The sequence below is a fragment of the Kitasatospora sp. NPDC087315 genome (assembly GCF_044744345.1).
Taxonomy (GTDB): Bacteria; Actinomycetota; Actinomycetes; order Streptomycetales; family Streptomycetaceae; genus Kitasatospora.
Window position 1 is genome coordinate 1 of record NZ_JBIUYD010000006.1, and the last position, 112,085, is coordinate 112,085.

The window sequence follows — 112,085 nt, forward strand, 5'->3', positions numbered from 1 at the left end:
ACGCCGACTACAACGCCGGCAAGTGGACCGCATGGGGCGAGGTCCCCGGCGGCGCCGGCGGCGTCAAGGCCATCACCGCCACCACCACCGGCTGAGCGGCCAACCCCGCAGCGGCCGGGGGTGATGTCCGGCTCCGGACATCACCCCCGGCCCGTCGGCGATCGACATCTGCTGTATGTCACGGGCGGCGCGCTCTGAGCGCGCCGCCCTGGTACCAAGCGATCGCCAGCTGTCGGCACGGGTGCCGACAGCTGGCGATCGCTTGGTACCTGAACAGGAAGGAATCTCGAGTTCAATGAAAATGTCTTCGATACCACGGGCCGGGCGGCGCAAAGTCGCCACCGGGCTCGTGGCCGGCAGCCTGTTGGTGGGGTTGCTGACGATTCCGGCGGCGGCGGCCGATGCCCCACCGGCGACAGGACCGGTCGCCGACCGGGTGAAGGCGGTGGCGGCGTGGCAGACCGGCGGGCCGGCCGTGCGCCGGGCCGCGGAGACCGCGCTGGCGGGCTCCGACGCGGACGTAACGGCGTTCGTGCTGACCGGCAGGGCCATCGCCGCGGAATACGACCTGCGGGCGCGCGTCGAGGAACTGATCGCGATCGCCGGTCCGGGGGTCCGCGAAGCCGCAACCGCCGCACTCGCAGGCCCTGCGGCCGGCCTGCAGACCTTCCTCGACAAGGGGATCCAGAACCCGTACGAGCACGACCAACGGGTGCTGCTGTCACAGATCATGTCGACCGGCAGCCCGGCGGTGCAGGACGCCGCGAACAAGGCGATGGCCGGCACGCTGGAGGACGTCACCCAGTTCCTGAACGTCGGTCAGTTCAACGCCAGGGAGCACGACGACCGGGTCAAGCTGTCCCAGCTGATGAACGCGGGCGGCCCGCAGGTGCAGCAGGCCGCCAACATCGCGATGGGCGGCGGCGCCGAGGACGTCCAGGACTTCCTGCGCTACGGCTACCAGACCGCCGCGGCCCACGACCAGGAAACCCTGACCGTCGCACAGCTGGCGGACCTGACGAAGAACGCCGCCGCCCAGGCCGGCGAGCAGGCGAGAATCGCCAGGGACGCGTCTGCCAAGGCGCTCCAGGCGACCGCGCTGGCCAAACAGGCGGCGGAGCGCGCCGCGGATGAGACCCGGGCCTCCCAGGCCGACGCCGCGAAGGCATCGAACGCGGCCGACCGGGCGGCGGACGCCGCCGTTCGGGCGGCCAAATCCGTCCAGGCGGCAACGACCGCGGCCAAGGCGGCGAACGAGGCCGCGCGGCAGGCAGCGGCCGCCACAGCCGACGCGGCGGCCGCCGCCATGAAGGCGGGCAAGGCCGCCACCCGGGCGCTGTCGGCGGCCGCCGGCGCCGCCGGCGACGCTCGTATGGCCGACCAGGCGCGCGCGGCGGCCGTCGCGGCCCGCAACGCCGCGGCCGACGCCCGCACCGCCGGCGAGGCCAGCGGCTGGGCGGAACGGGCATCGACCCAGGCCAAGTCAGCGGCGCTGGACGCCGAATCCGCGGGCGCCAACGCCGCTGCCGCCGCGCAGGCCTCCGCCGACGCGGCCGCTGCCTCGGGCGTCTCCGGGGACGCCGCGGACCGGGCCAGGAACGCAGCCGCCCGGGCCAGGAGCGCCGCCGCGGAAGCCAGCCGCGCGGCGAAGGCCACCACCAAGATCGCCGACGACGCCGCCGCGGCCGCCCGTGCGTCGAAGCAGGCCGCGAACTCCTCCGCCGCGCATGCCGACGCAGCGGCGGCGGCAGCGGAGGAGGCGGCCGCGCACGCCGGCGACTCGGCCAGAGCCGCCGCGACCGCGCAGGCCGCGGCCACCACTGCCGAGGCAGCCGCAGTGACCACGGAGAACGCGGCGAAGCAGGCCCACGACATCACGGCCATCGCCCGCGCCTCCGACCAGGAGCGCCTGGACGCGCAGCAGGCCGCCGAGGTGGCCATCGCGCAGCAGGCCTACCGGGACGAGGACCTGAAGAACCGAAGGGCGGCCTGGGAGGCCGGGAAAACGACCCAGCTCGCAGCCGACACCGAGCGGCTGATCTCCGAGGCCACTGCCGCCGGGGTGGACCAGAAGGCCGCGGTGGCCAAGGGCCGTCAGGCCGCGGTGCGGCTGCTGGACGCGGGCGGCCCCTGGGCCCAGACCGCGGCGCAGACCGCACTGGAGGGATCGGACGGCGCCGTCCTCGCGTTCCTCAGCTCCGACCTCGCGCAGGCCCGGGAACAGGACGACCGCGGCAGCGTCATGGGCATCGCCGAAGGATCCACGAACCTGGAGCACAAGCTCGCGGCCGAGACCGCCTCGGTGGGCACCGCCGCGCAGGTCCGCGACTTCCTGACCACCGGCGCCTACCCCGGCCAGGAACACGACGACCGGGTCCTGCTCTCACAGATCATGACCGCCGGCGGCCCCGGCGTGCAGGACGCCGCCAACACCGCCATGGGCGGCACCCACGCCGACGTCCGCGCGTTCCTGACCAAGGGTCAGTACATTGCGCGCGAACACGACAACCGGGTCCTGATCACCCAGGCCATCGCCTCCGGCGGCCCCGAGGTGAAGGCCGCCGCCCAGGCCGCCATGGCCGGCCCCGCCTCCGGCCTCAAGCCGTTCCTCGAAACCGGCCTGCCCCTGGCCCGCCAGCGCGACGCCTTCACCGCAGCACACGTCGCCACCATCAACTCCTACCTCGCCGCCATCGACGGCTCCGTCGCCCTGGCCCGCGAATACGCGGCCCAGGCCGCCCAGTCCTACGCCACCGCCCGCGGCGCCGCCAACGAAGCCGCCGGCTACGCCAACCAGGCCCAGGCCTCCGCCGCACAGGCCGCCGACTGGGCGACGAAGGCCGCCAACTCGGCCGCACAGGCCAAGGCCTCCGCCGACCAGGCAGCCGCCCACGCCAAGCAGGCCCGCACCGCAGCCGCAGCCGCGCAGGCATCGGCCCGAACCGCCGGCATCTCCGCGAACGCGGCAGCCGGATACGCCCAGCAGGCCAAGAAGTACGCGGCGACCGCAAAGACCGCCTCCGACGAGGCCCGGGCCTCAAAGATCGCCGCTGACAAGAGTGCCGCCGAGGCCGACCAGGCGGCGAAGGAGGCGCTGGCCGAGGTCGCGAAGAAGCAGCAGGCCGACACCGCCGAAGGCAAGATGCAGCACGAGACGGCCACCGTCGACAACAACGGCCGCGTCACCTACATCGACGTCATTCCCCGGCCCGACGTGAAGTACGAGAACGTCCGCGACACCATGGCCACGTGCGTCCTCAGTGACCCTCACCTGACGACGTCGAACGGCTATCCCGTCGCCCTCCCCAAGTCCAAGGCCTGGCACACCAACGCCGCAGGCGACTCCATCTGCACGATCACCGTCACGGTCAAGGTCACCGGCACCCACGACTACTTCCTCAAAACCTGCCCCGAGCCGAACCTCTCCATCGCCGCCTGCCAGGGCAAATACAGCACCTGGGACACCCTCCTCCTCCGCAGCGAGCCGATCAACTCCCAGTACGACACCACCGTCGACATCACAGAGTTCGACTACCGCACGAAGTACTCACCGCAGGGCGCCGCCAGCCGGTTCGTGGTGGACACCGTCACCAGTGACTTCGTCAACTGCTACAAGAGTCCCGGCGTCAACGCCTCCTGTGCCTGGGCCGCATCCAACTTCATCCCGTACAAAACCCTCCTCACAGGCGTCAAGGGCGTCGTCGCCTTCCGCTTCGCCCTCGAAACGGGTGTCGAGCTCGAACAGGCCAAGCTCGCGCTCCAGGCAACCCTCAACGGCTACAGCGACGCAGTCACCAGCAAACTGCTCGCCACCGCCGACGCCATCACCGCCTTCCGCAACACCCTCAAGGACGGCGTGGGCAGTGATGCAGCGCTCAAGGCCCTTCGCGATAACCGCAACATCGACCGAGGCCTGGTGCAACAGGCCGAATTTGAAGCCGAGATCGCGGACGGGGTCCGCACGTCGTGCCGGAACAACAGCTTCCCGGCCGGCACGAGCGTGATCATGTCCGACGGGACCAGCCGGGCCATCGAGACGGTGCGGGCAGGCGATCAGGTGCTGGCCACCGATCCCGCCACGGGTTCCACCGGGTCCCAGCCGGTGACCAGCACCTTCGGGCACCCCACCACCCGCCTGATCGACATCGACACCGAGCGCGAGGGCCGGATCACCAGCACGGCCGGACACCGCTTCTACGTCGACCGGGCCGGTTGGCGCGAGGTCTCCGACCTCCACGTCGGCGACGTCCTGGTCGGCAGCGACGGGTCGCACAACCTGGTGACCGGTCTCCACGAACGGACGGACGCCACCCAGGCGGTGTACGACCTCACCGTCGACGGCACGCACACCTTCTACGTGCGCGGGCCGCAGAACACCGGCAGCGGCATTCTCGTCCACAATTGCTTCGACCTGTGGGGCGACGAACTGGGCAGGAACCAGGACGCCCGCGCCCACACCATCAAGAAGCACGTGGCCCATGGCGCCTACGGCCCGAACGGCGAATTCGCAGGGGTCACGCCCGCAGAGGCGGCAGCGCTGACTACCGCCACCGACCCGAACGGGGTGTTCGCCGACCTCAGCATCGCTGAGGATGCACTGCGATCGGCCCTCGACAAGAGTCAGGACGCGCTTCGCACCTGGGGACAGCCGGGCCAGCCGGACTTCAAGGAGATCACCGTCGATGTCGATGTCATCAGGAGCGGCCAACGCCTGACCTCGTTGGGCAAGGTGTACCCTCCGGGTGGCAGTCTCGACGCTGCTGATGCTGGAACCAGGGTCAAGGTCCGGCTGCTGAGGGCGGACAAGCACAATGGCAAGAAGTGGATCATTGGTTCCATCTTCCCGCTGGGCCGGTGATGCGTGATGACTGAGAGATACGGCGGAGACGAGTTCGGGCTGCCTCACCTGGGGCAGGTGTTCCACCACAGCTGGCGGGACGAATGGGCCACCGAGGCGCAGGCACTGGCGTACTACGCCGACGGCATGCCGCCACACCTCGTCGAGGCGCTCCTCGTCGACGCTCTCCGGGTCGCCGCTCCAGCCGTGCCGACCTGGGTGTTCGAAACGCTCTGGGCGGTGGGAAGCGAGCGCCGCCTGGAGCTCAGGAACGAGGGGATCGACCCGCGCGACTGGATCCTCGAAGTCATCCGGCTGTGCCGGGAGCGACTCCGCGCGGAGGGCCTCACTCCCCCGGAAGAGGTACCGCCCAGCCCGTACCAGCACCTGACAGGAGCCGTCCTGGACGAGATCATGATCGTCACTCCCGGCCTCCTGGAGCTGGCACAGGACTCGTCCTGGAAGTCCATCCCCGGTGTGGTGCCCGCACTCAGCCACACCGTCCTCCACGCCTGCCCCGACCTGGCGTTCCGCTTCCTCCTGCGCGCGCTCACCTATGGACCGCAGATCACCCGGAAGCAATACGAGCGGTACATAGACCTCGGGCGTCGATTCGAGTACGGGGAACTCCTCGTCGGAGGTTACGAGCACCTGACGGTCTGAGACCGTCGACGGTCACGGGCGCGCAGTGGGTAAGGATCACGTACCCACTGCGCGCCCTTGCGGTTGCCTGACGGAGCCATCTACTCGTCGGCATGACGCTCAATACCATGGCCGACGCCGTCGGAAAGATCCTCGTCACGGCCGGGTGGGTCGTCGGCCGCAAAAGCGCATCGCCTTCAGATACCGCGTGAACCGGACGATCCGGAGTGGTCGGGTAGCCGGGTCACGTTGCCGTGACCCGGCCCCTCAGAACCGGACTTGCCCGATTTCCAGGCATCCGGCTCAAGCAAGCCCCGAGGGCTTCGCAGGTTGGTGTGGTTCGTTTGCCGTCGCCCGCGTGGTGCTGGCGGTGGCATTCGGAGTGCACGAGGCGGAGGTTGTTCCACTCGTCCGTGCCGCCGTCGCGCCGGTAGGTGAAATGATGCTTGTGGAGCATCTTCTTCGAGGCCGCGAACCAGTCGATCCGCTCGTGTGAGCTGTCCGGTTCGTACTCGGCTCCGGCGATCAGCGCTTGTTTGCAGAAGGGGCAGAGCCCCTGCTGCCGCACCGCCAGGACGAGACTGGCCTTGCCCATCGGCGGTGGCGCCTTGCATCGGCGGCGTTCCCTCCAGCGCTTGGTCGGGGTTGGGTCGTCCGGGGACGCTCCGCCCTTGACGAGTTGGTGGCGGACGATTCGTGTCCAGGCGAACTTGGGAAGGAATGCGCCGCTATCGCGGCTACCGAAAACCCATTTGTCCTGCAGCGTGCCGTCCCCGTCCTTGCCGCTCTCGCTGGACATCCCGGCGCCGATGTTCGCCGGCGGGTGGCGAGTTCTTTTGCGGGGGTGGCCACTGGACTGCCGGACGGGCCGGACATCCGCGCGCTCATCACGCTGACCCGCGACGAGGATCCGGAGGTCCGTAACCGGGCAACGTTCACGCTGGGCTTCCAGGTCGAAGTCGACAGCCCCGGGATCCGGGCCGCGCTCTGGGAGCGGACGACCGACGAGCATGCGGATACCCGGGAGGAAGGCATCCGTGGACTCGCCCGGCGGCATGACCGGCGCGTCGTCCCGCTGCTGGCCGAATTGCTCAACGACCCTACTGGCGCCCACGCCCTCACCTTCAGTGCGGCTCGGATCATGGGCATCCCCGAACTGCTGCCGGACCTACTGGAGTACGAGCCCGACGGCGCCGGAGTCACCGCCGCCGTCAACGCCTGCGACCCGGTGGAACGGGCCCGGTTGGATGCATCCGCCTGGGACCTGCTGTGCGCGCTTGACCGGCTCCGCCCCGACCTGGAGGCCTCTGTGCACATGGGGCGCTTCGACTCCGGTATCCGGCTTGGCCTCGGCGCCGGCTTCGCTTCACCGGGCTACGACGTCGAGGCGCTGCTCCGGCGGGCGGGCGGCGACCCCGCGCACGCTGCCGAACTGGTCGCGGCCGACCAGCCAAGGAGCCCCGGGCAGAGCAGCTGAGCCCTGGACCGGGGACACCCGGATCATCGTCCGGCGCGAGAACGCCCCACCCGGGGCACCCGGCTCTCCCTGTTCGACCTGGAGAAGGCCGCCGCACGTGGCCACACGGGCCGGGAACGCCGACCGTTCCTGACACCGCTACGAGCCCACGGGCAATCAGGACCACTACGGGCTCGACCAAGACCCACCGGGTGTCGGACAGATCGCCGCGGTACGACCTCCGCGTACACGGTCTTCACCAGCTGATGGTCAGCCTGGTGTGCGGGCGGGTGATGCGTGTTCCGGGGCCGAGCCGGTCGTCGGGGGTGGCGGCGGGGTGAGCGGTGACGGTGGGCTGGGCGGGGCGCTTCCGGCTCCAGTGGTGCAGGAGGTCTCCGGTGAGAGCGGCCAGCTTGTCGGCGTCCGGCCCGTAGGCGGCGATGCCGAGTTCGTCGGTGTCGTCGTCAACGGCTCGGGTGGTGAGGTAGGCGAAGGCCGCGCCTTGATGGAGGGCGGCGCCCGGCGTTCACCAGGACGGAGAGGGTCCGCCAGGCGGCGGCGTCCCGCCGCCGGGGCGCGGCGAAGGCCGACCCCACATGGGTCAACGGTCCCGCGCAGCGCGGGCAGATCCGCTGCCGTTCCCTGTCGTAGGGCTGCTTGTACGAGGCCCGGCAGGGCAGGCAGACGTACGAGGTCCTCGCGTGTGCCATGGCACCAGAGCATAGGCATCGCCCCGCGCCGAGTTCGACGGATATTTCGGGAGCTGCGGCCGGCCGCTCCGGAACTGGATGCGGTGCCGCACCACTCCGCGCCGATCCGGCCGACGCCACCGGCCTCACCCACGCCTTCGGCGACGCTCCGCGCCGACTGCGTCCACGCGGCACCGGCCACGACCCGGGCCGAATTGCCGTCGGCCTGGCGGTCGTGCCCGCAGACGGCGGCGAGGCGATCGCCGACCCGGTCCCTCCTTCGAGACCAGCCCGAAGTCTTCGGGGCGGTGGCCTCCAGCCCGTCGGCCCGGCGGCTGCCGGCCGGTATCGATACGGCTGCGCTGGGTGAAACGCGGAGACTAGGATCCCGTCAGGTCCATGTGACGAAGGGGAGTTTTTCTCATGGCGATGACGGCATCCGGGGGCGGCGTGGTAGGGATCATCACCACCGTCGCGGGCACGGGAGCACAGGGGCACGCCGGCGACGGCGGACCCGCGACCCGCGCACAGCTCAACGGGCCGGGCGGTATGGCGGTGGGTCCGCAGGGCGACCTCTACATCGCCGACACGGACAACCACCGGGTGCGCAGGGTGTCGGCGAGCGACGGGACCATCACCACCGTCGCGGGCACTGATGAGTGGACGAAGGATGACAACGGTGTACCCGCGACCCGGGCACGGCTCTTCCGGCCGTTCGGGGTGACGGTGGGTCCGCAGGGCGACCTCTACATCGCCGACACGAGCAACCACCGGGTACGCAGGGTGTCGGCGAGCGACCAGACCATCACCACCGTCGCGGGCATGGGAGCACAGGGGTACGCCGGCGACGGCGGACCCGCCACCCAGGCAGAACTCCACCGGCCGTTGGCGGTGGCGCTGAGCCCGCAGGGCGACCTCTACATCGCCGACGAGGACAACCAACGGGTGCGCAGGGTGTCGGCGAGCGACGGGACCATCACCACCGTCGCGGGCACCGGGAAGAGAGGGTACGGCGGCGACGGCGGACCCGCCACCCGGGCACAACTCAATTCGCCGACCGAGGTGGCGGTAGGTCCGCAGGGCGACCTCTACATCGTCGACCAGGGCAACCACCGGGTGCGCAGGGTATCGGCGAGCGACGGGACCATCACCACCGTCGCGGGCACCGGGAAGGAAGGACATGACGGCGACGGCGGACCCGCCACCCGGGCACAACTCAATTCGCCGGACGGGGTGGCGCTGAGCCCCCAGGGCGACCTCTACATCGCCGACGAGGGCAACCAACGGGTGCGCAGGGTGTCGGCGAGCGACGGGACCATCACCACCGTCGCGGGCACCGGGAAGGAAGGGCATGGCGGCGACGGCGGACCCGCCACCCGGGCACAACTCGATTCGCCGGCCGCGGTGGCGCTGAGCCCGCAGGGCGACCTCTACATCGCCGACGAAGTCGGCCATACCGTACGGAAGGTGACGTTCACCGCCGCGGCGCCGGCGCCCGCACCGGATCCCAGCGTGCCGAAGACCCGCGCGAACCTCTCAGGACTGGGGTCCTGCAACCACCAGAAGGCCGCGGCGGGCTCTGCCTTTAAGAAACGGCTCAAGGTGACCGCCACCGACGCCGCCGACGGCTCCCCCCTCCCGGGCCTGCCCGTCCTGTTCAGCCTCTCCGGCGGCACCGGCTCCCACTTCCCCGGCAACGCCACCAGCGCGGAGGCGGTCACCGACGCCCAGGGCACGGCAACAGCCCCCGCACTCACCGCAGGCCCCACCCCGGGCCCGGTGACCATCAGCATCGAAGCCCCCCACAACCCCGGTAGCAACCCGGCCCACTACCAAGCCGAAGTCACCCCTGCCTGACCCAGGGTCCGGCCCGAGGCCGGTGTCGCGGAGGACGCCGGTGCGGTGGTCCAGCTCTGGGAGAACACGGGAGGCCGCCCCCCTTACGCGGGGTGGCGGCCTCCTTGCACAGGACTCCGATAGGCGGTCAGGTCCGGGCAGAAATCGGAATCCCTTATGGCATTTAATCCATACGGACGTTTGCTTGCCCACTCCCCTGTTAGCGTCCGGCTTGTCAGCTTCTCAGCATCGAGAGAGTGAGTACGGACATGGGGGGAAAGCAATCCCGTCCCGGGCATCCGGGCAGTACCGCAGGGGCCGCCGGGGCGTCCACCGGATCGGCCGGCGCGGCCAACGCCGCGCCGACCGCACCCGACCAGGGTAAGGCCGTACCGCCCGGGAGCATCGTCGAGGGCGATGTGCGGTACGGGACGCTCAGTCAGGGGTTCAACCAGCGATTCAGCAGCGAGCCCGCGTACATCCGGCTGATCAAAAACGAAGACGATGCCGTGGCACAGCTGGACCTCGCGCTCAATGAGAAAAAGAAACTGCGGCCGACCGTCCGGGGCGGGGGGCACTGCTACGAGGGGTTCGTCGACAACACCGGGGGCGTCATCCTCGACCTCAGCACCATGAGGGGGGTGTACGAGAGTACGGACAAGTACAACCACAAGACGTACGTCGTCGAGGGTGGCGCGACCAACTGGGACGTCTACACCACCCTGTTCCGCAAGTACGGAGTCACCGTGCCGGCGGGCTCGTGCTACTCCGTCGGCGCGGGCGGCCACATCTGCGGCGGCGGGTACGGGCTGCTGTCCAGGAAGCACGGGCTGACGGTCGACCACCTCGTCCAGGTCGACGTCGTGACCGTGCAGGACGGCAAGAAGGCCACGGTGACGAGGGCCCACCGGAACGATCCCCCTGGCTCGTACGAGCGGGACCTCTTCTGGGCCCACACCGGGGGCGGCGGCGGGAACTTCGGGATCATCCTGCGCTACCACTTCACGCACGACCTCCCCAAGCCGCCGGAAAACGTCTGGATCAGCAGCATCGCCTGGCCCTGGAAGGACCTTCAGGAAAAGGACTTCAATAAGCTGCTGCAGAACTTCGGCAACTTCTTCGCCAAGCACAGCGGCACGGACGATGTCTACCAGGACCTGTTCTCGCTCCTCCACCTCACCCACAAGTCGAACGGGAACATCACCCTGGTGAGCCAGTGGAGCAACGAAGACCCCAAGCTCCTGGAGGCTTTCGTCGACGAAATCGAGAAGGGGATGAAAACCAAGTCGACCGTCCAGAGCTTCACCGCCGGCGGCTTCTACCTGCCTTACCCGGAAAAGCACCGTAAGATGCCGTGGTTCCAGGCCACCATGACACTCAACGGCTCCGGGGACAACCAGCGCGGGAAATACAAGTCGGCCTACCACCGCAAACCCTTCACCGACGCCCAGATCAAGGCCCTCTGGTCCTGGCTGACCCGGAGCCAGCCCCATATCGATCTCCAGCACACCCTGGTACAGATCGATTCGTACGGCTGCAAGATCAACGCGCGCAAGCCCGAGGACACGGCCGTCCCGCAACGCGACTCGATCATGAAGCTCCAGTACCAGACCTACTGGACGGACCCGGCCCACGACGACGCCCATCTCGGCTACCTGCGCAGCCTCTACGCCGACGTCTACAAGGACACCGGTGGCGTCCCGGAGGTCAACTCCCGTTCCGGCAGGGCGACCGACAAGTTTGTCGACATCACGACCGACGGAGCGTACGTCAACTACCCCGACACCGACCTCGGTCGGCGCGGTGACCCCGACCCCGCCTACCCGTACCTCTACTACGGCCAGAACTACGAACGCCTCCAGGAGATCAAGGAGCACTGGGACCCGGAGAACATCTTCCGCCACGCCCAGTCGATCACCAAGCCCAAGCCCAAGCCCAAGCACTGACGCGCCGCCGGCCCTCTACCTCCCCTGCGGAGGGGTGGAGGGCCGCTCCATGCCCGCGGTCCGTCCGCCACATCGTCAACCGCGGCTCCGATCAGCGGTTCCAGTGCCAGAACGGTTGGGCCGAGGACTCCCTGTGGGTCAGCGGGCAATAACAGCCGACAGCGCACGCCCCAGCGTGAGCCCCGGCGCGCGCTGACACGCTCACGCCCCCAACCCGCGCCTCACGCCAAGACGCGCGGCAGGGTCACCCCCACCCATTCCTCGGGCTGCGACAGATGCGGAGCGTGACCGGCACCCACGTACAGGTGCCGTTCCGCCTTCGGCAGAGTGAGGTCGATCATGTCCAGCACCTCGCCGTACATCGGCGCGCTGTCGTCGCTCTGCGTCAGCAGCGCGGGTTCCGTGTACCGGGCGAGCGCGTTCAGGTCCAGGTCCAGCGCGTCGGGGTCGCGCAGTTCGTCCAGGTACGTCGGCGCGTTCCGGATGTAGGTGTGCCGGATCGGCGCGGGCAGCTGCTCCCACGCCCCCGGGCCGAACGCGAGCGACTCCACGAACAGCTCGGCGGCCGCAGCTGACTCCGCCTGCTCCAGCAGCTCCCGCACGGCGTTGATCCGGTCCGCGAAGGCCGTGCCGATGGGCCGCAGAGTAGGGTCGGCGAGCAGCATCGACGTCCCCGGCGGCTCGTGCACGGCCAGGCCCCGCAGGAGGTCGGGACGGGCGGCGGCGAGCCGCAGCACGACCAGCGAGCCGTACGAGTCGCCGCAGACGAAGGCGGGCGCGAGGCCGAGCCCCTGGATCAGGCCGGCCAGGTCCGCCGCGTCCTCGTACACCGAACCCTGGGTGAGCAGGTCCTCGCTGCGGCTGTGCCCGCGCCGGTCGTAGGCGACCACGGTGGTCCGCTCGGCGAGTCCGGGCATGACACGCGCCCAGCTGTCGGCGTCGCTCCAGGAGCCGTGGACCAGCACCACCCCGGGCCCGGAGCCCCGGGCCTCGTAGTGCAGCGCCACCCCGTTCACCCTGATCTCGGCCATCACGGGCCTCCCGATCTCGTCGTGCTCCGGTCCTCCCCACCCACCAGCGTGGCACACCCGGACGGACCCGGGTGCGCCACGCTGAGGACCACGCCGGATGGGGTCAGATCAGCGGGCCGAACACCCCTCGCTCCCAGTGACCGAGCCAGGAGGCGGTGGCCGAGGGCTGGTCCTGGCCCTCCGTGGACTCGTCGTACGGCAGCACGGCGGTGGGCGCGAACCAGCCCTCGCCCGGGTCGATCCGCAGCCGCAGGACGCGCAGCGGGCGGCGGAGGGTGACGAAGAACCGCAGGTCGTTGGTGCGCGGGTGGTGGGTCTCGTACCGGTCGTGGAGGGTGCGGCAGATGGACTTGATGTCGGTGTCGGCGAGGAGCAGGTAGCGGCTGCCGGGTCCGAGGTTGACGCAGAGGCGTCGGCGGGCCGTCTCCCGGGCGGCGTACGGCAGGTTCTGGTGGTTGTCGACGTGCAGGCCGGGGCGCAGGCCGGTGTCGGCGCTGAGGTGGGTGGTGGGCTCGCCCGGCGGGTCGTCGGTCTCACCGAGGGTGACGGGGACGGGGTCACCGAGGGTGCCGACGAGCGCGGTGAGGGCATCCCGGCCGGTGACGGTCTCGGGGAGCCGGAACAGTTCGATGAGACCGCTGTCCCGGCTGAAGATGCTGGGCGCGAACCGCTCGGGGTAGCCGTCGGGGAGGGGTTCCCAGTGGCCGTCGGGCAGGACGGCGCAGGTCTCGTAACCGGGTTCGATGGCGAGTCTGCGGATACCCGCGATCTCACAGCGGGCGTGCAGGGCGGCGGGGTCGCGGAAGGCGATGGCGGCGGGGTGCATGGGGGTGTTTCTCCGGGCGATTCGAGGGGGTCAGCGGTCGGAGCTGCGGTGCAGAGGCTGGGGGTGGGGTTGGGGCTGGGCCTGGTACCGGTACTGGCGCCGGTGCCGGCGGTCGAGGAAGGTGTCCGACCAGCTGACGCCGCGCATCAGGGCGGCGGCGAGGGTCGTCCACCAGACGACGCGAGCGGTCGCGGGCTCGCCGGGGTCGACGAGGGCGGAGGCGACGAAGGCGGTCCCGAGGCTGAGGGCGAACACGACGGCGAGGGCGGCGAGTTCGGCGGCACTGGGGCGGCCGGTGGCCGGGCGGTCGGCGGTCGGACAGTCGGCGGTCGGGTGGCCGATGGTCCGACGGGCGGTGGGGGTGACCGGATGACCTTCGCGGGCGGCGTGATCACGTCCGGCGGTACTGCGGCGGTGCTTGGGACGGCGCCGGTGCTTGGGGCGGCAGTCCGTGGTCATGGCGTTCAACTCCTGAGTGGCGCCGGGCGGTTCTCCCCCTCGGCGAGCAGAACGCGCACCCACACGCGCTTGCCCGCACCGCGCCGTATGACCACTCCGAAGTCGAACGCCAGCTGTCGGACCAACTCGATCCCACGCCCGCCCTCGCCGAACCGGCGCGGGCGGCGTTCCTGGAGCGGCAGGTCGCAACGCGGGTCCCAGACCTCCAGGCGGCAGTCACCGCCGAACTCCTGGAGGTAGAGCCGGACTTCGCCCTGCCCCTGGCAGGCATGGACGATCGCGTTGGTCACGAGCTCGGAGACGATCAGGACGAGGTCGTCGACACGCTCGCCCTGCCACCCCCAGTCGGTGAGTCGCTGGTGGACCTGGTGGCGGGCGGTCCGGACCGAGCGGTCGTGCTCGGTGAGGATCGCCTCCCAGGTCTGGAGGACAGGTCTGCTCAAAGTGGACATGGTTCGCCCCTTCGCCTCGGTTGCGGGCGGAAATTGGCAGCACGCACGACGCGACGACGCCCCGTCAGGAGCGTGTCCGTGCGGTCACGTTGAGTGTGGGGCCTGGCTATTCGAAAACGCAACAAGAACGCCCTAGAAAATCGGTGGATCATGAAACCGGCTTGAGTCGAGCCGCCATCTCCGGCAAGACTGGTCGTCCACACCCGAAGGGAGAAGCCTCACTTGAGCACTGACCGGTCCGCGATCAGGCAGATCAGGCTCGGCGACGAGTTGCGCGCCTTGCGGCTGGAGAACAACAAGACCCTCATCGATGTAACAACAGGCCTGAAGGGTTGGAGTCCAGCTCGCCTCAGCAAGATGGAGCGGGCCGACCAGCCCGTCGGCCCAGCCGACCTGACTACGCTCCTGGACTACTACGGAGTCGCCGGCGCAGACCGCGAGTACTTCGAGAACTTGCTCGGGAGCGGTCCGTCGAGGCAGTGGTGGCGCGACCTCGACTATGCCGAGACCATCACCCCGGCCTTCGCGGAGTACCTCGCCCTCGAAGCGGACGCGTCGCACATACTGAACTACTTCCCCTCAGCGTTCCCCGGACTGGTCCAGACCGAGGGCTACGCAAAGGAGATGATCGCCGCAGGAGTCGACGCTCCCAACGAGGAGTTGGTCGAAGCAGGAGCCGAGGTTCGCATCCTCCGCCAGCGTCGACTGACAGAGGATCCGGTGCTCGATTTTGAGGCATACTTCGGCGAGGTCGCGCTGCTTGTTGCGGGTAACCAGGATGTGTTGGCCGGGCAGATTCAGCATGCAATCAAGGTGTCCCAGTACCCGAACATCGCACTACGCATGGTCCCGCTGAGCGCCGGGCGACCGGGCATCCTGGCCTCAGGAATTACCCTCATGCGCTTTCCGGACGACCTTGACAATGGCTTCGTCTTCGTCGAAGCCATCGGCGGTATGCTCCCCCGGAGAACGGGACGCGACGTGCGGCGGGCCGAGAGGATGTTTGCCCGCGTCAAGCAATTCGCGTTGTCGCCGGAAGACACCATCACCGCCCTTGAGCGCAGGTTGGAAGAGCTAACGTGAGCAAAGACCACGACCCCTACGACCACAGCCCCGCCGACGCCGACTGGACCAAGTCCCCCTTCTCTGCCGAGGGCAACGGCGACTGCGTGATCATCGCCCGCTTCCCCAACGGCGACGTCTGGCTCGGCGACGACAAGAACCCCACCCGCCCCCACCTCGCCTTCGACCACGCCGAATGGACCGCCTTCGTCCAGGCCATCGAAGCCCACTCCCCCAACTTCACCACCTGAACTGCACCAGCTGCACGGCCCTGCCCCCTCCGGGCAGGGCCATCGCGCGCGTAGGAGGAGATCCCGTGACCAAGAACCACGACCCCTACGACCACAACCCCGCCGACGCCCAGTGGACCAAGTCCCCCTTCTCTGCGGAGGACAACGGCAACTGCGTGATCATCGCCCGCTTCCCCAACGGCGACGTCTGGCTCGGCGACGACAAGCACCCCACCCGCCCCCACCTCGCCTTCGACCACACCCAATGGACCGCCTTCGTCCAGGCCATCGAAGCCCGCTCCCCCCACTTCACCCCCTGACCACCAGCACCGGTCAACAGCCGACCCACCTGATCTCCACGACGAGAACGACACACTGGCGGCTCGTCAGAATTGAAAACGCCTGACAGGCAGCCTCGGAGGCTCGATGCTGGTGCTCACGTCAACTCCGAGCGCAAGAATGCGCGAGGTACGTGACAGGAGGGGTATCAGTGGTTCATCGGAATCGGCCCCAACACCGGGGGCGGCGGCTCGCCGACGGTGTGGGTGGACGAGGAAGAGCGGGAACTGTTGATCCAGGGCTGGAACCTGACCCCGGAGAAGAGGACCCGGCTCAGCGAAACGGAGTGGATGCCCGGCCACACCACCGGTATCCCTGGCCCTGGACCTGGCCCACGCCACCCTCACCGCAGGCCGCATCACCCGCCTGCGGGCCGAACGGGTGCGCCTGCAGGCTCTCCCGCGTCGTGTTCCGCGACTGCGAGCTCATGGGCACCACCCTGAGAGGCCTGACCCTCGACAACGTCCTCTTCGACGCCTGCAAGTTCGACTTCGCCACGTTCGAGAAGATCAGGGCCACCGGCCCCGTCGTGTTCTCCAGATGCGTACTGACAGAGGCGACGTTCACCGGCTGCGACCTGAGCCGGGCCGTCATCGACGAATGCGCGCTGCGCCGCACCGAGTTCGAACGCGGCTCCTACAAGGAGATGGACCTGCGCGGCAACGACCTCACCGAGCTGCGCGGTGCCGGGAACCTCGCGAAAGTCATCCTCGACCGGGGGCAGGAAGCCGAACTCGCCCGGGCCCTGGTCGCCGAGCTGGAGACCGTGTTCGGCGACGAGCTCGAAGACCCCGTACCCGGGAGGCCCCGGTGAGCCTGAAGATCGCGCTCCCCGCCCAGGAGCTTCGCAGGCGGTGCGAGTACACCACCGTCCGAATCACCACCGGCGGGACCGGGTACGAGGACGGAGCGGTCGTGCCTGCCGGACCGTGGCATCCGGTCACCACCGAGATGTGCCGGCAGTTGCAACCCGAACCCGAGACCCCCGACCCCGTACTCGTCGAGCTGGTCAGCGTCACCGGCATCGAACAGCCCCTGGCCTCGCGGGGCGTTCAGCCGACACCCCGCCCCCTCTTGACCGTGCCGACCCGGACCCTGCCGACCGCCGCGCTGCACGGTATGGACAGCGTGAAGTGCTCGTGCAACGCGGGCGACGACAACCCCCACTGATCGCAGGCGATCACTAACGCTCAGGCCCTGGCGCAACCCGCGCTTGGGCATGAGCCCTCTGTGCCGGGCGAGTAGCGTGGGTGCATGGGATTCCGCTGGGACAGGATGCGGCCCCTCCTCACCGTGCCGTACCTGCCGACACTCGGCCCGAGCCATCCGGACGCGGTGACTCCCGACCTGATGGCCGACGTGCTGAGGGTGTCAGGCACCGGCAGCTTCCTGGCCCACGACAAAGACCGCCGCTGGTCGGACCGCAAAGACGAAGCCGTACTGCTCCACGAGATCGTGCAAAACCAGGACCGGACGCTCATCCCCACCATCACCGGCCACGGCCTCCTCCGAATCCACCTCTACGGAGCCCCCGAACGCCGGACGGAAGCAAAGGAACTGGCCGCGAAGCTCACCGCCACCTACGACGCGGCCAAGGCCCGCGTCGTCTGGTTCCAGGCCACCGCGGATACCGTCGCCGCCTCCACTCGCGTTCAGCTCCGCAGTTTCGACCGCCCCGCTCCTGCGGCCGACGGCATCGAGACCCTGACCGAGCAGCCCAAGGAGGTGCGCGCCACCTTCGGCACGTTCGCGGAGAAAATGGCCGATGAGGGATTCGCCTTCCTGCATTCCCGGATCGACACTGTCGGCCCGGTCCTGACCGCCGTCCGGGAGGGCCAGGTGGCTGGAGCCATCGGCCCCATGGAGACCATGGCCGACCCGATCGGCCGAATGCGTCTGCTTCCGCAGTACTTCGGAGTGCTCCCCGAGTACCGGGGCCTGGGAATCGGCCGCCTCCTGTGGCGGGCCGCAATGCACTGGGGCCAGGAGGCCGGTGCCGACTACCAGATCTTGCAGACCGCCGCCGGCGGCGCCTCCGACCGCCTGTGCCAGAGCGAGGGCCTGTCGGATCTCGGATTCGTCTGTACCGCTGTGGTCTGAACGCAGAACGAACAGGCCGAAAGCACGAACAGCCCCCGACGGACTCGGGGCACGTAACTCACCATCTCAGACCTCGGCGAGCTGATACTGAGCGACCCCCGGCACTTCTACCGGTCCTGCACCACGACCGCATTGGAATCCCTGATGAGCACCCCCCGGCCCGCAACGCACAACTCCCGGGCAACGGGCCACCGCCCCCGCAACATGCCGATCTACAAGCAGTACTTCGACCTCATCGCCAGCGGCGAGAAGACCGTCGAAGTACGCGTCGCCTACGAGTCGATGAAGCGAATCAGGGTCGGAGACCTGATCCGCTTCACCTGCCGCCAGGACAGCTGCCTGACGCGGGTCAAACGGATCGGCACCTACCGCACCTTCAAGGAGATGTTCGGCACCGAGAAGGTGGAGGCCCTCAACCCCCACACCACCGAGACCGAACAGCTCCGCGCCATCCACGCCATCTTCCCGCCCGCCAAGGAAGCACTGGGCGTGATCACCTTCGAGATCGAGAGGGTGAGTGCCGAATGACCGGGGACCGCCGGAAGGTACTGGTGATCTGCAAGGGCAACCACTGCCGTTCCCCGATCGCGGCGCTCGTCATCGCCGAACGCTCCGGCGGCACAATCGACGTGCGGTCGGCCGGCACCCGGGATCAGGACACGGGCGTCCGTTTTCTTCAAGACCCGGCGCCCGTCCTCTGCCTACGCTGCCGATCATGAACAGCACACCAGCACCGCAGTTCGACTCCGTCGGCCTCGTCGTCTCCGATCTGGCCGCCTCGCTCGCCTTCTACCGGCGCCTCGGGATCGGGTTTCCCGATGGATCCGAAGACCAGCCGCACGTCAAGGCCGTACTTCCGGGCGGGCTCCGCCTCGTCCTCGACACCGAAGACACCATCCGCTCGTTCCACCCGACGTGGCCTCCACCAGCGGGCGGTGGCCGGGTAACGCTGGCGTTCCGGTGTACGGACCCCGAGCACGTCGACGTGGTGTACCAGGACCTTGCCGGTGCCGGCTATCACGGTGAGCTGAAGCCGTGGGACGCCTTTTGGGGCCAGCGCTACGCCACGGTCCATGACCCGGACGGCAACGGCGTCGACCTCTTCGCACCCCTGCCGAACGCCTCAGCGTGAGCTACCGTCCCACCAGGCCGCTCAGCGACTCCCCCGTCAACTCCCGCACATCGCTTGCCAGATGAGCCTGGTCCGCAAAGCCCGTCCGTGCAGCCGTCTCCGCGAAGGGGACGCCTGTACGGGCCAAGGCGAGGGCACGTCGCAGGCGAAGGACCCTGGCCAGGGTCTTGGGGCCGTAGCCGAAGGCAGCCAGGGAGTAGCGGTGGAGTCGTCGCATGGCCAGGCCCACTGACTTCGCGGTCGCTGTGATTGAGTGGCCGGCCGCCAGGGACACCACGATCGCACGCAGGAGCGGGTCGCGGGGCTCAGCTTCGGCTGCGAGGCACAGCGCCAGATCCTCGAGGGCGGCGGCAGGGTCGGACGCCGCGTCGATCTGCTCCGTAAGACGGCGCACCTTGGCACCCGGCCAGAGGCCGGCGAGGTCGACGCGTTGGTCCCGTAGCTCGTGCGCGGGCACGCCGAGCAGGGCAGGGGCGGTGCCGGGGTAGAACCGGATGCCCGCCCACGGGGCTTGATGGCCGGAGTGTTCGAGCACTCCGGCACGTTTCACCAACATCGCCGCCGGCGAGCGGATCCGCCGGCTCCCGCGACGTGAGGCGTCGGACAGCGTGAAGTGCTCGCGCAACGCGGGCGGCCATCTGCGCCCGCGGAAGCCGTCCTGGCCGCCTCGGAATCCAGGCCCCGGTACAACTGCTCGATCAGGGGGCGCCGTTCGGTGCGGCGGTTCATCGGCTTCCGCCCTTGCCGAGGGTGCGCGGACGTGGTCAGCCGAACAGGCGTCCCAGCAGGGCGCCCTGGCCGGACTGGAGGATGTGTGCGGCCTCCAGCGGGATCCAGAAGCACTCGAAGTACGTGGGCTCCTGCTCGCCGTCGTGGTCCTCCTGGCTCATCCACCGCTCCGGGGTCGGCTCGGTGAGCTCCAGGTGGAAGACGTGGCGGCGCTGGATCTCGAACCGGTACGGGCTGATGTCGTACTCGGTCTCGCCGAGCTTGCGCACGATCTTGAAGTCCGTGAGGCCGGTCTCCTCCCGGGCCTCACGCAGCGCGGCGGCCTCCGGGCCCTCTCCCGGCCGGATGCTGCCGGCCGGGACCTGGATACCGACCTCCTCGTAGCTGTAGTCGGTGTGCCGGAACACCAGCAGCCGCCCGTCCCGCACGACGTAGACGAGCACCTTCTCCTTGACGACCTTCTCGGGCATCGAAACCTCCACTTGGTCATGAATGATCAGCGGAAGCCCGCAGGACCGCGGGCCACGCGCCATGGGCCCAGCCGACGGGGCGAATCCAAGGGATCCACGATTCTAAATGTGCTGACCTGTCGTCAACTAATCTTCGGTCGACAGGACTGGATGAATGAGTCCGGTGTCTTCGGTGCTCAGTTGCGATGATTGATCGCCCGATCGTGGTGCGGTGGTCCAGTTGTGCCGGATGGCAGTGGCGAGAGCGAGTAGCCGCTGACCGGTACAGGCGAACACTCCCACTTCGGTTCGCGCGCCGCGTGTTATTCACAGCGTCGTACCGCTCGGCGCCGAAGACGCCTTCCAGGAAAACGTGGTGGCCTCTGGCGAGGGCGAGGCGCGCCAGCCGGCGGCGCGCCGGCCGTGACCCCGGTCGTCGCGGTCGTGATGGCGGTGGCAGTCGTGGCAGGCCGCCGCGGCGGCGAGGGCCAGGGCCGAGTCGTGGTCGAGCCCGTGGTGGCGGGCGAGGAGCTGAACGAGGAGGCTGACGCGGGCGTTGTGCCGGGCGCCGTGGATAGAATCGATCACGGCCGGGCCCGCGAACCAGGAGGCGTCCGGTACCAGCAGGACCGGCCGGTGTGGCATCGTGACTCGGGCACTCGGACCGGCAGGCCGCCCACGGGCAATCCAGGTCAGGGTGTGCTGGTCCATGTACTGGTGGTCCGGGAGCCGCCCTGTCTCGGCGAGTACGCGCAACGACACATCCGCGGGTTCCGGTGTCGGCGAGATCATGAAGGGTTCCTCGATGGGGTCGGGTGCGATGGACGTCACGCTGGGCGTGGTGGTGCTGACGATGGGCGACCGGCAGAAGGAGCTGCACGCGCTCCTGGACTCGGTGGCGGCCCAGGAGGGCGAGAGCGTCAAGGCCGTGGTGCTCGGGCAGGGAGTGAAGCTCCCGGAACTTCCGGCGTGGGTGGATGCCGTGGAACTGCCGGAGAACCTCGGCATCCCGGGCGGCCGGAACGCCGGGGTGGACCGGCTGCGCGAACTCGGCGGTGTCGACGTCCTGGTGGTCCTGGACGACGACGGCCTGCTTCCCCGGACCGACACCTTCCGGCTGATCCGGGAAACCTTCGAACAGAACCCGCGCCTTGGGGTGGTGAGCTTCCGGATCGCGGACGAGACGGGGTTCACCCAGCGCCGGCATGTGCCCCGCTTCGGTGCCTCGGACCCGCTGCTGTCGGGCGAGGTCACCACCTTCCTCGGCGGCGGCCACGCCATCCGCATGAGTGTGATCGACCAGATCGGCGACTTCCCCGCCCCGTTCTTCTACGCGCACGAGGAGACGGACTTCGCCTGGCGTGCGCTGGACGCCGGCTGGGGGATCGAGTACCGCGCGGACATGGTGCTGCAGCACCCCCGTACCGACCCGGCCCGTCACGCCACCTACTACCGGATGACGGCCCGCAATCGGGTGTGGTTGGCCAAGCGTCACCTCCCTGCGGTTCTGGTACCGGTCTACCTCACCTCCTGGGCGCTGTACACGCTGGTGCGGAGGCCGCCGTCGGCCGGTCTCAGGGCATGGTGGTCCGGGTTCTTCGAGGGTGTCCGGACGCCGTGTCCGCCGCGGCGTCCGATGCGGTGGAGCACGGTGTGGCGGATGACGAAGCTGGGCCGGCCGCCGGTGATCTGACAGCCGGCCCGGCAGCCTGCGGGTCAGGACCGGATGACACGGAGGGCGTCGATGACGCGCTGCACGTCCGTGCTGGTCATGGCCGGGCAGCAGGGCAGGGACAGCTGCCGGGTGGCGATCTGCTCGGTGACGGGCAGGTGGCAGTCCAGGTACCGGTAGGCAGCGAGGCGGGGAATCCCCGGCGCCGTCGAACTCACCCAGCGCGCTACCGAACTCGCCTCCCGCTGACAAACCGCCATCGATGATGCGAGTGTGGCGGGGCCCCTCGGATTCCCCGAGGGGCCCCGCCACATTGCGGTCGGGACGACCTGCTGCGGCTCGTAGGCAACGGAGCGTTCCGCCGCGTCGCCCTCGCCCTGCCCGGCCTGAACGACGGCTACCTGTCCTCACCCAGGCCCTGGTCGCCGAACTGGAGACCGGCGCTGTCACCACTCGTCGTAGTCGCCGATCACCCGGAAGCTGCCCGCGACGCCTTCGTCACCGAACACGCCCCCGTGGACGGTACGGGTCACAATGCCGTTGGTTTCGCCGCGGGGACCCACGGTGGCTACCGGAGCGCCGTTGTCGCAGGTAAAGCCGCGGAAGACCTCGATGGTCTTCCGGCTGTCGTTGAAAACACTGAAGCTACTGGAGCCCAGTCCGCTGGCCGCAGTGATACAGCCCTCGGTGGAGGCGGAGTACGTACGTTCGTTGAAGTAGATCCTTCCCTCTTCTTTGTGGCCGTAGCCGCGTCCGCCGCCCTCGTGGTCACGGCCCTCGTCCCTCTCCCCGCTTGCGCGTCCGCCGCCCTCGTGGTCACGGCCCTCGTCCCTCTCCCCGCCTGTGCTGCCGCCGCCCGAGGCAGCTGCGGCTGGGGCGGCAGGGGCGGCTGGTTGGACAGGCTCGGCAGGCGGGGCCGCCAGCTGGACAGACGGGGACGTCGGGGTGGATTCGTCAACCGAGGCATAGGTGATACCAGCGGCGGCAAGGACCGCCGCGCTTCCGGCAGCGGCCACACCTAATGTACGCGTGCGCATTTCACTTCCCTCTGTCATACGGACGTCAGCCGGGCGACCGACCTGCGACGAACGTAACGACAGCCCCTATAGCTGTCATTTCAGACGTGCCCTAGGTGTGACGCCAGGAGTCCAGCCAGGTGGAAATGCAGCACACCTCGCATACCGATGAAACATCTGCGCCTCGCAAGGCGCCCACTCCTGTACTCCGGCAGGACTTCGCGGCTTGACCTGGGACGTCGACCACCAGGGCGAGGCCCTGTCCGCCGACGGTGAGCGCTCGCCCGCCACAGCCTCGGCAAGCCCGACGGGACCGCCTACCACCTCGCCTACGCGCCGCTCGACACAGCCGTCCAGGAACTGGTCCGGGTCGCCGGGAGACGCTGTGCGGTGTCTTTCTGGCCTGACGGCCGGTGTGGGCGGTCGGGGCCCGTGGTGAGGGTGGTTGGCTGTCGCGGCTCTGAAGGGCCGTCCAGTGGCCAAGGGAGTCGAGCAGAGCGCAGGCCGGGCCGGCACCGTCCCACGCCGCACCGCACCGATGACGTCCGCACCATCTCCGAACAGCGCCTTGTCGGGTGGTCCCGCGACGCCGTCACCGACAAGGAAGTCACCGACATCCGCATCCGCCTACGGCTCGTGCTCGACATCCGAGGCCCTGGCCCCGGCCGCAGGGCAGGACCCGTCACAGGTCTCCGGCAGCCGGGGCCGGTCGGCGCGCCTGCCGGGGCGCTGGGCCAGGCTCTCCCGGAGAAGACCGCGGCGGCCGGGCACAGTGCGCTCGGCCGCCCGCGGTGTCCGGGCGAGCCGCGAGGGGATCAGGGTCCACTGACCCGGGCGTTCCCGAGAGCGTCCCGCCACGACCGGCGAGCGCCCGGAGGCCGGCCCGGCCGCCACCGACCCGGCACCGGCCCGAGGCCGCTCGACGGCCCGCCCAGGCCCCACGGCGCCGCACGTCGGGCACGGGTCCTGCCCGGCCGGGAGGAGGTGCCGGCCGGGCAGGAGATTGACACGACGTCAGGCCAGGTGTGTCTGCGCCCAGTTGTAGAGACGGTGGGCGCTGTCACCAAGGCGTGTGGCGTAGAGCGTATTGGCCTGCCCGCCCGCGACTTCTTCGCTGGTGGTGGTGACGCCGACGACGGTGCCGGCGCCGGTCCGGGTGTCGAACTGTGCGAGGTGGGGACCGCCGCTCGCCCCGTGCGACATGTCGCAGGGCTCACCCCACAGGAGGGGTGCCTTGGGGCCGGGCTGGGCCGGTCCGGCGCAATGGATCATGCGTGATCCGGCGTACTTGGCGCCGGGGTCGTTGAGTCGGTTCTTCGGGTACCCGAAGGTGTGGATGAACTCGCCCTTGGTGGGCTTGGTGAACGCGATCTTCTGGCTTCCCGTGACGTCCGCGATCCGTCGTCCCCCGGCTGAGGGGTTCGCCACGAGGACTCCCGTGTCGTAGCCGGCGACGGCGACCTCCTCCGAGGTCGTCCTGCCCGGATCGGCGTCCCAGCGGGATGAGGTGGCCATGCTCTTGATGCTGAAACCGCCGAGCGGTTTCGTTCCGTTGCGGTAACCGGGCACGAAGTAGAGGTTGTGGTGCCACGTGTCGTCGGCAGCGGCAGCCCCGACGCCCCTCAGGCAGTGCGCCGCCGTGATGAGGGTGCTGCGGTTCGCGCTGTTGACGACCGTTGCGGTGCAACTGCCGTCGTAGCCGTCGGAGAAGGTGAAGAAGAGCCGGCCGACGCTCTCGTTCACCGCTCCGCCGTGCGTCCATGTGGCCCCGGGATCCAGCGTGTTCGCGGGAAGCGGCCGCGGATCGTCAGGCGTGTTGTCATCCTCGGGCACGGGGGTGATCTCGGGGACCAGGGCGCCCGCCAGCTTCATCCGCGTGGCGGTCCAGTAGGTGTCGATCCGGCTGCGCTCTTGTGCGGTCGTGGCGCCGGAATGCGTGGTGACGGAATCCGGCCCTGCGGCGAGGGCCGCGGTGGCGCCGTCCTGCGGTGCGGCCCCCGCGGGCGCGGCCAGCGCCATGCCCGCGGCCAGCACGACTGCCGTCAGGACGGCTTGTGTGCACGCTCGGCTGTGGATCCTGTGGTGGTGACCGTTGATCCGACCATGTGTATGTGGCATGCGTGGCACTGTAGGGACGGGACGTCAGATTCCTGTCTAAAGAGGGTTTCATCCTTTCGTCAGTCCCATCAGGTTCCGGTAAAGAGCGTTTCATCCTTGTATCGGTAACAGACACGACGGCATCGAACACCGCTACCCGTCCGTCCAGCGTCACCGCGCCCCCAGTCGTCCCGCTCGGCGATACAGCGCCGCAAAGGCATGGAGGATGGGCGAGGCCGTCAACCCGTCACAGGAGCCCGACCATGGACGCCGCCCTCAGTTGCGAAGTTGCGGCTCGCCCCGGGCGGAACACCCCACCGGCCTCCCGCGTCACCGGCGGCCGGTCGGGCGTGCGGGCTCTGCCACGAGCAACGAAATGCCGAGTCCCAGGGCGCCCCCGGCTGGACGCGCGGCTCGGCTAGCCCAGAGTGCGGGCCCGTTCGAGCACCTCGGCCGGGGCCTTGGCCACCGAGCCGGTGTCGAAGGGGGGTTGCGGGTCGTACTCGGTGTAGAGCTGGATCGCCTGGGCCGTCACCTCGTCGGTGAGCAGGGCGGCCAGCCGGACGGCCATGTCGATGCCGGAGGAGACCCCGGCCGAGGTGATCAGCCGGTCGTGCCGGACCACCCGTTCGGGGGTGTAGACGGCGCCGTACGACTCCAGTTCGGCGGCCGCGGCCCAGTGGGTGGTGGCGGTCAGGCCGTCCAGCAGGCCGGCCGCGCCGAGCACCAGGGAACCGGTGCAGACCGAGGTGGTGAAGCGGGTGCCGGCGTGGATCCGGCGCACCCAGCCGAGGAACCCGGGGTCGTTCACCATGGTCTGGAAGCTGCCCCCGCCCGGGATCAGCAGGACGTCGCAGCGTTCCACCTCGGAGTACCCGGTCGGCACGTGCACCGGCAGGGAACCCAACACGTCCTGCACCAGGCCAGGTTCGTCCGTGACGAACCGCACGGTGGCACCGGGCACGTACGCGAGGATCTCGTACGGCCCGATCGCGTCGAGCGGCTCGAAGCTGTCGAAGAGCGGGATCACGATGTCCATGCGCCGCAGCATAGCCACCACCCGGCCGGACCTCGCCGGGACCGGTGAAACCGGCGGGTCCGGGAGTGCGGTCGTCCGAGATGGGGCCTGGTGGTTCACGGCGCGGCTTCAATCCGCTTCTTTACCGCTGCCACCCGTTCCGACAGCGGGCCCGGGGCGATCGACACGCACTCGTATCCGAGTGAGGCGTAGGCGTCCCGATGAACCTGCTCGAATCGCAGTGCCTCCTCGAAGGTGATCAGCCGCGCGTCGGTCCGTACGACAAACCCGAGGTTCTGGACGAACAAGACCTTCTTGTCGTAGATGTCCCCGGCTTGGATGCGCTCCAACTCGCCGGCCAGGGCCGAAGAGACCGGGTGGCCGAGATACCTGGCCAGGGCGTAGGTGCAGACGGGCGATCGATCGTAGATCTGCACCTCGCCCTGAAGGGACGCGGCCTGCTCCTGCCGTCGGCGCTGCAAGTCGGTGATCGCGTCCACGAAGGACGGGTTCGTCCATGGCGCCGGTTCGCCTTGGGCCTGTCGCAGGGCGATGACATCTGTCGCCGCTTCCTCGACCACGGTGTAGCCGTCGTGCTCCAGCCAACGCAGGATCGCCGTCTTCCCGGCTCCGGGGGAACCGGTCAGGATGTAGCGCTTCATCAATGCCCCTGTGTGTCGAGACCATCGCCAGAAGTCATCCGACACCCAACCACAGCGGAGACACTCGCTCAGCCCGCGAACGGGCCGAACGAGCGGGCCCGGCGGCGAGGTTCGTCGCCGGGCCCGCTCAAGGCCGGGCCGCCGGGCCGGCGGCCTGCCGCTCCCGCGTGCCTGTCGACTCAGGCCCAGATGGAGAGCCGGGCCGTCGTCGGGGCGACATCGCAGAAGTAGCTGACCGCCTCCCCCCGGGCCACGTAGGCCTGGCCCGCGGCCTCACACGCGGCACCGCTCGGGTACATACCGACATAGACATATCCGGTCGTCACCCTTGTGGACGCCTGAGCAGCCGGAGCGGCCATCAACCCGCCCGCGGCCAACAGTCCAGCCAGGGCCATGGTGGAAACCGCTTTACGCATCGCCATGCCGGTACCTTCTTCCCTCTGAAAAGAGCACCGGAGTCCGCAGCCCGGCGCTTCGCCGCGAGCCTCCCCCACTCCCGGACCCGGAGCAATGGTCGAGACCAATTCGGCAGGAAGCTGCCGAGGCCGCCGTGGCGACCTCGGCAGCTCCGGCTCCGCGACGGGCTCCAGCGTCAGCGCCGCGCCAGCGCCAGCACGCTCAGTCCGAACATCAGGACGCCCAGGGGGAGCTGGACCGCCGGTATGTGCGCGATGCCGAGCACGACCTGGACCGAGGCGAGGACGAGGAAGCCGGACGCGTGCCAGACGGGCCGGGGCGAGCCACCGCCCGGCTTCCACGCCGGCACCGCCGCGAGCACGTACAGCATCGACGCCCCGCACATCACCCGGGCGCCGACACCGTGCAGCGTCTCTCCGTAGGACGAGGTCAGCAGCAGTCCGGCGGAGACCGCCTGAAGGAAGGGCGCGACGTCGCCCTCAGGACGGATCTCAGGGTGCGGTCCGGTGTACACGTCCCCGCCCTTGCGGTACAGCATCCACGCGGGCGGCAGCAGCCGCAGCGCCTCCCCCAGGACCGCGGCGAGGTCGGCGCGGGCTTCCCTCCGCACCCCCTCGACGGGGCCATGATGCGGTCTGCGCTTTCGGGCAGACCGCGCGCTGCCGGTGATGTCGCGCCGTAGCGGATGCGGTCGCGGCGACGACATCGCACTCGCCGGGACCGGGCCACCGCCATGCGCTGCCGATACAAGCGCCACACGAGCGGTCAAGGGGCCGAGCCCGACACGACCCTCATTCCTGACAGCAACTCAGGCGACTCGGACTCCGGGGCCGGGAGGTCCGAACGAGTGGCCGGATTTGCGTCAGGAACCCTGCACGGTAGGGCAGTTATGCGATCACCCGCCGGGCCACCGTTCGGTCTCCGCCTCGACACCTACCGATCAAAAATGTTCTGATGATCGCACTGTATGGCTTACTTTCCAAACTTATCTGACTGTATGTCGGAGAAACGGAGGAACGGTGCGGGCTGCTCGTGGCGCAACCGCCCTGCTGGCAGTGGGGGTCGTCGCGACCTTCGCCCTGACCACGGGAGGCTCCGACTCGAAGGACAGACCGTCCGCCGCCGACGTCGCTCCGTCGAGCACCGAACCCAGCCCGAGCGGCACACCGTCCGACAGCCCCAGCCCCAGTTCCAGCCCCTCGCCGACCTGGGACGGCGTGGTCAAGGTGCTCGGTGACGGTTCGACCTCCGACACCGGTCCGCAGCCCAGGCAGCCCAAGCCCGAGAAACTGAAGCCCGGCGAGAAGCCGCCGCAGTTCGTGGTGTTCTCCTGGGACGGCGCGCTGGAGAACGACGACCACCTGTTCTCGCGCTTCCGCAAACTGGGCGCGGAGAACAACGCCCAGATGACGTTCTTCCTGACCGGCATCTACACCGTGCCCAAGTCCAGGAGCACGCTCTACCACCCGCCGCAGCACGACGCCGGCGCCGCCGCCATCGACTTCCCCACCGACGCCCACATCAAGGAAACCCTGGAGCAGCTGCGCCTGGCCTGGCAGGACGGGAACGAGATCGGCACCCACTTCAACGGGCACTTCTGCGACGCCAAGGGCGGCCGCGACTGGAGCACCGAGGAGTGGAAGAGCGAGCTCGACCAGGCGATCTCCTTCGTCACCAACTGGAAGACCAACACCGGCTTCAAGGACCTCCCGCCGCTGCCCTTCGACTACACCAAGGAGCTGGTCGGCGGCCGCGCCCCCTGCCTGGAGGGCCAGAAGGCCCTGCTCGCGGCCGAGAAGGCGGACGGCTTCCGGTACGACGCCAGCTCACCGGGCGAATTCCAGGTCTGGCCCGGCAAGAAGGAGGGCATCTGGAACTTCCCGCTCCAGATGCTTCCCTACCCGGGCAAGTCGACCCAGGGCCTCGCGATGGACTTCAACTTCCTCGCCAGCCAGTCCGGGGAGAGCACCAAGGGCGACCCGAAGAAGTACGCCGCGTGGGAGAAGGAGACCCGGGACAGCTACCTCAGCGGCTTCGAACGGGTCTACAACGGCAGCCGGGCCCCGCTCTTCATCGGGAACCACTTCGAGACCTGGAACGGCGGCATCTACATGCAGGCCATCGAGGACGTGATGAAGAGCGTCTGCAAGCGGGACGGCGTCCGCTGCGTCTCCTTCCGCCAGGTCGCCGACTGGCTGGACGCCCAGGACCCCAAGGTGCTCGACAAGCTGCGCCAGCTGGACCCCGGGCAGCCGGCCGACTGGTCGCGCCTGGTCAAGTGACCGGTCCGGGCGGCCGGCGGGGCCCGTGGTGTCACGGGCCCCGCCGGCCGCCCCGGCCTACCGGCCGCGCGCCTCTCCCCGGCCGTCCTGGCCACCGGCCGTCTTCATGTACGAGGTCCAGATCTGGGTGGGCAGCGCGGAGTCCGGGGTGTCCGGGGCGGCGCCGCCCAGCCCCTCCAGCGAGAGCAGCTTCATGTCCTTCAGGTCCGCCCGGAAGACCGTGACGGCCGTGGACATCTGCCCGTTGTAGCCGACGAACCACCCCGCCGTACGGTCCGCGGTGGTACCGGGCTTCCCGGCCAGGTCCGGGCCCGCCTCCGCCGCCGGTTTGGCGCTCCCGGTGCGGACCGCGTCCTTGAGCGCCGCGTCCACGTCCCCCGCGACCGCCGGGGTCAGCGCCTGTACGGCGGTCGGCAGACGCAGCGCGAGCGGCGCGCCGTTCCGGGTGATCCTGAGTACCGAGTAGGGGTCCGTGTGGCTGCCTCCCGCGGCGAAGGCGGCGTACGCGTCGGCTGTCCTGATCGCGCTCGGCGTGGAGTTCCCGACCCCGAAGGCCGGCGCCAGCTCACCCATGCTGACCGGGAGCAGGCCCAGGTCCGCGGCGGTCTTCTGCACCCGGTCCAGGCCGACGTCCATACCGAGCTGCATCATCGGCCCGTTGACGGACTGCTCCACCGCGCTCCTCAGGGTGACCGTGCCCCAGTCCCGCTTGCCGTCGTTGGCGGTCTTCACGATCTTCCCGTCACGCCCCCAGTACGGCCCCTCCGGGGTCATCACGTTCACGCCGTTGTCGCCGTTGTAGGTGGTGGTGGGCAGCACCGGGGTACGGCTGCCGCCCCGCTGGCGCTGCACGCCCTGGCTGAGCCCGGCGGCGTACACCAGCGGGGTGAAGGCCGAACCGACCGGCACCGTGGAGGTGTTGGCGCTGTTGAAGCCCTGCTTCAGATAGTCGGGGCCCCCGTAGAGTGCGACGATCCTCCCGTCGGGGGCCACCGAGGCGGCACCGACCCGCAGGAACCTGTCGGCGTCACGGTTGCCGGGGTCGATCCCCTTGGTGGCGTCCTGCACCACGGCGGCCAGGGCACTGACCTTCGGCTTCTCGAAGGTGGTGTATATCTGGTGGCCGCCGAGGTCGAGCTGGGCCGACGTGATGTCGCTGTGGCTCTCCACATAGGCCCTGGCCATGTCCACCAGGTACCCGACCTGGCCGCTCAGCCCCGCCGCCTTCGGCTGGGGCCTGGGCTCGGGGAACACCGTGTACTCGGCGCGTTCGGCGGCGGAGAGCCTGCCGACCTCCACCATCCGGTCCAGAATCCAGGACCACCGCTCCTCGGCCCGGCGGCGGTTGTCCGCGCTGATCGCCGGGTCCAACTGCCCGGCCCCCTTCAACAGGGCCGCCAGGAAGGCCCCTTCGCTCGGATCGAGCTGCGAGACGTCCTTGCCGTAGTACGCCGCCGCGGCACGTTCGATGCCGTAACTGCCGCGTCCGAACCAACTGGTGTTCAGATAGCCGGCCAGGATGTCCTGTTTGCTCATCCGCTGGTCCAGCTTGATCGCGATGACGATCTCACTGAGCTTGCGGGAGATGTCCTGACGCTGGTTCAGGTAGATGTTCTTGACGTACTGCTGGGTGATGGTCGAGCCGCCCTGAGTGTCGCCGCCCGAGCCCATCTGGTAGACCGCGCGGCCGATGCCCGTGATGGAGATCCCCGGATCCGAGTAGAAGGTCTCGTTCTCGGCGGCCAGCACGGCCCACTGCACCGGCTGCGGCACCCGGTCGAGCGGCACCTCCTGCCGGTTGATCTCACCGATCCGCGCCATCTCGGTGCCGTCCGCCCAGTAGTAGACGTTGTTCTGCTGGGTGGCGAAGGAGTTCAGGTCGTCCGGGACCTCGGTGATCATGTAGAACCGGGCCAGCCATCCCGTCAGCACCATCGCCCCGAGCCCCGCCACCAGGAGCAGCTGCCGCCAGGACGGAAGCCAGCGGCGGACACCGCGCCGCCCTCTGCGCGGGTAGTCGATCCGCCGCAACGGGCGCCACCGCCGCCGTCCGGTCTTCTCCTCCTGGGCCCCGCCACCTTCGTGAGCACGCACAGTCCGGTCTCCGATTCGCTCGTGGGACACCCCTCGAACACACAGACGCGATGGGAGCTGCACCAAGGTCACCGGAGACTGGTGTGATCATGGTCATACCGCGCGAGACGGCCGTCCGGCGGCCAGCCATTGACGACTGCTCAGTTGACGTACACCCAGTTATCGGGTCAGTGAGTCTGGTTGTAGGCAAGGCCTTCGGCGGCGGACTTCAGGTCACGCAGCCACGATTCGAGGCCCTCGCGGAGGATCCTGGTCGCGGTGGGAACGTCCGCTTCGACCTGGGCGCCGGTGTGGGTCTCCTCGGTGCTCACGCGGACGCCACCCTTGACCTCGGTGAAGTTCCACACATGGACGCCGTCGATGCGCAGTCCTTCGCCGATCGCGGGGCCGGTCCAGCGGATGCACGAGTTGGGCTCGATCTGCCGGACGGTCGAGGTGATCTCCAGCCTGGTGGCGGGAGTTGAGGGGTTGGGGGGCACCGGGGTCGTCCACCGGAATGCCGAACCCTTGCGGAAGGGGCCATGGTCGAGGCGCTCGACGGTCTCGACGGGGGCCTGCCAGGACGGCCAGCGCTCCACGTCGGTCTGCAGCTTCCAGACGGTGCGCAGCGGGGCGTTGATCACGATCTCGGCCCGGTGACGGACGAGGGCGTCGGGGTCGACGCCCTTCCCGCGGCAGGTGAGGGACGCGCCGGGCCGGGGGGTGTGGGAGCCGGCGGCCCCGGCGGGCGCGGCAGCGGCGCCGAGGAGGCCGAGGACGAGCGGGACGGTGAACAGAGCGGCGCGGACGCCGGTGCCACGGATGCCGGACATGGAGTTCTCCTCCGTCGGTCGGGGGGTGTGAGCGCGACCGGTCGGCCGCACCGCGCGGCCGCACCGAGTTAGATGCTCACGTGTTCGTTAGAAGTTATAACGCGATGCGGAACGGCGGGTCAATGGGTTGCGTGATAGCCTCTAACGAACCCTTGAGGGTGTAGCCGAATGAATGGGGACGGTGGCAGGCCATGGCGACGAAGGGCGCGAACGCCTCGCGGGAGCGCTACCGGACCCAGGTCCGGGCCGAGATCACGGAACGCGCCTGGGAGCAGATCGCCACGGCGGGGGCGTCCGCGCTCTCCCTCAACGCGATCGCCAAGCAGATGGGCATGAGCGGACCAGCGCTCTACCGCTACTTCGCCAGCCGCGACGACCTGATCACCGAACTCGTCCGGGAGGCGTACCGAAGCCTCGCCGAGACCCTCCGCACGGCCTCCGCCACCGGTGCCGACCTGGCCGGGCTGGCACACACCCTGCGCGGCTGGGCCCTGGCGGACCCTCAGCGGTACTTCCTCGTCTACGGCACCCCCGTCCCCGGCTACCACGCGCCCGCGGACATCACCGCCATCTCCTCCGAGATCATGACGACCCTGGTCGACGCGTGCGCGGCGCTCGCCCCGGACAGCGCCGTGACCCCCTTCGGCACCTACCTGGAGGACCACCGGGACTGGGCCGCCGGCCACTCCGCCCCGCCCGAGGCCCTCCACCGGTTCCTGACCTTCTGGACCCGCCTGCACGGCGTCCTGTCGTTGGAGCTCGCCGGCCACTTCACCGGCATGGGCCTCGACCCCGCCCTGCTCTTCGCGGCCGAACTGGACGACCTGCTGGCACCCCGGGCCTGAGGTCGCACGCGGCACGACGGGGCCACCCCCGCCAACGGCCCGAAGCGATCACCGTGGAGAAACTCACTGGCGAGCCCGGGCCCTCACGAACCACCATGGAACGCATGAGCGACCAACCCGCGCGATGGAGCCAGGCCACCGTCCACCCCGACATGTGGGCCGACCCGGACGACGACCCCCGCAACAGCGAAGGAGTCAGTCCGGACGGCGAACTCGCGACGCTGCAGGACTTCCTGACGAACTACCGCATGACCCTGCGGATGAAGTGCGAGGGCCTGGACGCGGAGCAACTGGCCCGTCGGTCGGTTCCGCCGTCGACGATGTCGCTGCTCGGCCTGGTTCGGCACCTCGCCGAAGTGGAACGGGACTGGCGCAACTGGATCAGCGACGGCGATCCACTGCCGAAGCTGTACGGCAAACGTGACGCGGACTTCGACGGAGCCGTCGCCGAGCAGGCCGAGGTCGACGCCGCGTACTCCGATCTGGCGCGCGAGCAGGCCGCGACCGACGCCGCGCTGGCCGAACACCCGGATCTGGGCGAGCGCCTGGGGAAGGACGGGATCGCCGCGCGGGAGCTGATGGTGCACAGGATCGACGAGTACGCCCGTCACTGCGGGCACGCCGACCTGTTGCGCGAGTGCATCGACGGACGGGTGGGCCAGTAAGGGGCCAGGGCTTGTCTGACAAGCCCTGGCGCGCCGAGCCGCACCCGGGACGGTGCGCCTGAGCGGTCGTCGACGCAGGCGATCAACGCCCCCGGCCCGCACCGTCACCGACCCGCCGGACGCCCCTCGGCAGGATCGGCCTTCCATCACGGTTGGGCGACCATCCTTCCACCTGACTCGAACTGACTTTCGCTTCAAACCCCGGGACCGATAGGTTTCAGCCTTCACGAAACCGATCTCGATTTTCTCCGGGGGATCCCTTTGTCCACTGTGCCTCCCCAGGTGCCCCAAAGCGCCGGCCCGGTCGGCGCCAACCCGTACGCCGACGGGACCGCGGCACCCACCGCGCCCAGCCCGTACGCGTATGCCGGCCCCAACGGCGGTGCGCCGCAGGCCGGGCCGGTCCCGGGCCAGCAGGCCTACGGCCACCCCGCCGCCGGCCCCGACGGCTATGCCGCGGCGGGTCCGGCCGGCTACCCCGGGTACGGCGAAGCGGCGCTCTCCTGCCGTTTCTGCGGCTCGGTCCCCGCGGTGGAGGCGACCATCCGTGGCCACCAGGGCTTCCTGGTGATCATGCGATTCCTGAAGCTCCAGGGCCCGTTCTGCCGCAGCTGCGGCATCGCCGCCCACCGCAGCATGACCGCGAAGAGCCTCTGGCAGGGCTGGTGGGGCATCGCCTCCCTGCTGATCAACCCGGCCACCATGCTGCTCAACCTGCCGCAGCGCGCGAAGATCAACAAGCTCGCCCCGCCACTGCCGGGCGCCCCCGGCCAGCCGATGAACCCGGGCAAGCCGCTCTTCCAGCGCGTCGCCGTCCTGGGCCTGCTGGTCCCGTTGCTCGTGATCGGCGCGATCGTCTACAACGTGCAGTCCGACCCTTCGTTCGCCTCGGTCGGCGACTGCGTGCACAACAAGAACGCGATCGTCACCGGGGTCACGGACAACCACCCGGACGTCGTGGTGCTCTCCTGCTCCGACCCTGACGCCGACGCCAGGATCGTGGGCAAGGTGAAGGACAGCTCCAACGGCGAGACCGCCTGCAGGCAGTTCAGCGACGCCGACGGCTACTACACGGAGGAACAGGGCAGCGACCAGTTCACGCTCTGCCTGCACTTCCTGAAGTAACCGCCCGACGCGACCGCGCACCACAGGCTGAGGGGACGTCCGGAGTCGGACGTCCCCTCAGCCTGTTGCCCCTCGGTCAGAGGGTCACCCCTTTCAGGGACAGCACGATGGCCGCGCCGATGCCACCCATTCCCAGGGCGACGGCCATACTCCACCACCCGCCCCGGCCCCAGCGGAACGGGCGGTCCAGCGCCAGGCGTCCGGGGCCGAGGGCGGAGACCGCGATCGCGATCAGCGACAGGCACAGCGGGTACTCCAAACCGCCCTTGTCGGCCCACAGGCCGCCGCTCGAACTGACGGACATCGCGTTGATCATCACCCCGACCACGGTGGCGGCCGCCAGCGGGGTGAGCAGCCCGAGGGCGAGGCCCAGGCCGCCGCACAGTTCCGAGGCGCCCCCCAGCGCGGCGAAGAGGGTACCGGGGCGGTAGCCCAGGGCCTCGAAGCCCTTGCCGGTCGCACTCAGACCGGCGCCACCGAACAGGCCGAAGAGTTTCTGGGCGCCGTGGCCGGCCAGCAGCAGACCGGCCAGCCGGAGCACCAGCAGGCCGACATCGGCGGCGGACACCGGCGGCGCGTGCACGGAGGCCGGGGCGGAGCAGCGGGCAGAGGCCCGCAGCCGCTCGGCGGTCAGTTTCATGGCGAGGTTCACCTCCCGCGCGCCGCCACCGCCGCGAGCAGGGTCGCCTCCCGAGGCGTCGGCGCGCAGATCGGGTCGGCCGGGCGCGGCTCGCGCCGCCGTCGACCTGGTCCAGGAACAGCCGGACCGACACCGCCTCACCGGAGGCATCCGCACGTCTCACCGGTAACCCTCCGAGAAGGGAAGCCGTGATCCAGCACCGTCTGTATCCACTCTACGCAGCGGCCGGGGGGACGGTCTCCGCCATCCGTTCCCGCACCTCCCGTGCGGGCTGCCGCTAGGGGCGCCGCAGCGGCCGGAATCGTGAAAACTATGTTTCATGAGTTCCGAAGGACCCCCACCCCCACCTGCGGCCCCTCAACCGCCGGGGCCTGATCTCCCCAGTTCACTCCGGTTCACGGCCCGCTCGGGCTCGCGAAGCACGCCCCTCCGATGCCACCTTTGAAAGGCGTCTTTCACATCCAGGACGGATCACGCCGCCGGCCCCAGCAGGGTCACGATCACGGACGTGCGCGTGGCGGATCCGGCTACGGGCAGGGCCGGTCGTCGACCTCCTGAAGCAGCGGGGCAGTCCAGGTCCGACAGCCTTCCGCACCCCGGGGAAACCTCACTCCCCCCGGTACGGATCAGGACGACTGGGCCGAAGGCGACGCCGCGTGCTCGGGCGATTGCGCCGGCGAAGAGGAGGGCGTCGGCGAGGGGGCCTGCGAGGCCCGGTCGGCCTCGGCGATGGCTTCGAGCACCGCGCCCTCGAACGCCTCCTTCGAGGCCATGGCCCCACCGGTGTGCGGGTCGAGTTGCTTGCCGTTGAGCAGCATGGCCGGCGTCCCCTGGAATTTGTGGTGGCGGAACTCCTCCGTGACAGTGCGTACCCAAGCCTCGTGCGTTCCCTTGTTGACGCATTGCTCAAAAGCCGGCGTCCGCAGTCCGGGGACATTTTCGGCGAGCCGAAGGAGTTCCGCCCGGTCGGCGAACCTGTCGTTCTTCTCCTCGGGCTGGTTGGAGAAGAGGACGGCATGGTAATGGGCGAATTTGGCCAGGTCCTGCGCGCACGCGACGGCGTTCGCCGCTCGCAGGGACCCCTTTCCGCCAAGGCCGGCGTCGATGGCCGCGAGGGGGTGGTACTCCAGGCGCAGCCGGCCGGACTGGATGTACCTCTGCAGCACCTCGCCGAGGCGCGCCTCGGCCGCCCGGCAGGCGGGGCAGCGGAAATCCTCGTAGACCTCCAGGACTGCCGGAGCCTTCTCCGCTCCCACCTCGATGGCCTTGCTGTCGGCCACGGTTCCGAGGGGCGCCAGTGCGGGTCCGTCGTCCTGGGAGCGGTACGTCTGCACGGCGATCCCTGTGATCACCGCAGAGGTCACGACGGCGGGCACGAGGCCGAACACCATGAAACGGCGTCGACGTTTCGCGAGAATCTCTCGCGCCGCGCGTTCCGCGCGCCTGCGCTCATGTGCGACCAGCTTTCCATTCCGATTCGCCCGGCTCATGTTCCCCTCGTTCGCTGGTTGGTTTTTGCGCGTTGGCCCCGCAGTATTCGGTACGGGTTTTGTCCGTCGACGACACGGAATATCTCTCCGCCCCTCTGCGCCCACGGCCGAATTCGCCCCGGGCCGCCGTTTCCCAGCCGCCCTCAGCCCCCGGGCCGGTCCTGCGCGCACCCGCCGACGTAGACGGCCTGCCCGGAGTCCCCGCTGCGGAGCCCCGGCCGAGCCGACCGGTCGTCAGCCGCCGGAAGCGTGTGCCGGCTCCCTGGTGCCGGAAGCCGCAGCCGTGCGCTCGGACGCCTCTGCCGCCCTCACCCTGCTGGGCGAGGCGGACGCCGAGGCCGAGTGCGAGACGGTGGCGGCCGAGGCAGGCGGGTACGGCGGGGTGTTCACCGGCGGGTGGAAGCCCGGGTCCTTCAGTGCGAGGTCCTCGACCGTCTTCCACAGCTTGGTGACGGCCCCGTCACCGTCGATGTCGACCCGGTCGCCGTTGAGCACGACCACCGGCGCGTCCGCGTGGAACTGCTTCGTGAACGTATCGGTCCCGCGGGTCACCCAGCCCGCGTGCGCGCCGTCGTCGACGCACCGGTCGAACGCCGCGGACCGCAGCTCGCCCACCCGGTCGGCCAGCGAGAGCAGGTCCTGCTTCGCGTCCGGGTTCTGCTTGCCGGCCGCGACGAGCACCTCGCGGAAGGCGGTGAACTTTCCCGCGTCCTGGGCGCACGCCGCCGCGTTGGCGGCCCGGGCCGAGGTCTTGCGGCCGTCGGTCGCCACCGGGTGGTACTGGATGATCAGGCGATTCTCGACGACCAGCTGGCGAAGCGTCGGGCCGAACCCCTCGGCGAACTTCCGGCAGGCGGCGCAGTCGTAGTCCTCGTAGACCACCAGCGTGGCGGGTGCCTTCTGATAGCCCACCGAGATCGAATCCCCGCTGGACCCGGACGGGGGTTCGACATGATCGGGTCCGAACCCCGAACGGAACAGGAATCCGCTGCCGACGACCACGGCCACCACGGTGACGGCCGGCAGGAGGCGCTTGCGGGTCCGGTGCGTGGACCCGGTCCGGAGGAATCGCCTCCGGCCGGACGGCGCGGGAGAGTCATCTGTCGGATTCGGGAAATCCTCGTCGCCCCAGGAGGCCATGGGATTCGTTCCAATCGGGTCGGCACTCGCCGGCTGGCTGTCGAGTGATTGTCGGCTTCCCCCGTTTATAGACACGAGCCGAGCGATGGGTTTCTCACCGTACCGATCGTCAATCAGCAATCATGCGAACGTAGCAACGCCGCGACAGGGCGGTGGCCCGGGAACAGGGTGTTCCCGGGCCACCGGTCGGGGCCGGCCCCTCCCCCGCGCACTCATAGACAGGTCATCGACATATCTCGGTCGATGACCTATGGTCGTTGCACGGCGGGACGCCGGCCGCAGGAGTCGGCAAGCGTCGTACGCTGCGTCAACCGCTGCCCTCGGCAAGGTCCCTGCCGTCTCCGCAGGCCGGACCAAGGTGCTCGTCGACGCCATCGGACGGCCCATCGGCTCCCTCGCGTGCCGTCACCGCCGATCCCGCATCCAGTACTCCGCGTTCCATGTTCCGCATTCCGTGTTCCGTGTTCCGTGTTCCATGGGAGGACCGCAGTGCACCATCGTTCCCGCGCGCCCAAGGTGCTCGGCGTCGGCATAACCGCCGTCCTGGGCCTGGTCCTGGCCGCGCCGCCCGCCCTGGCCGGACCGGCCGCCGACCCCGACCCCGTCCCCGGCCTGGTGTCCGGCCAGGACACCGCCGCCCCGCAGTTGGTCACGGGCCTGGCCGAGCCGGCCCCCGGCGACCCGGCGGCCGCCGCCCTGGCCCATCTCGCGGCCCACCCGGACCGCTACCGGATCGACCCCGGGCAGCTCGCCGAGATCGGCGCCGAGCGCACCGCCGACGGCCGACGAACCGTCAGGTTCCAGCAGTACCACGGCGGTATACCGGTGCTCGGCGCGCAGTACCTGGTCCACCTCACCGGCGAAGGCGCCGAGCAGCGGGTCGAGTCGGTCGGCGGCAAGTACTTCACCGGCCTCACCGCGCCGACCACTCCCGCCGTCCCGGCCGGGACACTGCGCAACCTGGCGCTCGGCTCGCTCACGGACCGGCGCGCCCGGGCCGGGGCCACCGCCGAGGACCACGGCCAGGTGATCCTGCCCGGCGGCACCGGCCGGCTGGCCCAGCACTTCACCCTGCGCGGCACCGACCCGGACACCGGCGGTCCACTGGTCCGCGAGGTCTACCTGGACGCCACCGCCGGCGCGATCGCCCTCGCCCACGACGCCCGCACCCCGTACACGGCCGGCGACGGCACCACCGCCCCCACCGCGGCCGCCACCGCCCGCGCCGAGGCCGGGGCCGAACCCGCCACCGGCACCGCCCCGGACGCCTTCGGCCGCTCCGTCAAGGTGAACATCGGCCGTCTCCCGGACGGGAGTTACCAGCTCACCGACCTCACCCGCCCCGCCACCATCGCCACCCACGACGCGGCCGGCCGGGACTACAACGACTTCCGGGGCGGCATACCCGCCGACAGCCTCCCGGCCCGTTCCCCGGGCCCGGACTTCCCGGCCTCCACCGGCAGCAGCGGCGCCACCGACGCCCACCTCAACGCCGCCGCCGTGTACGACTTCTACCGCGACCGGCTCGGCCGGGACGGCCTGGACGGCAAGGGCGGCCCGATCACCTCCGTGGTCAACGTGACCAACGGCGGCGCCCCCTTCCCGAACGCCTTCTGGGACGGGAAGAAGATGGTCTACGGCGACGGCGGCACCACGTACCACCCGTTCTCCGTCGCACTCGACGTGGCCGGGCACGAGATGACCCACGGCGTCATCGAGCACACCGCCGACCTGGTCTACGTCGGCCAGCCCGGCGCCATGAACGAGGCACTGGCCGACTACTTCGGCAACGCCATCGAGGTGACCGCCCGCGGGATGTCGATGAGCGACCCGAAGGCCGCCCTGCTCGGCGAGAGCCTCTGCCGCACCGGCACCCCGGAGGACTGCGCGCAGCGCCGGCTGGACGACCGCCGCACCACCGTGGACGACTACCTCGGCGCGGGGGGCGGTGTCGACAACGGCGGGGTGCACCTCAACTCCACCATCATCGGCGGCGCGCTGTGGGACATCCGGCGCACCCTCGACCCGCTCACCGCCGACCGGCTGGTCTACCGCGCACTCGCCGACTACCTCACCCCGCTGGACGACTTCGTCGACGGCCGCAACGCGGTGCTCGCCGCCGGCCGCTCGCTCAAGCTCACCCGGGACCAACTCCGCACGGTGGCAGCCGCGTTCGACGCCCACGGCATCCGCGCCGGCTGGGAGAACCGGCTCGGCCTGGACAGCCGCACGCTGCTGCGCGACGCCTCCACCCCGGTCGCCCCCGCCGCCGCCAACGGCCGCTGGGTGATGACCAACAGCGACCCGGCCGGCAAGACCCCGACCGCGCTGTACACCGGCTCCACCACTGCCCCCGACGCCCCCACCCGGATCAGCCCGGAGGACGGCCGCCTGCACGGCTGGGCCGCCACCGACGGCAGGTCCGCCGCGTGGCTGGCCATCGGCCCCGACGCCCAGGGCGCGTGGGGGATGGAGGTGCTGACCCGCCCGCTGTCCGGCGGCCCGGTCCGCAGCCTGTTCCGCTCCTCGACCCAGCAGCCCAGCGATGTCCAGATCTCCGGCGACGACGTGGCCTACAAGGTGACCGACTTCGCCACCGGCCGAAGCAGGCTCCACCTCTCCCACAACGGCGCCCCGGCGGTGGAACTCCCGCTGCCCGACGGCCACGACCTGTCGGGCGTCACCCTCAAGGACGGCGTCCTCGGCTGGTCCGAGACCTGGACGGTCGGCGAGAAGCGGGTCTCCGCACCGACCGTCTACTCGATCGCCGCCGGCAAGGTCACCGCCCAGTACCTGGTGGGCGACCCGAGCGGCAGCACCGGGACCGAGGCCACGTCCACCGTGCTCGCGGGCGGACGGCTGCTCTGGGTGGAGACACCCGGCGACCGGACCAAGCGGAGCTCCATCCGCTCCGGCGCCCTGGACGGCTCCGGTGTGACCGACGTGCTGTCCGGCACCTCGCCGTACGCCCCGTCGTGGACCACCATCACCGCCTCCGACCGGGCCGTCACCTTCGCGGCGCCGGGCAGCAAGCCCGCCGGCGGCTGGACCAACGCCGCGCTGCCCAAGCTCTGGCAGCTCCCGCTCACCGGCGGCACCCCCGAGCGGCTCTCCTGCAACCGCGGCGGCCAGGAGAAGGCCGCGGCCGACCAGGGCACCCGGGTGATCTGGCTGGACGCCACCGCCGGCCGCACCGACCTGGTGGTCCGCAACCGCCCGGCCGGCTCCTGCTGATCCCCCTCACCCCCCGGCCCGGCCCGCCACCCCTCCGGTGGCCGGCCGGGCCGTGCCGGTCGTGCGCGACCGGCACGGCCCTCGGCCCGGAGGGAACAGCACGGCCCGGCCACTACAGGTGGGCCACGGTCCACGAACGCTGAAGCCGGCTCACCACGCCCGCACGAGCGGGGCCGGCGACAGGCGAGGGCTGCGGTGCCGCCCTCGCCTGTCGCCGGGAACCGCCGGAATCGACGTATCCGGCGGTTGCTCAGAACAGCGGGTACCGCCGCACGTAGACGCCCTGCTGACCGTCGGCACCGCCGGGGACGAGCGCGCCGCCGGAGGAGAACAGCACCGTCGTGCCCAGCGCGTCGACGGCGCTGCCCGACCCGGCCTCGACCTGGGTGCCGTCGGCCGCGACGCTGACCCGTTCGGTCCGGCCCGTCCACAGGTCGTGGCGGAAGACGTCCTGGTGCCCGTTGGCGTCGCCCGGGACGAGGTTGCCGGAGCGCCGACGGCGTCAACGGCGTCGCCGCCTGCGCGGGCACACTGGCGCACATCAGCACGGTGAGCTCCTCGCACCGGCCGACAGCAGCCTCTCCGCCAGCACCCGACAGCGACTCGCGAGCTCCGGAGGGTCGAGCACCTCGAAGTCGTGCCCCAGCAGAAGCACGTGCATGAGCACGAAGTCGAGGCTGCCGGCGCCACTGAGCACCTCGCAGAGCCCGCTCCCGCGCGGTCGCACGACGGCCGCCGACGCCGGGATCTGCGCGCGCACCGTGTCGGCCGACGCGTGCACGAGGAAGCTTGCCCGGTGCGGGTAGACCCGGCTCGCCACCCCCTCCTGCACGTACGCCGCCGCGTCGGGCGCCGTGCGCGGGCGGAAGCGCCAGGTCCGTGCGGACGCCTCGGTCATCCGGTCGACGCGGAAGCTGCGCCAGTCGTCGCGGTCGAGGTCGTAGGCGAGGAGGTACCAGCGCCGGTCGGAGGCGACCAGGCGGTACGGCTCGACCCGCCGCCGTCGCACCCCGCTCCCGGAGGGGTAGTCGAAGCCGGCCTCGACCTCGTCGCGGCAGGCTCTGGCCAGCGTCATGAGCACCTCGGAGTCGACCGGCGTGCGGCCTCCGCCGAAGAACTCCACCGAGCCGGAGAGCGCGCGCACCTCGTGCCGCAGCCGGGTGGGCAGCACCCGGTCGAGCTTGGTCAGCGCCCGGAGCGCGGTGTCGCCGGCGACCGCGCCACCCGCGCCGGCGAGCAGCGACACCGCGGTGGCGATCGCCTCCTCGTCGTCGAGAAGCAGCGGCGGCAGGTCCTGCCCCGGACCGAGCCGGTAACCACCGCCGACACCGCGGCCGGCAAGCACCGGATAGCCGAGCGCGCGCAGCCGCTCGACATCACGCCGTACCGTGCGCGACGTGACCCGGAGCCGGTCGGCGAGCTCGGGGCCGGTCCAGACCTGACGCTGCCGCAGCAGCCCGAGCAGGGTGAGCACCCGCTCCGTCGTACCCCGCTCGTCACCGCGTGCCCCGTCCATGCCACCCACTCTGCCAGGGGTAGCGGACCGATCCTGTCCGCCAGAGGTGTCAGGGTGGCTCCATGAACGCGGACGAGTCCTTCTGGCCGCCGGTGCCGGACGTCTGGAACCTGCCCGAAGTGCCCACGGCCGGTCCGGTGCCGCCCGTCCACCGCGAGCCGATCCACCGTCTGTCCGAGGTCCGCCTGCTGCGCGGCCTCTCCCCGCACACGAGACCCGCTACGAACGGAGCAACCCGATGAGCCGCCACCTCCAGGTCACCTTCGACGCCCACGACCCGCGGGCGCTGTCGTCCTTCTGGCGCGACGCACTGGGTTACGTCCACCCCGGCCCGCCCGGAGTCGACCTGCCCGAGGACGCCGACCCGCTGGCCGCGTGGGACGACTTCCTCGCGCGGATCGGCGTACCGGAGGAGCAGCGCAACACGAAGTCGGCCATCGAGGACCCGGACGGGCACGGCCCGCGGGTGTTCTTCCAGCAGGTGCCGGAGGACAAGGCCGCCAAGAACCGCGTCCACCTCGACGTCCGCGCGGCTCCCGGACTGCGGGGCGAGGAGCGGATGGCGGTGCTGGAAGCCGAGTGCGACCGGCTCGTCGCACTGGGCGCGGCACGGGTGCGTCGCCACGAGCCCGCTCCCCCGATGAACGCCGGCTTCATCGTGATGACCGACCCCAACACACGTGACTACCAGTTCTGTGCAGCTTAGCCGCAGGTCAGCACCAACGACAGAGCCCCGCCCGGCGCTTGGCCGAACGGGGCGTTTTGCTGTCTGGCGAGACCTACTCGGTGCGAACGGCTCGATGGTGCGGGACGGCCCAGCACTCACGCGACCAGTCAGGGCGGGGTCTGGCGGGCGCGGGTCAGGCTCGGACGAGTTCGGCGGCGCGCTGCCCCAGGTCTGCGGCGCCGGGGATTCCACGACGGGCCCAACTCGTCATTGTGGTCCGGACTTTGTGAAGGTCCTTCTTGTGCCGGTCCGAGACGACTCCGTCCATGAAATCCAGCGACTGGCCCCAGATCCCCACGGCTTCGTCGTGACGCCGCTGGGCAGCGACGGACCGGGCCAGATTCCCGAGCGTCAGGGCGTGAATGCGCCGGAACGCTTCGGGGTCACGACCAGCGAGGGCGGCCAGGTGGTGGCGTTCGGCCGCCTGGTGGTCTTTCAGCTCGGCCAGCGTCTTGGCGGTGTGAGAGGCGACGGTTGCCGCTACCGGCCCAGTAGCCGCCGTGAAGGACGCGGGCGGCGTCGCGGTGTCGAGCATGGCGTCCTCGGCCGCGAGAAGTGCCGCTGCGGCCTTCTGCCCACTCCCCACGGCTCCGTACGCCCTGGCGCTCGTGATCAGCAGCAGGGCCTCGGTTTGCGGGTCCACCTTCCCTCGCGCTCGCCGTAGGGACTCCTCCGCCAGTTCGACGCAGAACTCCGGCTGCTTGAGGTTGAGGGCCTGGTGGGCGAGAGCGCGCATCATCCAGGCTCCGTGTCCTGTCGGATCGCTCTCGCAGGCGAGCTGGTAGCCGAGAAGGTAGTACCGCTGTGCGGCACCCTCCCGGCCCAGGTCGTGGTACTTCCACGCGGCGAGGTACGACAGTTCGGCCGCCACGCCGTAGGCGTCCCGGCGAATCGCCTCGGAGGGGTACACGCCCTGAAGCATCGGCACCGCCGTGTCGGTCAGGTAGGTGGTCACCGCACTCAGCCCGTGCCCACCGCCAAGACGCTCGTCAGCGGCGGTGAACACGCTGGTGATGTGCCGGACAGTGGCCACCTCGCCGACACCCACTCGGCCGCCGGTCCTTCCCGCTCGCAGGGTGGCGGCGACCGCCTGGTGATCGTAGGTCAGCGGCAGCGCCACGGCGGCGGTGGCGAACGCACTGGCGAGGAAGTCACGGCGGGACTGCATCACGGCTCTCCCGAGGTCGGCGGCGGTGGCCAGCGGGTCGGCGCTCATAACCTCCCCGATCGCTTCCGACCCTAATCCGATCTCCGCCACGGTCACCTTGCGACGCGTCCTCCGGGTAAGGGCCTCGGCAAGATACTGCGGCGTGCGCCCGGTGGGGGTACCGCCGGCCACCCAGTGAGCGACGGCCGAGGGTGCCGTTGCCAGGTTCTCCCCTGCCTCGGCAGCGACCACGCGCACTGTCGTCGCCAGCGCCTGGTACGTGCATCCGGCCTCGGCGATGGCACGGGCCAGTGCTTCGTTCGGTGCCTTGGTGTCCGTCAACTGTCGCCCCTAATTGCGATCTTGAACGGGTTGAACGGGATCGGTGTGCTCACACTGTACCGCCGGAGCGTGACTGGCTGTTCACTGATTGCACCGACAGGCCAGGGGTTCCCGCCGACTGGCACGGCAATGGCGACACCTGCCGCAAGCCACGCGGTGAACCCGCCAGCGGTCGGCAGACTCCTCCCGGACCTCGGGGAGGTGCACCAATCCGCAGCAGTACCTATGGAGGGAGCACAACCATGTCCGACAGCACCCAGGTCAGCAACCTGACGCGCCGCCTGGACCACTCGGTGCCGGACGGCGACTTCGCGCCGGTGGGCGTCGAGTCCCTGACGCGGCGGCTGGACCACTCGGTCCCGGACGGCGACTTCGCGCCCGTGGCCACCGATGCCTGACAGCAACTCCGAACTAATGCCGAGTAGTTGACGGCATGGCGGGTCGGCCCGGATGACCACCCGGGCCGGCCCGCCGCGCGGCATCGCCACACAGCCCCCGAGCAAGGAGAGTCCGCAATGAACACCACCATCGCCACCAGCGTCCCGGCTGGCTCCTTCTTCGACCTCGGCCGGAAGGACCCGGACCTGCTCCGCCTGCGCGAGGAGGGCGCGGAGAGCGCTCTGCCGTTCGCCTTGATGGAACGCCTCATCAAGTCCGGTACCCCCTACGCGCAGCACGCCCGTTCCCTGCGCAGCGAGAGCGTGACCGTGGCCGGAGCGGCCTTCGACTGGTTCGACGCCCGGCTTCCCGGCGAGATCGCCAACGAGATCAACCTGACGAACTACGAGATCGCCGAGCACAGCGATGACCGCCGCGCAGCACTGTCCGAGGCGCTGGACCGCCTGTCGCTGGTCCACCCCGAGGGATTCGCCCGCGTGCGCGAGTTCGTTCGTGGGCTGCTGTGGGTCGGGCTCAAGCCCGGAGTCCGCGCTTCATCGCTGACCAGTTCCAGTGACCCGGCGCTCCCGTACATCGTCGTGTTCTCCGACAAGGCCCGACACCACATCCCGCCGAACACGGTCAGCCCGGAGCCGTCTCCCCGCTTCCTCGCGGAGAACCTGCTCCACGAGGGAACGCACCAGTCGATCAGCTTCCACGTCCTTCAGCACCAGGTCTTCGCCGACGGGTACTCGTCCAAGGAGTCCCCGAAGATCGAGATCAAGTGGCGAGCGGGGCAGGGCGTCGAGCGCAACCAGCACTGGGAGGTGGACCGGGCCTTCCACGCGACCTGTGTCTACAACCAGCTGCTGAGGTTCCGCCGTACCGAGTTGGACCGCGACGACCTGACCGCCAACGAACGCACGTGCTTTCAGGCCGCCTACGACGAGGGCCTGCCCGCCGTCCGCTACCTCATGCGCGAACTCGAACTCCTGAGTGAGCACTTCACCCCGCACGGGGTGGAGCTGCTGGCCGACCTGCGCCAGCAGACCGACCAGCTGTAGTGCCACTCTGAGCAGAACCGAACGAGGAGGGTCCGGTGCTCCAGCACCTCATCACACAAGACGCCGGCCTGCGGATGGTCCCGACCGACCGGAGCAAGTTGACCACTGCGGTCGGCCAACTCCAGGACGACCTAAGGGCTTTGCCCGAGGGGGCCGACCCCGCCCGCACCCGGGTCCTGACCAGATGGATCGGCGTCGGGCAGATGTGCTTGGGCCACCACGAGGAGGCCCTGACGTTCCTGCGGCAGTCGCTCGACTTGGCCGCAGCGAGCGGAAACACCCGGGCGGTCATTGCCACCGGGCTCAACCTCGGCGACGCCCACCGCTACGCCGGTGACATGCGGACTGCGGATGCGCTCTACCGCAGCGCCCTGGGCACCGCGCGGAGCCAACACCCGGAACTGGTGGACTTCGCGCTCCAGCACACCGGGAAGTACCTGATGGAGCGCGGTGACCTCACGAGCGCCGAGGCCCATCTCCGGGAAGCGCTGCGGCTGCGGACCGCCAAGGGCGACACCGAGCTGATCGGGTCCACGCAGGCAGCACTCTCGCGGGTGGAACTGCTGATCGACCAAGCCGCCGCGCCGGGGGCGGACAACGCCGTGCCCGGCCAGTGGAGCGGTCAGTGGACTTCGTGGCTCCAGTCCAACACCACGGCCCGGACCCCGGACCGGTGGGCAGAAGACTTCCCGGCCATCCGGAGCGCCGTGCGCGGGCTGACCGCGCATCAGCGGGTACACCCGCGCCACCTGCGCGACCAGCCGTTCCCGGTCGAGTCGATCGCCGCTATGGCGCAGGAGGCCGAGGAGGCCCTGACCGCCAACGGATACCTCCACAACGGCAAGTGGAACGCGGCCGTGGGCGACGCCGCGAACCGCTTCACCGGGCAAGTAGATCTCGCCGCAGTCGTCGCGGAGTCCACCGGCCTGGAGGTGGAGCAGCCGCACAACGGCGTCTATATCGCCTATCTGGAGGAGGGGCAGTTCCTCGACTTCCACGTGGACGAGTTCGGGTTCGGTGAGGCCAATCTGATCCTGTGTCTCAAGCACGAGCGTCCCGCCACAGCTCCCACTGTGAGCACTACCGTCTTCATCGGCGCTGACGGCTACCGTGCGTGCGATCTCGCGGCGGGCGAATGCGTCGTGTTCGATGGTGCGATCACCCCGCACGGAAGGACGCCCCTCGGCGCTGGAGAACGCGTGACCCTCATCAGCTTCGGATTCCGTGCGCGCGATGTGGCCAAGCGTTCGGCCGCTCACCTCCCGGTGGCTCCGCGCTGAGTGCGGGAGGTTCTTCACAAACGCAGAAAGGCCCCGCCCTGTCTCCACGAGGGAGAACAGGGCGGGGCCTTTACGACTCTCTTTCCTGTGACGCTCCGCGCAAACGGCTCTACCTGCGGCGAGAGTCTTTTCCCTCCCTGCCGCGCCTTATGGCACCGGGAGGGAGGCGCCCCCCTGGGGTGTCACCGCAGGTCAGGGCCTCGGACAGGCTTAGCGCGCTCACTGGCCCATCCTCCGGGCTGGTGAACGGCCGTCTCACGGCTGTGACACTGCGTACACAGTGGACGAAGACGCGACCACGCGTCCGGGTCGGGCACACCTCGGGCGACCAGCGACCGACGCGACTCCGGGAAGTGGTCGGCGACCACGGCGACGCGAGCACACAGCACGCACCACGGATGGGCGTAGAGGTAGGCCCGACGGATGCGGGGCCAGCGAGGGCCGTACGCGCTTCCGCCCGGTGTGCCTCGCTGCGCGTCGGCCTCGGCCTGGTGGCGCGAGCAGCGTCCGTCCGTGGTCAGCTCGGGGCACCCGGGGACCGAGCACGGGGGGCGGGGCTTGCGGGGCATGGGGGATACCTCGGATCAACTCGGTCAACAGCGGAATGGCTTTAGTTCACCCGTTCGAGTGGTTGATGTGTTTCGGGTGATCGGAGAGGGCAGTGCTCCGGATGCCAAGAAGTCGCAGAGAGATGAGATGGCGATGGATGTAGACACGGTGACGCTGGATCAGTTCAACCGGTGGCTAGAGCGCGCCGACGAGACCGGGAGCGGGAACAGGGACGGCAGGGTCAGCAGGGAAGAGTGGCTCGCGTATGTCCGGACTGCCACGGCTTTTTTCGACGGCCTGCGGAATGTGCAGGACGCCGAAAAGCTCTTCGATGACCTCGACTCAAACAAGTCCGGGTTCCTCGACCGGGACGACGCCATGGCCGTCAGCGAGCGCGAGTGGGCCGCACGGGAGGCTTCCACCCTCAGGGTTAACAAGCTCAAGGAGCCCTATCCCACCGAAGAGGTGCGGATCATCAACACCAAGCTGAATAGGTCCACCGGCGGTCAGTACCAAGACGGCATCATCAAAAAGGTATGGCAAGGCGACGGTGGCGATGACGACTACGGAGTCACGCTGTACCAGCCCGTTTACGGCAACGAGGTGACCGTCTACCCCAAGGGCTCGGATCTGGTCGTCGCGGCCACCCGGAACGCCGGCTACGCAAGCGAGGCCAAGGACAACCAGCGCGAGAAGGAACGCAACTCTTGGACCAACTAAGGGAATCTTCCTGCACCGACGCGTTTAGCTAGCGCCTCTGACTGCCCCGGTATGGCCTTGCCCGAGCCCGTACCGGGGCGTCGTTCTGTCCAGTTCCGGGTGCCCGGGGGCCAAACAGGGCGACCGGGGTCTTCGGGGCATGGGGGTACCTCCTCGCGGGCCTGGTGGACGGGGTGAGTGCGGACCGGACGTGACCCAAGCGGCTCAAGATCGTTGGCAGCGTATGAACAACATCAAGCGCGCACTTGCCACCCTCGCCCTCGCCGGGGCTGCACTGTCGTTTGCCGGGACCGCGCACGCGGACAAGATCTTGAACAACATGAATGAGGTCGTCGAGTGGGACCGGTCGACGAACAACTACGGGGTCACCTACGGGGATAGCGTGAACGCAGGCACGGGCAACGTCATCAATCCTCAAACGCTCATCGCGGGCAGCGCACTCGTCGGCTCCCACGTTGCACCTCCCGCCGGTCCTGGCCTTGTTGACGTGCCCGCCACCCCTGGGGCGCCCCTTCCTCAGCCCCTCATCTAGAGCAGGGTCACCCCGAAGTCCTCGCGGGTTTTGAGCCGATGGCACGGTCGGCACAGCGGCCACACGTTGTCGTCGGTGTCCTCGCCGCCGAGGGCAAGGGGCTGCCGGTGGTCCACGTCGACCAACTCGGCGGGGAAGCCCTCGCCGCACAGACCGCAGACCGCAGAGCCGTCCCGGTCGATCTGCCGGCGAAGCCGCTCGGCGCCGCTGTAGTGGCGTGAGACCAGGGCTTGCAGCCGTCGGCGCACGGACCGAGGGGCGGGCTTCGTAGGCCCGGTGGTGGGCTTCACAGCGCCCTCGGTGCGTCGGGGGCGAGGGACAGTCGATACAGCGCACGGTGCCCCCTCTCAGCGTTGGGTGGTGCCGCACTTCGCGTAGATGCTCTACGACAAGTGCTCGCCATGGGGGACTGAGCGAGCTTGCTACCCCGGTCGGCGCCCCGAGGGGCGGTTACTGGTGGGCGGCTCAGTCCCCCGCGCTCTGCCTCACGACTCCGGCGGCCACCCCCGAGAGGGTGCGTGGTGCACGGGCAGAGCGTCGAGAGAGGGGCGCGGGCACTCGGTCCGCCTGTTCCCGTCAGTGGGGTGCGCGGTAGTCCTGCGCTCCCTCTCTCGGAAGTAGAAGAGGGGGACGAATTCCCGCGGGGCCCGAGGGGTGGTGACGGGTGACGTTGGAGACGCAAAATCTAGTTTCTTCTACACACACGGGTGTCTAGATAAAACAGAAATCACCCTCTCGAACGTCACCCGTCACCACCCCCGCCGATGCCCTACGCCGCTGCCTTGACGGGCTCGGCAAGCCGGACGCTGCTGCCCACCGCCGGGGCGGTTCCAAGGGGCATGGTCAGCACGTCCCGGAGCCCCGCCAACTCCTCGATAGCCGGGTCAAGCTCGCCGCTGATCATGAACTGGACTCGGCGCATGTCGAGCTTCCGCCACCCTCCGCGGGTGCCGCGCTTGACCTCCAGCCGTGCGCCAGCGTCCACCAGCATTGCGCGTCGGGCGTTCGTGTCCGCCTCGGCCCACTCATCCGCGTAGGTCCGGCCGGTGGGCGTCACGATGCGCTGCGGCTCGCGCTTCTCCCGGTTCTCCAGGTCGGCAATCCGGGTGTCCAGTGCATCGGCGTGCGTCTGCCACTCGGCCGCAGCGTGCCGGGACTTCTGGCGCCCCTTCTGCTTCTGGTGCTCGGCGAACTCGGCGACTGTGGCCAGTAGTTCGGGCTCGGGGTCGTACCCGGGTACCTCAACGACGTGTTTGGTCGGGACCGGGCCGACCAGGCGCAGGAACTCGGCGGACACGAAGTCGTCCACCCAGTCACCGCGCACGCTGGCGGGCAGCTCGCACAGATCGCCCCGGGCGTGGCTGTTGCACTTGTACGTCGCCGTCTTGCCCTCTTGCTTGTTCAGGTACATGCGCCCGCCGCAGGCGTCGCAGTGGATCACGCGCAGCAGCAGCGCGTCAGTGTCCTGCCTGTCCCCGGTGTTGATACTGCGAGAGTCCAGCAATGCCCCGATGCGGTCGAACTCCTCGCGGGTCATGATCGGCTGTTCCGTCGCCATGATCGGGTTGCCCTCGGCGTCCCGGACCGGCTTCCCGCGGTGCATCTTCCAGCCGAGCAGCGTCTCATTGCGAAGCATCCGCGTGATGACAGCGGGGGTCCACTTGAACACATCGCGGACGACGTGCTGTCCCTTGGCCCCGCCGGTCTTCCCGCCCTTGGCGCGGTTCATCTTCACCGCCCAGTGATCACGTGGGCTCGGGATGCCGTCTGCGTTCAGCCCGGCCGCCACCGCGGAAACGGTCTTGCCCTCCAGCAGCTCGCGAACGATGCGTTCGATGACCTCGACCGCATCGGGGTCCGGCACCAGGGTCCAGCCGACCCCGCCGTGTTCCTTCGGCATCGGGGCGGGCATGTAGCCGTACGGCGGACGACCACCGCCACGCCACCGAAGCGGCATCTTGCGCATGGCAGCCATGGCGCCGGTCACGCGGTCGCTGATGCTCTGCGACTCGACCTGTGCGGCAAACGCCAGCATGAGCATCTGGAGTTCTGCCATGGGGTCCATGGGGTTGCGGAAGTCGAACACCAGGCGCCCGCCGCCTATGCCTTCGGCGAAGACCAGCACCTTGCGGTGTTCCCTCGCCCACTTGGCGAGTTCGTGCATGTGCCCCATGGACCGGATGGCGCGGTCGAAGCGCCACCACACCAGGGCATCGAAGCTGTTCGGGTTGCTCAGCCACTGGCCGAGCTGCGGGCGGTCGAACGGACTCGTTTTGGACGCGCTGACGTCGAGGTCCACCGCCTCCCGGAGTGCGGCACCCTGCCCGAAGTCGATGTGCAGCGCTGCGGCTGCCTGATCGTCCGCCTCGCGCTGTCGCTCGGGGCTGGTGGTCTCGTCCGTCAGTACGGACAAGCGGACGCAACGAACACCCCGAAGGGTCTCGTTGAACACTGTGCCGGACAACGGATTGCGGAAGTCTTCCATACAGCGTGGGGAGGGGGAAGATTTCCCAGTACCGCACTCCGAGTCCCTGACCTGCACGGATGCCGCTGCCATCTCTCACACTCCAGAACATCCAGTTCTGTGTGTTGGGAGACCCCGAGGGCAACGAGTTCTGCCTGGACTGACGCGGCTCGGCTGTGATCGCGGAAAGCCGCAGGGGCTGGCGTCGGGGCGGGCGCCTTGCGGGTGCCCGGAGTCGCCGCGGATACTCGGGTGCGCACCACGCACGGCTGCACGGGGAGCGGGGAGAGAGCCGCTGTGAGTCGGTCCCGTCTGCACCGCCGGATCCACCGGGACTTCCCCGAACCCGGGTCGGCCCCCGAGATCATCCGTCTGCTGGCGGAGTTCGACGCGGACTTCGGCCCCACGCACGGCCAGGATTCGGACCGAAGACCGACCCGCCGACCGGCGAGGGCTGAGGGACGGCTTCGAAGGCCCGGTCGGCCTCGGCCCCGGGCTCAGCGGTCGAGGTAGGCCAGGACGGCCAGGACCCGGCGGTTGTCGTCGTCGGAGGCGGGCAGGTCGAGCTTGGCGAAGATACTGGCCGTGTGCTTGGTGACGGCGCTCAGGGTGATGTGGAGCTGCTGGCCGATCGCCGGGTTGGAGCGGCCCTGTGCCATCAGTTCCAGCACCTGCTGCTCGCGGGGCGTCAGCGCCGTCGTGCGGCCGCGGGCCTCGCCGCGGCTGAGCAGTTTGGCGATGACCACCGGGTCCATCACGGTGCCGCCGCTCGCGACCCGGGTGACGGCGTCGACGAACTGGGCGGCGTTGGAGACCCGGTCCTTGAGCAGGTAGCCGACCGCACCGGAGCCGTCCGCCAGCAGCTCGCGGGCGTAGAGCCGCTCGACGTACTGGGACAGCACCAGGACGGGCAGGCCGTGGGTACGGCGCCGGGCCTCCAGGGCGGCCTGGAGGCCCTCGTCGGTGAAGGAGGGCGGCAGGCGGACGTCGACCACGGCGATGTCCGGCCGGTGGTCGGCGAGCGCCCTGCGCAGGGAAGGGCCGTTGTCGACGGCGGCCACGATGTCGAAGCCGTGCTCCTCCAGGGTGCGGACCAGTCCGTCCCTCAGGAGGAAGAGGTCTTCGGCGAGGACAACGCGCACGGGATCTCCAGGAGGATCGTGGTGGGGCCGCCGTCGGGACTGCGGACGGTCAGGGTGCCGTCGAAGACGGCGATCCGGCGCTGGACCCCGCGCAGACCGGTGCCCCGGGCGGGGTCCGCGCCGCCGCGGCCGTCGTCGGTGACCTCGGCGGCGAGCACACCGTCGCGGTGGCCGAGCCTGACCTCCACCCGCTCGGCACCGCTGTGCTTGGCGGCGTTGGTGAGCAGCTCGCTGACCGCGAAGTAGACCGCCGACTCGACGGGGGCGGCGGGCCGGCCCGGCAGCTCGGCCGTCACCTCGACGTCCAGCATGCTGTCGAGGGCGAGGGCGCGGACCGCGTCGGCGATGCCGCGGTCCGCCAGGACCGGCGGATGGATGCCGCGGATCAGGTCGCGCATCTCCTCCAGGGCGCGGGAGGAGGCCTCGCGGGCTCCGGCGAGCATGAACAGGGCGGCCTGCGGATCGTTGTTCACCAGCTTCTCGACGCTGTCGATGGTCATGCCGAGCGCGACCAGCCTGGCCTGGGCCCCGTCGTGCAGGTCCCGTTCGATCCGGCGGAGCTCGGCGGCCTGGGCGTCGGAGGCGTCGGCGCGGGTGGTGGAGAGATGGTCGACCCGCAGGCGCAGCCGGGCGGTCCGGGTCGGCGCGAGCAGGACCGCCGTCCAGCGGGCGTGCAGTCGCAGCGTCCACGGGCCGACCAGGAGGCCGGCGAGGATCAGCGCGAGGCCGACGGGTACCGCGGCCAGCGCGGCGCCGGACGAGTCCACCTGGATGACGGTGTACCAGTTGCTGCCGCCCGCGCGGTCGATCGGCCCCCAGACGAAGGGCTGGACCAGTGCGCCGTACACGCCGTACAGCACCAGCGCGCCCGGCAGCCCGGCGATGACGCCGCCGATCCACGGATCGGCACTCGCCCACACCAGGTCGCGCCAGGTGGCCGGGTCGCCCAGCAGGGCGAGGCAGGTACGGACCCGGCCGCCGAGGCCGGGCTCCCGCGGCGGCGTCGGGCGGTACGGTTCGGGGATCGCCACCCCCGTCCACCGCCCGGCGCGGCGGCGGGCGGTGCCGGCGAGCCGTCGCAGCGTCCCGACGGCGAGCGGGAGCAGGAGCAGCCCGACTCCGGCGCCCAGCAGCCAGATCGCGAGGTTGACCAGGCAGGCGACCAGCCCGGCCGACAGCGACAGGGCCCACAGGGCCGCGGCCCGCCCCAGCGCGACCGGCCGCTCGGCCCACGCCGTACGGGCGGTGGCCGCCGTTCGGCGAGCGCTGCCGTCGGTGGTGGTCGGCGTGTCGTCCGGTGTACGGGTGGCAGAGGATCCGGTGTTCATCGGACGGCCTCCGTGCGCCGGACCCGGTGGCCGGCCACCGCCAGCGCGACCGCGACCGCGGTCGAGCAGCCGGCGAGCGCGGTCATGCCGGCGACGTCACCGCCCTCGATGTCCAGCACGCCGAGGGTGCCGAGATTGATCAGGCAGTGGAGGGTGCCGGCCACCAGGAGGGTCCCGGTACCGGCGCCCGAGACCAGGACGGCGAGTATCACCGAGACCGCGACGGTCATGACCATGAACGCCGTCATGAACGCGGCTCCGAACCGCAGGTACTGCACGTGCCAAGCCCCCCAGAGAACACCCACCACGACCGCTGCCGCCACCGGCGAACGGCCGGCCTCCAGCCGCCGCTGCAGAAAGACGCGCCAGCCCAGTTCCTCGCCGCACGCGCCGACCCACTGCAGGACGACCAGCAGCCACCACGGCCCAGCCAGTTGACCGGCGTCCGTGAGGTGCACCGGCCGTCCGGCCAGCGCGAGGACGCCGAGCGACAGCCCCAGCACCGCGACAACCAGACCCGCACCGGTCACGCAGCGAACGAGCACGTCACGGGTGGGCCGCAGCCACCTCATGCTAGCCGGACCGGCCGCGGGCCTCCTCCCCCGCCTCAGCAGCACCGTCACCACCACGGCGGCGACGGCGGGGCCGAACTGGGGGAGCATCAGCAGCCCGGGGTCGAGCGGGAGCATCGGCTGCAGAGCCAGCAGCAGACCGGCCACCACCCAGGTCAGCAGGGTGAACAGCGGGACCGGCCAGAACTCGCGGGCACGCGTCGCGGCGACGCGCTGCTGGGCATGGGACATCCGTGCACCTGTTCTTCTCGTCGGAGGTGTCGTTCTGACGACACCTACGACGATCGCGCCCGGCCCTGTGGCACGCACTGCACCGGACCTCACTCCGGGGGTGTACTTCTGCGCACCCCTGAGCACTTACCGGAGGCGACGGACGGCCCCGCACGGCCTCCGCGCTCAGTACGGCAGGTAGTAGCCGAGCACATCCGCGGTGAGCGGCGGGAGGAGCGCCCGGAACAGTTCCTCGTCCCGGGCGTGCCCGGGACTCGGTTGTTGCCACCTGGACAGGAGCGTCGTCACCGACCTCACGGGTCGGAACAGCTAGCCGCCGATCGCGGCGACGGCCTGGTTCCCCGCCTCCAGCACGAGCTGCCCGAGCGCGGTGCCCGCCGCGGGCATGACCAGCTCGACCAGCCGGTCGGCCGTGCGCCGCAGGAGACCGCGGTCCGGGTGCGCGCGTGCGGCCTCGGCGGACAGGGCCCCGGCCTGCTCGGCCGCCTCGGCCTGCTCCTCGGGCGACAGCCCGAGGACGGGCAGGCTCTGCTGGATGAGGCCGGTGAAGTGGATCAGCGCGGCCGGGTCGAAGCCGGCGGTGTTGTTCTGCGTGAAGTCCCGCTGGGAGCCGATGATGGTCCCCTGCGCGTCGGTCAGGTAGGTGTTGAACGTCGTCGTCCCAGGGGCCGTCTGCTCCTGCCGCACGAACTCCGACACGGTCTTCTCGCTCTCTGCGCAGTCGATGCCCCGCGCGGTCAGCCTGACAACGTAGCTGTCGGCGGGGCTGAGGAAGGTGTCCCTGGCCCGCGGGCCGAAGGGGCCGGTGTCCTGGTGGACGACGGCGAGTCCGCGGGCCGCGAGGTACCCGATGGCCTCGCACACCTCAGGTGCGGTGACCGGGTCGCCGCAATAGGCCGGTTCGGAGTCCAGGAAGCCCGCCGGCGGGTCGGCATCGGCGCAACCGCTCTGCCGGTACCCCTGGCCGGGTTGCCCGTAGAGCCAGTCGAGAACGTCGGAGCGGACCGCGTTGTTGCGCCGGGGGCGATTGTCGCGCTGCTCCAGCACGGCCGCCGCCTGGGCCCGGCCCACAGGTGTGAACCTGACGATGTCGGCGACGAGCGAGACGGGCCGCAGCAGGCCCTCGGCGGTCAGGGCCGCGCGCAGGCCTGCCGCCTGATGTTCGGGGATGCCGTGCCCGGCGGCCCACTCCCGCACGTCGAACCCGCCCGCCGGACGGTCCGCGGTGGCGGTGTGTGCCCAGGCCAGCAGGGACGCGCGCTGGTGGTCGGGGTGCATATGGGCGCCTTCTGGATGTCTGCGGTCGGCTGGGTGTGGTCCTGGGCGGGAGCGTACTCAGAGTCCGGCTGGAAGGTCACCCCCCGGCGGCCCGGGGCACGGGCCCACCATGGATCATGGACAGTGCCGGCCACCCCCGGATCGACGGAAAGCGGTGCCACCATGAGTCCTCTCCCGCCCGACCCGACGGTGCTCCACCCCTTCCCCGACCAGCCGCGCGTGGTCCTGCTGAAACCGCTGGTGACCTCGCCGCTGATCGAGGTCGGCGAGTACTCCTACTACGACGACCCCGACGACCCGACCGCGTTCGAGACCCGCAACGTGCTCTACCACTACGGCCCGGAGAAGCTGGTCATCGGGAAGTTCTGCGCGCTGGGCGAGGGCGTGCGGTTCATCATGAACGGCGCCAACCACCGTATGGACGGCCCCTCCACCTTCCCCTTCCCCATCATGGGCGGCGCCTGGTCCGAGCACTTCGACCTCCTCGCCGGCCTGCCCGCCCGCGGCGACACCGTCGTCGGCAACGACGTCTGGCTCGGCTACCGAAGCGTGGTCATGCCCGGGGTCCGCATCGGCCACGGCGCGATCATCGCCGCCGGATCGGTCGTCACCACCGACGTCCCCGACTACGCCATCGCCGGCGGCAACCCCGCCAAGGTCATCCGCTCGCGCTACCCCGACGGCGACATCGCCCGCCTGCTGGCCGCCGCCTGGTGGGACTGGCCCGCCGACCACCTCACCCGGCACATCCGCACCGTCATGTCCGGGACCGTCGACCAGCTCGAAGCCGCCGCCCCCAGGCCCTGACCGCAGGCCGGCGGCCGGAGCGGCAGGACACCGCGCGCCTGACCACGCCGGGCCGCGCCGGGCGTGATCCACATCACCACCGCGGGAGCGATGATTCCGTAGTGGCCGGCAGTCTTCAGTGTCGTAGGCCCGAGGGCGTAGCAAGCAGAGCAGGCAAGACAGAGGAGCACCACCGTGCGCATCGTGATCAGTGAGTTCATCAGCCTGGACGGCGTCGTGCAGGCCCCTGGCGGCCCCGAGGAGGACACCGACGGCGGCTTCGCCCACGGCGGCTGGTCGCACCCGTTCTTCGACCCGGAGGTGGTGGGCGGCGCCTTCTCCGACGCGCTGACCAGCGCCGCGGCACTGCTGTTCGGGCGCCGCACCTGGCAGACGATGGCCGCGGCGTGGCCCGAGCGGGCCGGCGACCCGTTCGCCGACCGGATGAACGCCATCCCGAAGTACGTCGTCTCCAGCACCCTGGGCGACTCCGGGCCGGTCTGGGACAACACCACCCGCATCCCCGGTGACGAGGCCGTCGCCCGCGTCCGCGAGCTGCGCAAGGCCGAGGGCGGCGACCTGCTGGTCATGGGGAGCCCCACCCTGGTGCGCACCCTCCTGAGCGAGGGCCTGGTCGACGAGCTCCGACTGGTGATCATGCCGGTGCTCCTCGGCGGCGGAAAGACGATCTTCCCGGACGACGGCGGGCTGCGCACGCTGGAGCTGGTCTCCACCGTCACCGGCAGCACGGGTGTGAACGTCTGCACCTACCGGCCCGTCGCCAAGCGGTAGCCGGCCGCGGCGGACGGGTCGGCGCCCGTCCGGACCACCACCGTCGGCAGGCCGCTCGGGACGGACCGAGCGGCCCGCCGGTGCCGGGACCGCCGTCTGCTACCCGTCCGACTCCGCCTTGATGTAGTCGCCGTACTGCGCGGCCGTGAGAAGGTCGTCGAGCTGCTTGGGGGCGGACAGGGTGACGTCGACGATCCAGCCCTGGTCGTAGGGCTCCTCGTTGATCAGTTCCGGCGAGTCGTTGAGGCTCTCGTTGACGGCGGCGATCGTGCCGGACACCGGCGTGTAGACCTCGGAGACCGCCTTGACCGACTCGACGGTGCCGACCGGCTCCCCGGCATCGAGGGCGGCGCCCGATTCGGGCAGTTCGACGAAGACGACATCACCGAGCTGGCGCTGCGCGAAGGCCGTGAGGCCGACCCTGACCTTCCCGTTACCGGTGGACCGCACCCACTCGTGATCCCTGCTGTACTTGAGGCCCTTCGGAATGTCCGTCATGCCCGCCTCGCTTTCCTGGAAGCACTCTTGAGCCACCGTCACCTCACGTGACCGCGCACCCACGGAGAGCCTGCTACAGATCCGCCGCCGCGTCCGGGAGGCTCACCCGACCCGCGACGTGCCACCCGCGCCCCGGCCGGTACGGCCTGCGGGTTCAGGGCCCGGTCGAGGGCCACCGTGCGGCAGACGGTGATGCGGGCGCTGAGGTCCGCGTCGGGGGCCGGGAGTTCACTGGCGTGGATGCCGCCGGGGTAGACGTGCAGTTCGACCGGGACGCCGGCCCGTACGAGGCGGCCGGCGTAGGCGATGTCCTCGGCACGGAAGAGGTCGAGGTCGCCGACGTCCAGGTAGGTGGGCGGCAGCCCGCCGAGGTCCTCGGCGCCGGCCGGGGACGCGGCCGAGGGACGCGACCGCCCCGGGCCGGACTCGGCCCCTCGGGCTGAACTCAGTTCCCGGGAAGCCGAGTCGGCGCGGCCGACCGGGCTCCCTCGCCCCGGCCGGGGAGGCCGAGGCCGCCGAGGCGGGTCGTCAGCTCGGACAGCACGGCCATGTCCGCCTCACCCCACGGGGGTGCGGCGAAGATCTCCTCGGCGACCTTCTCGGCCGTGGCGCGCATCTCCGCGAGCCGTTCACGACCGGTGTCGGTGAGCGCCGCGTACGCCACCCGGGCGTCGCGGGCGTCCGGCTCGCGCGTGACCAGCCCGATGCGCTCCAGCGGCGCCAGCCCCCGGGTCACGCCCGAGGCGGTCAGGCCGAGCGCCTCGGCGAGGTCCACCCGGCGCAGCCGGCCGCCGGGCGACCGGCCCAGGCGCAGCAGCAGCGTGAAGTCGGCCAGGCTCACCCCGTGCAGGCCCCCGAGGCTCGCGTCGAAGCGCTTCACCAGGGCGGTCTGCGCCCGCAGGAGCCGCAGGGCCGCGTCCAGCGCATCACTCATGTGCCACCTCCTTGACCGCTCGACCATAACAGCTGGTTGAGCAGTCAAGGAGTAGTGCAGTATCCGGTCATACGAGTCCGGCCGAATCCCCGCGAGCGCCCGGGGTCAGGCGTCCTTCCGCGCGGCGGCGCGGCGCTGCCGCTTGCCGAGGGGGGCCAGGGAGAGGTCCTCGGCCTGTGACCTGAGGTTCTTGAAGGCGTAGCCCCGTTCATCCAGCCAGGCCTTCGCCGCGGCCTCGGCGCGTTCGGTCGCCTCCAGGATGTCCTCCTCGGCCTCGCCGGAGTCCTGGAAGCGGAAGGTGAACGCGGGCCGCGCCGCGATGTCGTAGCTGAGGTGCCCCTCGGTGGTGCAGGCCGCGTGCAGCACGTCGTGCTCGGATGCGCGGGCCAGCAGCCCGGCGCGCTGCTCGGCGTCGAGCCCGTCGAAGGCACCGCGAACGGTGATCCGGAAGGTGCGAGTAGTGGTCATCCCCCGAGCCTGATCAGCGGGAGCGGTCCGCTTCCACCGCCTTTCACGCGGCACCGGGGCGCCCTCGACGGTCTGCCCGGCCGGCCTCCGGGGAACGCGTCCGCGCCCGCTCGCCGTCCGGGCCGACACCCGAAGGGCGCGCGGCGTACCGCCATGAGGCCGAAGCAGCCGGGGCGAAGCACGCGGGAACCGTGGACCATCGACCTGTGGGGCGCGCTGGGCCGCGCCGCCGTCTCCTATCCGAGAGGACCCTCCGATGCCAGACTTCCGGCCGAAGAACGATCACCTGATCGTCAAGCCGATCAGCGCGCCCGCCCTGCCCGACGCGGACACCCGCAAGGGCGAGGTGGTGGCGGTGGGACCGGGCAGGACCCTGGCGGGCGGCCGGCCGCACCCGGTGGACGTGAAGACCGGCGAAAAGATCATCTTCTCCCGGTTCTCCGGCTCGGAGGTCGAGGTGGACGGGGTGGTCTACGTGGAGCTTCCCGAGGACGAGATCCTCTCGGTGGCCGCCGAGTAGGCGGGCGCGACGGCCGTGCGGCACCGCTCCCGGCCCCGCCCGCACGGCAGCACCCCGAACCGCAGCGTCCCCGACGGCAGCACCCCGGATGCGGAATCCCGGAGCCGACGGCAGAGTGCCGCTTGGCACGCCCCGGGCGCGACCGCCGCCGCCCCACGGGCCCCTCACCCCCTTGGAGACCCCCTATGACCGAGCAGCCGCAGGCCCAGATCGGCGTCACCGGACTGGCCGTGATGGGGCGCAACCTCGCGCGGAACCTCGCCCGCCACGGCTACCGCGTCGCCGTCCACAACCGCACCCGGGCAAGGACCACCGCGCTGGTGGAGCAGTACGGACACGAGGGCACGTTCGTCCCGGCCGACAGCACGGCCGGGTTCGTCGCGGCACTCGAACGCCCCCGCCGGATCGTGATCATGGTCAAGGCCGGCGAACCCACCGACGCCGTCATCGACGAGCTCCTCCCCCTGCTCGACGAAGGCGACGTGCTGGTGGACGGCGGCAACGCCCACTTCCTCGACACCCGCAGACGGGAGGCGGCCCTGCGGCAGCGCGGGCTCCACTTCGTCGGCACCGGGATCTCCGGCGGCGAGCAGGGCGCCCTGGAAGGACCGAGCATCATGCCCGGCGGCACCCCGGAGGCCTACCAGGTCCTGGGCCCGCTGCTGGAGGACATCGCCGCCGAGGTCGACGGAACCCCCTGCTGCACCCACGTCGGACCGGACGGCGCCGGCCACTTCGTCAAGATGGTCCACAACGGCATCGAGTACGCCGACATGCAGCTGATCGCCGAGGCCTACGACCTGCTGCGCCACGGCGGCGGCCTGCAGCCCGCCGAGATCGCCGAGGTCTTCCGGGCCTGGAACGGCGGCCGCCTGGAGTCGTACCTGATCGGGATCACCGCCGAGATCCTCGCCCACACCGACGCGGCGACCGGCCGGCCCTTCGTGGACATCGTGCTGGACCAGGCCGAGCAGAAGGGCACCGGCCGGTGGACGGTGCAGAGCGCGCTGGACCTGGGCGTCCCCGTGAACGGGATCGCCGAGGCGGTCTTCGCCCGGTCGCTGTCCGGCGGCGTGCCGCTCCGGCGGGCGGCGCACGACCTGCCCGGCCCGTCCGAGAGCTGGCTCGACAGCGCGGCGGCGGACCGCTTCGCCGACGACGTCGAACAGGCCCTGTACGCCTCCAAGATGGTGGCCTACGCCCAGGGCTTCCAGCAGATCCAGGCCGGCAGCGCCGAGTACGGCTGGCGGATCGACCCCGGCGCGATGGCCACCATCTGGCGCGGCGGGTGCATCATCAGGGCCCGCTTCCTGGACCGGATCAAGGCCGCCTACGACGAGGACAGGGAGCGCCCCACGCTCCTGACCGACGCCCACTTCCGGGAGTCGCTCGGCTCCGCGCAGTCCGCGTGGCGCCGGGTCGTCTCGACGTCGGCCCAACTGGGCGTTCCGGCACCCGGCTTCGCGACCGCGCTCGCCTACTACGACAGTCTGCGGGCCGAACGCCTCCCGGCCGCCCTCGTCCAGGGACAGCGGGACTTCTTCGGCGCGCACACCTACCGGCGGACCGACCGCGACGGTACGTTCCACACCCGCTGGGAGCAGGACGGACGTCCGGAGGAACAGCGCTGACCGAACGGCGTGAGCCCCCGGCGGCCGCCGGGGGCTCACGCCGCCGTCCGGGTCAGGCCGTGCGCCGCAGCAGGGCCAGGTACATCGCGTCGGTGCCGTGCAGGTGCGGCCAGAGCTGGATGTCCGGGCCGTCGCCCAGCGCCGGGACGCCGGGGAGCAGCGGGCGGGCGTCGATCCACTCGACCCGGCCGCCCTCGTCCCGGAGCACGTCGTCGACGACGGCCCGGGTCTCGGCCAGGTGCGGCGAGCAGGTCGCGTAGCCGACCACGCCGCCGACCCGGGTGGCGTCGACGGCCGAGCGCAGCAGGTCGCGCTGGAGCGGGCCGAAGGCGGCGATGTCCTGCGGGCGGCGGCGCCAGCGGGCCTCGGGGCGGCGGCGCAGCGCGCCGAGGCCGGAGCACGGGACGTCGACCAGGACCCGGTCGAAGCCGCCGGAGCGCCAGGCCGGGCGGGTGCCGTCGGCGGTGATCACGGTGTACGGGCCGGGGTTGCCCTCCAGCGCGCGGGCGACCAGCCGGGCCCGGTGCGGCTGCTTCTCGCTGGCCACCAGGGCGGCGCCGCGCCCGGCGGCCAGGGCGCCGAGCAGCGCGGCCTTGCCGCCGGGGCCGGCGCAGCCGTCCAGCCAGAGCCGGTCCGGTCCGTCCAGGGGGGCCGCCGCGAGGGCGAGCGCGACCAGCTGGCTGCCCTCGTCCTGGACGCCGGCCCGGTTCTCGCGCACCGCCTCCAGCGAGCCCGGGTCGCCGCCCTCGGCGAGCCGGAGCGCGACCGGGGACCAGCGGCCGGGTTCGGCCTCGGGCAGCGCTTCGGCCAGTTCGCCGACGGTGATCCGGCCGGGGCGGGCCACCAGGGTGACCTCGGGCCGCTCGTTGTCGGCGCGCAGCAGCTCCTCCATGGCGGTGCGGCCGGCGGCGTCGGGCTGCCAGCGGCCGAGCGAGTCCCAGAGCGCGGCGACCACCCAGCGGGGGTGGGAGTGCACGACGGCGAGGTGGTCCTCGGCGTCGTCGTCGTACGGCGGGGCGACCTGTCCGATCCACTCCGCCAGGTCGCGGGCGCTGATCCGGCGCAGGACGGCGTTGACGAACTTGGCCTTGCCGTCGCCGAGCACCACGCGGGCCAGTTCGACGGTGGCCGAGACGGCGGCGTGGCTGGGGATGCGGGTGGTGAGCAGCTGGTGGGCGCCGAGCGAGAGCACGTCCAGGACCGGCGGGTCCACCTTGCTGAGCGGGCGGTCGACGCAGGCGGCGATGATCGCGTCGTAGGTGCCCTGGAGCCGCAGGGTGCCGTAGACGAGTTCGGTGGCGAGGGCGGCGTCGCGGCGGTCCATGCCCTTCTGCTCGGCCTCGCGGAGCAGGGAGGGAAGGATCAGGTTGGCGTAGGCGTCGCGCTCGTCGACGGCGCGCAGGGCGCGGAAGGCGACGATCCGGGCCGGGTCCTTCTTCGGACGGCGGTGCGGGCGGGGGGCGCGCTTGGCGCTCGGTGTGGTCACAGGTGCCTCAAGGTGCTGCGGTGATTATCGGACGAACAGTCGAACAGTAACGCCAAACGTCGGGCCCTGGCCCCCGGCCTTCTCCGCTCCCTCAGACCTCGAAGCGCTCGCCGGACTCGATCCGGGTGCCCCGCGCCCAGTCCGCCGCCCGCATCGGCTTCTTGCCCTGCGGCTGGACCTCGCCCAGCTCGACCTCGTGGCTGCCGGTGCCGACCCGGATGCTCTTCTTGCCGACGGCCAGCTCCCCGGGTGCCAGCTCCGCGGCGTCCGTCAGCAGCTTCACCGGGCCGGAGACCTTCAGCCGCTCACCGCGGAAGAGCGTCCAGGCGCCGGGGGCGGGGGCGCAGCCGCGCACCAGGCGGTCGATCCGCAGCGCGGGGTGGTTCCAGTCGATCCGGGCGTCCTCGACGGTGATCTTCGGGGCGAGCGTGATGCCCTCGGCGGGCTGCGGGACGGCGTGCAGGGAGCCGTCCGCGATGCCGTCCATGGTGGCGGTGAGCAGACGGGCGCCGGAGTGGGAGAGCCTGGTGAGGAGTTCACCGCTGGTGTCGGTGGGGCGGACCTCCTCGGTGATCACACCGTAGACCGGGCCGGAGTCGAGGCCCTGCTCGATCAGGAAGGTGGACGCTCCGGTGACCTCGTCGCCCGCCAGCACGGCGTGCTGGACGGGGGCCGCGCCGCGCCAGGCGGGCAGCAGCGAGAAGTGCAGGTTGACCCAGCCGTGCTTGGGGATCTCCAGGGTGCCCGGGCGCAGCAGCGCGCCGTAGGCGACCACCGGGCAGCAGTCGGGGGCGAGTTCGGTGAGCCGGGCGACGAAGTCCGGGTCGCTGGGCTTCGCCGGCTTGAGGACCTCGATCCCGGCCTCCTCGGCGCGCTGGGCGACGGGGCTGGCGACCAGCTTGCGGCCGCGCCCGGCGGGGGCGTCGGGGCGGGTGACCACCGCGACGACCTCATGCCGGTCGGAGGCGAGCAGGGCGTCCAGGGCGGGAACGGCGACCTCGGGGGTGCCGGCGAACACGAGGCGCATCAAGTGCCTTTCTGGTGGGCGGAGTTCAGCAGCGGAAGCGGGGGTTCAGCGCGCGGCGCCGAAGGTGCCGTGCGGGGAGATCCTGACGACGGGGGCGGGTCCGTCGCCCCACTCCGTCTCACGGATCGCCTTCATCGCGGCCTTGCGCTGCTCGCGGTCGAGGCGGTCGATGAAGATGATCCCGTCGAGGTGGTCGGTCTCGTGCTGGATGCAGCGGGCGAGCAGCTGGGTGCCCTCGATGGTGACCGGGTCGCCGTGCATGTTGAAGCCCTTGGCGACCACGCCGTACGCGCGCTTGGTGTCGTAGCGCAGGCCGGGCAGCGAGAGGCAGCCCTCGGGGCCGTCCTGCTCCTCCTCGGTCAGCGACAGGTCGGGGTTGATCAGATGACCGGTGACGCCGCCCACGTGGTAGGTGAACACCCTGAGGGAGACGCCGAGTTGAGGGGCCGCCAGGCCGGCGCCGGGGGCGTCGAGCATGGTGTCGGTGAGATCCTGGACCAGCTTGCGCAGTTCCTTGTCGAACGTGGTCACCGGCTTCGCGGTGGCCCGCAGGACTGGGTCTCCGAAGATGCGGATCGGCTGGATCGCCACGGGGTACGGGCTCCTGTCCGTCGGGTTCGGGCTGCTCGCCACAGGCGGGTCACGGGGTGGGCCGGGGGCCGGCCACCGGCAAGTCTATGCAATCGTCCCGGGCCGTCCGGCGGCCGTGCTCGGCCCACCGGCATATCCCGAGTCCGTCCGGCTGCGTGACCCCGGCCCCCATTCGGGCGTTGGTCAAGTGAGATTGACCGGGGCCGGGCAGAACGGGACACCGCGACCCGGCCGAGCCGAACCGTACGGAAGGTGGCGCGTAAGCCATGGCTGAGCAGATCAACCACGACGCCCGGGCCCGGGCCAGCCTGCACCTGCTGGTGCGGGACATCGAGCGGGTGCGGCGGCAGGTCGACGCGCTGCGGACGCTCACCGCCCAGCTGGGCAACGTCTACCGCCCGCGCCGCCCGAGCACCTCGGCCGGGTTCGTGGTGTACGGGCGGGCGCCCGCACCGACGGTGCGCCTGGCGCAGGAGCTGCGGGAGAGCGTGGAGACGCTGGTGGCGGCGGCGGTCGAGTTCGACCGGGCGCTGGGCTTCTCCTGGGATTCGGTGGGCTCGGCCCTCGGGGTCACCAAGCAGGCGGTGCACCGGCGGTACGGGATGCGCCGGCCCACCAGCGAGCTGCTCGCCGCGGGCGGGGTGACGGCCTCCGGCGTCCCGGGGGTGCCGGGGCAGGGCCGGTCGGACCGCTCCGAGGAACTGCCGGCCGCCGCACCCGCCCCGAGCGGGCTGGCCACCACCGTCCCGGCGGCCCGCCAGGGCGGCCTGGACCGCAGCACGCTGGACCGGGCGGCCCTGGACCGGTCCGCGGCGGACCGGGGCGGACTGGACCGCGCCGGCGTGGACCGCGGCGGCATCCCGCTGCGCGGCTGACCAGGGCGGACATCGGGCGGCACGGTCGGGCTCACCCAACGGGCCCGGCCGTCCCCGCCCGCCCCGCCTCAGCCCGGCCCGGGCCCGGCCACCAGCCCGGCCGCCCTCGCCTCAGCCGATGTCCAGCGGATCGATCCGCACCTTCACCGCCTCCGGCGTCCGCAGCGCGATCCGCGCGATCTGCGCCGCCTTGAGCGCCGCCGCCAGCGCCGCCCCCTGTCCGGGCGGCACCCGCAGCAGCGCCCGCTCCTGCTCCTCCCCCCGCAGCTTCGGCACCGGCACCGGGCCCAGCACATCGGCGCCCTCCGGCAGCCGGACCAGGCCCAGCAGGTCGGCCACCGCCGCCGGACTGCCCGCCACCGAGGCCATCCGCGACACCGGCGGGAAGTGCAGCTGCGCCCGTTCGTCCCGCTCCAGCCCGGCGTGGCCCATCGGGTCCCAGCGGACCAGCGCCTGCACCGGCCGCGCGGTCGGCTCCGCGACCACCACCACCGTGCCGCCCTCGGTCGAGGGCCGGACCAGCGCGGCGGCCGCCAGCCAGAGCCGCAGGGTCTCCTCCCCGGCCCGCAGGTCCGGGCGGCCGAGCAGCGCCCAGCCGTCCAGCAGCAGCGCGGCCGCGTAGCCGTCCGCCCCTTCGACCACCGGCTCGGCGCCCGGGGTGGAGATCACCAGCGCCGGCTCCGCGGGGACGGTCGCCAGCACCGCGTCCCGTCCGGAGGTCCGGACCGGGATCCGGGGGAACGCCTTCCCCAGCTCCTCCGCCGTCCGCCGCGCACCGACCACCTGCGCCCGCAGCCGGAACGACCCGCACTCGGCGCAGTGCCAGTCGTTCTCCGCCTCCCCGCACCAGCCGCAGCGCAGCGGCGCGTCGGACGACGCGGCCTCCAGCGGGCCCTCGCAGTGCCGGCACCGGACCGGCGTGCGGCAGCGCCCGCACGCCAGCCGGGGCACGTACCCGCGCCTCGGCACCTGGATCAGGACCGGCCCGCCGCTCGCCAGCGCGTCCCGCGCGACCTCCCAGGCCACCGACGGCAGCCGGGCGGCCTGGGCGGCGGCGTCCCGGTGCTGGTCCTGGTCGGTGACGGTCCGGACCCGGGGCGCGACCTGCCGGACGGTCTCCCGGTCGGCCGCCAGCGGCCGGGCCCACCCGGTGCTGACCAGCTGCGCGCCCTCCACGGTCACCGTGTGCCCGCCCAGCAGCACGCCCGCGCCCTCCTCGGCCGCGCGCAGCAGCGCGACCTCCCGGACGTGCGGGTGCGGGGCGCGCGGATCGCTGTGGCTGCTGTCGCCGTCCGACCAGACGACCACCAGCCCGAGGTCGCGCACCGGCGCGAACATGGTGGCGCGGGTGCCGATGACGGCGTGCACCGAGCCGCGGCTCACCTCCAGCCAGCGCCGGTAGCGCTCCCGGGGCCCGAGATCGGCCACCAGGGTGGCGTGCTGCCCGGCGCCGAGCAGTTCGGTGAGCGCCCGGTCGACCCGGGCGGTGGTGCGCCCGTCCGGCAGGACGACCAGCGCGCCGCGCCCGCTCGCCAGGGTGGCGGCGACGGCGCGGGCGATCTCGTACGGCCAGCCGGGGCCGGGCAGCGCCGTCCAGACCGCGCGCGGCGCGCCGCCGCCGGCCAGCGCGGCGAGGAAGTCGGGCCCGGCGGGGTAGCGCTGCCAGCCACCGGGGGCGGGCGCGGCCGGCCGGGGCCTGGGCGGCGGGGAGGGCTCGGCCTCGGCCTTGGCGTGCCGGGGCGGGATCGCCAGCTGGAGGACGTCCGCCAGGGTCCCCGCGTAGCGGTCGGCGACGGTCCGGCAGAGCCGCAGCAGCTGCGGGGTGAGCACCGGCTCGGGCGAGAGCACCTGGGCGAGCGGCGCCAGCGGGCCGGGGAAGTCGCTTTCGGGCAGGCGCGCGACGATGAACCCGTCGTGCAGTTCCCCCCCCTCGCGCTGGCCCTTCACCACGCGCGCCCCGAAACGCACCCGCACCCGCGCGCCGGGCCGGGCGTCCTCCGCCATCGCGGCGGGCACCTCGTAGTCGAAGAACTTGTCGATGGTCAGCACGCCCTTGTCGACCACCACCCGGGCCACCGGCAGGTGCTCGGCGCGCTTGGCCCCGCGCCAGGTACGGGGCTTGGCCCGGCGCACCGTCTCCCGGATGAACGCGAGCTGCTCCGGAGCCCCCGCACCGCCCCCGCCGCTCTCCTCTTCGCTGCTCATCGCTCCAAGTACTACCAGGTCACACCGACATCGGGCACAACGCCGCAGGCGGCGGCCGTCCCGAGGGCTCGGGGCGGCCGCCGCCTGCGGTCGTGCGCGTGGGGAAGGGCGTCAGTCCTGGACGGCCTTCTTCAGCTGGTCGACCCGGTCGGTCCGCTCCCAGGTGAAGTCCGGCAGCTCACGGCCGAAGTGGCCGTACGCCGCGGTCTGCGCGTAGATCGGGCGCAGCAGGTCCAGGTCGCGGATGATCGCGGCCGGACGCAGGTCGAAGACGTCGGTGACGGCCTTCTGGATGGTGAGGACCGGGACGGTCTCGGTGCCGAAGGTCTCGACGAAGAGGCCGACCGGCTCGGCCTTGCCGATGGCGTAGGCGACCTGGACCTCGGCGCGGCGGGCGAGGCCGGCGGCGACGATGTTCTTGGCGACCCAGCGCATGGCGTAGGCGGCCGAGCGGTCGACCTTGGACGGGTCCTTGCCGGAGAAGGCACCGCCACCGTGGCGGGCGTAGCCGCCGTAGGTGTCGATGATGATCTTGCGGCCGGTGAGGCCGGCGTCGCCCATCGGGCCGCCGATCTCGAAGCGGCCGGTCGGGTTGACCAGCAGGCGGTAGCCCTCGGTCACCAGCTTGATGCCCTGCTCGGCCAGCGCCTTCAGCTCCGGCTCCACGACGAACTCGCGGATGTCCGGGGTGAGCAGCGACTCCAGGTCGATGTCGCTCGCGTGCTGCGAGGAGACGACCACGGTGTCCAGGCGGACGGCGCGGTCGCCGTCGTACTCGATGGTGACCTGGGTCTTGCCGTCCGGGCGCAGGTACGGGATCGTCCCGTTCTTGCGGACCTCCGACAGGCGCTTGGACAGCCGGTGCGCCAGCGTGATCGGCAGCGGCATCAGCTCCGGCGTCTCGTCCGACGCGTAGCCGAACATCAGGCCCTGGTCACCCGCGCCCTGCTTGTCCAGGTCGTCGCCTTCGTCGCCGTGGGCGGACCCCTCGACCCGGGCCTCGTACGCGGTGTCGACGCCCTGCGCGATGTCGGGCGACTGGGCACCGATGGACACCGACACGCCACAGGAGGCGCCGTCGAAGCCCTTCTTGGAGCTGTCGTAACCGATCTCCAGGATCTTGTCCCGGACGAGCTGGGCGATCGGCGCGTACGCCTTGGTGGTCACCTCACCGGCCACGTGCACCTGGCCGGTGGTGATGAGCGTCTCCACGGCGACCCGGGACTTCGGGTCCTCACGAAGGAGAGCGTCAAGGATGGTGTCGCTGATCTGGTCAGCGATCTTGTCGGGGTGTCCCTCGGTCACGGATTCCGAGGTGAACAGGCGGCGAGACACAGCGCTCCCTGGGGTTGCAGCGGCTGCTGACTGAAGGCCCCCGGCGGACCGGGGACATCCGGAAAGACTTGATTCCTGGAGTGTAACGGTCGGCTACCGGCAACCGTCACTCCATTCCGGAAATCAAGACCGGACGATTGTCGGTTCAGATCACCGGGCGACCGGTTCCAGCCGCTTCGCGATCAGGTCCCAGACGACATCGGCGAGCGCCTCCTTGGGCCCCACCGGAACAACCGTCTCACTCCCGTCCGAGCCGAGCACCACGGCCTCGTTGACGTCCGTACCGAACGCCTTCCCGTTCCCCACCTCGTTGACCACCAGCAGGTCACAGCCCTTGCGTGCGAGCTTGGCGCGGCCGTTGGCGAGCACGTCGTCCGTCTCCGCCGCGAAACCCACGACCAGTTGACCCGAACGGGCACGGTGGGCCGACAGCTCCGCCAGGATGTCCGGGTTCCGGACGAGCGCGACCGGCGCCGGCTCGACCCCCTCGACTTTCTTGATCTTGCCGGTGGCGTACTCGGCGGGCCGGAAGTCGGCCACCGCGGCGGCCATGACCACGGCGTCCGCGTCCGCCGCCGCCTTCAGCGCGGCGTCCCGGAGCTCCAGCGCGGTCGAGACATGCACCACATCCACCCCCGCCGGATCGGCCGGCTCGGCATTGGCCGAGATCAATGTCACGCGGGCGCCCCGCGCCGCGGCGGTCGCGGCGAGCGCGTAGCCCTGCTTGCCGGAGGAGCGGTTGCCGAGGAAGCGCACCGGGTCCAGCGGCTCGCGCGTCCCGCCGGCCGACACCACCACGTGCCGGCCCGCCAGGTCACCCGACGGTGCGCCCCGGCGCAGCACGGCCCGGCAGGCGTCGAAGATCGCGGACGGCTCGGGCAGCCGCCCCTTGCCGGTGTCCTTGCCGGTGAGCCGCCCGACCGCGGGCTCCAGCACGATGACACCGCGGCGGCGCAGGGTGGCGACGTTCTCCCGGGTGGCCGGGTGCTCCCACATCTCGGTGTGCATGGCGGGCGCCAGCACCACCGGACAGCGGGCGGTGAGCAGGGTGTTGGTGAGCAGGTCGTCGGCCAGCCCGTGGGCCGCCCTGGCCATCAGGTCGGCGGTGGCCGGGGCGACCACGACCAGGTCGGCCTGCTGGCCGATCCGCACGTGCGGCACCTCGTGGACCTTGTCCCAGGTCTCGGTGGCGGCCGGCCGGCCGGAGAGCGCGGCCCAGGTGGCCTCGCCGACGAAGTGCAGCGCGGCGGCGGTGGGCACCACGGTGACCTGGTGGCCGGACTCGGTGAAACGGCGCAGCAGTTCACAGGCCTTGTAGGCGGCGATGCCGCCGCTGACGCCGAGAACCACCCGCGGGGCCTGCGTGCCCGTCCGGTCCGTACTCGCGTCCGTGCTCGCGCTCATGCTCCCGTTTCCTCCTCCGGCCTGGTCAGAACGTGCTCACCCTACGGCCCCGTGACGATCACCCGCACTGTGGCGGAACGCACAGCCGCGCACGCACGCCGTCCGCCCAACACCCGGCCCCGGACAGGCCGAAGGGCCCGGCGGAAACGATTCCGCCGGGCCCTTCGGGCAAGAGAACAGGCAACGACCGCTCAGCGGGTCTCCGCCTCGACCGCCTCCGCGGTGAGCATGCCCGCGTTGATCTCGCGCAGCGCGATCGACAGCGGCTTCTCGTGCACGTGGGTGTCGACCAGCGGGCCGACGTACTCCAGCAGGCCCTCACCGAGCTGCGAGTAGTAGGCGTTGATCTGACGCGCGCGCTTGGCGGCGTAGATCACGAGGCTGTACTTGGAGTCGGTGGCCTCAAGCAGCTCGTCGATCGGCGGGTTGATGATGCCCTCGGGCGCGGTCATGGAAGAGGACACGCGAAAACCTTCCGAAAGGTGGAAAAGACAGACAGGTCAGGCTACACCGAGCAAGGCTAGCAGTTCGGCCGCTACCTGCTCGACGGAGGTGTTGACAAGGGTTGTGTCGAACTCCGACTCCGCGGCCAGCTCGACCCTGGCGGCCTCCAGCCGCTTCTCGATCACGTCCTGCGACTCGGTGCCCCGGCCGGTCAGCCGGCGGACCAGCTCGTCCCAGCTCGGCGGAGCCAGGAACACGAGCTGGGCCTCGGGCATCGACTCGCGCACCTGACGGGCGCCCTGCAGGTCGATCTCCAGCAGGACCGGCTCGCCGCGGTCCAGCTTCTCCAGCACCGCCGAGCGCGGGGTGCCGTAGCGGTTGCCCGCGAACACCGCCCACTCCAGCAACTCGCCGTTGGCGATCAGCTTGTCGAACTCGTCGTTGTCGACGAAGTGGTACTGGACCCCGTCCTGCTCGCCGGGCCTCGGGTGGCGGGTCGTCGCCGACACCGAGAGCCAGACCTCGGGGTACTGCTTCCTCATATGAGCGACGACCGTGCTCTTGCCGACCCCCGAGGGGCCGGAGAGCACGGTCAGCCGCGGACGCTCACTCATGCACCGATTATCCCGGATCGCGGACGATGCCGGGACCACGGGGCACGGTCAGGCGGCACCCCCGCCGAACTCCCGCTCCAGGGAGGCGATCTGGTTCGTACCGAGGCCGCGGACGCGACGGCTCTCGCTGATGCCGAGACGTTCCATGATCTGCTTGGCACGGACCTTTCCGACGCCCGGAAGGGACTCCAGCAGTGCGGAGACCTTCATCTTGCCGATCACGTCGTTGTCGGCCTTGCCGGCCTTGATCACCTCGTGCAGGGAGGCGCCGGAGTGCTTGAGCCGGTTCTTGACCTCGGCGCGCTCCCGGCGAGCCTCGGCGGCCTTGGCGAGCGCGGCGGTGCGCTGTTCAGGGGTAAGGGGCGGAAGAGCCACGCCGTTCACCTCAGGGTGTGGAAGGAAGGGATTGAGCTATGACTGGTGGTTCCCAGGACACCGGCCACAGGGGAACCGTACGGCTCTGACCTGCGAGAGCAACGGGAATCGCCGCTCTTCGATGACCTATCGCCGGACACTACCCGGATTGCGGCGCCGCGTCAGGAAAAGAACACGAAAAGTCCTGGTCAGCCAAGGCCGACCAGGACTTTCCGGGGCAAAATGACCGCGATTGCGGACCTTTGGCGGCACCGATGTGACGGCGCTCACGTCAAGTCGCCGGGCGTCACACCACCCGTCCGTGCCGTCGCAGCGCGCTACCGGCGCACCGCGAGGCCGTCCCACGCGACGCCGGCGGACCAGGCGGAGCCGAACCCGCCGCCGCCGCGCGCTACTTCGGCGCCCTACTTCACCGCGTCCGCGTACTCGCCGACGAAGCGCTCCGCCGCCGCCCGCAGGGCCGGCACCGACGGTCCGTGCCGGAGCACGTCCCGGCTGACGCTCGGCACCACGTTGCGCACCGAGGCGCCGAACACCCGCGGCAGATCCGCCATGGTCGCGCCCTGGGCGCCGATCCCGGGGGCCAGCAGCGGACCGTTGATCGCCAGGTCCACGCCCGCGTCCGCCAGGGTCGCCCCGACCACCGCGCCGAACGAGCCCAGCGGCTCGGCACCGGCGTTCTCGGCGGCCAGCTGCCGCAGCACCGAAGCGGCCACCGAGGTGCCGTCCGCGCCGGTCGCGCGCTGCACCTCGGCACCCTCCGGGTTGGAGGTGAGCGCCAGCGCGAAGACGCCGGCGCCGTTCGCGGCCGCCAGGTCGAGCGCCGGGCGCAGCGAGCCGAAGCCCAGGTAGGGGCTGACGGTGACGGCGTCCGAGAAGAGCGGGCTGGTGGGCGCCAGGAAGGCCTCGGCGTACGCGGCCATGGTGGAGCCGATGTCACCGCGCTTGGCGTCCATCAGGACCAGCGCACCGGCCGCGCGGGCCTCCTCCACGGACTTCTCCAGGACCGCGACGCCCCGGCTGCCGAAGCGCTCGAAGAAGGCGGCCTGCGGCTTGAGCACGGCCACCCGGTCGGCCAGCGCCTCGACCACGGTGCGGCTGAAGGTCTCCAGGCCGGCGATGTCGTCGCCGAGCCCCCAGGCGGCGAGCAGGGAGGCGTGCGGGTCGATGCCGACGCAGAGCTGGCCGCGGGTGTCGAGGGCGTGGCGCAGGCGGGCGCCGAACGGGGCGAGGGTCATGACGTCCTTTCCGGAACGTTCGTGAGTTCGTGAGAGGGGGTCAGGAGGCCTTGGCGCTGCCGACGGCGGCGGCCAGGTCGCGGAAGCCGCCGGCCCGGACGCGGGCGGAGAGGCCCTTGTGGATGCGGCGGCACCAGAACGGACCCTCGTAGATGAAGGCGCTGTAGCCCTGGACCAGGTCGGCGCCGTGGATGATGCGCTGCCAGGCGTCCTCGGCGGTCTCGATGCCGCCGACCGAGACCAGCGTCAGCCGGCCCTCGGTCCGGGCGCGCAGGCGCTGCAGCACCTCCAGGGCGCGGGCCTTGAGCGGGGCGCCGGACAGGCCGCCCATGCCGATCTCCTCGATCCGGGCGGCGCTCTCGCGCAGGCCCTCGCGGCCGATGGTGGTGTTGGTGGCGATGATGCCGTCCAGGCCGAGCTCCAGGGCGAGGTCGGCGACCGCGTCGACGTCCTCGTCGGCCAGGTCGGGGGCGATCTTCACCAGCAGCGGCACATGGTGCGGGGTGGTGCGGTCCGCGGCCTCGCGGACGGCGGACAGCAGCGGGCCGAGGTGGGAGACGGCCTGGAGGTTGCGCAGCCCGGGGGTGTTCGGCGAGCTGACGTTGACCACCAGGTAGTCGGCGTACTTGGCGAGGCGCTCGGTGCTCTTGACGTAGTCGGCGATCGCGTCGGCCTCCTCGACCACCTTGGTCTTGCCGATGTTGATGCCGACCACGGGGGTGGAGCTGGTGTGCGGGCGGGCCGCGAGGCGGGCGGCGACCCGGGCCGAGCCCTGGTTGTTGAAGCCCATCCGGTTGATCAGCGCGCGGTCCTCGACCAGGCGGAAGAGCCGGGGCGCCGGGTTGCCGGGCTGGGGCTCGCCGGTGATGGTGCCGATCTCGACGTAGTCGAAGCCGAGCATCGACAGGCCGTCGATGCCGACGCCGTTCTTGTCGAAGCCGGCCGCCAGACCGAACGGGCCGGGCAGGTCGAGGCCGAGGGCGGTGGTGTGCAGGGCCCGGTCGCGCGGGGCGAGCACCAGGCGCACCAGGGTGCGCAGGCCGGGCACGGAGGAGGCCAGCCGGATCCAGAAGAAGGCGAGGTGGTGGGCCTTCTCGGGGTCCATCTTCTTGAAGACGAGATCGAACAGCAGCTTGTACATGGCAGCTCCCAACAGGAGGCGCGGGCGCGACGGGCGACGGCGGGCGCGGCGGACGGCGACGGACGAGGGGCGGGCATGGCAGTGGGGGGCACCAGGCGGTTCGGTGCCCCCCACTGCGGTGGTGCTACTTGGCGCGGCCGGCGTTGATCAGCTCGGCGTGCTCCTGGAGCGACATCACCCCGACCTCGTCGCGCAGCAGCGCGTCGATGCCCTGGACGGCGGCGCCCATGGCCTGGACGGTGGTCAGGCAGGGCACGGCGCGGGCGATGGCCGCGGTGCGGATCTCGTAGCCGTCGAGGCGGCCACCGGTGCCGTACGGCGTGTTGATGATGAGGTCGACCGCACCCTCGTGGATCAGCTGGACGATCGTCTTCTCGCCGTTCGGGCCCTCGCCCTCGCTGTGCTTGCGCACCACGGTGGCGGGGATGCCGCCGCGCTGCAGCACCTCGGCGGTGCCGGCGGTGGCGAGCAGCTCGAAGCCGAGGCCGACCAGCGCGCGGGCCGGGAAGACCAGGTTGCGCTTGTCGCGGTTGGCGACGGAGACGAAGACCTTGCCCTTGGTCGGGAGCGCGCCGTAGGCGCCGGCCTGCGACTTGGCGTACGCCGTGCCGAAGACCTTGTCGATGCCCATGACCTCGCCGGTGGAGCGCATCTCCGGGCCGAGCACGGTGTCCACGCCGCGGCCGTGGACGTCGCGGAAGCGGCTCCACGGCATCACGGCCTCCTTGACGGAGATCGGGCAGTCGGCCGGCAGGGTGCCGCCGTCGCCCTCGGCCGGGAGCAGGCCCTCGGCGCGCAGCTGGGCGATGGTGGCGCCGAGCGAGATCCGGGCGGCGGCCTTGGCCAGCGGCACGGCCGTGGCCTTGGAGGTGAACGGCACGGTGCGGGAGGCGCGCGGGTTGGCCTCCAGCACGTAGAGGATGTCGCCGGAGAGGGCGAACTGGATGTTGATCAGACCGCGCACACCGACGCCGCGGGCGATCCCCTCGGTGGAGGCGCGCAGCCGCTTGATGTCGTGGCCGCCGAGGGTGATCGGGGGCAGGGCGCAGGCGGAGTCGCCGGAGTGGATGCCGGCCTCCTCGATGTGCTCCATGACGCCGCCGAGGTAGAGCTCGGTGCCGTCGTAGAGCGCGTCGACGTCGATCTCCACCGCGTCGTCGAGGAAGCGGTCGATCAGGACGGGGTGCTCGGAGATCAGGCCGGCGTGCCGCTCCAGGTAGGAGGCGAGCGAGGCCTCGTCGTAGACGATCTCCATGCCGCGGCCGCCGAGCACGTAGGACGGGCGGGCCAGGACCGGGTAGCCGATCTCGTCGGCGATCGACTTGGCCTCGTCGAAGGAGAAGGCGGTGCCGTGCTTGGGGGCCGGCAGGCCGGCGTCGCGCAGCACCCGGCCGAAGGCGCCGCGCTCCTCGGCGAGGTCGATCGCCTCGGGCTGGGTGCCGACGATCGGGACGCCGTTCTCCTTGAGCGCCTGGGCCAGGCCGAGCGGGGTCTGGCCGCCGAGCTGGACGATGACGCCGGCCAGCGGTCCGGCCTGCTGCTCGGCGTGGACGATCTCCAGCACGTCCTCCAGGGTGAGCGGCTCGAAGTAGAGCCGGTCGGAGGTGTCGTAGTCGGTGGAGACGGTCTCCGGGTTGCAGTTGACCATCACGGTCTCGTACCCGGCGTCGGCCAGCGCGAACGAGGCGTGGACGCAGGAGTAGTCGAACTCGATGCCCTGGCCGATGCGGTTGGGGCCGGAGCCGAGGATGATCACGGCGGGCTTGGTGCGCGGGGCGACCTCGTTCTCCTCGTCGTAGGACGAGTAGAAGTACGGGGTCCTGGCGGCGAACTCGGCGGCGCAGGTGTCGACGGTCTTGAACACCGGGCGGATGCCGAGGGCGTGCCGGACCTCGCGGACCACGTCCGGCTTGAGGCCGCGGATCTCGCCGATCTGCTGGTCGGAGAAGCCGTGCCGCTTGGCGTGGCGCAGCAGCTCGGGGGTGAGCTCGCCCGCCCCGGCCAGCTCGGCGGCGATCTCGTCGAGCAGGAAGAGCTGGTCGACGAACCACGGGTCGATCCTGGTGGCCTCGAACACCTCCTCCTGGGTGGCGCCGGCCCGGATGGCCTCCATGACGGTGTTGATCCGGCCGTCGGTCGGCACGACGGACTTCTCCAGCAGCGCGGCCTTGTCCCCGACCGGGCCGGTCCAGGTGAACTGGGAGCCCTTCTTCTCCAGCGAGCGCAGCGCCTTGTTGAGCGCCTCGGGGAAGTTGCGGCCCATGGCCATGGCCTCGCCGACGGACTTCATGGTGGTGGTCAGCGTGGCGTCGGCGCTCGGGAACTTCTCGAACGCGAACCGCGGGACCTTGACCACGACGTAGTCGAGGGCCGGCTCGAAGGAGGCCGGGGTCTGCTCGGTGATGTCGTTGGGGATCTCGTCCAGGGTGTAGCCGACGGCGAGCTTCGCGGCGATCTTGGCGATCGGGAAGCCGGTGGCCTTGGACGCCAGCGCGGAGGAGCGGGAGACGCGCGGGTTCATCTCGATGACGATGACCCGGCCGTCGTCCGGGTTGACGGCGAACTGGATGTTGCAGCCGCCGGTGTCGACGCCGACCTCGCGGATGACGGCGATGCCGATGTCGCGCAGGATCTGGTACTCGCGGTCGGTCAGCGTCATCGCCGGGGCGACGGTGATCGAGTCACCGGTGTGCACGCCCATCGGGTCGAAGTTCTCGATCGAGCAGACGACCACGACGTTGTCGTTCTTGTCGCGCATCAGCTCGAGCTCGTATTCCTTCCAGCCGAGGATGGACTCCTCCAGGAGCACCTCGGTGGTCGGCGAGAGGGTCAGGCCCTGGCCGGCGATGCGGCGCAGGTCCTCCTCGTTGTGGGCGAAGCCGGAGCCGGCGCCACCCATGGTGAAGGAGGGCCGGACGACGACCGGGTAGCCGCCGAGGGTGTCGACCCCGGCCAGCACGTCGTCCATGGTGTGGCAGATGACCGAGCGGGCGGACTCGCCGTGGCCGATCTTGGCGTTGACGGCCTCGACGACGCCCTTGAAGAGCTCGCGGTCCTCACCCTTGTTGATCGCCACGACGTCGGCGCCGATCAGCTCGACGCCGTACTTCTCCAGCGTGCCGGCGGAGTGCAGGGAGATCGCGGTGTTGAGCGCGGTCTGCCCGCCGAGGGTGGGGAGCAGCGCGTCGGGGCGCTCCTTGGCGATGATCTTCTCGACGAACTCCGGGGTGATCGGCTCGACGTAGGTGGCGTCGGCGATCTCCGGGTCGGTCATGATCGTGGCCGGGTTGGAGTTGACCAGGATGACCCGCAGGCCCTCGGCCTTGAGCACCCGGCAGGCCTGCGTGCCCGAGTAGTCGAACTCGGCGGCCTGGCCGATCACGATCGGGCCGGACCCGATGACCAGGACGGACTTGATGTCAGTGCGCTTAGGCACGCTGGCCCTCCATGAGCTTCACGCTGTTGTCGTCGCCTCGCATGAGCTCGACGAACCGGTCGAAGAGGTAGGCCGCGTCGTGCGGGCCGGCCGCCGCTTCGGGGTGGTACTGCACGCTGAAGGCGGGCACGTCGAGCGCCTGGAGGCCCTCGACCACGTCGTCGTTGAGGCAGACGTGGGAGACCTCGACCCGGCCGTACGGGGTGTCGCTCACCTTGTCCAGCGGTGCGTTCACGGCGAAGCCGTGGTTGTGCGCGGTGACCTCGACCTTGCCGGTGGTGCGGTCCTGCACCGGCTGGTTGATGCCGCGGTGGCCGTACTTGAGCTTGTAGGTGCCGAAGCCCAGCGCGCGGCCGAGGATCTGGTTGCCGAAGCAGATGCCGAAGAACGGGGTCCTGCGCTCCAGCACCCCCTGCGCGACGGCGACCTGGTGGTCGGCGGTGGCCGGGTCGCCCGGGCCGTTGGAGAAGAACACGCCGTCCGGGTTGACGGCGTAGATGTCCTCGATGGTCGAGTTGGCCGGCAGCACGTGCACCTCGATGCCGCGCTCGGCCATCCGCTGCGGGGTCATCGCCTTGATGCCGAGGTCCAGCGCGGCCACGGTGAACTTCTTCTCACCGATGGCGGGCACCACGTACGGCTCGGTGGTGGCGACCTCGGCGCACAGGTCGGCGCCCTTCATCTCGGGCGCCTGCTGCACCTTGGCCAGCAGGGTGGTGTCGTCCTCCAGCGCCGTGCCGGAGAAGATTCCGCAGCGCATGGCGCCGCGCTCGCGCAGGTGGCGGGTGAGCGCCCGGGTGTCGATGCCGCTGATGCCGACGACGCCCTGGTTGTGCAGTTCCTCGTCCAGCGAGCGGCGCGAGCGCCAGTTGGACGGGACGCGGGCGGGGTCGCGCACGACGTAGCCGGCGACCCAGATCTGCCTGGACTCGTCGTCCTCGTCGTTCCAGCCGGTGTTGCCGATCTGCGGGGCGGTCATCACGACCACCTGGCGGTGGTACGACGGGTCGGTCAGGGTCTCCTGGTAACCGGACATGCCGGTGTTGAAGACCGCCTCGCCGAAGGTCTCGCCGAGGGCGCCGTAGGCCTGGCCGCGGAAGGTCCGGCCGTCCTCCAGGACGAGCACGGCGGGGACTCGTTCCCGCCGTTGGCGCTGCGTGGTGGGGGCAGGTGCGGTCATGTGGCGGCCTCTTCCGTCTTCGTCTTCGTACGTGTTGCGATGCGAGCGATCGCCTCGACCCAGGCGGCGTGCTCGTCGGGGTGGTCGGCCCGGAAGCCGGAGTCCAGTGCGGTGCCGTCGAGCGTCCAGGTGACGACGAGCAGTCCGGACGGGACGACCTTGCCGGCGATCCCGGAGTCCGTCCGGGCCCCGGTCAGGTTGGCGGCCGGGATCCAGAGGTCGACGTCACCGGGCCGCCGGACCAGCAGCCCGTCCTCGCCGAGGGTCAGGTCGGCGCGGCTGCGGGTGCCCAGGCCGTGCGCGACGACCCGGTCCAGCCAGTTCCCGGCGGTGGTGGTGCCGTGGTACCGGCCGCTGGTCTCCAGGATGGTCCGGCCCGCGCCGGCCGGCACGGCGGGCAGTGAGGGGAGGCCGGACTGGAGCGTGCGGCGCCAGTTCCAGCCCTGGCGCATCAGCCAGTAGACCAGGCCGATCACGATCAGCAGGCCGACGGCCCAGCCGATGTACCCGGGCCAGTTGGTGACCTTGGCCTGCTCCTGGGCGAGCGGGGCGAAGGGGGTCACGCCAGCCCGCCCTGCACGGCCAGCTCGCCGGCCAGCACGGTGGCGGTGCCCCGCAGGAAGGTGGCGTGCACCCGTCCGGGCAGGTCCAGGCCCCGGTAGGGGGTGTTGCGGCTGCGGGTGGCGAAGCTGTCGGGGTTCACGGCACCACGGTACGCGGGATCGAACAGCACCAGGTTGGCCGGTTCACCGACCGAGACCGGACGCCCGTGTCCGGTGAGACGGCCGATCCGGGCCGGGCGGTGCGACATCCGGTCGGCGACGCCCTCCCAGTTCAGCAGGCCGGTGTCGACCATGGTCTGCTGGACGACCGACAGCGCGGTCTCCAGGCCGACCATGCCCATCGCGGCGACGGCCCACTCGCAGTCCTTGTCCTCGGCCGGGTGCGGCGCGTGGTCGGTGGCGACGGCGTCGATGGTGCCGTCCGCGAGCGCCTTGCGCAGCGCCTGCACGTCGGCCTCGGTGCGCAGCGGCGGGTTCACCTTGTAGACCGGGTCGTAGGAGCGGACCAGCTCGTCGGTGAGCAGCAGGTGGTGCGGGGTGACCTCGGCGGTGACGTCCCAGCCCTTGGCCTTGGCCCAGCGGATGATCTCCACCGAGCCGGCCGTGGAGACGTGGCAGACGTGCAGGCGGGAGCCGACGTGCGCGGCGAGCAGCACGTCGCGGGCGATGATCGCCTCCTCGGCGACGGCCGGCCAGCCGCCGAGCCCGAGCTCGCCGGAGACCTGGCCCTCGTTCATCTGGGCGCCCTCGGTGAGCCGCGGCTCCTGGGCGTGCTGGGCGACGACCCCGTCGAAGGCCTTCACGTACTCCAGGGCGCGGCGCATGATCACCGCGTCGTCCACGCACTTGCCGTCGTCGGAGAAGACCCGCACGCCCGCGGCGGAGTCGTGCATCGCGCCCAGCTCGGCGAGCTTCTTGCCCTCCAGGCCGACGGTGACGGCGCCGACCGGCTGCACGTCGCAGTAGCCGGACTCCTGGCCGAGCCGCCAGACCTGCTCGACCACGCCGGCGGTGTCGGCCACCGGGAAGGTGTTGGCCATCGCGTGCACGGCGGTGAAGCCGCCCTTGGCGGCGGCCTGGGTGCCGGTGAGGACGGTCTCGGCGTCCTCCCGGCCGGGCTCGCGCAGGTGGGTGTGCAGGTCGACCAGGCCGGGCAGCGCGATCAGGCCGGTGGCGTCGATCTCGATGTCCGCCTCGACGGTGAGGGCGGTGCCGATCTCGCGGACGACGCCGTCGGCGAGGTAGAGGTCCTGCGGGGCGCCGCCGAGGATCTGGGCGTTGCGGATCAGGTAGGTGACCATGCTGTCGGTTCGCTCGCTTCGCTCGTTCACTGGGCGGTCTCGCTGGAGTCGTTACGGGGGGCGTCGGAGAGGGTGGCTCCGCCGAGGAGCAGGTAGAGGACGGCCATCCGGACGGAGACGCCGTTGGCGACCTGCTCGACCACGGTGCAGCGCGGCGAGTCGGCGACCTCGGCGGTGATCTCCATGCCGCGGACCATCGGGCCGGGGTGCAGCACGACGGCGTGCTCGGGCAGCTGCGCCATCCGGATGCCGTCCAGGCCGTAGCGGCGGCTGTACTCGCGCTCGGTCGGGAAGAACGCGGCGTTCATCCGCTCGCGCTGCACCCGGAGCATCATCAGCGCGTCCGTCTTGGGGAGCACCCGCTCCAGGTCGTAGCTGACCTCGCAGGGCCAGTTCTCGATGCCGATCGGCAGCAGCGTCGGCGGGGCGACGAAGGTGACCTGGGCGCCGAGGGTGGTGAGCAGGTGGACGTTGGAGCGGGCGACCCGGCTGTGCAGGATGTCGCCGACGATGGTCACCCGCCGGCCCGCGAGGTCCTGCCCGAGGCCCGGGTTGAGGTGGCGGCGGATGGTGAAGGCGTCGAGCAGCGCCTGGGTGGGGTGCTCGTGGGTGCCGTCACCGGCGTTGATGACGCTGCCGTGCAGCCAGTCGGACTGGGCGAGCCGGGCGGGCGCGCCGGAGGCGTGGTGGCGGATGACGACCGCGTCGGCGCCCATCGCCTGCAGGGTGAGCGCGGTGTCCTTGAGGCTCTCGCCCTTGGAGACGGAGGAGCCCTTGGCGGAGAAGTTGATGACGTCGGCGGAGAGCCGCTTCTCGGCGACCTCGAAGGAGGTCTTGGTGCGGGTGGAGTCCTCGAAGAAGAGGTTGACGACGGTGCGGCCGCGGAGCGTGGGCAGCTTCTTGACGGCTCGTCCGGAGAGCTGGGCCAGCTCCTCGGCGGTGTCCAGGATGAGCAGCGCGTCGTCGCGGGTGAGGTCGGCGGCGGAGACGAGGTGGCGCTTCACGCGGTTACTCCGGGAGGTGCGGTTCGGACGGCTGGGAGGCCAGGGCCTGCGAGGAGCGGGACGCGTAGTCGCGGTCGCCGACCAGGACGGCGTCCACGCCGTCGGTGTCGGCGAGGCGGACCTGGACGGCCTCGCGCAGCGAGGTGGGGAGGTTCTTGCCCACGTAGTCGGCCCGGATGGGCAGCTCGCGGTGGCCGCGGTCGACCAGGACGGCGAGCTGGACGGCGCGCGGGCGGCCGATGTCGTTGAGCGCGTCGAGCGCGGCGCGGATGGTGCGGCCGGAGAAGAGCACGTCGTCGACGAGGATGACGAGCTTGCCGTCGATGCCGTCGGCCGGGATCTCGGTGTGCTCCAGGGCACGGGCGGGCTTCAGCCGCAGGTCGTCCCGGTACATGGTGATGTCCAGGGTGCCGAGCGGGATCTCGCGGCCGGTGATCTGGGCCAGCCTGGCGTGCAGGCGGCGGGCGAGATGGACGCCCCTGGTGTGGATGCCGAGCAGGACGACGTCCTCCGCGCCCTTGGCGCGCTCGACGATCTCATGCGCTATCCGGGTGATCACCCGGGTGATGTCCGTACCGTCCAGCACCTGGTGCGGCGGACGCGGCGTCGTTTCGTGGTCTGCGGTCATGCCGAAGCGGACCTCCTTCCCCGCCTCACGGGACGGGCCTTAAAGGATGTCTGGGATCGCCCCCGCCGATGCGGCGTGGGCTTCGGTCATCCTACCAGCGCGCTCTCCGGCAAACAGACGTCCATCATTCCGCTTCATCGGGTTAACGCGCCGGACGCATCACCGATGCGGACCATTCGCACGACTGCCCCATTCGGCTTGACGCAACTACCTCACTCTACGTAACCTCACAGTGAGTTACGAGACGGACGTCGGACCCACCGGTAACGGCGTCGGCAATCGCCCGTGACCCACCACTGAACGCGAAGCAATCTCGTCCGGGGAGATCAATGTCCAGCGACTACGCGAAGCAACTCGGAGGCAAGCTCCGAGCGATCCGCACTCAGCAGGGTCTCTCCCTGCACGGTGTCGAGGAGAAGTCCCAGGGGCGCTGGAAGGCAGTCGTCGTCGGCTCGTACGAGCGCGGCGACCGTGCGGTCACCGTGCAGCGGCTGGCCGAGCTGGCGGAGTTCTACGGCGTCCCGGTGCAGGAGCTCCTGCCCGGCGGTACGCCCGGTGGTGCGGCCGAACCGCCGCCACGCCTGGTGCTGGACCTGGAGCGACTGACCCAGGTGCCCTCCGAGAAGGCCGGTCCGCTGCAGCGGTACGCGGCGACCATCCAGAGCCAGCGCGGCGACTACAACGGCAAGGTGCTGTCGATCCGCCAGGACGATCTGCGCACCCTGGCCGTGATCTACGACCAGTCGCCGTCGATCCTCACCGAGCAGCTGATCTCGTGGGGCGTGCTGAACCCCGACGCGCGCCGTGCGGTGCGTGAGGAGGAGGCGGGCTAAGTCCCGCCGCACCGGCTCCCACCAGCGGAGACGGTGAATGCGCCAGGGCGCGGCACCCGGATTCACGGGTGCCGCGCCGTCGTGCGTCCGGACGGCGCGCGCCGGGATTCAGCAGACCGTGTCCAGCCGGTAGCCCGGCTCCGCCGCCACCCCGTCCAGCCGCACCGGGCCGGCCGCCGGCGCCCAGTCCTGCCCGCCGCTGGCCCAGGCCCACGCCGAGGGCCGGTACTCCCCGCAGGCCTCCGCCGAGCCCTGCGAGCCGTGCAGCACCGCCAGCCCCGGCAGCTCCCTGGCCAGGCCCGTGCAGAGCACCGCGCAGAGCAGGTCGAGGTCCTCGTCGTTGATCCGCACCACGCCGTCCTCCCATTGCAGCACCCGGGCCGCGGCGGTCAGCCGCCCGCCCGGCGCGTCCACGGCGAGGCGCAGCTCGTACACGCCGGGGCCGGCGCCGACCAGCATCCGGCGGAAGACCTCGGCCCCGCGCTGGTAGGCCTCACGGACCCCGCGGCCCCGCTCGTCGTAGAGCCCGCCGTCGAGCAGCAGGTCGGCGTGGCGCAGCGTCAGCCCGTTCTCCCGGGCCCGGGCCAGCCGCGGGACGAAGTCCCCGGCCAGCTCCTCGCCCTGGTAGGCCAGGAGCTGGGTCTGCAGCGGCGGGTTGACCAGGTAGCGGTCCCGGGCGGCCGGCTCGACCGGGTCGAGCCCGTGCAGCAGGCAGAACTCCTCGAAGTCCTGCGGGTGGAACATCCGGGCCCGGACGGTCTCGAACCGGCGGCGTGCCTCGGCCAGCAGTTCGGCGGTCTCCCGCAGGTAGCACGCGTAGTCGGGGGCGTCGGACAGCCGCCAGGCGCGGGCCCGCTCGAAGTCGGCGGCGCTGGTCAGGACACCGATCACAAAGGCCTGCTCGCCTGCGTCGGCCCGGCGACGCCCGTGCGGCGACCGCAGCCGGGGGCGGAGGCCGCCGCCGCCGGCGGTGCAGTCGGTGATGCGGCGGGTGCGGCCGTTGCGGCTCATCGGTGGCTCCTGGGGCGTCCTGGACAGGTGACGGTCAGCGGCGGGCGTGCCGCTGACCGTTGTCCTCCCCCGCCCCGCGCGCCGCACACGTACGGCGTGTCACAGGACTGTAACCGACCGTGAGGCGCGGTTTGGGGCGTCCGCCCCGGGCCTCACGCCGGGCGCGGCACCCGGGCCAGCTGGCGGGACTGGGCGACCAGGCGGCCGGACTCGTCCCAGACCTCGGCGTCCTCCTCGAAGTAGCCGCCGGCCAGGTTGCGGGTCGCGTGGGTGACCCGCAGCCAGCCGGGCACCGGCCTGGCCCGCAGGTGGACGGTCAGCTCGACGGTGGGCGCCCAGCCGGGCAGGCCGAGGTCGAAGGTGACCGGCGGCAGGGCGTCGGCGACCAGCAGGAGCAGCAGCGGGTCGGGCTCGCGGCCGTCGGCGAGCTTGAACCAGCCCTGGATCCGGCCGGTGCCGGACGGCTGCCCGAGCGCCCAGCCGACGGTGGCCGGGTCCAGCCGCAGGTCGAAGCGGTCCAGCAGGGCGGCCTGCCGGACCAGCTCCTTCGGGGCGTGCTCCATGCCGATGCACCGGTCCGGCGGGGGCAGCTGCGGCGGCCGGGCAGTGGTGCGCACCTCGCCGTCGGCGGTGGCGAGGTCGCCGTGGCTGGCGACCACCCGCAGCCGCTCGACGCCGTCCTGGCTGAGCGAGGCGGTGCCGGTGGAGAGGCCGCGGCCGGTGCGGAGCACCTCGGTGCGGACGGTGGCCGGGCCGGGGTGGGAGGCGGAGAGGTAGTAGCCGCTGATCGAGACGGGGTCGGTGTGCTCGCCGTGCTCCAGCGCGAGGGCGTGGCCGGCCATCGCGAGCAGCAGTCCGCCGTTGACGCCGCCGCCGATCTGCCAGCCGGCGCCCAGCTCACCGTCGTAGCGGCCGGGCTCGTCCGGGTGCCGGGTCAGGGCGATGCCCTGGTCGAACTCGCTGCGGGTCGCCGTGGTCATGGGGGTGGCCTGCCCTTCACTGCGGGGTTACCGATGAGTAGCCCCAACATACGCCACCCGTCCGGAACGCACGACGGCCGCCGGACCGTTTCCGGTCCGGCGGCCGTGCGTCGGGGTGTGCCCAGGGTTCGTCGGACGATCCCTAGCGGCGGATGCTCGGCTTGAGCTCCAGGAAGCGGGCGAGCAGACCGTTGACGAACGCCGGGGAGTCGTCCGTGGAGAACTCCTTGGCGATCTCCACGGCCTCGTCCAGGACGACCGCGTCCGGGACGCCGTCCTCCCAGATCAGCTCGTACGCGCCGAGCCGCAGGACGTTGCGGTCCACGATCGGCATCCGGTCGAGCGTCCAGCCCACCGCGTACTGCGAGATCAGGTCGTCGATCCGGCGGGCGTGCTGAACGTAGCCCTCGATCAGCTCCATGGTGTACTCGCCGACCTGCGGGGTGCCCTCGTCAGGCTTGGGCTCCCGGGCGCGGGCCACCCAGTCGGCGAGGACGCGCTGCGGGTCCACCCCGCGGTGGTCGGCCTCGAAGAGGATCTGGAAGGCCCGGGTACGGGCCTTGCTGCGTGCGGCCGACACGGACTTACTTCACCCGGCCGAGGTAGCTGCCGTCGCGGGTGTCGACCTTGATCTTCTCGCCGGTCACGATGAACAGCGGCACCGCGATCTCGGCGCCGGTCTCCAGGGTGGCCGGCTTGGAGCCGCCGGTCGAGCGGTCGCCCTGGACGCCCGGCTCGGTGTGGGAGATCACGAGCTCGACCGAGGCCGGGAGCTCGATGTACAGCGGGGAGCCCTCGTACATGGCCACCAGGGCGTCGAAGCCCTCCAGCAGGTACTTGGCGGCGTCGCCGACGACGGCGGGCTCGATCGTCACCTGGTCGTAGGTGTCCGTGTCCATGAACACGAAGTTCTCGCCGTCCTTGTACGAGAACTGCATGCCGCGCTTGTCGACGTTGGCGGTCTCGACCTTGGTGCCGGCGTTGAAGGTCTTGTCGACGACCTTGCCGGTCAGGACCTCCTTGAGCTTGGTGCGCACGAAGGCCGGGCCCTTGCCGGGCTTGACATGCTGGAACTCGACGACGGACCAGAGCTTGCCGCCCTCCAGCTTGAGGACCATGCCGTTCTTGAGATCGTTCGTGGAAGCCACGGGCGCACTAACTCCTGGATATAGCTGTCAAGGAACCAAGGGTTGCGTCCTGCCGCCCGCAGCAGCCGCCGGGCGGCCGCGGGTCACAGGGCGAGGAGCTCCTTGGTGGTGATGGTGAGCAGCTCGGGCCCGCCCTCTTCGAGGGGGCGCACCACGAGCGTGTCCTCGATCCGGACACCGCCCTTACCCGGGAGGTGGACTCCCGGGCCGACGGTGACCGGCACGCGGCTGTCCAGTTTACCCATGTCCGACGGGCCCAGGCGCGGCGCCTCCCGGATCTCCAGCCCGATGCCGTGCCCGACCGGGTGCGGGGAGGGCTCGGTGTGCCCGGCCGCCTGGAGGATCGCCCGGGCCGCCTGGTCGGGTACGCACTGCTCGACGCCCGGCCCGAGCGCCTCCCGTCCGGCCCGCTGGGCCCGGAACACCAGCCGGTGCAGCTCGACCTGCCAGGGCGCGGGGGCGGCGCCGATCACGAAGGTCCGGGCGGTGGAGACGCCGTAGCCCCGGTACTGGGCGCCGAGCACGACGGTGAGGAAATCGCCCTCCTCCACCCGGCGGTCGGTGGGCTGGTGGGCCTGCTGACCGGAGTGGCTGCCGGTGCCGACCGAGACCGGGAAGGCCGCCCGGTCCGCACCGTGGTCGATCATCCGGCGCTCCAGCTCCATCGCCAGGTGCCGTTCGGTGCGGCCGACCAGGATCGACTCCAGCAGTTCGCCGAGCGCCTGGTCGGCGATCTCGGCGGCGATCCGCAGGTCGGCGATCTCGTGCTCGTCCTTGACCACCCGCAGCCGCTCGACCACCGGTCCGAGGCCCGCCAGTCTGACCCCCTCGGCGAGGCCCGCCACCGACCGGTGCCGGGTGACCGTCAGGTCGTGCTCCTCCACCGCCAGGTCGTCCACGCCCAGCCGCCCGGCGGCCGCGGCGGCGGCCAGCGCGGTGTCCTCCCCCGCCGCGACCGGGACCTGGGTGAGGTCCTCGCCGAGCAGGTGCTCCCCGGTGTCGTCCGGCGGCAGGTCGTCCGGCAGCGCCAGCAGCGCCCGCTCCCGGGTGAGCAGCAGCGTCGCCCCGCAGGGCGCGCACCCGGTCAGATAGCGCACGTTCGCCGGCCTGGTGATCAGCGCCGCGTCGGCCCCGGTCGCACCGCAGTGCTCCCTCAGCCGCTCCCGCCGACCCGCGTACGCATCAGCCATGCGTCGAGCCTACGGAGCGCCGCCCCGATCCGCCCGTCGGGCGGGCCCGACCGGGCCGGGGCCGGGGCCGGGCCGCGCCCGGCTCAGGCCTTGGCCTCCGTGGCCTCCGTGGCCTCCGTGGTCTCGGCGGCCTCCCCGGCCGGCGTCGGCCGGGCACCCGCGTGCTGGGTCTGCGGGGACCAGCGCCGCTCCACCCCGGCCAGCCGCCAGTAGGCGATCGCCGCGACCCAGACCACCACGAACAGGCCGACGATCACATAGCCGACGTTGTCCAGCGAGAGGTCGGCGATCCACCCGCTGACCGGGTCGGTGAGGTCCAGCTTCTCGTGCAGCACCCCGACCAGCTCGATGGTGCCGATGATGAACGCCACCGCGATCGACAGCCCAGTGATGGTCAGGTTGTAGTACACCTTGCGCACCGGATTGGCGAACGCCCACTGGTACGCGAAATTCATGAACGTCCCGTCCAGCGTGTCGAACAGGCTCATCCCCGCCGCGAACAGCAGCGGCAGGCAGATGATCGCGTACCAGGGCAGACCGGCCGCCGCGCCGGAGCCGGCCATCACCATCAGGGTCACCTCGGTCGCGGTGTCGAAGCCGAGGCCGAGCACCATGCCCACCGGGAACATCTGGCCGGGCCGGGTGATCGAGCGGGTCGCCCGGTTCAGCACCCGGGCGAGGAAGCCGCGCGCGTTGAGGTGCTCCTCCAGCTCAGCCTCGTCGTACCGGCCGGCCCGCATCGACCGGAACACCTTCAGGATGCCGAGCAGGGCGGCCAGGTTGAGCGCGCCGATCAGGTAGAGGAAGGCACCGGAGGCGGTGGTGCCGACCACGCCCAGCCACTTGTGGGTGGTGGAGTCGTCGTCCATCAGCGTGTTGGCCAGCTGCGCCCCGCCCGCCACCAGGGCGGCCATCAGCACCACCATCGAGGAGTGCCCGAGCGCGAACCAGAAGCCCACGGAGACCGGCCGCTTGCCGTCCGCCATCAGCTTGCGGGTGGTGTTGTCGATCACCGCGATGTGGTCGGCGTCGAAGGCGTGCCGCATGCCGAGGGTGTAGGCGGTGATCCCCAGGCCCACACCGAAGACCTGGGTGCCGACCGTGTACTCGTGCGGTGCCACCAGGAATATGAGCGTCCCGAACGCCGCCACGTGCATGGCCAGGATCACCCCCATCAGCCCGGCCGTGCGGATGGTGTCCTGGCGTTTCCAACGGAAAGTGGGCAACACCGGCGGTGTCGCCGGGGTGGCGGTTTCGGGCAGGGTCATCTTCGGATCACGCTCCAGCACCTCGTGGAATGGCTTCGTGAGATGCCGTGGCCGGTCTCCTGGCTTACGGGGCTTCCGTACCCGCCTTCCCAGGCGCGCGAGGCGCCCAGTGGCGTCGTGGGTACGGACGACTCCCCCCGATCACAGTGGCGAGGGCCGCTCCGGACTGGGATCCCTGAGGATCCGTCACCGGTCTTCCCGAGCACCACGGCGGGGAACACCGTAGGGCCCGTGGGACACCCTTGCAAGGCTGCGCACCTGCGCAGGTGTTCAGAATCACAGGACGCGGACTGCAAGAATGGGGCCATGCATCTCGTACCGGCCGACCGCGCGGGCCACCGCACCATCGACGGACACCGGGTCTGCGAGGCCATCGCCGCGATCGGCGACACCGCGCACGTCCGGTCCTGGGCCGAGCGGTTCTCGCTGCTCGCCGACCCCGGGCGGCTCGCCCTGCTGCTCGCCCTGCACCGGGCAGGCCCGCTCGCCGTCACCGACCTCGCGGTCGCCACCGGCATGCGTGACCCGGCCGTCTCCCAGGCCCTGCGCCTGCTGCGCACGGCCGGCGTGGTCAGCGGCGACAAGGACGGCCGCGTGGTGCGCTACCGGCTCGTGGACGACGGCATGCGCCCCCTGCTGGACTCGTGTGCCGCCGCCGAGCACCACGAGCCCTCCGCGGCCGCCGGCTGACCGTCCCTCGGGGACAGCCGGACAACCGCCCCCGGCCAGGGGCGGTTCAGTACGATCTTCGTGTGCCGTTCCGCCCGCAGGCCCGCGCCTGGCCCGATGACGACCGCTGGGACACCCGGCCCGTCAGGGCCCGCGTGCTGGCGGTCGCCCGCACCCTCACCTCCGCCACCCGGGTACTGGACGTGCTCACCCTGCTGCGCGGCCAGGACGGCATCCACCTCTACCTCACCGTCAACCCCGGCTCCGCGTTCTCCACCGGGCTCGACGGCTTCCTCGCCGGCCTCACCGGCATCACCGTGCTGGACTGGCGCGAGGCCACCCGGCGGCGGTTCGACCTCGCGGTCGCCTGCGCGGTGCACCGCTCGATGGCCCGGCTGAAAGCCCCGCTGATCGTGCTGCCGCACGGTGCCGGCTACAACCGCCTGGTCACCCGGTCCACCGGCGACACCGTCTCCGCCGCCGGCCTCTCCCGCCGCGAACTCACCCACTGGGGGCGGGTGTTCCCCGCGGTGATCGGCCTCTCCCACGAGGAGCAGCTCGACCGGCTGCGGATCTCCTGCCCCGAGGCCCTGCCCCGCGCACGCGTGGTCGGCGACCCGTGCTTCGACCGGATGCTGCGCAGCCTGGACGGCCGGGACGGGTACCGCGCCGCGCTGGGCGCCGTGGACGGCCGCCGCCTCGTCGTCGTCAACTCGACCTGGAGCGAGCACTCCCTGTTCGGACGCCACCCCGACCTGCCGCTGCGTCTGGTCGGCCGGCTCCCCGCCGACGAGTACGCCGTCGCCGTCGTCCTGCACCCCAACATCTGGGCCCGGCACGACCCCGCGGCGCTGCTCGCCACCGCCGAACGGTCCGGACTGCGGCTCGTCCCGCCCGACCAGGGCTGGCAGGCCGCCCTCGTCGCGGCCGACTGCCTGATCGGCGACCACGGCTCGGTCTCCTTCTACGGCGCCGCCCTGGAACGCCACACCCTGCTCGTCGCCACCGGCGCCGACGAACTCGACCCCCGCTCCCCCAGCTACGCCTTCGGCCAGGCCGCGCCGCCGCTCGACCCCGACGGCGACCTGCTCACCCAGCTGGAACAGGCCCTGGCGAACCCGGACCGGGCCGCGCTGCGCCCGATCACCGACCGCTCGCTCGGCCGGCAGGGCCAGTCCGCCCGGCTGCTGCGCCCGCTGCTCTACTCCTATCTGCGGCAGGTGGACGAACCGGACGACGAACCTCGCCAGCCGCCGTACCCGCGACCGGTCCCGCTGCCCACGGCCCTGCCCGGCCCGACGGCGTACGACGTCGAAGGGGAGCGCCGGGGCACCGAGGTCCGCCTGCGGCGCTACCCGGTCGGCCCGGACCACCGCGAGGCCCGGGGCAGCTACGCGGTCAGCGCCGAGGAGCCGACGCTCGCGCTGCGTCACAGCGCCGAGGTGATGGCCCGTACCGAAGTCCGCGCCGAACTGCCCGCCGAGCGCTGGCTCGCCGACACCGCGGCCCAACTGCCGGGCCTCGGCGTGGCCGTGGCCGCTCTCGGCAAGGCCCGCCATCTGCTGCGGCTCCGCGGCGGCCTGCTGCTGGAGGCCCACGCCGAACGCCCCTGGGGTGCGGCCACACCGCACCTCGACCCCCTCCTGCTCGGCGCCGCCGTCGCCCTCTGGCTCGCCGACGGCGGCGACCCGGCCGGCCTGCCGGAACACGGCCTCACCGTCCGCACCGGCGACCGCCGCACCCGGGTCGCGTTCACCCGCCGCCCGGGTCAGAACAGCTAGGGCTTCCCGGCCCTGGACAGGTGCCGCTCCAGGACGGCGCGGAGCCGGTCGACGTCGGCGCCCTCGGCGATGCCCCGCTTGGGCAGCAGCGTGAGGCAGGAGGCGTTCCGGTCACCGCTCAGCAGGACGAAGAGCCGGGGCGTCTCGACGAAGCGCGGCGCGGCCTGCCAGGTGAGGGTGCTCGACGACTGCTCGGTGCTGACGGTGACGCCGGAGTCGTCGACGACGGCCCGGTACTCCCCCTTGCCCTCCGTCAGGCGGTGGAACTGCCGCGCCTGGAGCCACGGCAGGGCGAGCAGAAGCAGGGTGACGAGGAGCATCACGACGAGTGAGGAGCTGACGCCCTCGCCCGACGTCACGGACAGGACGGAGCCGACCACCGCGCACACCGCCGCCACGGTCAGCAGCCAACGGGTCCGCCGGCCCGTGGCGGAGATCTTCGCCCGGGCGGTCAGCGCCTCCCGGAAATCCTCCGCGGTCGGTCGGTACGACAGCTCCAGCCGCGTCCCGGTCCGCTGGTCCTCACCCATGTGCACGTCCTTCTCCTTGATCGGCACCGGATGCTAGCGCGCCCTCCCTTCGACCCGCCGACCATTTATCCCTGGTCCGGTTGTCCGTGGTCCGGGCCGAGCGTGGCCCGCAGCAGCTTCCGGTCGGGCTTGCCCGCCTCGGTCAGCGGCAGCCGGTCGAGGACGTGCACGGCGGCGGGCGCGTACATCGAGCCCAGCCGTTCGGTGACGAACCCCCGGACCAGCTCCCGGTCCAGCCGGTGGCCGGCCGCCGGGACGACGGCCGCCTGGAGCTCCTCGCTCCCGTCCGCCCGCCGTGTCCCGAACGCCGCGCACTGGGCGACGGCGGGGTGGGCGAGCAGCACCTGCTCCACCTCCGCCGGGTAGACGTGGCCTCCCACCACGATGACCATCTCCTTCAGCCGGTCGACGAGGTGGAGGAAGCCGTCGCCGTCGAGGTGCCCCACGTCCCCGGTGCTGATCCAGCCGTCCCGCAGCACCTGCGCGGTGAGGTCGGGCCTGCGCCAGTAGCCGCTCATGAGCATGGGCGTCCGGACGTGGATCTCCCCGTTCCGGCCGGTGGGCAGCACCGCGCCCCGCGGGTCGCGGATCTCGATCTCGACGCCCTCCTGCGCCCGGCCGACCGTGATCCGGCCGTCCGGCCCGGTCACCCCGTGCTCGTGCGGCAGGACCTCGGTGATGTTGCCGGCCTCGGTCTGGCCGTACCAGCCGTACAGGACCGGGCCGAGGAGCTCCGCCGCCCGGTGCAGCCGCTCGGCGGAGGCGGGGGTGCCGCCGTAGAAGACCCGGCGCAGGGCGGACAGGTCCGCGGTGGCCAGGGCCGGGTGGTCCAGGAGTTCGTACAGCAGCGGCGGCAGGAGCCAGAGGTCGGTGATCCGCTCCCGTTCGAGGGCGGTGATGACGTCGAGCGGGTCGAAGCCGGATCGCAGCACGACGGTGCCCCCGGCGAGCAGCGTGGCGTCGGCGACGATTCCGGCCATATGGGCGAGGGCGGTGCAGGCGAGGAAGCGGGGCGGCGGGGAGGGCGCGAGGCGGGCGGCGTGCGAGACCAGCAGCCGGCCGTACGGGCCGTGTGCCATCCGGATGCCCTTGGGGATGCCGGTGGTGCCGCCGGTGAAGCGGATGCACCAGTCGTCCTCGGCCTGCGCGGCGCCCTTCGGCCCGGCGGTGGTCCCGGTGGCCGTCCCGGTCCGGCCCGGGCGGAGCGCCGAACCCGCCACCGCCGCCGGGTGCCAGTCGGTGGGGGCGGAGTCCAGCGTGAGCACGGCCGGTACCCGGACCAGCGCGAGCAGCGCCTCGCCCGCCGTCCGCAGGTCCGGGTCGACGAGCAGCGCGGCGGTACCGACGCTGTCCACGATGGCCGCCTGTGTCCCGGGGGCCGAGCCGAGGCCGAGCGAGACGACCCGGGCGCCGAGGAGATTGGCCGCATACCGCGCGACCAGCGCCTCGGGGCGGTCGCCGACGAGCAGCGAGACGGTGCTGCCGCGGCGCACGCCGTGCTCCGCCAGGGCGGCGGCACTGAGCAGGACGGCTTCGTGGAGCTCCCCGGCCGGGACCGCGCGCCCCTCGGCGGTGATCAGCGCGGTGTGCTCGGGGGAGCGACGGAGGGCGTCGAGGATGCGTTCGACGTAACTCTCGTACGGCGGTGCCGGGTTCTCGGACACGGCGGGGGCCTCCTTCGGCAGGGCGTCCGGCGCGGGCGGGGTGCGGATCGGTCCGTGGTGCGGGTCGGTCCGTAGTGCGGGTCGGTCCGTGGTGGAGTCGGGACACCGGCCGGTCGCGGCGGCCCCTCCTGGAGGCTATGGGTGCCCGGCTCGCCGGATCCAAGACCTGATGCGGCATAAGATGATGTCCTGCGGGTTATGAGGAACGGCCCGACCCGGGGGGGGCGGCGGATGGACCTGCTGGCGCTGCGCTGCTTCCAGGTCGTAGCGCGCCACGAGCACGTCAGCCGGGCGGCCGAGGAACTGCGCGTCGCCCAGCCCTCGGTGAGCCGGATGATCGCCCGGCTGGAGACCGAGCTGGGTGTTCCGCTCTTCGACCGCAGGGGCCGCCGGATCCACCTCAACCGCCACGGCGCGGCCTTCCTCCGGCGGGTCGACCGGGCACTGCGCGAACTCGACGACGGCCGAAGGGAGTTGGCGGATGCCGCAGATGGCGCCGGCGGCACCGTGACGGTGGCCACCGAGACCCTGCTGACCCTCGCCGGGGTGCTCGCCCGCTTCCGGACGGCTCACCCGGACGTCGAGGTCCGGCTGCGCCAGTCCGCCGCCGATGTGATGGTCCGTCAGCTCCGCGACCGCGAGGTGGACCTCTGTTTCGCCTCCCAGCCGCTGGCGGGACCCGCCCTGAGCTCCGTGGTCCTGCTGCGCGAGGAGGTGCTGCTGGCGGTGCCCGTCGGCCACCGGCTGGCGGGGCGGGAGCAGGTCGCGGTGACCGAGCTGGACGGCGAACTGTTCGTCACCCCGCGCCCGGGCCACTGGCAGCGGGTGCTCGCCGACCGGCTCTTCGCCGAGGCGGGTGTGCGGCCGGTGGTCGCCTGCGAGGGCGACGAGCCGGGCGCCGTACTGGAGCTGGTCGCGGCCGGCCTGGGGGCCGCGCTGCTGCCCGCGATGGCGCGCGGCTCGGGCCCCCGGGGCTCCGTCGCCTGGGTACGGCTGGCGGCCCCCGGCTGCCGGCGGGAGCTGCGGCTGGTCCGCGACGGCGACTCCTACCGCACCGAGGCCGCCCGCCGGTTCGGCGAGTTCGCCGCGCGGCACTTCCGGCGGACCGCCCACGACGGCGGCCGCGGCTCCGACTCCCCCGGCCGGACCGGCGCCGGGGCCGAGCGGGGCGACGCCCCACCCCCCGCAGGCCCTCCGACCGGCCGGCCGTAGCCCTGGGTCAGAACGCCTGGGCTTCGCCCCGAAGCCGCCGCAGCCGGGCCCGGCTGCGGTCGGCCAGCCCGGTGTCACCGAGTTCGTCCGCCAGCTCGACGAGCAGCGTGTGCGCCTCGCCCTCCTTGGCCGCCTGGCCCAGGGCGAAGGCCCGGTCGGCGCTCTCGCCCGCGTGGACGACGGCCCGGTCCAGCCGGCCCAGGGCCCGGTGGGCGCGGGCCCGGACGAGCGACAGCCGCATCAGCATCGGGGAGTCCGCCGTCCGCCCGGCCGTCGCGGTCGCCTCGTCGAGAACGGCCAGCGCCTGTTCGGGGCGGCCCGCCGCGATCAGTGCCTGCCCGAGGTGGTAGCTCTGCACCACCACCCCGTGCGGGTCGCCCTCGTTGGCCTCCCGGGCCAGGGTGAACAGCTCCACCGCCCGCTCCGGACGGCCGTCGGCGAGGCAGAGCAGCCCGTCGGTCTCACGGACCAGGCCGGCCAGCCGCGGCTCGTCCACCAGCGGGAGCAGTGCGGACGCCGCGGCCAACTGCTCGGCCGCGCGCGGGTACTCCTTGCGCCCGTGGTAGGCCCGGGCGAGCTGGTTGCGCATCCGGATCCCGGCGTCCGGGCGGTTGTCCCACTGGGCCGCCTCGACGCCCAGCAGGTGGGACTCGGTCCAGTCGTCGTAGAGCCCGCGGCCGTGGTACAGCGGCCAGAGCGACTCGCAGAGCCGCCACACCTCGCCGTGCCAGCGCTGTTCCGCGGCCGCGCGGACCGCGCCGAGCAGATTGGCCCGTTCGGCCTGGAGCCACTCCATCGCCTCGGCGCGTGAGGCGAAGCCGGGCAGCTCCGCGCCACCGGGCTCCTGGAGCCGCAGCCGGTCACCGAGCACGGCCCGGTCCGCCAGCGCGGCCCGGCCGCGGTAGTACGCCACGATCCCGCGCAGCAGTTCCGCCCGGCCGGGCTGCCGGCGGGCACGGTCGCGGGCGTGCAGCCGGACGAGGTCGTGGGTGCGGAAGCGCTCCTCCGGGCCGTCGTCCACCACCTCGTCCAGCAGGTGGGCGGCGAGCAGGTCGGCGAGACCGTCCGGCACCCGTTCGAGGCCGACCGCCTCGGCCAGTTCGACGGAGACGTGCGGACCCGGGACGGTCCCGATCAGGTGGTAGAGGTCCCGGGTGTGGCCGGCCAGCCGGAGGTAGACCGCGTCCAGGACGTCGCCGATCGCGCCCTCGTCACTGCCGAGTGATGCCAATCTCCGCTCCTTGTCCGCGAGTTCCGCCACCACCCGGTCCACCCGGAGCCCACTGCGGTCGAGCAGCTGGGAGCCGACCGCGTTCAGCGCGAGCGGCAGGCCGCCGCAGAGCTCGACCAGGTCCTCCAGCTCCCGGTCGGTGCCCCGGCCCGGGCCGAGCCAGCCCCGGACCAGCTCGGTGCCGGCCGTCGTGCTGAGCGGGTCGAGCCGCAGCACCTCGGCGCCGTCCAGCGCGAGCCCGGGCAGCCGCCGCCGGCCCGCGACGACCACCAGCCCGGTGGACGGCAGCAGGGTGCGGACCTCGGCGGCGTGGTCGACGTTGTCCAGGAACACCAGGACCCGGCGGTCGGCGGTGACCGTCCGGAACAGCGCGGCCCGTTCGGGCAGCGTCTCCGGTACCTGGTGCGGCTCCAGCCCGAAGCCGCGCAGGAAACCGGCCAGGATCTCGCCGAGGTCCACCCCGCCCAGGTGGCGGTGGGCGGCGAGGTCGGCGTAGAGCTGGCCGTCCGGGAAGTGCTCGGCGTGGCCGGCCGCGAACTGGGCGACCAGCTCCGTCTTCCCGACGCCGCCGAGGCCGGTGAAGGCGATCACGACCGGCCGGGAGCCGTCGAGATGGCCGAGCGCCGCGGTGAGCGCGGCGAGCTCCTTCGCCCGGTTGACGAAGGTCCGGCGGGGCTTCCTGACCTGCTGCGGCGCCCCGAGCGGCGGCCGCGCCCCGTGCACGTGCACCTCGACGTTCCGGCCCTGCACCACATTGCCGTACACCGTGCCCGACACGGTGTTGGCCTTCTCGTAGCCCTCCACCTGCCCGCTCCCTCCGACCGGCCCGGCCCCAGCCTACGGGCTGGCAGGCCGGCCGGCCGTCGGTTCGCCCGCACCCCTCCCCCGGCGGCCGGGACGACTACACCTGCTGGCAGGCCGGGCACCAGAAGAGGTTCCGGGCGGCGTGCTCCTCCGCCCGGACCTCCGTACCGCAGACCAGGCAGGGCATGGCGGCACGGCGGTACACGTAGACCTCGCCGCCGTGGTCGTCCACGCGCGGGGGGCGGCCCATCGCCTCGGGCGTGTGCTCGGGGCGGACGGTGTCGATCCGGCCCGCGCCGACGCCCTCGTGCATCAGGGCCACGAGGTCGGCCCAGATCGCGTCCCACTCGGCACGGGAGAGGTCGTGCCCGGCCCGGTGCGGGCTGATGCCCAGCCGGAACAGCACCTCGGCGCGGTAGACGTTGCCGACGCCGGCCAGCACCTTCTGGTCCATCAGCAGCGCGGCGACCGTCGTCCGGCTGGCGGATATCCGCCGCCAGGCCGGCTCCGGGTCGGCGTCGGCGCGCAGCGGGTCGGGCCCGAGCCTGGCCGCGACGGCGGCCTTCTCCGCCCCGGTGATCAGCGCGCAGGTGTTGGGACCGCGCAGGTCGGCGTAGGCGTCGTCGTTCTCCATCCGCAGCCGGACCAGGCCCACCGGCTCGGGCGCGGGGCCCTCCCCGAAGGTGAATCCGCCGTAGAGGCCGAGGTGGATGTGCACCCAGGCACCCTCCTCGAAGCCGAGGAAGAGGTGCTTGCCGACGGCCTGCGCCTCGGCGAGCGGTTGGCCGTCGATCAGTGCGGCGCCGTCGGCGAACCGGCCCTGCGGGCTGGAGACCCGGACCGGGCGGCCGCCGAAGGCCTTGGCGTTCTCGGCGGCGAGACGGTGGATGATGTGGCCTTCCGGCACGGGCGTCAGCTCCCCCGGGTGGTTCAGCAGGATGGGCCCATCATCGCAGCCGGCACCGACACTCCGGCCGGGCCGCAGGTCACGTCCCCCCGCTCCCGCCCGCGCCTCAGCGGACCGGGATGCCCATCAGCCGGGCCAGGATCACCCGGTCCAGCTCGGCGGCGGTGGCGGCGACGTCCAGATGGGAGTTGTCGATGATCGGCAGCCCGGAGTTGTACCAGCCGGCCATCCGTCCGTGGATCCGGGCCACCTCCTCGTCGCCCAGCCGCCGGTTGCCGCTGCGCCGGGCGTTGCGGGTGAGCACCGAGTCGAGGCTGGGCAGCAGCACGACCGGGATCATGCCGGGGCCGATGTGCCGCTTCCAGCCGCCGAGCCCGATCGCCGGGCGGTCGGGGAAGACGGCGTCGTCGATGATGCAGGAGATGCCGTTGGCCAGGTAGTTGCGGCAGGCGAAGCCGCAGGTCCGCCGGGCCAGCCGGTACTGCGCCTCGGAGGCGTTGTTCCAGCCGGACTGCGGGTTGGCGAAGCCGGACTGCACCCACTCGCGGACGTCGTCGAGGCTGATGTGCGCGGTGGGCGTGGGGCGCCGCTCGGCCCAGTGCCGGGCGACGGTGGTCTTGCCGGCGCCGGCCGGGCCGATCAGCAGCACCGCGATCGGGCCGGCGGGCGCGTGCCGCTGCGGCGGGTGGGCCGGGAGCTGCACGGGCGATCCGGAGGGCAGCAGGAAGTGCCCGGTCGCACCGGCCGGCACCGGCGCGGGGCCAGGCGCCCGCGCGGGGGCCGGGGCGGGAGCCGCGGCGGCGGGCGCGGCGGGGGGCGGCACCGGCGCGCCCTGCGGAACGGTGGGCGGGCCGCCGTGCGGGGGCGCCCCGGCGGGCCGCGGCCCGTCCGGCGGCCCGGGCCGGGATCCGGTCCGGGGCGGGTTCTGGGGAGCCGGCAGGGGCCCGGCGGCGGCGGTGCCGGGGTACTGCGGGGCCGGCGGAGCGACGGGACGCGGGGGGACCTGTCCACCCCCGGAGTACTGCGTCACGGTCACCTCCCGACTTCTTTCAGCGGGGACATTACACGGCGGCCCGGCGGCGGGCACAGTCCGCCGCCGGGCCGCTGACCAGGCGTCAGCCCGTGGTGAGCTGTCCGGCGAGGGCCCGCAGGGCCAGCTCGTACGAGCCGAGGCCGAATCCGGCGATGGTGCCGGAGGCGACCGCGGCGATCACCGAGGTGTGCCGGAAGGTCTCCCGTGCGTACGGGTTGGAGATGTGCACCTCGATCAGCGGGGCGGTCCGCTGGGCGGCGGCGTCGCGCATCGCGTACGAGTAGTGGGTGAAGGCGCCCGGGTTGATCACCACGGGGACCCGGCCGTCGGCCGCCTCGTGCAGCCACTCCACCATCTGCTGCTCGGAGTTGGTCTCGTGCACCTCGACCTCGAAGCCGAACTCCTTGCCCAGCGCGGTGCAGCGCTCGACCAGCCCGGCGTAGGAGGTGGCACCGTAGACGTCCGGCTCGCGGCTGCCGAGCCGGCCGAGGTTGGGGCCGTTGAGCACCAGCACCCGGGTCACGAGGAGACCTCCGCGTAGGCGGCGACCAGCAGGGAGGGGTCGGGGCCCTCCAGGACGGAGGTCTTGCCCAGACCGTCCAGGACGATGAAGCGCAGCAGGTCGCCGCGCGACTTCTTGTCGATCTTCATGGCGTCCAGCAGCTTCGGCCAGGCATCCGCGCGGTAGCTCAGCGGCAGGCCGACCGAGGCCAGCACCGTCCGGTGCCGGTCGGCCGTCTCGTCGTCCAGCCGTCCGGCCAGGCGGCCGAGTTCGGCGGCGAAGACCATGCCGATGGAGATCGCGGCGCCGTGCCGCCACTTGTACCGCTCGTTGCGCTCGATGGCGTGGCCGAGGGTGTGGCCGTAGTTGAGGATCTCCCGCAGGCCGGACTCCTTGAGGTCCCCGGAGACCACGTCGGCCTTGACCTGGATGGCGCGCCGGATCAGCTCGACGGTGTGCGGCCCGGCCGGCGTCCTGGCGCCCTCCGGGTCGGCCTCGATCAGGTCGAGGATGGCCGGGTCGGCGATGAAGCCGCACTTGACGACCTCGGCGAGGCCGGAGACGTAGTCGTGCTTCGGCACCGTCTCCAGGGTGTCGAGGTCCGCCAGCACGCCGACCGGCGGGTGGAAGGCCCCGACCATGTTCTTGCCCTCGGCGATGTTGATGCCGGTCTTGCCGCCGACGGCCGCGTCGACCATGCCGAGCAGCGTGGTGGGCATCGAGATCCAGCGGACCCCGCGCAGCCAGGTGGCGGCGACGAAGCCGGCCAGGTCGGTGGTGGCGCCGCCACCGAGGCCGACCACGACGTCACTGCGGGTGAAGCCGGTCTGGCCGAGCACCGACCAGCAGTAGGCGGCCACCTCGGCGCTCTTCGCGTCCTCGGCGTTGGGCACCTGGAGGACGATCGCCTCGTAGCCCTCGCCGAGCAGGTCCTCGCGAACGGCGTCGGCGGTGCTGGTCAGCGCCTCCGGGTGGATGATCGCGACCCGCTTGGCCCGGGTGCCGATCAGCGGCGCCAGCTCGCCGAGCAGCTGGTGCCCGATCAGCACGTCGTACGGGTCGTGGCCGGCGCTGCCGCCGACGTGAATCCTGACGATGTCAGTCATGGGGGGTCTTCAGCTCCAGTGCTTCCAGTACGGCGGCCACGACCTGCTCGGGCGTGCGGCCGGCGGTGTCGACGACGGCGGTGGCCACCTCCAGGTAGAGGGGGCGGCGGGCGTCCATCAGCTCGCGCCAGCGGGCCCGGGGGTTGACGGCCAGCAGCGGACGGGGGGCGTCCAGGCCGACCCGCTTGACCGCGTCGGCCAGCGGGACCTCCAGGAAGACCACCGGCAGGTCGCGCAGCAGCGCGCGGGTGGCCTCGGCCATCACCGCGCCGCCGCCGAGCGCCAGCACACCTCCGTGGGCCTCGGCGGCGGCGCGCACGGCGCGTGCCTCCAGCTCGCGGAAGTGCGGCTCACCCTCGTCGATGAAGATCTCCGGGATGGGCTTGCCGGCCAGCCGCTCGATGTCGGTGTCGGTGTCCCGGAAGCCGACGCCGAGGCGCTCGGCGAGCGCCCGCCCGACCGTGGACTTGCCACTGCCGGGCGGGCCGACCAGCACGACGACCGGGGAATCCGCCGGACGCTCAGCGGTCATCGGACGATCAGGTTGTCGAGGTAGCTCTGCACGTTGCGGCGGGTCTCGGAGACGTGGTCGCCACCGAACTTCTCGTTCACCGCGTCGGCCAGCACCAGGGCGACCATCGCCTCGGCGACGATGCCCGCGGCCGGCACGGCACAGACGTCGGAACGCTGGTGGTGGGCCTTGGCGGGCTCACCGGTCCGCACGTCCAGGGTCTGCAGGGCGCGCGGAACGGTCGCGATCGGCTTCATCGCGGCGCGCACCCGCAGCAGCTCGCCGGTGGACAGGCCGCCCTCGGTGCCGCCGGAGCGGCCGGAGGTGCGCTTGACGCCCTCGGCGGTCGGCACGATCTCGTCGTGCGCCTGCGAGCCGGGGACGCGAGCCAGCTCGAAGCCGTCGCCGACCTCGACCCCCTTGATCGCCTGGATGCCCATCAGCGCGGCGGCCAGCCGCGCGTCCAGACGGCGGTCCCAGTGCACGTGCGAGCCCAGGCCCACCGGCACCCCGTACGCCAGCACCTCGACCACACCGCCGAGGGTGTCGCCGTCCTTGTGGGCCTGGTCGATCTCCGCGACCATCGCCTTCGACGCGTCGGCGTCCAGGCAGCGCACCGGGTCGGCGTCCAGCCGCGCCTCGTCCGAGGGCAGCGGCAGCACCCCGGCCGGGGCCTTGGCCGCGGCCAGCTCCACGACGTGGCTGACGATCTCGATGCCGCAGGTCTCCTTGAGGTACGCGCGGGCGACGGCGCCCAGCGCGACCCGGGCGGCCGTCTCACGGGCGCTGGCGCGCTCCAGGATCGGGCGGGCCTCGTCGAGCGAGTACTTCTGCATCCCGGCGAGGTCGGCGTGGCCGGGCCGCGGGCGGGTCAGCGCCTCGTTGCGGGCCAGGCCCGCCAGCACCTCGGGGTCGACCGGGTCGGCCGACATGACCTGCTCCCACTTCGGCCACTCGGTGTTGCCGACCATGACCGCCACCGGGCTGCCCATGGTCTCCCCGTGCCGGACCCCGCCGAGGAACGTCACCTCGTCCTGCTCGAACTTCATCCGGGCGCCGCGACCGTAGCCGAGCCGGCGGCGCGCCAGCGCGTCGGCGACCACGGCCGTGGTGACCGGCACACCGGCCGGCAGGCCCTCCAGCGTCGCGACGAGTGCGGGGCCGTGCGACTCCCCCGCCGTCAGCCAGCGCAACGTACCCAACGGAGCTCCTTCATCAGCGGACCGGTCACGGACCTACCGCGACCCGCCCGGGCGTGCCTTGTCCCTGAATCCTTTCATGCCCCGGGCCGAGCCGGGCGCAGAGTCCGCGTGACGGACGGCGCCCGGCCGACGGGCGGACGCGGACACGGCGTGACCAGCGGGGAACAGGAAGGAGAGCGGGAAAGGGAGCAGGAAGTCGGCGGGCCCGACCTCCTGCTCCGCGGGCGGCGGCCACGCGACCCGGCACGTCATGCCGGGATGACACGACGCGTGAACCGGGCACCGAACGCCGGACCGGCACAACGCGCCACCGTCCGAAGCGCCTCAGCGGACCGCGAGAGCCGCCTCGCCCGCCGCGCGGATGGCCGCCAGCGGGCCCGGCGCACGACCGGTGAACTGCTCGTTCTGCAGCACCGCCTGATGGACCAGCAGGTCCAGACCGCCCAGCACCGTCGCACCGCGCTCCGCACAGGCGGCGGCCAGCGCCGTCGGCCAGGGGTGGTAGAGCACGTCGAACAGCGCCCCGGGGTCGGCCGGCAGCCGCTCGGCGAACCCGTCGGTGGCCCCGACCGGGGTGGTGGAGACGGTGAGCGGGTGCGCCAGCGCCTCGGCGCCGCGCTCCCAGTCGGCCGTCCGCACGGCGACACCCAGCCGCTCGCCCAGCTCGGCCACCTCCCGCGCCCGCTCCGCGCTGCGCACGTACACCGTCACCTCGCCGGTGCAGATCTGGGCGAGCGCCGCCAGCGCCGAGGAGGCCGTCGCCCCGGCTCCGAGCACCGCCGCGCCCGGCACCTCGGTGATCCCCCGCTCGCGCAGCGCGTTCACCAGCCCGGGGACGTCGGTGTTGTCCCCGGTCCGCCGCCCGTCGGCGGTGAACACCACCGTGTTCACCGCCTCCACCGAACGCGCCGTCGCGCTCACCTCGTCGAGCAGCGGGATGACCGCCCGCTTCAGCGGCATGGTGAGCGACAGGCCCGCCCACTCGGCCTCGTCCAGCCCGGCGACGAAGGCGGGCAGCCCCGCCTCGTCCACCTCGAACCGGTCGTAGCGCCAGCCGTCCAGCCCGAGCGCCGCGAAGGCGGCCCGGTGCAGGTCCGGCGAGAGCGAGTGGGCGATCGGCGAGCCCAGTACGGCGGCCCGGTGCTTGCTGGTCACGTTGGTTCTCCGAAACGGCGGTACGGCGGGGCGGCCACTACTTCGTGGTGCAGTGGCCGCGATCCTTGTCGAAGCCCTGGCCGGCCGCCGTGCAGTACTGCTCCACGTTGGCCAGGTGCTCCTTGTAGGTGTCCGAGAAGAGGGTCTTGATCGGGGACATCGCGATGAAGAACAGCCACTTGCCGTCCGCCGGGTTCAGCACCGCCTTGATGGCGTCGTCACCGGGGTTGGAGATCGGCGTCGGCGGCAGCCCCGCGTTGAGGTAGGTGTTGTACTTGTTGGACGCGTCGTCCATGTCCTTCCTGGTGAGGTCCTTGCGACCGAGCGAGTACTGCAGCGTGGTGTCCATACCGAGGCGGTGCTGGGTCTCGGTCTGGTTGGCCAGACGGTTCTGGATGGTCTTGGCCATCTTGCCGAAGTCCTCCGGGTTGTTGCCCTCGGCCTGGAGGATGCTGGCCTCGATGACCACCTCGTAGCCGGACTTGAGACCGATCTTGGAGGCCTCCGCGTCCAGGCCCGCATAGCGGTCGACGGCGTTCTTGACCATCTGCTTGAGCAGGTCCTCGGGCTTCATGCCCTCCGAGATCGAGTAGCGGGCCGGCCAGAGGAAGCCCTCGATGTTGCCGTTGGCGTACGGGGGCAGGCCGAGGCTGCCGATCTGGGCCTTGGCGACGTCGGCCGTGGTGCCCTTGGGCAGCTTCAGCTTGTCGTCGATCTTGACGTAGGTGGCGGCGGCCGTCAGCCCCTCCCGGATGATCAGCTTCTCGCCACCGTTCTCCTCCACCAGGTTCGCGACGGCGGCCTCGCCCGACATCTCACGGGGGAGGGAGTACGTCCCGGGCTGGATGGAGATGCACTTCGGGTTCTTCTCGCACGCGTTGGTGAAGGCCTTGACGCTCTTGACCACGCCGGCCTGCTTCAGCGCGAGACCCATCTGGGCCCCTACGGCGCCCTTCTTGATCTCCACCTGGACGGTGCCGGTGCCCTCACCGGCGAAGTCCGGGGGCGGCCCGAAGTGGTCCTGGTAGAAGCCGTAGCCCCACCAGCCGGCGCCGGCGAAACCGCCGAGCAGCACCAGGGCGACCACCAGGCAGGCCCCGCCGTTGCGACGGCCGGACTTCTTGCCCTTCTCCTTGCGCTTCTTCTGGGCCTCGCGGGAGCTGTCCTCCTCGCCGAGGAAGGTGTCCCGGTCCTCGTCGCCGTCCTCGTGGTAACCGCCTTCGTGGCCGTCCCACTCGTCCTCGGCGGCCTCGGGAACGGCCTCGGCCGGAGCCGCGCCCGACTCCAGCGCGGCGGCCTCCGCCTCCCAGTCGATACCGTCCGGGCCCGGTCCGGCCACGGGCTCGGCCCGTCGCCGGGACGCCCGCCGCCCGCCCTGCGGCGGCTCGTCGGACTCCGGCGCCCCCGGCTGCCCGCCCTGCTGCGGCACCTGCTGCTGAACGGGCGGCTGCACACCCTGCTGGGGCATCGCCTGCTGCGGTACGCCCTGCTGCTGCTCGCCGGGCTGGGGCATCCCCTGCTGCGGATACTGCCCCTGCGGCACGCCCTGCTGCTGGAACGCCTGGAAGTTCTGCTGCTCGCCGGGCAGACCCTGCTGCCCCTGCTGCTGCGGATAGCCCTGCTGCGGATACCCCTGCTGCTGGCCCTGGTACCCCTGCTGGCCGGGGAAGCCCTGTCCGCCCTGGTCCTGCTGCTGCGGATACCCCTGCTGGCCGCCCCCGTACTGCGGCTGCCCCTGCTGGAACTGCTGCACAGGCTGCTGCCCGTACTGCTGCGGCGGCTGCTGCCCGCCACCCGGGTAACCCTGCTGCGGGTAGCCCTGCTGCTGCGCCTGCTGCGGGTAGCCCTGCTGCGGCTGGCCCTGCTGGCCGGCACCGTACTGCTGGCCCTGCGGAACCTGCTGGGGATGCTGCTGCCACTGGCCGTCCTGCTGGCCGGGGACCGGCTGCTGGCCACCGTACCCCGGCTCCCCGGGGTGCCACGGCTCGGAGCCCTGGGGGCCGTAGCCCCGACCCAGATCGGTCATTGATCCCCTTACACCGACGGAGACGGCCGGAGGATCGGACCGGCCGTCCGGGACGGCGTCCCGGCTGTTCTCGAACCGGCGTGCTAGCGCATCGCCTGGAGGGAGACGTTACCGTACCGCAGACCGGCCCCCGGCAGGACAGACGTCCCGTCAGTGCCCCGCCGCACCCCCGGCCCCACCCTCCGGCGCGCCCGGCGACGCCCCGCTCGGATCACCGGTTCCCGTCCCCGCCGGCGCACTCCCCGAGGTGCTCGCCGAAGCGCTCGGCTTCGCCGTCTGGAGGGCGTTGAACTCCGCCACATTGCGCTGCTGCACCTCGAAGCTGTCGGTGAAACGGGTGTCCCCCGGCTTCACGGTGACGAAGTACAGCCAGTCCCCCTGCGCCGGATCGACGGCCGCCATGATCGCCTGGCGGCCCGGGTTGGAGATCGGCGTCGGCGGCAGCCCGGGGTGCTGGTAGGTGTTGTACGGGGAGTCCAGTCTGGTGTCGGTGACGGTGGTGTTCAGCGTCGACCGGCCGAGCGCGTAGTTGATCGTCGAGTCCAGCTGCAGCGGCATGTTCTTGGCCAGCCGGTTGTAGATGACCCGGGCCACCTTGGCCATGTCCTCGGTGTTGTCGGCCTCGCCCTGGACCATGCTGGCGATCGTCACCAGCCCGTACAGGCTCTGCCCGAGGTTCTGCGCGACGACGCCGGCATCGTCCCTGGCGAACTCCTTGCCGGCCCGCTCCACCATCTGTTTCAGCAGGTCGACCGCGGTGGTGCCCTCGGTGACGCTGTAGGTCGCGGGGAACAGATACCCCTCGACGCTGCCCTTGGTGAAGTCCGGCAGGCCCAGCTCGGCGGCCTGCTCCTGGGCGGCGCGCTGGGTGGTGCCGTCGGGCAGGTCGAGCCTCTTGTCGATCGCCGCGTAGATCTGGTTGCCGCGCCAGCCCTCGGGGATGGTCAGGCCGTTGGCGTTGGCCGGGTCGATCAGGACGGCGAGCGCCGCGGCCGCCGACATCCGCTGCCGCAGGGTGTAGGTGCCGGGCTGGATCCGCCCGGCGGCGGCCGCGCTGCCCTTCGCCGCCCGGGTGAAGGCGAGCGAGCTGGCCACCACGCCGTTGTGCACCAGGGCGGAGGCGATCTGGCTCAGGCCCGCGCCCTCGGGCACCGAGACCTGGACGCTGCCCGAACCGGCGCCCGCGTAGTCGGCGGCGGCCGGCGGATTCTGCTGGCCCTTCCACCAGGTGTACCCGACCAGCCCGGCCCCGCCGAAGACGGCCACCAGGGCGAGCGCGGTCAGCCCGCAGGCCAGCCCGTTACGCCAACGGTGTGGATCCGGCGCATCGGGTTGCGGACGGGGCGCGCCCGGCGGACGGCCCTCCGGTTCCAGGACCGGCGCACCGAGGTGGCCGGGCGTGAGCCCGGGCGTGAAGTCCTGATCGGTCATGGCGCCCCCTCGGCTGTCCCGGAACGGATGAGGGCCCGTGCGGACGCGTCCGCACGGGCCCCTCTCCGGGACGTTAGAACAGGGGGGTCAGTGGACCGCCTCGACGCTCTCACCCGGCGGGCGACCGCTCACCCGTTCGGACTCAAGGGCGGTCTGCAGGATCACCACCGCGGCGGCCTGGTCGACCACCGAGCGCCCCTTCTTGGCCTTCACGCCGGAGGCCCGCAGGCCGTGGGTCGCCGTGACGGTCGACATCCGCTCGTCCACCAGCCGGACCGGCACCGGGTAGAGCCGGTTGGCCAGCCGGACCGCGTACGCGCGGACCTTCTCCGCCGCCGGACCCTCCCTGCCGTTGAGCGAGCGCGGAAGGCCGACGATCACCTCCACCGCCTCGTACTCCTCGACGATGGCGGCGATCCGGGCCTGCGACTTGACCCCGGCGGGGACGGTCTCCACGGGTGTGGCGAGCACCCCGTCGGGGTCGCAGGACGCGACCCCGATCCGGGCGTCACCGACGTCGACGGCGATCCGCCGCCCCCGCCGGAAGGGCCGTTCCTGCTCTTCTCCGACCATCAGGAGGCGCGCTCCGCGACCAGGCCGCGCACCGCGGCGATGGCCTCGGCCACCGCGCCCGGGTTGGAGCCGCCGCCCTGGGCGACGTCGTCCTTGCCGCCACCGCCGCCGCCGAGGGTCTTGGCCGCGACCCGGACCAGCTCACCGGCCTTGATGCCGCGGCCGCGGGCGTCCTCGTTGGTGGCGATCACGGTCAGCGGGCGGTCGTTCGCCACGGTGAACGCGGCGACCACGGCCGGGCGCGAGCCGAGCCGGCCGCGCACGTCCAGGACCAGCTTGCGCAGCTCGTCCGCGCCGGTGCCGTCGGCGACCTTGGCGGCGACCACGGCGATCCCCTGCACGTCCTCGGCCGAGTCGGCCAGGCCGGCCGCGGCGGCGAGGACCTTCTCCGCGCGGAAGCGCTCGATCTCCTTCTCGGCGTCCTTGAGCTTGGCGAGCATGCCCGAGATCTTCTCCGGCAGCTCCTCCGGGCGGCCCTTGACCAGCTCGGTCAGCTGGGCGACGACCGTGTGCTCACGGGCCAGGAACTTGTACGCGTCCACGCCGACCAGCGCCTCGACACGGCGCACGCCGGAGCCGATCGAGGACTCGCCGAGCAGCTTCACCAGGCCCAGCTGGGCGGTGTTGCCGACGTGCGTTCCACCGCAGAGTTCCTTGGAGAAGTCCCCGATGGTGACGACCCGGACCTCGTCACCGTACTTCTCGCCGAACATCGCGATGGCGCCGGCCTTACGGGCCTGGTCCATCGTCATGACCTCGGCGGTGACGTCCAGCTCACGGGTGAGCACGTCGTTGATCTTCTGCTCGACGTCGACCAGGACGCTGCCGGGCACGGCGGCGGGTGAGCCGAAGTCGAAGCGGAAGCGGCCGGGGGCGTTCTCGGAGCCGGCCTGGGCGGCCGTCGGGCCGAGCGCGTCACGCAGCGCCTGGTGGGTCAGGTGGGTGGCCGAGTGGGCGCGGGCGATCGCCCGGCGGCGCTCGATGTCGATGGTGGCGTACGCCGAGGCGCCGAGCACGACCTCGCCGAACAGCACACCGCCGGAGTGCACGCTCACGCCCGGGACGGGCTGCTGCACGTCGCGGATCTCCACCACCGCGCCGGAGTCCAGCCGGATCCGGCCGTGGTCGGCGAGCTGGCCGCCGCCCTCGGCGTAGAACGGGGTGCGGTCGAGGATGATCTCGACCTCGTCGCCCTCGCTCGCGGCCGGCGCCGGGGAGCCGTTCACCAGCAGGCCGACCACGGTGGCCTCGCCCTCGGTGAGGCTGTAGCCGGTGAAGACGCTGGCGCCGGACCTGTCGGCGACCTCGCGGTACGCGGCGACGTCGGCGTGGCCCATCTTCTTGGCCTTGGCGTCCGCCTTGGCGCGGTCCCGCTGCTCCTGCATCAGCCGGCGGAAGCCGGACTCGTCCACCTGGAGGCCCTGCTCCTCGGCCATCTCCAGGGTGAGGTCGATCGGGAAGCCGTAGGTGTCGTGCAGCTTGAACGCCTGCTCGCCGGAGAGCACCGCGCCGCCGGCCTGCCGGGTCTCGGTGACCGCGGCGTCCAGCAGGTTGGTGCCGGCCTTCAGGGTCTGCAGGAAGGCGGTCTCCTCGGCGGCGACCACCGTCTCGATCCGCTTGCGCTCGGCCTCCAGCTCCGGGTACTGCGGGGCCATCGCCTTGATGGTGATGTCCGTGAGCTCCCTGGCCACCACGCCGTTGGCGCCCAGCAGGCGCATGTTGCGGATGGCGCGGCGCAGGATGCGGCGCAGCACGTAGCCGCGGCCCTCGTTGCCGGGGGTGACGCCGTCGCCGACCAGCATGACCGCGGTGCGGATGTGGTCGGTGACCACGCGCAGCGAGATGTCGGACTTGTGGTCGGCACCGTAGGTGTGGCCGGTCAGCTCGGCGGCGCGGTCGAGGATCAGCCGGCTGGTGTCGATCTCGAAGAGGTTGTCGACGCCCTGCAGGATGGCGGCGAGGCGCTCCAGGCCGAGGCCGGTGTCGATGTTCTTGCTCGGCAGGTCGCCGAGGATCTCGAAGCCGTCCTTGCCGTCACCGTGGCCGCGCTCGTACTGCATGAAGACCAGGTTCCAGATCTCCAGGTAGCGCTCGCCGTTGACGGCCGGGCCGCCCTCCTCGCCGTACGCGGGGCCGCGGTCGTAGTTGATCTCCGAGCACGGGCCGCAGGGGCCGGGGACGCCCATCGACCAGAAGTTGTCCTTCATGCCGAGGCGCTGGATCCGCTCGGAGGGCACGCCGATGACGTCCCGCCAGATCTGCTCGGCCTCGTCGTCGTCCTGGTAGACGGTGATCCAGAGCTTCTCCTTCTCCAGGCCGTAGCCACCCTCCGCGACGGGAGAGGTGAGCAGCTCCCAGGCGAACGTGATGGCTCCTTCCTTGAAGTAGTCCCCGAAGGAGAAGTTGCCGCACATCTGGAAGAACGAGCCGTGCCGGGTGGTCTTGCCGACCTCCTCGATGTCCAGGGTGCGCACGCACTTCTGCACGCTGGTGGCGCGCGAGAACTGCGGCTTGACCTCGCCCAGGAAGTACGGCTTGAAGGGCACCATGCCGGCGTTGACCAGCAGCAGGGTGGGGTCGTCGGCGACCAGGGACGCCGACGGAACGACGGTGTGGCCGCGCTCCTCGAAGAAGCGCAGCCAGCGGCGGCGGATCTCTGCCGACTCCATTAGTGGTCCTTCCGGTTCGGGATGCCGTCCCGCGGCGGCAGCGCGCGGCGGGACGTGTTGTCGATGGCTGGGGTGGCGCGGGCGCCGTTGGACACAGTGCGGGCACTGCTGGGCGGAGGCAGGGCGGCGGCCGGGCTGCCGGGCGCCGCCGAGATAGCTCGGTACTGCGGCTCGCCTCTGAGGACCCGGCGGCGCCGGGGCTCGACGACGGCGGTGCCGTCCAGTCCGAGGTCCTCGCGCAGCTGCTCCTCGCGCTCGGCCATTCCGGCCTTGACGTCCAGGGCGAACCGCTTCGCCGCGTCGCCCAGGTGCAACGCACCGCGCGCGGCGGTGCCGGAGAGGCTGTCCGGGGTGAGCCGGTGCACGGCCTCGTTGGCCTTGTTCATGGCCCAGACGGTGGCGCCGGCGCCGACCGCCATCCAGAAGATGCGTCGCACCATGCCGTCAGCCCCTCACCGCGCGCCGGACCCTGGCCAGCAGGCCGCCCTTGGGCGCGGTCGCCGCGCGCACCTCGGCCCGGATCAGCCGGGCCAGCTCCTCGCGCTCGCCCGGCTGGGCGGGCAGCGTCAGGGTGCCGTTCTGCTTGGCGACGGCCTTGCGGACGCCGTAACTGAAGGCCGCGACCTTGACCAGCGGCCCGCCCAGGGTGGCCGCGACGGTGGAGGAGAGCGCGTTGGCGTTGGCGGCGGCGTCCTGCACATTGGCGGTGATCTCGTCCACCCGCTCCAGCTGCTCGTTGGCGCTGCGCACGGCGGCGCCGGCGTCGCTCAGCAGCGGCACGGCCTGTTCGGTCACGGCGGAGACCAGGACGGTGGCCTCCTTCAGTACGCGCGAGAGCCGCACCAGGACGACGGCGAGCAGGGTGACCAGGACCGCCCAGAACACGGCGACGAGCAACCCGGCCAGCTCTCCCACGGACACCTTGCGCGCTCCCTCGCCTTGCTGTTCTCCAAAGGGAACCCTATCGCGCCCATGCCCGGTTTCCGGACCGGGTTGTCGCCCCGGGGCGTCCCTGCGGATCCGGTCGGGTGTGCGAAGCCCGCGCGTAACCTACCGACCGGTCACCTCGTTCTGTCGGGCGGACCGTCGCCCGCACGGCCCGACGCACGTCCGGACCGCGAGGGTCCGGGCCCGGACACGGGAGCAGTTCTTGGCCGACGACTCGACAACCCAGTCCCCGGGCACGACGGCGCGGCGGCCGGAGCACGGCCCGCGCCTTGAGCTCCGCACGCAGCAGGAACGTTTGCTCTTGTCCCGGCTGTCCGTCTTCCCCGGCGACTTCGATCCGGAGGCCGCCGAGTACGTCTGCGCGGGCGACGGCATCGAGCCGGACGAGATGGCCGACCTGCTCGCCGGACTGGCCGGCAGGTCGGTCGTCCTGCGGGTGGGGGCGCCGCCCGGCAGCCGGGCCGGCGGCGGCAGCGCCCTCGGCGCCCGCTTCCGGCTGCCCGACCCGCTGCGCGAGTACGGCGGGCACCG

General features: G+C 71.6%; 109 protein-coding genes, 1 pseudogene and 1 riboswitch (1 of these 111 running past the window's edge). Of the genes and pseudogenes, 37 read left to right on the forward strand and 73 right to left on the reverse strand.

The features are described 5' to 3' along the window. The first annotated feature begins 301 nt into the window (after nt 1-301). Nucleotides 302-4,858 (forward strand): polymorphic toxin-type HINT domain-containing protein, encoded by a 4,557-nt coding sequence (locus ACIO5D_RS10190; RefSeq protein ID WP_400658092.1) that lies wholly within the window; start codon nt 302-304, stop codon nt 4,856-4,858. A gap of 6 nt (nt 4,859-4,864) precedes the next feature. Next, nucleotides 4,865-5,500 (forward strand): hypothetical protein, encoded by a 636-nt coding sequence (locus ACIO5D_RS10195; protein WP_400658094.1) that lies wholly within the window; start codon nt 4,865-4,867, stop codon nt 5,498-5,500. A 223-nt stretch (nt 5,501-5,723) separates the two neighbouring features. Here ACIO5D_RS10195 and ACIO5D_RS10200 read toward each other — a convergent pair whose 3' ends face one another. Beyond that, a complete protein-coding gene (locus ACIO5D_RS10200) occupies nt 5,724-6,278 on the reverse strand; it encodes an HNH endonuclease (RefSeq protein WP_400658096.1) in 555 nt (184 codons plus the stop codon). A gap of 45 nt (nt 6,279-6,323) precedes the next feature. Between ACIO5D_RS10200 and ACIO5D_RS10205 the strand changes: the two genes are divergently transcribed. After that, nucleotides 6,324-6,956 carry a HEAT repeat domain-containing protein gene (locus tag ACIO5D_RS10205; protein ID WP_400658097.1) on the forward strand — a complete coding sequence of 211 codons (633 nt, stop codon included), beginning with the start codon at nt 6,324-6,326 and terminating at the stop codon, nt 6,954-6,956. A 491-nt stretch (nt 6,957-7,447) separates the two neighbouring features. Here ACIO5D_RS10205 and ACIO5D_RS10210 read toward each other — a convergent pair. Further along, nucleotides 7,448-7,645 (reverse strand): annotated as a pseudogene (locus ACIO5D_RS10210) (deoxyxylulose-5-phosphate synthase); the annotation flags it as partial. A gap of 402 nt (nt 7,646-8,047) precedes the next feature. On the opposite strand from ACIO5D_RS10210, the gene ACIO5D_RS10215 reads away from it, so the two are divergent. Together ACIO5D_RS10215 and ACIO5D_RS10220 are read left to right on the forward strand one after the other, a co-directional pair. Continuing rightward, nucleotides 8,048-9,481: a hypothetical protein gene (locus ACIO5D_RS10215; RefSeq protein ID WP_400794704.1), complete on the forward strand. Its 1,434-nt coding sequence runs from the start codon at nt 8,048-8,050 to the stop codon at nt 9,479-9,481. A gap of 248 nt (nt 9,482-9,729) precedes the next feature. Then, complete coding sequence (locus ACIO5D_RS10220; RefSeq protein WP_400794706.1) at nt 9,730-11,406, forward strand: FAD-binding protein; 1,677 nt, start codon at nt 9,730-9,732, stop codon at nt 11,404-11,406. Between the two features lie 221 nt (nt 11,407-11,627). Here the strand turns inward: ACIO5D_RS10220 and ACIO5D_RS10225 are convergent, their stop codons facing one another. The 4 genes from ACIO5D_RS10225 to ACIO5D_RS10240 form a co-directional block, all read right to left on the reverse strand. Further along, on the reverse strand, nt 11,628-12,437 hold the full coding sequence (locus ACIO5D_RS10225; protein ID WP_400658104.1) for an alpha/beta fold hydrolase: 810 nt from the start codon (nt 12,435-12,437) through the stop codon (nt 11,628-11,630). Nucleotides 12,438-12,540: 103 nt separating this feature from the next. Further along, on the reverse strand, nt 12,541-13,263 hold the full coding sequence (locus tag ACIO5D_RS10230; RefSeq protein ID WP_400658106.1) for a hypothetical protein: 723 nt from the start codon (nt 13,261-13,263) through the stop codon (nt 12,541-12,543). A 30-nt stretch (nt 13,264-13,293) separates the two neighbouring features. Beyond that, entirely contained in the window at nt 13,294-13,722 is a 429-nt protein-coding gene (locus ACIO5D_RS10235; RefSeq protein WP_400794708.1) for a hypothetical protein, read from the reverse strand. A gap of 5 nt (nt 13,723-13,727) precedes the next feature. Continuing rightward, nucleotides 13,728-14,174, reverse strand: a complete 447-nt coding sequence (locus ACIO5D_RS10240; RefSeq protein WP_363612172.1) for an ATP-binding protein — start codon at nt 14,172-14,174, stop codon at nt 13,728-13,730. A gap of 222 nt (nt 14,175-14,396) precedes the next feature. Between ACIO5D_RS10240 and ACIO5D_RS10245 the strand changes: the two genes are divergently transcribed. The 8 genes from ACIO5D_RS10245 to ACIO5D_RS10280 all read left to right on the forward strand — a co-directional run bounded on the left by ACIO5D_RS10245 (nt 14,397) and on the right by ACIO5D_RS10280 (nt 19,037). Next, nucleotides 14,397-15,257, forward strand: a complete 861-nt coding sequence (locus tag ACIO5D_RS10245) for a helix-turn-helix domain-containing protein (protein WP_400759943.1) — start codon at nt 14,397-14,399, stop codon at nt 15,255-15,257. Continuing rightward, the gene (locus ACIO5D_RS10250) at nt 15,254-15,487 is read left to right on the forward strand and encodes a DUF397 domain-containing protein (RefSeq protein WP_400759941.1); all 234 of its coding nucleotides are present in this window, start codon (nt 15,254-15,256) and stop codon (nt 15,485-15,487) included. The genes ACIO5D_RS10245 and ACIO5D_RS10250 overlap by 4 nt, the downstream gene beginning before the upstream one ends. Before the next feature lie 65 nt (nt 15,488-15,552). After that, nucleotides 15,553-15,786 (forward strand): DUF397 domain-containing protein, encoded by a 234-nt coding sequence (locus tag ACIO5D_RS10255; protein WP_400759939.1) that lies wholly within the window; start codon nt 15,553-15,555, stop codon nt 15,784-15,786. A gap of 446 nt (nt 15,787-16,232) precedes the next feature. Further along, nucleotides 16,233-16,619 carry a pentapeptide repeat-containing protein gene (locus ACIO5D_RS10260; protein ID WP_400658118.1) on the forward strand — a complete coding sequence of 129 codons (387 nt, stop codon included), beginning with the start codon at nt 16,233-16,235 and terminating at the stop codon, nt 16,617-16,619. Then, complete coding sequence (locus ACIO5D_RS10265) at nt 16,616-16,975, forward strand: hypothetical protein (RefSeq protein WP_400794710.1); 360 nt, start codon at nt 16,616-16,618, stop codon at nt 16,973-16,975. The genes ACIO5D_RS10260 and ACIO5D_RS10265 overlap by 4 nt, the downstream gene beginning before the upstream one ends. A gap of 84 nt (nt 16,976-17,059) precedes the next feature. Then, nucleotides 17,060-17,905: a GNAT family N-acetyltransferase gene (locus ACIO5D_RS10270; protein ID WP_400794712.1), complete on the forward strand. Its 846-nt coding sequence runs from the start codon at nt 17,060-17,062 to the stop codon at nt 17,903-17,905. 144 nt (nt 17,906-18,049) lie between these two features. Continuing rightward, nucleotides 18,050-18,433: an ASCH domain-containing protein gene (locus ACIO5D_RS10275; RefSeq protein ID WP_400794714.1), complete on the forward strand. Its 384-nt coding sequence runs from the start codon at nt 18,050-18,052 to the stop codon at nt 18,431-18,433. 187 nt (nt 18,434-18,620) lie between these two features. Further along, nucleotides 18,621-19,037 (forward strand): VOC family protein, encoded by a 417-nt coding sequence (locus ACIO5D_RS10280; protein WP_400794716.1) that lies wholly within the window; start codon nt 18,621-18,623, stop codon nt 19,035-19,037. A 1-nt stretch (nt 19,038) separates the two neighbouring features. On the opposite strand, the gene ACIO5D_RS10285 is transcribed toward ACIO5D_RS10280, so the two are convergent. From ACIO5D_RS10285 to ACIO5D_RS10295, 3 genes are all read right to left on the reverse strand, one after another. Continuing rightward, nucleotides 19,039-19,593 (reverse strand): helix-turn-helix domain-containing protein, encoded by a 555-nt coding sequence (locus ACIO5D_RS10285; RefSeq protein WP_400794849.1) that lies wholly within the window; start codon nt 19,591-19,593, stop codon nt 19,039-19,041. Nucleotides 19,594-19,801: 208 nt separating this feature from the next. Beyond that, nucleotides 19,802-20,236 (reverse strand): NUDIX domain-containing protein, encoded by a 435-nt coding sequence (locus tag ACIO5D_RS10290; protein ID WP_400759926.1) that lies wholly within the window; start codon nt 20,234-20,236, stop codon nt 19,802-19,804. Between the two features lie 306 nt (nt 20,237-20,542). After that, complete coding sequence (locus ACIO5D_RS10295) at nt 20,543-20,860, reverse strand: hypothetical protein (protein WP_400794718.1); 318 nt, start codon at nt 20,858-20,860, stop codon at nt 20,543-20,545. Between the two features lie 175 nt (nt 20,861-21,035). Between ACIO5D_RS10295 and ACIO5D_RS10300 the strand changes: the two genes are divergently transcribed. After that, nucleotides 21,036-21,908 carry a glycosyltransferase family 2 protein gene (locus ACIO5D_RS10300; RefSeq protein WP_400658134.1) on the forward strand — a complete coding sequence of 291 codons (873 nt, stop codon included), beginning with the start codon at nt 21,036-21,038 and terminating at the stop codon, nt 21,906-21,908. A 23-nt stretch (nt 21,909-21,931) separates the two neighbouring features. Here ACIO5D_RS10300 and ACIO5D_RS10305 read toward each other — a convergent pair whose 3' ends face one another. The 7 genes from ACIO5D_RS10305 to ACIO5D_RS10335 form a co-directional block, all read right to left on the reverse strand. Then, complete coding sequence (locus ACIO5D_RS10305; protein ID WP_400658137.1) at nt 21,932-22,105, reverse strand: DegT/DnrJ/EryC1/StrS family aminotransferase; 174 nt, start codon at nt 22,103-22,105, stop codon at nt 21,932-21,934. Between the two features lie 228 nt (nt 22,106-22,333). Next, nucleotides 22,334-22,903 carry a hypothetical protein gene (locus ACIO5D_RS10310; RefSeq protein WP_400794720.1) on the reverse strand — a complete coding sequence of 190 codons (570 nt, stop codon included), beginning with the start codon at nt 22,901-22,903 and terminating at the stop codon, nt 22,334-22,336. A gap of 1,014 nt (nt 22,904-23,917) precedes the next feature. After that, complete coding sequence (locus ACIO5D_RS10315; RefSeq protein ID WP_400794722.1) at nt 23,918-24,922, reverse strand: trypsin-like serine peptidase; 1,005 nt, start codon at nt 24,920-24,922, stop codon at nt 23,918-23,920. 496 nt (nt 24,923-25,418) lie between these two features. After that, nucleotides 25,419-26,039, reverse strand: coding sequence for a DJ-1/PfpI family protein (locus ACIO5D_RS10320; RefSeq protein ID WP_363612130.1), 621 nt, complete (start codon nt 26,037-26,039; stop codon nt 25,419-25,421). 95 nt (nt 26,040-26,134) lie between these two features. Beyond that, complete coding sequence (locus ACIO5D_RS10325) at nt 26,135-26,680, reverse strand: AAA family ATPase (RefSeq protein WP_400794724.1); 546 nt, start codon at nt 26,678-26,680, stop codon at nt 26,135-26,137. A 179-nt stretch (nt 26,681-26,859) separates the two neighbouring features. Further along, a complete protein-coding gene (locus ACIO5D_RS10330) occupies nt 26,860-27,102 on the reverse strand; it encodes a hypothetical protein (RefSeq protein ID WP_400658148.1) in 243 nt (80 codons plus the stop codon). 170 nt (nt 27,103-27,272) lie between these two features. After that, nucleotides 27,273-27,707 carry a hypothetical protein gene (locus tag ACIO5D_RS10335; protein ID WP_400794726.1) on the reverse strand — a complete coding sequence of 145 codons (435 nt, stop codon included), beginning with the start codon at nt 27,705-27,707 and terminating at the stop codon, nt 27,273-27,275. Nucleotides 27,708-28,116: 409 nt separating this feature from the next. Between ACIO5D_RS10335 and ACIO5D_RS10340 the strand changes: the two genes are divergently transcribed. Beyond that, nucleotides 28,117-29,379, forward strand: coding sequence for a hypothetical protein (locus ACIO5D_RS10340; RefSeq protein WP_363612126.1), 1,263 nt, complete (start codon nt 28,117-28,119; stop codon nt 29,377-29,379). Between the two features lie 57 nt (nt 29,380-29,436). Here the strand turns inward: ACIO5D_RS10340 and ACIO5D_RS10345 are convergent, their stop codons facing one another. Both ACIO5D_RS10345 and ACIO5D_RS10350 read right to left on the reverse strand, forming a co-directional pair. After that, the gene (locus ACIO5D_RS10345) at nt 29,437-31,473 is read right to left on the reverse strand and encodes a transglycosylase domain-containing protein (RefSeq protein WP_400794728.1); all 2,037 of its coding nucleotides are present in this window, start codon (nt 31,471-31,473) and stop codon (nt 29,437-29,439) included. 167 nt (nt 31,474-31,640) lie between these two features. Continuing rightward, nucleotides 31,641-32,285, reverse strand: coding sequence for an SRPBCC family protein (locus tag ACIO5D_RS10350; protein WP_400794730.1), 645 nt, complete (start codon nt 32,283-32,285; stop codon nt 31,641-31,643). Nucleotides 32,286-32,476: 191 nt separating this feature from the next. Between ACIO5D_RS10350 and ACIO5D_RS10355 the strand changes: the two genes are divergently transcribed. From ACIO5D_RS10355 to ACIO5D_RS10365, 3 genes are all read left to right on the forward strand, one after another. After that, nucleotides 32,477-33,130, forward strand: coding sequence for a TetR/AcrR family transcriptional regulator (locus ACIO5D_RS10355; RefSeq protein ID WP_400658162.1), 654 nt, complete (start codon nt 32,477-32,479; stop codon nt 33,128-33,130). Nucleotides 33,131-33,225: 95 nt separating this feature from the next. Further along, entirely contained in the window at nt 33,226-33,795 is a 570-nt protein-coding gene (locus ACIO5D_RS10360) for a DinB family protein (protein WP_400794732.1), read from the forward strand. Between the two features lie 282 nt (nt 33,796-34,077). Beyond that, a complete protein-coding gene (locus tag ACIO5D_RS10365; protein WP_400658164.1) occupies nt 34,078-34,920 on the forward strand; it encodes a hypothetical protein in 843 nt (280 codons plus the stop codon). 76 nt (nt 34,921-34,996) lie between these two features. On the opposite strand, the gene ACIO5D_RS10370 is transcribed toward ACIO5D_RS10365, so the two are convergent. The 3 genes from ACIO5D_RS10370 to ACIO5D_RS10380 all read right to left on the reverse strand — a co-directional run bounded on the left by ACIO5D_RS10370 (nt 34,997) and on the right by ACIO5D_RS10380 (nt 38,190). Continuing rightward, complete coding sequence (locus ACIO5D_RS10370) at nt 34,997-35,560, reverse strand: DoxX family membrane protein (RefSeq protein ID WP_400794734.1); 564 nt, start codon at nt 35,558-35,560, stop codon at nt 34,997-34,999. A 626-nt stretch (nt 35,561-36,186) separates the two neighbouring features. Next, a complete protein-coding gene (locus tag ACIO5D_RS10375; protein ID WP_400658168.1) occupies nt 36,187-37,050 on the reverse strand; it encodes a DsbA family protein in 864 nt (287 codons plus the stop codon). Between the two features lie 234 nt (nt 37,051-37,284). Further along, entirely contained in the window at nt 37,285-38,190 is a 906-nt protein-coding gene (locus ACIO5D_RS10380) for a DsbA family protein (RefSeq protein WP_400794851.1), read from the reverse strand. 489 nt (nt 38,191-38,679) lie between these two features. Here ACIO5D_RS10380 and ACIO5D_RS10385 point away from each other — a divergent pair, with 489 nt between their 5' ends. After that, a complete protein-coding gene (locus tag ACIO5D_RS10385) occupies nt 38,680-41,424 on the forward strand; it encodes a M4 family metallopeptidase (protein WP_400794736.1) in 2,745 nt (914 codons plus the stop codon). A 541-nt stretch (nt 41,425-41,965) separates the two neighbouring features. Here the strand turns inward: ACIO5D_RS10385 and ACIO5D_RS10390 are convergent. After that, nucleotides 41,966-42,940 (reverse strand): helix-turn-helix transcriptional regulator, encoded by a 975-nt coding sequence (locus ACIO5D_RS10390; protein ID WP_400794738.1) that lies wholly within the window; start codon nt 42,938-42,940, stop codon nt 41,966-41,968. Nucleotides 42,941-43,002: 62 nt separating this feature from the next. On the opposite strand from ACIO5D_RS10390, the gene ACIO5D_RS10395 reads away from it, so the two are divergent. Together ACIO5D_RS10395 and ACIO5D_RS10400 are read left to right on the forward strand one after the other, a co-directional pair. Next, on the forward strand, nt 43,003-43,182 hold the full coding sequence (locus ACIO5D_RS10395; protein WP_363610400.1) for a hypothetical protein: 180 nt from the start codon (nt 43,003-43,005) through the stop codon (nt 43,180-43,182). Next, nucleotides 43,179-43,646 (forward strand): VOC family protein, encoded by a 468-nt coding sequence (locus ACIO5D_RS10400; RefSeq protein WP_400794740.1) that lies wholly within the window; start codon nt 43,179-43,181, stop codon nt 43,644-43,646. Before ACIO5D_RS10395 ends, ACIO5D_RS10400 begins: the two co-directional genes overlap by 4 nt. A gap of 154 nt (nt 43,647-43,800) precedes the next feature. On the opposite strand, the gene ACIO5D_RS10405 is transcribed toward ACIO5D_RS10400, so the two are convergent. Next, on the reverse strand, nt 43,801-45,156 hold the full coding sequence (locus tag ACIO5D_RS10405; protein WP_400794742.1) for a tetratricopeptide repeat protein: 1,356 nt from the start codon (nt 45,154-45,156) through the stop codon (nt 43,801-43,803). 242 nt (nt 45,157-45,398) lie between these two features. Here ACIO5D_RS10405 and ACIO5D_RS10410 point away from each other — a divergent pair, with 242 nt between their 5' ends. From ACIO5D_RS10410 to ACIO5D_RS10430, 5 genes are all read left to right on the forward strand, one after another. Then, on the forward strand, nt 45,399-45,554 hold the full coding sequence (locus tag ACIO5D_RS10410) for a hypothetical protein (RefSeq protein WP_400794744.1): 156 nt from the start codon (nt 45,399-45,401) through the stop codon (nt 45,552-45,554). Nucleotides 45,555-45,671: 117 nt separating this feature from the next. Continuing rightward, a complete protein-coding gene (locus tag ACIO5D_RS10415) occupies nt 45,672-46,598 on the forward strand; it encodes a hypothetical protein (protein ID WP_400794746.1) in 927 nt (308 codons plus the stop codon). 35 nt (nt 46,599-46,633) lie between these two features. Then, nucleotides 46,634-47,878 carry a hypothetical protein gene (locus ACIO5D_RS10420; protein WP_400794748.1) on the forward strand — a complete coding sequence of 415 codons (1,245 nt, stop codon included), beginning with the start codon at nt 46,634-46,636 and terminating at the stop codon, nt 47,876-47,878. A gap of 627 nt (nt 47,879-48,505) precedes the next feature. After that, nucleotides 48,506-49,147, forward strand: coding sequence for a hypothetical protein (locus ACIO5D_RS10425; RefSeq protein ID WP_400794750.1), 642 nt, complete (start codon nt 48,506-48,508; stop codon nt 49,145-49,147). Nucleotides 49,148-49,370: 223 nt separating this feature from the next. Beyond that, complete coding sequence (locus ACIO5D_RS10430; RefSeq protein ID WP_400794752.1) at nt 49,371-49,679, forward strand: hypothetical protein; 309 nt, start codon at nt 49,371-49,373, stop codon at nt 49,677-49,679. Here ACIO5D_RS10430 and ACIO5D_RS10435 read toward each other — a convergent pair. The 7 genes from ACIO5D_RS10435 to ACIO5D_RS10465 form a co-directional block, all read right to left on the reverse strand. Next, nucleotides 49,676-49,927 carry an HNH endonuclease gene (locus ACIO5D_RS10435; protein WP_400794754.1) on the reverse strand — a complete coding sequence of 84 codons (252 nt, stop codon included), beginning with the start codon at nt 49,925-49,927 and terminating at the stop codon, nt 49,676-49,678. The genes ACIO5D_RS10430 and ACIO5D_RS10435 overlap by 4 nt on opposite strands. Nucleotides 49,928-50,448: 521 nt before the next feature. Continuing rightward, nucleotides 50,449-52,164, reverse strand: a complete 1,716-nt coding sequence (locus ACIO5D_RS10440; RefSeq protein WP_400794756.1) for a recombinase family protein — start codon at nt 52,162-52,164, stop codon at nt 50,449-50,451. Nucleotides 52,165-52,640: 476 nt separating this feature from the next. Continuing rightward, nucleotides 52,641-53,285: a response regulator transcription factor gene (locus ACIO5D_RS10445; RefSeq protein ID WP_363610404.1), complete on the reverse strand. Its 645-nt coding sequence runs from the start codon at nt 53,283-53,285 to the stop codon at nt 52,641-52,643. Then, on the reverse strand, nt 53,249-54,613 hold the full coding sequence (locus ACIO5D_RS10450) for a sensor histidine kinase (protein WP_400794758.1): 1,365 nt from the start codon (nt 54,611-54,613) through the stop codon (nt 53,249-53,251). Before ACIO5D_RS10450 ends, ACIO5D_RS10445 begins: the two co-directional genes overlap by 37 nt. Next, the gene (locus ACIO5D_RS10455; protein ID WP_363610408.1) at nt 54,610-55,416 is read right to left on the reverse strand and encodes a type II CAAX endopeptidase family protein; all 807 of its coding nucleotides are present in this window, start codon (nt 55,414-55,416) and stop codon (nt 54,610-54,612) included. The genes ACIO5D_RS10450 and ACIO5D_RS10455 overlap by 4 nt, the downstream gene beginning before the upstream one ends. Nucleotides 55,417-55,581: 165 nt before the next feature. After that, nucleotides 55,582-55,704: a hypothetical protein gene (locus ACIO5D_RS10460; protein ID WP_400658200.1), complete on the reverse strand. Its 123-nt coding sequence runs from the start codon at nt 55,702-55,704 to the stop codon at nt 55,582-55,584. 21 nt (nt 55,705-55,725) lie between these two features. Further along, entirely contained in the window at nt 55,726-56,694 is a 969-nt protein-coding gene (locus tag ACIO5D_RS10465) for a hypothetical protein (RefSeq protein WP_400658202.1), read from the reverse strand. Between the two features lie 162 nt (nt 56,695-56,856). Here ACIO5D_RS10465 and ACIO5D_RS10470 point away from each other — a divergent pair, with 162 nt between their 5' ends. Both ACIO5D_RS10470 and ACIO5D_RS10475 read left to right on the forward strand, forming a co-directional pair. Continuing rightward, on the forward strand, nt 56,857-57,501 hold the full coding sequence (locus ACIO5D_RS10470; RefSeq protein ID WP_400658204.1) for a CatB-related O-acetyltransferase: 645 nt from the start codon (nt 56,857-56,859) through the stop codon (nt 57,499-57,501). A gap of 174 nt (nt 57,502-57,675) precedes the next feature. Next, nucleotides 57,676-58,272 carry a dihydrofolate reductase family protein gene (locus tag ACIO5D_RS10475; RefSeq protein WP_400658206.1) on the forward strand — a complete coding sequence of 199 codons (597 nt, stop codon included), beginning with the start codon at nt 57,676-57,678 and terminating at the stop codon, nt 58,270-58,272. Between the two features lie 99 nt (nt 58,273-58,371). On the opposite strand, the gene gcvH is transcribed toward ACIO5D_RS10475, so the two are convergent. The 4 genes from gcvH to ACIO5D_RS10495 all read right to left on the reverse strand — a co-directional run bounded on the left by gcvH (nt 58,372) and on the right by ACIO5D_RS10495 (nt 60,172). After that, nucleotides 58,372-58,770 carry a glycine cleavage system protein GcvH gene (gcvH, locus tag ACIO5D_RS10480; protein ID WP_400794761.1) on the reverse strand — a complete coding sequence of 133 codons (399 nt, stop codon included), beginning with the start codon at nt 58,768-58,770 and terminating at the stop codon, nt 58,372-58,374. A gap of 38 nt (nt 58,771-58,808) precedes the next feature. Further along, a complete protein-coding gene (locus ACIO5D_RS10485) occupies nt 58,809-59,219 on the reverse strand; it encodes an alpha/beta hydrolase fold domain-containing protein (protein WP_400794853.1) in 411 nt (136 codons plus the stop codon). Then, nucleotides 59,216-59,704 (reverse strand): MarR family winged helix-turn-helix transcriptional regulator, encoded by a 489-nt coding sequence (locus ACIO5D_RS10490; RefSeq protein WP_400658210.1) that lies wholly within the window; start codon nt 59,702-59,704, stop codon nt 59,216-59,218. Before ACIO5D_RS10490 ends, ACIO5D_RS10485 begins: the two co-directional genes overlap by 4 nt. 105 nt (nt 59,705-59,809) lie before the next feature. Beyond that, on the reverse strand, nt 59,810-60,172 hold the full coding sequence (locus ACIO5D_RS10495; protein WP_400794763.1) for a DUF6204 family protein: 363 nt from the start codon (nt 60,170-60,172) through the stop codon (nt 59,810-59,812). A 256-nt stretch (nt 60,173-60,428) separates the two neighbouring features. Here ACIO5D_RS10495 and ACIO5D_RS10500 point away from each other — a divergent pair, with 256 nt between their 5' ends. Next, nucleotides 60,429-60,692, forward strand: a complete 264-nt coding sequence (locus tag ACIO5D_RS10500; protein ID WP_400794765.1) for a hypothetical protein — start codon at nt 60,429-60,431, stop codon at nt 60,690-60,692. A gap of 185 nt (nt 60,693-60,877) precedes the next feature. Then, nucleotides 60,878-62,323, forward strand: a complete 1,446-nt coding sequence (gndA, locus tag ACIO5D_RS10505) for an NADP-dependent phosphogluconate dehydrogenase (RefSeq protein ID WP_363610426.1) — start codon at nt 60,878-60,880, stop codon at nt 62,321-62,323. Between the two features lie 52 nt (nt 62,324-62,375). Here gndA and ACIO5D_RS10510 read toward each other — a convergent pair whose 3' ends face one another. The 3 genes from ACIO5D_RS10510 to def form a co-directional block, all read right to left on the reverse strand. Then, entirely contained in the window at nt 62,376-63,809 is a 1,434-nt protein-coding gene (locus ACIO5D_RS10510; RefSeq protein ID WP_363610428.1) for a transcription antitermination factor NusB, read from the reverse strand. A gap of 91 nt (nt 63,810-63,900) precedes the next feature. Then, nucleotides 63,901-64,836: a methionyl-tRNA formyltransferase gene (gene fmt, locus ACIO5D_RS10515; RefSeq protein ID WP_400658213.1), complete on the reverse strand. Its 936-nt coding sequence runs from the start codon at nt 64,834-64,836 to the stop codon at nt 63,901-63,903. Nucleotides 64,837-64,881: 45 nt separating this feature from the next. Beyond that, nucleotides 64,882-65,427 (reverse strand): peptide deformylase, encoded by a 546-nt coding sequence (def, locus tag ACIO5D_RS10520; RefSeq protein WP_363610432.1) that lies wholly within the window; start codon nt 65,425-65,427, stop codon nt 64,882-64,884. Between the two features lie 266 nt (nt 65,428-65,693). Here def and ACIO5D_RS10525 point away from each other — a divergent pair, with 266 nt between their 5' ends. After that, a complete protein-coding gene (locus ACIO5D_RS10525; protein ID WP_363610434.1) occupies nt 65,694-66,302 on the forward strand; it encodes a hypothetical protein in 609 nt (202 codons plus the stop codon). A gap of 111 nt (nt 66,303-66,413) precedes the next feature. Here ACIO5D_RS10525 and ACIO5D_RS10530 read toward each other — a convergent pair whose 3' ends face one another. The 14 genes from ACIO5D_RS10530 to pyrR form a co-directional block, all read right to left on the reverse strand. After that, entirely contained in the window at nt 66,414-68,507 is a 2,094-nt protein-coding gene (locus tag ACIO5D_RS10530; RefSeq protein ID WP_400658216.1) for a primosomal protein N', read from the reverse strand. A gap of 111 nt (nt 68,508-68,618) precedes the next feature. Continuing rightward, nucleotides 68,619-69,842: a methionine adenosyltransferase gene (gene metK / locus ACIO5D_RS10535; protein ID WP_363610438.1), complete on the reverse strand. Its 1,224-nt coding sequence runs from the start codon at nt 69,840-69,842 to the stop codon at nt 68,619-68,621. 150 nt (nt 69,843-69,992) lie between these two features. After that, nucleotides 69,993-71,246 (reverse strand): bifunctional phosphopantothenoylcysteine decarboxylase/phosphopantothenate--cysteine ligase CoaBC, encoded by a 1,254-nt coding sequence (coaBC, locus tag ACIO5D_RS10540; RefSeq protein ID WP_400794767.1) that lies wholly within the window; start codon nt 71,244-71,246, stop codon nt 69,993-69,995. Between the two features lie 191 nt (nt 71,247-71,437). After that, entirely contained in the window at nt 71,438-71,710 is a 273-nt protein-coding gene (rpoZ, locus tag ACIO5D_RS10545) for a DNA-directed RNA polymerase subunit omega (protein WP_363610442.1), read from the reverse strand. Nucleotides 71,711-71,746: 36 nt separating this feature from the next. Next, nucleotides 71,747-72,304 (reverse strand): guanylate kinase, encoded by a 558-nt coding sequence (gene gmk, locus ACIO5D_RS10550; RefSeq protein WP_363610444.1) that lies wholly within the window; start codon nt 72,302-72,304, stop codon nt 71,747-71,749. A 48-nt stretch (nt 72,305-72,352) separates the two neighbouring features. Then, nucleotides 72,353-72,679: an integration host factor, actinobacterial type gene (gene mihF, locus ACIO5D_RS10555; protein ID WP_030056187.1), complete on the reverse strand. Its 327-nt coding sequence runs from the start codon at nt 72,677-72,679 to the stop codon at nt 72,353-72,355. 404 nt (nt 72,680-73,083) lie between these two features. Next, complete coding sequence (gene pyrF, locus ACIO5D_RS10560; RefSeq protein WP_363610446.1) at nt 73,084-73,917, reverse strand: orotidine-5'-phosphate decarboxylase; 834 nt, start codon at nt 73,915-73,917, stop codon at nt 73,084-73,086. 40 nt (nt 73,918-73,957) lie between these two features. Further along, nucleotides 73,958-75,058, reverse strand: coding sequence for a quinone-dependent dihydroorotate dehydrogenase (locus ACIO5D_RS10565; protein WP_363610448.1), 1,101 nt, complete (start codon nt 75,056-75,058; stop codon nt 73,958-73,960). Between the two features lie 124 nt (nt 75,059-75,182). Continuing rightward, a complete protein-coding gene (gene carB / locus ACIO5D_RS10570; protein WP_400794769.1) occupies nt 75,183-78,494 on the reverse strand; it encodes a carbamoyl-phosphate synthase large subunit in 3,312 nt (1,103 codons plus the stop codon). Then, nucleotides 78,487-79,674: a glutamine-hydrolyzing carbamoyl-phosphate synthase small subunit gene (gene carA / locus ACIO5D_RS10575; protein WP_363610452.1), complete on the reverse strand. Its 1,188-nt coding sequence runs from the start codon at nt 79,672-79,674 to the stop codon at nt 78,487-78,489. Before carA ends, carB begins: the two co-directional genes overlap by 8 nt. Continuing rightward, nucleotides 79,671-80,237 (reverse strand): hypothetical protein, encoded by a 567-nt coding sequence (locus ACIO5D_RS10580; protein ID WP_400794771.1) that lies wholly within the window; start codon nt 80,235-80,237, stop codon nt 79,671-79,673. Before ACIO5D_RS10580 ends, carA begins: the two co-directional genes overlap by 4 nt. Beyond that, entirely contained in the window at nt 80,234-81,538 is a 1,305-nt protein-coding gene (locus ACIO5D_RS10585) for a dihydroorotase (protein ID WP_400658269.1), read from the reverse strand. The genes ACIO5D_RS10580 and ACIO5D_RS10585 overlap by 4 nt, the downstream gene beginning before the upstream one ends. A gap of 26 nt (nt 81,539-81,564) precedes the next feature. Beyond that, nucleotides 81,565-82,542 (reverse strand): aspartate carbamoyltransferase catalytic subunit, encoded by a 978-nt coding sequence (locus ACIO5D_RS10590; protein WP_363610456.1) that lies wholly within the window; start codon nt 82,540-82,542, stop codon nt 81,565-81,567. A gap of 4 nt (nt 82,543-82,546) precedes the next feature. Then, the gene (gene pyrR / locus ACIO5D_RS10595) at nt 82,547-83,170 is read right to left on the reverse strand and encodes a bifunctional pyr operon transcriptional regulator/uracil phosphoribosyltransferase PyrR (RefSeq protein ID WP_363610458.1); all 624 of its coding nucleotides are present in this window, start codon (nt 83,168-83,170) and stop codon (nt 82,547-82,549) included. 329 nt (nt 83,171-83,499) lie between these two features. Here pyrR and ACIO5D_RS10600 point away from each other — a divergent pair, with 329 nt between their 5' ends. Further along, the gene (locus ACIO5D_RS10600; RefSeq protein WP_045692870.1) at nt 83,500-84,003 is read left to right on the forward strand and encodes a transcriptional regulator; all 504 of its coding nucleotides are present in this window, start codon (nt 83,500-83,502) and stop codon (nt 84,001-84,003) included. Between the two features lie 108 nt (nt 84,004-84,111). Here the strand turns inward: ACIO5D_RS10600 and ACIO5D_RS10605 are convergent, their stop codons facing one another. The 6 genes from ACIO5D_RS10605 to ACIO5D_RS10630 form a co-directional block, all read right to left on the reverse strand. Continuing rightward, nucleotides 84,112-85,014: a hypothetical protein gene (locus ACIO5D_RS10605; protein WP_363610460.1), complete on the reverse strand. Its 903-nt coding sequence runs from the start codon at nt 85,012-85,014 to the stop codon at nt 84,112-84,114. Nucleotides 85,015-85,166: 152 nt separating this feature from the next. Beyond that, nucleotides 85,167-85,994: a thioesterase family protein gene (locus tag ACIO5D_RS10610; RefSeq protein ID WP_363610462.1), complete on the reverse strand. Its 828-nt coding sequence runs from the start codon at nt 85,992-85,994 to the stop codon at nt 85,167-85,169. Nucleotides 85,995-86,136: 142 nt separating this feature from the next. Continuing rightward, complete coding sequence (nusB, locus tag ACIO5D_RS10615) at nt 86,137-86,574, reverse strand: transcription antitermination factor NusB (protein ID WP_063346766.1); 438 nt, start codon at nt 86,572-86,574, stop codon at nt 86,137-86,139. Between the two features lie 4 nt (nt 86,575-86,578). After that, entirely contained in the window at nt 86,579-87,142 is a 564-nt protein-coding gene (gene efp, locus ACIO5D_RS10620) for an elongation factor P (protein ID WP_363610464.1), read from the reverse strand. Nucleotides 87,143-87,225: 83 nt separating this feature from the next. Next, on the reverse strand, nt 87,226-88,332 hold the full coding sequence (locus ACIO5D_RS10625) for an aminopeptidase P family protein (protein ID WP_363610466.1): 1,107 nt from the start codon (nt 88,330-88,332) through the stop codon (nt 87,226-87,228). A gap of 83 nt (nt 88,333-88,415) precedes the next feature. Next, nucleotides 88,416-89,600, reverse strand: coding sequence for a HoxN/HupN/NixA family nickel/cobalt transporter (locus ACIO5D_RS10630; RefSeq protein ID WP_400794773.1), 1,185 nt, complete (start codon nt 89,598-89,600; stop codon nt 88,416-88,418). 31 nt (nt 89,601-89,631) lie between these two features. Then, a riboswitch (cobalamin riboswitch) is annotated at nt 89,632-89,825 on the reverse strand. An 81-nt stretch (nt 89,826-89,906) separates the two neighbouring features. On the opposite strand from ACIO5D_RS10630, the gene ACIO5D_RS10635 reads away from it, so the two are divergent. Beyond that, entirely contained in the window at nt 89,907-90,290 is a 384-nt protein-coding gene (locus tag ACIO5D_RS10635; RefSeq protein ID WP_363610470.1) for a metalloregulator ArsR/SmtB family transcription factor, read from the forward strand. Between the two features lie 62 nt (nt 90,291-90,352). After that, nucleotides 90,353-92,050 (forward strand): hypothetical protein, encoded by a 1,698-nt coding sequence (locus ACIO5D_RS10640; RefSeq protein ID WP_400794775.1) that lies wholly within the window; start codon nt 90,353-90,355, stop codon nt 92,048-92,050. On the opposite strand, the gene ACIO5D_RS10645 is transcribed toward ACIO5D_RS10640, so the two are convergent. Both ACIO5D_RS10645 and ACIO5D_RS10650 read right to left on the reverse strand, forming a co-directional pair. After that, nucleotides 92,047-92,580: a YcxB family protein gene (locus ACIO5D_RS10645; RefSeq protein ID WP_400794777.1), complete on the reverse strand. Its 534-nt coding sequence runs from the start codon at nt 92,578-92,580 to the stop codon at nt 92,047-92,049. The two genes, ACIO5D_RS10640 and ACIO5D_RS10645, sit on opposite strands and share 4 nt — an antisense overlap. Nucleotides 92,581-92,645: 65 nt before the next feature. Then, nucleotides 92,646-94,244, reverse strand: coding sequence for an AMP-binding protein (locus ACIO5D_RS10650; protein ID WP_400794779.1), 1,599 nt, complete (start codon nt 94,242-94,244; stop codon nt 92,646-92,648). Between the two features lie 231 nt (nt 94,245-94,475). Here ACIO5D_RS10650 and ACIO5D_RS10655 point away from each other — a divergent pair, with 231 nt between their 5' ends. Beyond that, nucleotides 94,476-95,456 carry a LysR family transcriptional regulator gene (locus ACIO5D_RS10655; RefSeq protein WP_400794781.1) on the forward strand — a complete coding sequence of 327 codons (981 nt, stop codon included), beginning with the start codon at nt 94,476-94,478 and terminating at the stop codon, nt 95,454-95,456. Nucleotides 95,457-95,463: 7 nt separating this feature from the next. On the opposite strand, the gene ACIO5D_RS10660 is transcribed toward ACIO5D_RS10655, so the two are convergent. From ACIO5D_RS10660 to mltG (ACIO5D_RS10700), 9 genes are all read right to left on the reverse strand, one after another. Continuing rightward, entirely contained in the window at nt 95,464-97,491 is a 2,028-nt protein-coding gene (locus ACIO5D_RS10660) for a regulator (protein WP_363610480.1), read from the reverse strand. A 97-nt stretch (nt 97,492-97,588) separates the two neighbouring features. Next, nucleotides 97,589-98,398, reverse strand: a complete 810-nt coding sequence (locus ACIO5D_RS10665) for an Fpg/Nei family DNA glycosylase (protein ID WP_400794784.1) — start codon at nt 98,396-98,398, stop codon at nt 97,589-97,591. A gap of 106 nt (nt 98,399-98,504) precedes the next feature. Next, nucleotides 98,505-99,434, reverse strand: a complete 930-nt coding sequence (locus ACIO5D_RS10670; protein WP_400794786.1) for an AAA family ATPase — start codon at nt 99,432-99,434, stop codon at nt 98,505-98,507. A 79-nt stretch (nt 99,435-99,513) separates the two neighbouring features. Further along, nucleotides 99,514-99,954, reverse strand: a complete 441-nt coding sequence (gene aroQ / locus ACIO5D_RS10675; protein WP_363610486.1) for a type II 3-dehydroquinate dehydratase — start codon at nt 99,952-99,954, stop codon at nt 99,514-99,516. Next, nucleotides 99,951-101,039: a 3-dehydroquinate synthase gene (aroB, locus tag ACIO5D_RS10680; protein WP_363610488.1), complete on the reverse strand. Its 1,089-nt coding sequence runs from the start codon at nt 101,037-101,039 to the stop codon at nt 99,951-99,953. The genes aroQ and aroB overlap by 4 nt, the downstream gene beginning before the upstream one ends. Next, on the reverse strand, nt 101,032-101,571 hold the full coding sequence (locus ACIO5D_RS10685) for a shikimate kinase (RefSeq protein WP_363610490.1): 540 nt from the start codon (nt 101,569-101,571) through the stop codon (nt 101,032-101,034). Before ACIO5D_RS10685 ends, aroB begins: the two co-directional genes overlap by 8 nt. Next, on the reverse strand, nt 101,568-102,752 hold the full coding sequence (gene aroC / locus ACIO5D_RS10690) for a chorismate synthase (RefSeq protein WP_363610492.1): 1,185 nt from the start codon (nt 102,750-102,752) through the stop codon (nt 101,568-101,570). The genes ACIO5D_RS10685 and aroC overlap by 4 nt, the downstream gene beginning before the upstream one ends. Nucleotides 102,753-103,076: 324 nt before the next feature. Then, nucleotides 103,077-103,907 carry a shikimate dehydrogenase gene (locus tag ACIO5D_RS10695; protein ID WP_400794788.1) on the reverse strand — a complete coding sequence of 277 codons (831 nt, stop codon included), beginning with the start codon at nt 103,905-103,907 and terminating at the stop codon, nt 103,077-103,079. Nucleotides 103,908-103,944: 37 nt separating this feature from the next. Further along, entirely contained in the window at nt 103,945-105,246 is a 1,302-nt protein-coding gene (gene mltG, locus ACIO5D_RS10700; protein ID WP_363610496.1) for an endolytic transglycosylase MltG, read from the reverse strand. Here mltG (ACIO5D_RS10700) and ACIO5D_RS10705 point away from each other — a divergent pair. Continuing rightward, nucleotides 105,130-105,936 (forward strand): hypothetical protein, encoded by an 807-nt coding sequence (locus ACIO5D_RS10705; protein WP_400658249.1) that lies wholly within the window; start codon nt 105,130-105,132, stop codon nt 105,934-105,936. The two genes, mltG (ACIO5D_RS10700) and ACIO5D_RS10705, sit on opposite strands and share 117 nt — an antisense overlap. Before the next feature lie 147 nt (nt 105,937-106,083). Here the strand turns inward: ACIO5D_RS10705 and mltG (ACIO5D_RS10710) are convergent, their stop codons facing one another. The 5 genes from mltG (ACIO5D_RS10710) to ACIO5D_RS10730 form a co-directional block, all read right to left on the reverse strand. Continuing rightward, nucleotides 106,084-107,364 carry an endolytic transglycosylase MltG gene (gene mltG, locus ACIO5D_RS10710; protein ID WP_400658251.1) on the reverse strand — a complete coding sequence of 427 codons (1,281 nt, stop codon included), beginning with the start codon at nt 107,362-107,364 and terminating at the stop codon, nt 106,084-106,086. An 87-nt stretch (nt 107,365-107,451) separates the two neighbouring features. Then, nucleotides 107,452-107,937, reverse strand: coding sequence for a Holliday junction resolvase RuvX (ruvX, locus tag ACIO5D_RS10715; RefSeq protein WP_400658253.1), 486 nt, complete (start codon nt 107,935-107,937; stop codon nt 107,452-107,454). Next, nucleotides 107,937-110,606 (reverse strand): alanine--tRNA ligase, encoded by a 2,670-nt coding sequence (alaS, locus tag ACIO5D_RS10720; protein WP_400759847.1) that lies wholly within the window; start codon nt 110,604-110,606, stop codon nt 107,937-107,939. The genes ruvX and alaS overlap by 1 nt, the downstream gene beginning before the upstream one ends. After that, entirely contained in the window at nt 110,606-111,046 is a 441-nt protein-coding gene (locus ACIO5D_RS10725; RefSeq protein ID WP_400658257.1) for a DUF6167 family protein, read from the reverse strand. Before ACIO5D_RS10725 ends, alaS begins: the two co-directional genes overlap by 1 nt. 4 nt (nt 111,047-111,050) lie before the next feature. Next, nucleotides 111,051-111,527, reverse strand: a complete 477-nt coding sequence (locus ACIO5D_RS10730) for a DUF948 domain-containing protein (protein WP_363610508.1) — start codon at nt 111,525-111,527, stop codon at nt 111,051-111,053. Between the two features lie 328 nt (nt 111,528-111,855). Between ACIO5D_RS10730 and ACIO5D_RS10735 the strand changes: the two genes are divergently transcribed. Then, on the forward strand, nt 111,856-112,085 hold the beginning of the coding sequence (locus ACIO5D_RS10735; RefSeq protein ID WP_400794790.1) for an ATP-binding protein. Its footprint extends 1,126 nt past the window's final position; the window shows 230 of its 1,356 coding nt (coding positions 1-230); the start codon lies at nt 111,856-111,858; its stop codon lies off the right edge, out of view.

Coding starts and splice junctions, on each gene's coding strand:
- ACIO5D_RS10415 (WP_400794746.1), top strand. CDS start 45,672: ATGAACACCACCATCGCCACCAGCGTCCCGGCTGGCTCCTTCTTCGAC.
- ACIO5D_RS10530 (WP_400658216.1), bottom strand. CDS start 68,507: ATGAGCAGCGAAGAGGAGAGCGGCGGGGGCGGTGCGGGGGCTCCGGAG.
- ACIO5D_RS10270 (WP_400794712.1), top strand. CDS start 17,060: ATGGGATTCCGCTGGGACAGGATGCGGCCCCTCCTCACCGTGCCGTAC.
- ACIO5D_RS10390 (WP_400794738.1), bottom strand. CDS start 42,940: ATGGACGGGGCACGCGGTGACGAGCGGGGTACGACGGAGCGGGTGCTC.
- ACIO5D_RS10320 (WP_363612130.1), bottom strand. CDS start 26,039: ATGGACATCGTGATCCCGCTCTTCGACAGCTTCGAGCCGCTCGACGCG.
- ACIO5D_RS10195 (WP_400658094.1), top strand. CDS start 4,865: ATGACTGAGAGATACGGCGGAGACGAGTTCGGGCTGCCTCACCTGGGG.
- ACIO5D_RS10380 (WP_400794851.1), bottom strand. CDS start 38,190: ATGGCCTCCTGGGGCGACGAGGATTTCCCGAATCCGACAGATGACTCT.
- gcvH (WP_400794761.1), bottom strand. CDS start 58,770: ATGACGGACATTCCGAAGGGCCTCAAGTACAGCAGGGATCACGAGTGG.
- ACIO5D_RS10565 (WP_363610448.1), bottom strand. CDS start 75,058: ATGTACAAGCTGCTGTTCGATCTCGTCTTCAAGAAGATGGACCCCGAG.
- pyrR (WP_363610458.1), bottom strand. CDS start 83,170: ATGACCGCAGACCACGAAACGACGCCGCGTCCGCCGCACCAGGTGCTG.
- carA (WP_363610452.1), bottom strand. CDS start 79,674: ATGACCGCACCTGCCCCCACCACGCAGCGCCAACGGCGGGAACGAGTC.
- ACIO5D_RS10215 (WP_400794704.1), top strand. CDS start 8,048: ATGGCGATGACGGCATCCGGGGGCGGCGTGGTAGGGATCATCACCACC.
- ACIO5D_RS10220 (WP_400794706.1), top strand. CDS start 9,730: ATGGGGGGAAAGCAATCCCGTCCCGGGCATCCGGGCAGTACCGCAGGG.
- ACIO5D_RS10300 (WP_400658134.1), top strand. CDS start 21,036: ATGGACGTCACGCTGGGCGTGGTGGTGCTGACGATGGGCGACCGGCAG.
- ACIO5D_RS10645 (WP_400794777.1), bottom strand. CDS start 92,580: ATGGGTGAGGACCAGCGGACCGGGACGCGGCTGGAGCTGTCGTACCGA.
- gndA (WP_363610426.1), top strand. CDS start 60,878: ATGACCGAGCAGCCGCAGGCCCAGATCGGCGTCACCGGACTGGCCGTG.
- ACIO5D_RS10625 (WP_363610466.1), bottom strand. CDS start 88,332: ATGGCTGATGCGTACGCGGGTCGGCGGGAGCGGCTGAGGGAGCACTGC.
- aroB (WP_363610488.1), bottom strand. CDS start 101,039: ATGACTGACATCGTCAGGATTCACGTCGGCGGCAGCGCCGGCCACGAC.
- ACIO5D_RS10465 (WP_400658202.1), bottom strand. CDS start 56,694: ATGCACCCCGACCACCAGCGCGCGTCCCTGCTGGCCTGGGCACACACC.
- ACIO5D_RS10600 (WP_045692870.1), top strand. CDS start 83,500: ATGTCCAGCGACTACGCGAAGCAACTCGGAGGCAAGCTCCGAGCGATC.
- ACIO5D_RS10285 (WP_400794849.1), bottom strand. CDS start 19,593: ATGTTGGTGAAACGTGCCGGAGTGCTCGAACACTCCGGCCATCAAGCC.
- ACIO5D_RS10410 (WP_400794744.1), top strand. CDS start 45,399: ATGTCCGACAGCACCCAGGTCAGCAACCTGACGCGCCGCCTGGACCAC.
- ACIO5D_RS10370 (WP_400794734.1), bottom strand. CDS start 35,560: ATGAAACTGACCGCCGAGCGGCTGCGGGCCTCTGCCCGCTGCTCCGCC.
- ACIO5D_RS10235 (WP_400794708.1), bottom strand. CDS start 13,722: ATGACCACGGACTGCCGCCCCAAGCACCGGCGCCGTCCCAAGCACCGC.
- ACIO5D_RS10605 (WP_363610460.1), bottom strand. CDS start 85,014: ATGAGCCGCAACGGCCGCACCCGCCGCATCACCGACTGCACCGCCGGC.
- ACIO5D_RS10455 (WP_363610408.1), bottom strand. CDS start 55,416: ATGTCCCATGCCCAGCAGCGCGTCGCCGCGACGCGTGCCCGCGAGTTC.
- ACIO5D_RS10610 (WP_363610462.1), bottom strand. CDS start 85,994: ATGACCACGGCGACCCGCAGCGAGTTCGACCAGGGCATCGCCCTGACC.
- coaBC (WP_400794767.1), bottom strand. CDS start 71,246: ATGAGCGCGAGCACGGACGCGAGTACGGACCGGACGGGCACGCAGGCC.
- ACIO5D_RS10275 (WP_400794714.1), top strand. CDS start 18,050: ATGAGCACCCCCCGGCCCGCAACGCACAACTCCCGGGCAACGGGCCAC.
- ACIO5D_RS10350 (WP_400794730.1), bottom strand. CDS start 32,285: ATGTCCGGCATCCGTGGCACCGGCGTCCGCGCCGCTCTGTTCACCGTC.
- ACIO5D_RS10230 (WP_400658106.1), bottom strand. CDS start 13,263: ATGCACCCCGCCGCCATCGCCTTCCGCGACCCCGCCGCCCTGCACGCC.
- ACIO5D_RS10500 (WP_400794765.1), top strand. CDS start 60,429: ATGCCAGACTTCCGGCCGAAGAACGATCACCTGATCGTCAAGCCGATC.
- ACIO5D_RS10630 (WP_400794773.1), bottom strand. CDS start 89,600: ATGACCCTGCCCGAAACCGCCACCCCGGCGACACCGCCGGTGTTGCCC.
- ACIO5D_RS10395 (WP_363610400.1), top strand. CDS start 43,003: ATGAACGCGGACGAGTCCTTCTGGCCGCCGGTGCCGGACGTCTGGAAC.
- mltG (WP_400658251.1), bottom strand. CDS start 107,364: ATGACCGATCAGGACTTCACGCCCGGGCTCACGCCCGGCCACCTCGGT.
- ACIO5D_RS10290 (WP_400759926.1), bottom strand. CDS start 20,236: ATGCCCGAGAAGGTCGTCAAGGAGAAGGTGCTCGTCTACGTCGTGCGG.
- ACIO5D_RS10495 (WP_400794763.1), bottom strand. CDS start 60,172: ATGACCACTACTCGCACCTTCCGGATCACCGTTCGCGGTGCCTTCGAC.
- ACIO5D_RS10635 (WP_363610470.1), top strand. CDS start 89,907: ATGCATCTCGTACCGGCCGACCGCGCGGGCCACCGCACCATCGACGGA.
- gmk (WP_363610444.1), bottom strand. CDS start 72,304: ATGAGTGAGCGTCCGCGGCTGACCGTGCTCTCCGGCCCCTCGGGGGTC.
- ACIO5D_RS10375 (WP_400658168.1), bottom strand. CDS start 37,050: ATGAGCCGGGCGAATCGGAATGGAAAGCTGGTCGCACATGAGCGCAGG.
- ACIO5D_RS10440 (WP_400794756.1), bottom strand. CDS start 52,164: ATGGAAGACTTCCGCAATCCGTTGTCCGGCACAGTGTTCAACGAGACC.
- fmt (WP_400658213.1), bottom strand. CDS start 64,836: ATGCGCCTCGTGTTCGCCGGCACCCCCGAGGTCGCCGTTCCCGCCCTG.
- ACIO5D_RS10295 (WP_400794718.1), bottom strand. CDS start 20,860: ATGCCACACCGGCCGGTCCTGCTGGTACCGGACGCCTCCTGGTTCGCG.
- ACIO5D_RS10360 (WP_400794732.1), top strand. CDS start 33,226: ATGGAACGCATGAGCGACCAACCCGCGCGATGGAGCCAGGCCACCGTC.
- ACIO5D_RS10240 (WP_363612172.1), bottom strand. CDS start 14,174: ATGTCCACTTTGAGCAGACCTGTCCTCCAGACCTGGGAGGCGATCCTC.
- pyrF (WP_363610446.1), bottom strand. CDS start 73,917: ATGACCCTCGCCCCGTTCGGCGCCCGCCTGCGCCACGCCCTCGACACC.
- alaS (WP_400759847.1), bottom strand. CDS start 110,606: ATGGAGTCGGCAGAGATCCGCCGCCGCTGGCTGCGCTTCTTCGAGGAG.
- ACIO5D_RS10585 (WP_400658269.1), bottom strand. CDS start 81,538: ATGGTCACCTACCTGATCCGCAACGCCCAGATCCTCGGCGGCGCCCCG.
- ACIO5D_RS10655 (WP_400794781.1), top strand. CDS start 94,476: ATGGACCTGCTGGCGCTGCGCTGCTTCCAGGTCGTAGCGCGCCACGAG.
- ACIO5D_RS10470 (WP_400658204.1), top strand. CDS start 56,857: ATGAGTCCTCTCCCGCCCGACCCGACGGTGCTCCACCCCTTCCCCGAC.
- ACIO5D_RS10355 (WP_400658162.1), top strand. CDS start 32,477: ATGGCGACGAAGGGCGCGAACGCCTCGCGGGAGCGCTACCGGACCCAG.
- ruvX (WP_400658253.1), bottom strand. CDS start 107,937: ATGGTCGGAGAAGAGCAGGAACGGCCCTTCCGGCGGGGGCGGCGGATC.
- ACIO5D_RS10685 (WP_363610490.1), bottom strand. CDS start 101,571: ATGACCGCTGAGCGTCCGGCGGATTCCCCGGTCGTCGTGCTGGTCGGC.
- ACIO5D_RS10725 (WP_400658257.1), bottom strand. CDS start 111,046: ATGGTGCGACGCATCTTCTGGATGGCGGTCGGCGCCGGCGCCACCGTC.
- ACIO5D_RS10260 (WP_400658118.1), top strand. CDS start 16,233: ATGGGCACCACCCTGAGAGGCCTGACCCTCGACAACGTCCTCTTCGAC.
- ACIO5D_RS10450 (WP_400794758.1), bottom strand. CDS start 54,613: ATGAACACCGGATCCTCTGCCACCCGTACACCGGACGACACGCCGACC.
- ACIO5D_RS10280 (WP_400794716.1), top strand. CDS start 18,621: ATGAACAGCACACCAGCACCGCAGTTCGACTCCGTCGGCCTCGTCGTC.
- ACIO5D_RS10315 (WP_400794722.1), bottom strand. CDS start 24,922: ATGGCGCTGGCCGCGCCCGCGGGGGCCGCACCGCAGGACGGCGCCACC.
- ACIO5D_RS10490 (WP_400658210.1), bottom strand. CDS start 59,704: ATGAGTGATGCGCTGGACGCGGCCCTGCGGCTCCTGCGGGCGCAGACC.
- ACIO5D_RS10325 (WP_400794724.1), bottom strand. CDS start 26,680: ATGAAGCGCTACATCCTGACCGGTTCCCCCGGAGCCGGGAAGACGGCG.
- ACIO5D_RS10430 (WP_400794752.1), top strand. CDS start 49,371: ATGAACAACATCAAGCGCGCACTTGCCACCCTCGCCCTCGCCGGGGCT.
- ACIO5D_RS10200 (WP_400658096.1), bottom strand. CDS start 6,278: ATGTCCAGCGAGAGCGGCAAGGACGGGGACGGCACGCTGCAGGACAAA.
- ACIO5D_RS10400 (WP_400794740.1), top strand. CDS start 43,179: ATGAGCCGCCACCTCCAGGTCACCTTCGACGCCCACGACCCGCGGGCG.
- ACIO5D_RS10330 (WP_400658148.1), bottom strand. CDS start 27,102: ATGGCGATGCGTAAAGCGGTTTCCACCATGGCCCTGGCTGGACTGTTG.
- ACIO5D_RS10525 (WP_363610434.1), top strand. CDS start 65,694: ATGGCTGAGCAGATCAACCACGACGCCCGGGCCCGGGCCAGCCTGCAC.
- ACIO5D_RS10190 (WP_400658092.1), top strand. CDS start 302: ATGTCTTCGATACCACGGGCCGGGCGGCGCAAAGTCGCCACCGGGCTC.
- ACIO5D_RS10225 (WP_400658104.1), bottom strand. CDS start 12,437: ATGGCCGAGATCAGGGTGAACGGGGTGGCGCTGCACTACGAGGCCCGG.